This is a genomic window from Corynebacterium sp. UMB2355A, from assembly GCF_033877495.1.
Lineage (GTDB): Bacteria > Actinomycetota > Actinomycetes > Mycobacteriales > Mycobacteriaceae > Corynebacterium > Corynebacterium pseudogenitalium.
This window is the reverse complement of record NZ_CP138855.1, coordinates 1,036,867-1,150,488: the sequence shown is the minus strand read 5'-3', so window position 1 is coordinate 1,150,488 and position 113,622 is coordinate 1,036,867. Positions and strand designations below refer to the sequence as shown.

Below are 113,622 nucleotides of genomic sequence, written 5' to 3'. Positions count from 1 at the left end.
GCGCGGTTGGAGGCGCCGGTCTGCAGGGCGCGCAGGATTTCGATTTCGCGGGCGCTTAGGGCTTCGTCGGGGCGCATGAGGCGCTCGGCGAGGACCCCGGCGACTTCTTGGGAGAGGACGCGTTTGCGCTGGGAGGCGGCGATGATGGCGTCGTGGAGTTCGTCCTCGGGGGCGTCTTTGAGGAGGTAGCCGAGCGCGCCGGCCTCGACGGCGGCGACGACGTCTGCTTCGGTGTCGTAGGTGGTCAGGATGAGCACGGGTGGGCCGCCTGTTTCTCCGAGGCGCCGGGTGACTTCGATGCCGTCCACGTTCGGCATCTGGATGTCGGTGACCACAACGTCGACGTTGTCGGGCATCCGCTCGATGGCGCGCCCGTCCGCGCCCTCGCCAACAACGGTGATGTCGCCGAAGGAGTCGAGTACTGCGCGGAGGCCGGCGCGGACGACGGGGTGGTCGTCGAGAAGCATGACGTTGATCTCACTCATGGGTGTCCTTTCCCAGGGGGATGCTTGCTGCTAGTACGTTACCTTCGACGCTGAGGGTGCCGCCGACTTCCGCGACGCGCGCCCGCAGCCCGCGCAGGCCGTAGCCTTCGGGCCCGGTGATGCCGCGGCCGTTGTCGAAGACGTCGACGGTGGCGACGTCCCCAAGCTGTTCCACCGTGACCACGGCGCGGGTGGCGCCGGCGTGCCGCACGATGTTGGAGAGCCCCTCGCGCACGACTCGCTCGATGACGCCGGCGGCGGGCTCGGGCACGTCCTCGACGTTGAGGTCCACCGTGAGCCGTTGCCCGAGTGCTTGTTGACGCCCCTCCGCTCCCCGCGCGAGCTCCTCCAGCCTGCGTGGCAGGGGTTCGGCGGGCCCGGCGTTGACGGCGACGAAGCGGCGTGCTTCGGCGAGGTTGTCGGAGGCGGTGGCGCGGATGGTGTCCAGGATCTGTTTCGCGCCGGGCTCGGTGATTTGTTTGTCCAGCGTGCGGCCGAGCAGCACGATGGAGCTGAGGCCTTGCGCGATGGTGTCGTGGACTTCGCGGGAAAGGCGGGCGCGTTCCTCGAGGACGCCGGAGGCGTGTTCGGCGGCGGCGAGCTCCATGTGGGTGGCCTGGAGTTCGTAGGCGAGGTGTTTGTAGTGGTCGGCTTCGGCGCGGAGTGCCCGGTAGGAGTGGTAGATCAGTAGCGCCAGCACGGTGCCCAGCAGCGGACCGACCACTCCGCCGATTCCCGCGCCCGGCGCTGTGACCGACAGCGTGAATGCCAGCAGCAGCGCCGCCACCGCGATACCGGACCAGGTGGGCAGCACCACGGAGACCAGGATGACCAGCGGGAACTCCAGCCAGACGAACTCCGCGGCGTGCAGCGCCATAACCACCCACAGCGCGAGGACGGCGGCGAGCCAGGTGTACATAGCAGCGCGGGGGAAGCGCTTGCCTTCGTTGTAGGCCACGGTCCCGGCCAGGTAGAGCAACGCGAAGGGGACCGCCATGCAGATGGCCAGCGGGTTCCACCCGCTGGAGACAACGCCGACGAGCAGCAGCACGGCAACGAGTACGTGCAGGCTGACGCGCAGGAAGGTGAGGATCCGGTTGGTGGTGTTCACGCAGATCACCTTAGACGCTGCACCCGACATGCGATTGAGAGCGCATCAACCGGACGGTTGATTCGAGGTTCAACCCCGCTCCCGATGTGGATTATGCCTGCTCACACGCACAATGTGGGCATGTTCGTCGGATTGAGAGAAATTGTGAAAGCCAAGGGGCGGTTCGGCCTCATTGTCGGCACGGTTGGCCTGATCACGTTGCTCGTGGTGATGCTGACCGGGTTGACCAACGGGTTGGGCAAGCAGAACACGGAGGCCCTGGAGGCACTGGATGCAAAGTCGGTCGTCTTCCAGGACATGGATGAGCCTTCCTATATGACGTCGCGCGTGACGGCGGAGGAGGGCACGGTCCCGCTGGGCACCGGCCAAACCTTGCTGCTGCGCGAGAACGGCAAGGAGGAGTCCATCTCCATCCTGGGTCTGCCGAAGGGCACGGAGCTGCCCGGCGGCGAGGTGCTCGGCGACGGCGCGGTCGCGTCGCGTTCGCTGAACGTCGCTCCTGGCGACGAGCTCTCCGTCGGCGGCACCCCGATCACCGTCGACGCCGTCACGGATGACCTGTACTTCTCCCACACCGCGGTCCTGTGGGTGAACACGGAGGACTGGAAGGCCGCCATGCACACCGATGCGGACGGCACGGTGCTGCTCGCTAGCGATGACCGAGGCATGAGCATGAAGGACTCCTTCAACGGCCTGGCCGCGTACAAGTCGGAGCAGGCGTCCTTCAACATGATCCTGGGCTTCCTGTACGCCATCGCGGCGCTGGTCATCGTGGCCTTCTTGACGGTGTGGACCATGCAGCGCACCCGTGACCTGGCCATTTTGAAGGCGATTGGGGCGTCGAATAGCTACTTGCGCAAGGATGCGCTGGGTCAGGCGGCGGTGCTGCTGGGCATCGGCGCGGCGGTTGGTGCCCTGATTGCGCTGGGCATTGGGCTGGCGGCGTCGAAGGTGGCGCCGTTCTCGCTGACGGTGCTCACGGTCGCGGGGCCGCCGCTGGCGATTTGGGCGATTGGGATGGTAGGCGCGTTCATCGCGACGCGCCAAATTACAAAAGTTGAGCCGCAGCTCGCACTGGGAGGTATTGCGTAAATGTTGCACATGGAACACGTCACCGTCACGTACCAAGACGGCGAGGACACACTCACGGCGCTGGATAACATCAGTTTCGACGCCAACCCTGGCCACCTCACCTTCATCATCGGCGAGTCCGGCTCCGGCAAGTCCACGCTGCTTTCCGCAGCGGCCGGGCTACTGAAGCCCGACAGTGGCACCATTCTTGTCGACGCCACCCCGGTCTCCGACGAAGTCCGCCTGCAGAAGATCGGAATGATTTTCCAGCAGGCCAACCTGATCGGGGCGCTGAACGTCCGGGATCAGCTGCTGGTCACCGACCATATTCGTGGTGTGAAGCCCCGCGTGGACCGCGCGAACGAGCTGCTCGCGGAAGTCGGCCTCGACGGGCTTGGGGACCGCAGCATGCAGCAGCTCTCCGGCGGGCAGCGCCAGCGCGTCGGCATCGCCCGCGCGCTGATGGGGGAGCCGAAGCTGATCCTGGCGGACGAGCCGACCGCGGCGCTCGACTCCGAGCGCTCCCACGAGATCGTGGCGCTGCTGCGCACCCTGGTGGAGGAGCACAATATTGCCTGTGGGTTCGTCACCCACAACGCCAGCCTGATTTCCGACAGTGACGAGGTTGTCCGCGTCCGCGACGGCCACGTGTCGCGGGAACGCGCGCTAGCGTAGCTTCGGGCGCGACCCAAGCGCCAAGGTGATGAACGCGCAGGCCGCCAGTCCGGCCGTCATGCACAGCGTGCCGGGCAGGAAGCCGGCGTCCACCACCGCGGCGCCGAGCGCGGATCCGGCCGCGATCCCGACCTGGTAGGTCACCACGTAGATGGAGCTTGCCAGGTCTTCGTTGCGTTTTCCGGCGTGCAGGAAGATGGTGGTTGCCGACGGCGGCAGCGCCCCGTTCGCCAGCCCGAACACGATGATCATCGCGATGATGAGCAGCACCGATTTCGTCTCCAGCGCGAGCAGCCCCAGTGCTGCCGACCCCACCAACAGCATGGCGACGAACCCGTTGACCCGGATCATGCGCCGGTCCACCGTGTTGCCCGCCGTCAACACGCCAATCACCCCGCAGATGCCGAAGAGCGACAGCCCGAACGGGACCAGCTTCGGCCCGGCTGTCGTCGTCATGAGCAGCGCCAGGTAGGTAAAGGTGGTGAACACGGCGGTGACGTTGAACGTCAGGAAGAGGACCAGCGACGGGATCGCCGACTTTGTCCGCTTCGCACCCGCTGCCGACTCCGGGTGCTTCGCCGGCATCGAGGGTAGCGACGCCACCAACGCCACCACCGAGAAAATCACCGCGACACCCAGCACCCAGGTGGCGCCGCGCCACCCGATCCACCCGCCGAGCATGGTGGTCAACGGCGTACCGATCACCGCCGACATCGTCGACCCGAACGACACCGTCGCCACCGCCTTGCCCGTCATCCCCTGCGGCGCCAGCCGTGCCGCCATCGGGTTGATCAGCGACCAGAACAGCCCGTGCGTAAACGCCGCGGTCACGCGGGCAGCGACGAGCACCGCGTAACTGTTCGCGATGCCCTGCAGGATCACGCCCCCGGCGAGGAAGCCGAGCGTGGCCAGGAAGACGGGCCTGCGGTCCCAGTTGCGCGTGAAGTGCATCAGCGGGATGGTCACTACGGCGACCAGGCCGGCGTACACGCTCATGAGGAGGCCGATCTGGCCTTCCGTCACCCCGAGGTCCTGCGCCATGGGCCGAATCAGGCCGACCGCGAACATCTCGTAGGTGACGTAGACGAACGCCGCGAAGCTCATCGCGGACAACGGCAGCATAGGAAGCGACGACTGTTTACTCACACGTGACAACCTACACCGGGCGTGTTAGGCGAACGCCCCCAGGTTGAGAGCCTGCATGATTACGGTGCCTCCCGCCAGCACCGCGCCCAGCACTCCGAGCACGATCCCGGCGATCGCGAGCGGGGTGAGCTCCTTCTCTTCCTCGGTCTCGGGCGGGGTCGTGGTTGTGGGCGCGGGCGTGGTTGTGGTTGGGGCTGGCTTCGTTGTGGCCGTTGCGGTCGGCTCGGGTGCTTGGGTGGTTGGCGTGGCCGGTGTCGTGGGCGTGGGCTTTGGTGCCGTGCTGGTAGTCAGCGTCGGGATCGGCGGCACCACCGTATTCACCGCGTTCGGCGGGATTGGGAGCGCCAGGGTGGCGTCGCCGCCGGCGGCACAGAGCTGCTCAGCCCGCTCCCGAAGGCTGACGTATTCCTTGACGCGCCGCAGGTTGGTGTAGAAGAACGTGTAGGCGTACTGCTGCGCCCAGGCGGTGGCGGCGGCGTCGCTGAGCCCAGGGAAGCGGGTTTGGAGCTCGCGCGCGATGTCTGGGGTTTCAGTGGCTTGGGTGACCGGCCGGAACAGGGCGCGTTGCCCTGGCCCGAGCACCTGGTATTGCCCCATCAGTTCGTAGTAGTGGTAGGTCAGCACGTCATCCGCCGACGCCTGCGGTGTGGTGCGCTGCGGACTGTACTTGAAGAGGTACCACTCGGCGACACTCGCGGGCAGCCCCGCCTCAGTGAAGGCCTCAACCGCGTACGTGTGCTGCAGCGAGTCGGGCCGCGCGAAGTTGCTGGGTGCGAGGAACTCTCGCCCTTCCTCTTCCCTAATCCGCTTATAGACGTCCTCTTCGACCTTCCCCAGCTCCGGAAACGCTTGCCGGAATGTTTGATAGTCCAGCGCGTACTCTTTTTCGGGCGCGGAGAAGTGGAGGCGCGCTGCGTTCATGAGGCGGGCGTATTCGGCGGGGGAGAGGTAGAACGCGCAGAGTTTCGTTGCGGGATCTTGGGGGCCGATGACGGCGGCGTCCGCAACTGGAGATAGCAAACTGGCGCTGAGCCCGAGGGCTACAACGCCAGTGAAAAATCTCCGAGACTCCATGGAGATGAGATTACAGCATCTTGGCTGCCGTCAGGCCGAGGACCGCCAGGATTGCAATCACGATGGTGCCAACAATGCCACCGATAAGGGCAGCCGAGTTATCGCTCGTATCGACTGTCTTCGAAGGCTCCTGGGTGACGGTGGTCTTCCCGTTAAATGGGTTGACCTGAACGTCAACGGAAACCGTGGTGGTCGGAGAGGAAGGCGTGGTGGTTGGCTGCTCCTTGCTGCGCTCAGTGCCCTCAGCACCCTGCGAGACTGCGTCCGGGTTGGAGTGCTGCGTTGGGAAGAGCACGATGCCGGACTTGCCGTCGCGGCAGTTGTCCTTCGACTGGTTCAGCGCTGCTTCGACCTCCGCCATGGTGCGGGTCTCTGCGACGCCTTCCTGGTTCTCGAACTGGTCAACCCAAGCAGCTGCCTGTTCGTCGGTGAGGCCCTTGAACTGGTCCTTCTTCTCCTGGATCAGGGCGTCGCGGTCACCGATGGTCGGGAAGACTGGTTCCGGTGCGCGGAACGACTGCTTCGAGGCTGGGATCTCGCCGTTCTCGAAGTACTTGTCGTACTCCAGGATCTCTGGGAGGCGACCCGGGTTCTCGAAGCCTGCCACGACTGCGTCGCTCCACTTGTGGGTGACGTAGTCGAGTGCGACAGACTCTGGCAGTTCCGAGTCCTCAGCGACCTGCTTAGCGAGCTCAGCGAGCTTCGGGCGAGGATCTGGCTGGAACTGCTGCTGGTACGCAAAGTCCGACTTCAGATCGTTGTACAGCTTCTCGCCGTGCACCTTGGCTGCTGGGAAAGCCTGCTCGAATGCGAGCTTCCACGCCTTGTCGACGTCGAAGCTTGCTGCCTTGCCCTTCGACTGCTCATAAAGCTTTGTCTCTTCGGCGTTAAGGCGGATGGAGCATACGCCGGAGACATTCTCGCCAACGGTGGCACCTTCAGCGGAAGGGGCGACCATGGCGCACGCGCCGAGCGAGAGCGCGATTGCGATTGCTTGGAGTCTCCGATTGTTGAACATATTTCTGAGTGTAGCCGAGGGAGCTGCGGAAACGTATTCGTTCGTTGACGCGTGTTTCTGTATTTATCCAGGAAAAACCGTAAATAAACCTTAATATTCACATACTCGCAGGTCCATGACATGTGTTTGCGGGATTGTTCAACATCTACATTTAAGGAAGCCACAAACCAAACAAAGGGACCATACCCCACCTAACCCTTTCTGGGGGTGTACGGGGTGAAAATGCAGTTCATCGGCCCTAAATTACACCGCTGTAATTTAGGGGCCTTACACTGCTTTTGCTAAAAACGTGCGCACCACGCCGTAGCGCTACGCACATTGGATGCAATTTCGCTAGCAGAAGTCTGTGCGTGGCCGTACGGTGTCCGGGAAGCGAGCCACGCAGCCACCGCGTGTACCTGAACCGACTGGGCCAAAAGTAGGACGTCGTCTATCCCGTCGCGCGCCACACGAGCCCCAATAATCCCGGCAAGCACATCGCCGGAGCCGGGTGTGGCGGCCCAGGAGGAGCCGGCGTCGATAAGGATGGATTCCTGACCGTCTGAAACGACAGTGGCGCGCCCTTTGCGGACCACAGTGCAACCAAGTTGGCGGGCGCAGTCGGCAGTCTCCCCGACGTGATCTTTGATCATACCTATATACAGGCGTGAAAATTCACCGTCGTGCGGGGTCACCACAACCCGCGCCAACTTACGCGGCGCGCGGGCCACAAGGGTGAGCGCATCCGCGTCGAGCACCACCGGCACACCCTGCCGCAACACCCAATCGACGGCAGTATCCGCCTCCTCGCCGAGTCCAATTCCGGGACCGCACACCCACGCCTGCACCTGACCGGCTTGCTCCAACTCGCGGGTTGCCACGACCTCCGGCCGCGCCCGCACCACTTCGAGCGCCTGCGCGCCCGCGAAACGCACCATCGCCGGCGTCGCCGTCACCGCGCCAGCTGTGCACAGCAGCGCCGCGCCGGGATACGTACCGCTGCCAGCGTGGATGCCCACCACACCGCCTGTGTATTTGTCGTCATCGGCGCCGGGCTCCTTGACGTCCACCGGCACTGGGCCCATCGGCCTGATGTCCTCGAGGTCCAGGCCCGTGTTGGGCACCGCGCGGTACGTCCGCACGTGGCTCTCCGGCAGTGGTAGCCCAATGTCCGCGCACAGCACGTTCCCGCAGCGCGTCGAGAGGGCGTGCGCGTAGCGCCACCCGCCGAACGTCACCGTCACGTCGGCCTGCAGCGCGTTGCGGCCGGCCTCGCCGGTGTCGGCATCCACGCCGCTCGGCACGTCCACCGCGAGCACCTGGTTCGCGTCGATGTCGGCGACAGCGTCGGGCAGGTCGCCGGCACCGCCGAGGCCGAAGAGGCCGTCGATAAGGAGGTCGCACGCCCCAGGCTTCTCGACGACCCCACCTCCGGCCCCCACAAACGCATCTAACGCCCGCTGCTGCGCCCGGCCCAGTGGCAGCCAAGCCTCGACGTGCCAGCCCTCCCTGACGAGCTCCGCCCCCGCGTACAGCGCATCCCCGCCGTTGCCGCCCGGGCCCACCAGCAGCAACACCCGCTCCCGCGGCCCCGACATCTCACGCGCCACCCGCGCCACAGCGTGCGCGGCGCGCTGCATCAACGCGTCAGGAGACGCCTCAGCGGCAAGGAGGGGAGCTTCCGCGGCCCGAATCTCCGCGGCGGAATACGCAAACGGTGCAGCAAACATTCCGCCATTCTACGCGCTATTCCGCCTGGCAGGAGGGGCACCAGAACAAATTGCGGCCCTCGTACTTGCGCACCTCGATCGGCGTGCCGCACACAAAGCAGGGCTCGCCGGCGCGGCGGTACACGTAGACCTCACCGCCGTGGTCGTCCTTCCGGGGTGGTCTGTCCATCGCCTCGGGGCTGTGCTCGGGGCGCACAGTATCTATCCGGCCGTGCTCCACCCCATACTCCATCAGCTCGCGCACGTCCTGCCATAGACGCAGGAACTCCCCATGGTCCAACGCCCGGCCCGGCACAAACGGCGAAATACCCAGGCGAAACAGCGGCTCCGCACGGTATATATTGCCCACGCCAGCGAAGTACTGCTGGTCCATCATCAACGACCCAATCGTGCGTCTCGACGCCCGCACCCTCTCCCACAGCGCCTCCGGATCCGCGTCCGGGTCGAGGGGGTCCTCGCCGCTGCGGTCCAGGATCGCCTGCTCCTCCGGCGGGGAGACGTAGCGGCAGTACTGCGGGCCGCGCAGGTTTGCCGCCACCTCCTCGTTGGCCAGGCGCAGCCGGATCTGCCCCCACACGTCCTCGGCGGGCTCGAATCGGAAGGAACCAATCAGGCCCAGGTGCACGTGCACCGTCGCCGTGGAGAACTCCAGGAACAGGTGCTTGCCCACCGCGCGGGCCTCCGTCAGGGTGGCGCCGGCGAGCGGGGAGACGTCGAAACGCCCTTGCGGGGAGGAAATCTCGATGGGCTGCCCCGCAAACGTGTCGTTCAAGTGGCGGGCGAGGCGGTGGATGACGTGGCCTTCGGGCATTAGACTCTGCTACTCCTTATATCTCACCGACCAAGGTACAGCGCGCACCCGCTTCCGCTCCGGTCGACCTCTTAGCGTCGACCAACGCAGGTCACGGCAATTTGGGGCTTTTCGACGCCAAAAACCTGATTCCGCGCTGACCAGGGTTGGTCGACCGTAAGAGGTCGACGGGAACCAACCCGCCCCAACGTGCACAAATAGAGATGCGCGCGCTGGCCCGGTATACTTCAGGTTCCATGCCATATAGCGTTGGATTTGATCGGGATAAGTACATTGCGATGCAGTCGGAGCACATTTCGGCCCGACGAAAAGCAATTGGGGGAAAGCTCTACCTAGAGATGGGTGGCAAGCTCTTCGACGACAATCATGCCTCCCGCGTTCTGCCGGGGTTTACGCCGGATAACAAGATTGCGATGTTGGACCGCATCAAGGATGAGGTCGAGATCGTGATCGCGTTTAATGCGGGTGACGTGGTGCGCCAGAAGATGCGGGCGGACCTCGGGATTTCCTACGAGGAGGACGTGCTGCGCCTCGTGGACGTGTTCCGGGAGCGAGGGTTCCTCGTCGAGAATGTGGTGGTGACCCAGCTGGAGGGTGAGAACCCGCTGGTGGAGGCGTTCATTGAGAGGCTGCAGCGTCTGGGCCTGACAGTGTCGCGCCACTACATGATCGCCGGGTACCCGCACGATACGCAGCGCATCGTGTCCGAGGAGGGCTTCGGCCGCAACGAGTACGTGGAGACGTCCCGCGACCTGATCGTGATGACGGCACCGGGCCCGGGCTCCGGCAAGCTGGCCACGTGCCTGAGCCAGATCTACCACGAGCACCGTCGCGGTATTAACGCTGGCTACGCCAAGTTTGAGACGTTCCCCATCTGGAACTTGCCGCTGTCGCACCCGGTGAACCTCGCGTACGAGGCCGCGACGGCCGACCTTGATGACGTCAACGTGATCGACCAGTACCACCTGGACGCCTACGGGGAGACCGTCACCAGCTACAACCGTGATATTGAAGTGTTCCCGCTGCTCAAGGCGCTGCTGCGCGAGGTGACGGGGGAGGAGCCGTACCAGTCACCGACGGACATGGGCGTGAACATGGCCGGCTACTGCATCAGTGATGACGCCGCCTGCCGCCACGCCGCGAAGCAGGAGATCGTGCGCCGCTACTACAAGACGCTCGTGGACGAGCGCCGCGATGATACCGACCACACCGTCTCCGACCGGATCCTCAACGTCATGCGGAAGGCGGAGGTGACCCCACAGGACCGCGTGGTGGTCGCCCCGGCCCTGGAGGTCGCACAGGCCACCGGCTCGCCGGGCGCTGCGCTGGAGCTGCCGGACGGCACCATCGTGACCGGCAAGACGACGGACCTGCTGGGGCCATCGGCGGCGGTGCTGCTCAATGCGCTGAAGGTGCTCGCGGGCATCGACGATTCTGTCCACCTCCTGTCGCCGGATTCCATCGAGCCGATCCAGACGCTGAAGACGCGCCACCTCGGGTCCGTGAACCCGCGGTTGCATACTGATGAGGTGCTCATTGCGTTGTCGGTGTCGGCGTCGACAAGCAGTGATGCGGCGGCGGCGCTGGAGCAGCTGAAGAACCTGCGTGGCTGCGACGCGCACACCAGCACCATTCTTGGCTCCGTCGACGAGGGCATTTTCCGCAACCTCGGCGTGCTGGTGACTTCCGAGCCGAAGTACTGGAAGAAGGGGCTCTACCACAAGCGCTAAACTCGTGGGCATGACGAGCAAGATCCTCCTGTATTACAAGTTCCAGCCCATCGCGGACCCGGACGCGGTACGCCTCTGGCAGCGCGACCTCTGCGAGGGCCTGGGACTGACCGGCCGCATCCTGATCTCCAAGGACGGTATCAACGGCACCGTCGGTGGCGACATTAAGGCCTGCAAGACCTACGTGAAGAAGACGAAGGAGTATTTCCGGGGCATCGAGTTCAAGTGGTCTGAGGGCGGCGCGGAGGACTTCCCGAAGCTGTCGGTCAAGGCGCGCGATGAGATTGTGGCGTTCGGCGCGCCGGGCGAGCTGAAGGTGGACGAGCATGGCGTCGTCGGGGGCGGCACACACCTGAAGCCGGAGGAGGTCAACGAGCTGGTGGCCAACAACCCGGATGTTGTGTTTTTCGACGGCCGCAACGCCCGCGAGGCTGAGATTGGCAAGTTTAAGAACGCCGTGGTCCCGGACGTGGAAACCACCCACGACTTCATCAAGGAGCTGGAGAGCGGCAAGTACGACTGGATGAAGGACAAACCAGTCATCTCCTACTGCACCGGCGGTATCCGCTGCGAGATCCTGTCCAGCCTGATGAAGAACCGCGGCTTCGAGGAGGTCTACCAGATCGACGGCGGCATCGTCCGCTACGGCGAGAAGTACGGCAACTCGGGCCTGTGGGAGGGCTCGCTGTACGTGTTCGATAAGCGGATGCACACCGAGTTCGGCCCGGAGAATGACCCGGACTATGTGCAGCTGGGCCACTGCGTGCACTGCGGGGCGCCGTCGAACATGTTCTATAACTGCGCGAACGAGCCGGAGTGCCGCCACCAGTACTTAAGCTGCGAGGCCTGCCGGGAGGAGAACCCGTACTGCGCTGATTGCGCTAGTGCGTCGCATCAAGCGCCAGCATCCCAATCGTGACCGTCAGCCACCACATGGTGAACGGCACGATGGGCAGCCAGAACACGCCCATCCAGGGGATCCAGCGCTCGTAGCGGTTGAGCTTGCGCACCATCAGCACCGCGCAGGTGAGCAGGCCCGCCACCGGCGGAATCGAGGTGACGACGGCCCACCAGGTCCGCCACGACTCGGTGCACAGCCACGTCGCGTCCCCGGCCTCACACAGGGGGCCGCCCTGCACGCGGGCGACGGCGGCGAGTGCCCACGCGAACAGCAGCGTGCCAAGCACCGTCACCACCGCAAGCGTGATCGCCTGCTTCGTCGACGCCTTGTTGCGCCGCGCGACCTCCAGCGGGTCCGGCTCTAGGGCAAGCTCGTCGAAGCTGGCAGGCTCCGGCCGGACGCGGGAGAAGCGGTCCGCGCCGGAATGCAGATCGTTTTCGGGGTGGTCAAATACGTCAGCCATGGTTAGTGCTTCCCTCGTGGGTACACGATGACGGGCACGGGGGCGAAGCGGATGAACTCGCCCTCGCGGGTGCCAACGAACACGCGCTTGAGCGGGCCCGAGGACTTCGAGCCCAGGCACAAGATGTCGCCCTTCTTCCACTTCACCGAGTCGATGGCCTTCTTCCAACCCTTGCCGGTGGCGACGAAGTTGGAGACGTCGAGACGTTCGGTGTGCTCCGGCCCGAGGTGTTCCGCGACAGCAAACGCCGAGTCGCGTGCGCGGTCCAACAGGCCGAGCGCGGCCTCGTTCCACTCCATCTGGTCTTCCTGATCGTCGAAACCGCCGCCCTCGCTGGGGGAAAACGCGATGATGCGCAGCGGGACGTCGAGAAGGCAGGCGAGCGTGGTGGCGTACGCCAGGCCGGAGAAGCTCGGCTGCACCGCGCCAGAGTCGATGAGCGAGTAGGTGACGCGGGTGATGCCCTTCTTCGAAAGCTGCACGCCCTTCGGCGCCAGGCCCAGCGGAAGCGGGGAGGAGTGCATCATCTCGTCCGCGTCGGAGGTCGGCCGGAAGCGGCCTTTCGATGTCTTCGACTTCGAGCCGAGCAGCAAAATATCAGCCTCGAAACCGTCCGCCATCTCGAACAGGCACTCCGCGAGGCTGCCGCGCTCCAGCACCTGCGCCACCGGGTCCGCCCACTGCGAACGCGGCAACTCGTGCTTCAGCGCCTTCGTGGCCTTCTCGCTGATGGTGTCTCGCTGCTTCTGCAGCCACTTGTCGTACTTCTTCGACGACAGCGACTTCGTCCACGAACCCGACACCGACGCCGCAACCCGCACCGTCACGGGCAGGCTCCGCCCCAGCCAGGCGGCGAACTCGATCGCCTCCGAGTTGGAAGCATCCCAACCAACGAGCACTCGAAGTGGGCGCTCAGACTCAAAGGACTGGGCTAGTTCAGAAGAGAAAGATCGTGGCGCCATACCGACCTAGTGTATTAGCTTTCCGGGTTCGCGTAGACGTCTGCCAGGGTATTAATTGCCTCGGTGGCGGCGTCGAGCTGCTGCAGCGAGGCGTCATCAAGCGTGGCGAGCATATCCGCGAGGTACTGCGTGCGCTCCTTGCCCACTCGCCTCAGCTCGCGTTTGCCCTGGTCAGTTAGGTCGACGAGCACGCCGCGCCTGTCCTCCGCGGAGCGCGTGCGGTGCACTAGGCCGCGCTTCTCCAGCTGGTTGATGGTGTTCGAGGCCGTCGGCATTCGCACGCCCTCTGACGTGGCGATATGGCTGATCCGGCTTGGCCCTTCCACCTCGAGGCGACGCAAGATCGAAAGCTGGGGGCCGGTGAGGTCGGAGCGTTCCGTATTTCGGAAATACGCGACATACAAACTCGTCATCGCCGGGCGAATACGCTGTGCCAACTCCAACGGGTCAGGACGATCAGCCATAAGGACCTGCCTTGTACAAAAGAGACGAACAAAACGTGCAACGCATCATTCTATACATAGGCGAAGGAAACTATGTTGTTGCGCTAGTATGGCGGCGATGTTCACCTACCAGCACGAAGTTTCGCACGAATGGCAACGCCGGGCGGCCCTTCGCGCCTATCACGCCGGGCACATTCCCAAAGAAGAGCTTTGCGACGCCGACTTCCTCCTCCGCGCAGCCGCAGAACATCACGGAGAGGCGTCGAAAAGAAACTGCCCAATTTGCGGCCGTGACATGCGAGAAGTGCGCTGGGTGTACAGCGAAAAGCTTGGACGTCGCACCGGCACCGCACGCAGCGAGGCCGAGATTGACACCCTCGTTGGTGAGGTCGGCCCCATCACCGTGCACAAGGTGGAAGTGTGCCCCCACTGCCACTGGAACCACTTGTTGCAAGAATGGACCGCCACTCCAGTGCGGTAAAAACGCCCGGTACGGGTAGTGTGTGCTGTAGCAATTCTGTAGGTGATCGTACAGGGACAATGTGTGACTAACGTAGACGAGAAAACCAAGACCCCATCCAAGTCCCGGTCGCGGACGGGCCAATGGGTCCTAGCCATGCTCCTGCTCGTGGTGTTGCTGGCCAGCATCCCAGCTGTGTGGTTTATCTGGAACTACCAGCGGGCGAACATCCCGGAGCCGCATGAGATCGAAACGGCGCAGATCTCAAACCTCTACTTTAACGACGGCAAAACCGACCTGGCTCGCATCGTGCCGCCGGAGGGCAACCGCGTTCAGATCCCGCTGGAGCAGGTGCCAGTTGACGTGCAAAACGCCGTCCTCGCTGCCGAGGACCGCGACTTCTGGGACAACTCCGGCTTCTCCTTCACCGGCTTCGGTCGCGCCGTGATCGGCCAGATTACCGGCAACGCATCAGCCGGTGGTGGCTCCACGATTACGCAGCAGTACGTGAAGAACGCCCTGGTCGGCAATGAGCACTCCTATGAGCGCAAGGCCAAAGAGCTCGTCTACTCCATCAAGATGACCCACTCTTGGACCAAGGAAGAAATCCTCAACGCCTACCTCAACACCGTCTACTTCGGGCGCAACGCATACGGCATCGAAGCTGCCGCGCACGCATTCTTCGACAAGCCGGCCAGCGAGCTGACGCTGGAGGAGGGCGGCGTGCTTGCGTCCTCCATCCAGCTGCCGAGCCAGCTTGACCCGTGGACCAACCCGGACGGTGCGAAGGCCCGCTGGAACTACGTGATGGATGGGCTCGTTGAGACGAACAAGCTCGACCCTGCGAAGCGCGCCGGGCTGCAGTACCCGGAGACCCGCGATCCGTCGACCTACTCCGCCTACACCGAGGCCAGCGGCCCGAACGGCCTGATTAAGAACCAGGTGATGACGGAGCTGGCCACCATCGGCATCTCCGAGTCGGACCTTACCAACCGTGGTTTGAAGATCACCACCACGATTGACCCGAACTCGCAGGCAGAGGTCGAGCGGATTTCCCGCGAGCAGCTTTCGCTCCTGCAGGACGACGCCCGCACCGGCGTCGTGGCCATCGACCCGAAGACGGGCGCAGTACGCGCCTACTACGGTGGCGACGACCCCTCCGGCTGGGACTACGCCAACGCAGGTCTGCAGACCGGTTCCACCTTCAAGATCTTCGCGCTGGCCGCGGCCTTGCAGCAGGGCATCCCGCTCAACGCGATGTACTCGGCCACCCCGGTGACGCTGCCAGGCGGCCACGTAGTGACCAACTGGGACGGCGGCGGCTCCGGCATGCTCTCCATGCTCGACGCCACCCGCACCTCCTCGAACACCGCGTTCATGCGCATCCAGGATGACCTGGACAACACCACGCAGGACACCGCGGACATGGCGCACGCCCTCGGCGTGGCCCGCTCCATCCCGGGCATCCCGGTCACGCTGCGTGAAAACGGTGGCCAGCCCTACGAGGGCATCGTGCTGGGCCAGTATCAGTCCCGTGTACTCGACATGGCCACCGCCGTCTCCACGCTGACGAACCGCGGCCTGGCGCACCCGACGCACTTCGTGCAGCGCGTCACCGACGCCTACGGCGAGGTCCTCTACGAGTTCGACCCGGGCTACACGGAACGCCGTGTTTCCCAGCAAGTCGCCGACAACGTGATTAAGGCGATGCAGTCCGTCGTCCCGTACTCCAACGCCGTGTTGGCCGGCGGCCGTCCGTCGGCCGCGAAGACCGGTACTGCCCAGCTGGGCAACACCGGCCTGAACAAGGACGCGTGGACCGTCGGCTCGACGCCGCAGCTTGCGGTGGCCGTGTGGGTCGGTACCGCCGACAACACCTCCGCGATCTTCAATTCCTACGGCGGCAACATGTTCGGCGCCGACACCCCAGGCCGGATCTGGAAGAACGTGCTGGACTCCCTCCTGCAGGGCCAGGACTTCGAGTACTTCCCTGAAGCTGCACCTGTGTACTGGGGTGTGAACCCGTACTCGGGCGGCGTGAACCTGGGCGGCTACTACGGTGGCTTCTCCGGTAATTCGACCACGGGTGCTCCGGCGGATGCGGCGTCGCCAAGCGCCGACGCCAACGCGCCGACGGGCGAGGCCGGGCCTGGGCAGCCGGCGGCACCAGCCCCCGCACCGGCTCCGGCTCCGGCGCCAGCACCGGCGCCCGCGCCGCGGCCGGACCCGGTACAGGACGCAATCGACCAGGTTATAAACGATATCTTGGATAACGGAGCAACGATGACAGCAACCACGTGGCCTGACCCGAAGGATCGCGTCCAGCCAGCCCTCACCGAACCCGCCGCCCGCGGTTGGGTTGAGTTCCTCGGCGGACCTATGGGGCGCTTTGCCCAAATTGGACGCTCTAAGTTCTGGACGCCGCTGCGCACCATTTTCGCGCTCGCCTACGTCTTCATCGGCCTCGGCGCGCTCTCAAAGTCAAACTGCGCGATGGGCAAGCTTGACGACGCCGGCGTGATGCAGGTCAACTGGGACGGCAACCGCCAGTACACCTCCTTTTGCTATAACGACATCCTGCCGCTGTACGGCGGCCGCGGCCTGGACCAGCCGGGCTTCGTCTACGACTTCTCCTGGGTTGAGGGCGACCTGACTCGCTACATGGAGTACCCGGTGCTCGCCGGCCTGTTCCAGCAGTTCTGCGCGTTCATCTCCCGCAACACCTACTTCGCAGTCTCGCGCATCCTGCCGGAGTCCGGTTGGTACTTCTACGTAACAGTGCTCATCCTGGCCGCCATTTGGGTGGTTACAGCGCGCATGGTGGCGGAGCTTGCCGGCAACCGAATCTGGGACACGCTGCTCGTTGTCGGTTCCCCGTTGCTGATCATGCACCTGTTTACCAACTGGGACATCCCCTCAATCTTTTTCGTGGTGGCGGCGATGCTCGCCGTGCGGAATAAGAAGTACTGGCTGGCAGGCGTGCTGATTGGCGCCGGTACCGCGTTCAAGCTGTGGCCGCTGTTTATCCTCGGCGCATACCTGGTGTTGGCCATCCGGAAGCGGAATTTCGTGCCCTTCTTCAAGATGGTTGCCACCACGGCGCTGACCTGGGCTGCGGTGAACCTACCGGTGTACCTGCACAACCCGGAGGCATGGAATGAGTTCAACCGCTTGAACACTGACCGCGGCTGGGAGTGGACCACCATCTACGCAGTGATCAACCGCGTCTTCGGCTGGAGCGGGTTTGATAGTGGTGAAGGCGCCCCCGTCATCCTGAACACGGTTACGCTGGTGCTCTTCCTTGCGGGCTGCGCAGCCGTCCTCGTGCTTGGCCTGAAGGCGCCGCGCACGCCGCGCGTCGCCGAGCTGTTCGTGCTCATCGTCGGGTTCTTCCTCCTCTTCAACAAGGTGTGGAGCCCCCAGTACTCCATCTGGTTCATCGTTCCCGCTGTCCTGGCGCTGCCGTACTGGCGCCTCCTGCTTTCCTGGATGACGGTCGACATGATGGTGTGGCCAGTGCTGATGTGGCACATGATGGGCGAGGACCAAAAGGGTGCTCCTGGCGCGCTGCTGGACACCGTCATCATCTCCCGCGACGCACTCATCATCGCCATCATGGTGCTGGTTATCCAGCAGATGTTCGGCAAACGCGAGGACAAAGTTGCTGCCGCGCACAACGGCCACGACCCGCTTCTGACTACCCCTGAAGATTGGAAGGAGCCAGCATGGGATCCGCAACCGTTACCGGAATCGCCTCAATCGCAGTCGGATTCGGTTTCATCGCCGCAGCGTTCGTAGCGACGAACCGTCAAGAAATCCCTCGCGCCGTCGGCTACGGTCTTGCCGCTTTTGTCTTCATTACCGTCATTCCGGTGATCCTCGCGGTCTTCGTAGCCGTGCCCAATCCGCAGTAGGGCGGAGGGGGCGTCGAGAAGTATTTTGCCCAGCGTAACGGGTGGGGTACGCTGGTGGGGTTGCTTGACGCAACGACCCTCCTGCCACCGCACAATGCGGCGGCCGAAAACATTCAAATCTAGACCATAGGAGGTGATGAGGTCCGTGCGTCACTACGAAGTAATGATCATCCTCGATCCACAGCAGGATGAACGCACCGTTGCCCCGTCCCTGGACAAGTTCCTCGAGATCGTCCGTAAGGAAAACGGCAAGGTAGAAAACGTTGATGTGTGGGGCAAGCAGCGTCTTGCGTACCCAATCAACAAGAAGGAAGAGGGCATCTACGCTGTCATCAATCTTGAATGCGCAGCAGATACCGTCCAAGAGCTCGATCGTGTGCTGAGCCTGAGCGAATCAGTGCTGCGCACCAAGGTTCTGCGAACCGACAAGTAAAGAACGGCTTTCGGAACCACGGAAACGAAGGAGTCAAAACAATGGCACAAGGCGATACACCGATCACCGTCGTCGGCAACCTGGTTGCGGACCCGGAACTGCGGTTTATTCCAAGTGGTGCAGCGGTAGCGAACTTCCGCATCGCTTCCACGCCACGCCAGTTCAACCGCGACACGAATCAGTGGGAAGACGGCGAGGCCCTGTTTTTGACCTGTAACTGCTGGCGTCAGATGGCGGAGAACGTCGCGGAGTCCCTCACCAAGGGCATGCGCGTTATCGTCAACGGTCGCCTGAAGCAGCGCTCCTACCAGACCCGCGAGGGCGAGAACCGCACCGTGTTTGAGGTCGAAGTTGATGAGGTAGGCCCGTCCCTGAAGTATGCCACCGCGAACGTGCAGCGCACGCCACGCGAAGGCAACTCGGGCTACGGTCGCCCACAGCAGCAACAGCAACAGCAGCAGCCTCAGAACATGGGTGGGTTTGGTCAGGCACCGCAGCAGCCTGCACAGCAACAGCAGCAGGCACAGCAGTCGCAGCCGCAAAACGATCCGTGGAATTCGGCTCCACCTGCCGGTGGATTCGGCGGGATGGACGACGAGCCCCCGTTCTAAGCATTTCCCACACATAAGCATTTTCAACTCAAGGAAGGTTAGGATTCATGAAACTGATCCTCACCGCTGCCGTTGATAACCTTGGCGAGGCAGGCGAGATCGTCGAGGTCAAGGGCGGCTATGGCCGTAACTTCCTGCTCCCACGTGGCCTGGCTATCCCAGCCACCCGCGGTGCAGAGAAGCAGATCCGTGATATTCAGCGTGTACAGAAGGAGCGCGAGGTCCGCGACTTGGACCACGCAAAGGAGCTGCGTGATCAGCTCGACCAGCTGACCGGCGTGAAGGTGCCAGTGCGTACCTCCGAGAAGGGCAAGCTGTTCGGCTCCGTCAAGCCTGGCGACATCGCAGCAGCTGTCAAGGCAGCCGGCGGTCCATCCCTGGACAAGCGCCGCATCAATGTACCGAAGGGCCTTGTTACCAAGACCGGTGGATACCAGGTCAAGGTGAACCTCCACGACAGCGTGGAAGGCAAAGTGAACTTCGAGGTCGTTAGCAAATAACGACGATTACCGATAGGTAGTCCAACGACAACAGCTTGAGAACGGGTCCCGCTTGTGAGGAGCGGGGCCCGTTTTCGTTTGCCTGCCTGCGCTTGTGGATAACTCTCCACAGCGAGGCGGTGTGCCCCTCATGTGACGGTGTATTTAGCGCACCGAAGGCGCCTAGTCAAACCGGCTGGTAGCGGGTTATCCACCGGGGGTGCCAATGGGTATCGTCTTGAATAAAAGTGGTGTGACCTGCGAAGAGGTTGCTGTAGGGCGCGCCTTCGATGGCTTTTCCACACACTCTCCACACGTTGTGCACACCCCCTGTGGATAGACCCCAGGCACAATAGAAAACTATTCACAGCCCCTGTGGATAACTCAACTGGCGGTACGTGAATGTCTGGGGTATCCGGTACGCTGTTGTGCAACACGAAAGGGTAAAGGGTACTGCATGGCTGAGAACTCGAGTGCCGCGAGCTTCGACGATTTTGACGACGACTACGTTCCACCACCGGAGCCTCCGGAGTCCTCGGTGCCGCCGGAGCCACGCCAGTGGGACGGCGGGTCGTTGAACTTTAACCGGGGCCGCAAGGACCTGAAGGAGTACCGCCAGCCCCCGCACGACGAGCGCGCGGAGCGTTCCGTGCTTGGCGCCATGCTGCTCAACCAGGACGTCATCACTGACGTTTCGGACGCGTTGCGCCCGGAGGACTTCTACTTCCCAGCGAACCAGCTGGTGTACAAGACCATCACGAACCTGTACTCGCACGGATCCGACATTGACGCGGTGGTCGTCGCAGGCCAGCTGGACCGTAACAACGAGCTTGAGCGTGTCGGCGGCGCTCCTTACTTGCACACGCTCATCTCCGAGGTGCCGACGGCCGCCAACGCCCGCTACTACGCGGAGATCGTCGAGGAGAAGTCGGTCCTCCGCCAGCTGGTCAATGCCGGTACGCACGTTGTGCAGCTCGGCTATGAGGGCGAAGACGGCATGGAGATCGACGCCGTCGTGGACCGCGCTCAGCAGGAGCTCTTCCAGATCTCCCGCAAGAACGCTGGCGAGGACTACAAGGTGCTCGGCGACCTGCTGCAGGACACCGTCGACGAGCTCGCGGCCATCGCGCAGGGCGGTGGCCTGGAGCAGGGCGTGCCCACCGGCTTCATTGACCTGGACAAGCTCACCAACGGTCTGCACGCAGGGCAGATGATCATCATCGCGGCGCGCCCGGGCGTCGGTAAGTCGACGCTGGCGCTCGACTTCATGCGCTCCTGCTCAATCCAGCAGGGCAAGACCTCAGTGATTTTCTCGCTCGAAATGAGCGCGTCCGAAATCATCATGCGCATGCTCTCCGCCGAAACGGAGATCAAGCTGTCCTCGATGCGCTCGGGTCAGATGGGGGAGCAGGACTGGGAGAAGCTCACCCGCCGTCTCGAGGAGATCCAGGACGCCCCACTATTTATCGACGACTCCCCCAACCTCACCATGATGGAGATCCGCTCGAAGGCGCGCCGGTTGAAGCAGCAGCAGGGCCTCGACCTGATCGTGCTGGACTACCTGCAGCTGATGAGCTCCGGTAAGCGAGTGGAGTCGCGCCAGCAGGAGGTCTCCGAGTTCTCCCGTAACCTGAAGCTGTTGGCGAAGGAGCTCGAGGTACCGGTGATCGCGAATCTCGCAGCTCAACCGTGGCCCCGAGGCCCGCACGGACAAGAAGCCGCAGCTCGCCGACCTGCGTGAATCCGGCTCCCTGGAGCAGGACGCCGATATGGTCTTCCTGCTCTACCGCCCGGACTCGCAGGACCGCGACGACGAGCGCGCCGGTGAAGCCGACATCATCGTGGCGAAGCACCGCGGTGGACCAATCGACACGATTCCGGTTGCGCACCAGCTGCACTACTCGCGCTTCGTGAACATGGCGCACGGCTAATCCTGCACCCGTCCGGGGGTGGACAGCCAAGGCTGTCCTTGCTTAGGGTTGGCTCGCCATGCATGACACGCTGCGCGTTTCTGGCTAGCATTGTGGCCTAACACAGTTACGAACGAAGGAAAAGTCACAATGTCTGTCCGAATGATGCACGACGCACCGTCCGCGTGCGCCCACACGGTGGCCCAATTAGAGGAACGTATTACCGTCGCGAAAAACCAGGATTCGACGATGCTGCTGAACCTCCCCCGCAGCATCGACGAGCTGGCCGCCACCTCCCAGCCAAGCGGTGTCCTGCACCGCCTCCGCGGCCTGTTTAGCGCGTAGCGCGGAAGCGGCGCAGCCGCAGCGAGTTCGTCACCACGAACACGGATGAGCAGGCCATCGCTATGCCTGCGAGCAGGGGGTTGAGCAGCCCGATGGCTGCCACGGGGATGAGCACCACGTTGTACGCAAAGGCCCAGAACAGGTTGCCTTTGATGGTGCGCAGCGTCGCGCGCGACAGGCGGATGCCGTCGGCGGCGCTGACCAGCGAGTTATTCATCAGGGTGATGTCGGAGGCCTCGATGGCCACGTCGGTTCCCGCGCCCATCGCCATGCCAAGGTCGGCCTGCGCGAGCGCCGCGGCGTCGTTCACGCCGTCGCCGATCATCGCTACGCGCTTGCCCGCGTCCTGCAGGCTGCGCACCAGCTCGACTTTGTCGGCGGGGAGTACGCCGGCGGTGACGTTGGCGGCGTCGATACCCACTTCCTTCGCCACGGCGAGCGCGGTCGCGCGGTTGTCGCCCGTGAGCAGGTGCGGCTCGAGCCCCAGCTCCTTCAGCTTCTCGACGCCCACCCGGGAGTCTTCCTTCACGGCGTCGCGCACCGCAATAACCCCTTCAAGCGCGCCGTCGACCTCGACAGCGACTACGGTCGCGCCCGTCGCCTCCATGGCGTCGAAGGCACCACGGTACTCGCCCAGGTCACCCGATGGCCTGCCGACTCGGACGTGCTTGCCGTCAACGGTCGCGCTGGCGCCGATGCCGGGCTCGTTCCGGAAGTCGGTGACGGACTCGGTGCGAGCGTCCTGGACGTAAGCGGTGATGGCACGGGCGATCGGGTGCTCCGAGTGCGCCTCCACCGCGGCGGCGAGTGCGAGGGCGTCGCTGCTGCCATTCGCGTCAACCACGGTCATTTCGCCGGTGGTGACGGTCCCGGTCTTGTCCATCACGATGGTGTCCACCTGGCGGGTGGATTCCAGGATCTCCGGGCCGCGGATCAGCAAGCCCAGCTCGGCGCCGCGCCCGGTACCCACCAGGATGGCGGTCGGGGTGGCCAGGCCGAGCGCGCACGGGCACGCGATGATCAGCACCGCCACCGCCGCCGTAAACGCGGCAGCCACGCTGTAGCCCAACAGGAGGTGCACCACCAGGGATACCGCCGAGATAGCGATCACGGTCGGGACGAAGATCTGCGCGATCCTGTCTACCAGCCGCTCTACCGGCGCTTTGCCTGCCTGCGCGTCCTTGACCAGTTGACCCATCTGCGCCAGCGTCGTATCCGCCCCAACGCGGGTCGCCTGCACGAGCAGGCGGCCGTGCGTGTTCAGAGTCGCGCCGGTTACCGCGTCGCCGACCTCGACGTCGACGGGGACAGATTCGCCGGTGAGCATTGAGGCGTCGATCGCCGAGCGTCCCTCGACCACCGTGCCGTCCGTCGCGACCTTCTCGCCTGGGCGCACCACGAACGTGTCGCCGACCTTCACGTCGGCGATCGGCACGCGCGTCTCCACGCCGTCGCGCAGCACCGTCGCGTCCTTCGCCCCCATGTGCAGCAGGTTGCGCAACGCCTCGGAACTACGCCCCTTCGCGCGGTGCTCGAACCAGCGGCCAAGCAGCAAGAACGTGATAACGACGCACACCGTCTCCAGATAGACCTCGTCCATCGCTGCCGCGTTCGGCATCAGGCTCATGTGCATTTTCATGCCCGGCTCGCCCGCGTTGCCGAAGAACAGCGCGTAGATCGACCACCCGTAGGCGGCCGTGGTGCCCATGGAAATCAGGGTGTCCATGGTCATGCTGCCGTGACGCAAGTTCAACAGCGCATTGCGGTGGAACAGCGACCCTGCCGAGAAATACACCAGGGTCGAGGCAGCAAACGCCGCCCACTGCCAGTACGTGAACTGCAACGCCGGAATCATCGACACCAGCATCACCGGCAGTGACACCACCGCGGACCACACGATGGTCCACAAGAGGGTGTCGCGCTCGGGTTCGGAGGGGGCGTCGTCAAGCGGCTCGTCGGCGTCAGTGACCGTGAACGCATCGTAGCCCGCGTTCCGAATCGTTTTGATCAACGCATCAGGGTCCGCGAGCGCCGGATCGTACTCGACGGAGGCGGTCTCCGTCGAAAAGTTCACCGACGCCTCGACCCCCTCCATCTTGTTCAGCTTTCGCTGCACCCGCGACGAGCACGACGTACACGTCATGCCCGAAACGCCGAGTTCTATCTGTGCATTCGACATTAGATCAGCTTGAACCCCGCTTCCTCAACCGCCTTATCGACGTCCTCCCTGCTCACCTCTGCGCCCTCAACCACAACCTTGCCGGTTGTGTGATCAGCGTTCACCGAGGTCACGCCCGGGATTTCCCCGACCTCTTCCTGGATGCTGAGCTCGCAATGCCCGCAGCTCATGCCCTCAACCTGGAATGTTTGCGTTGCCATAATATTTCCTTCCTTCCTGCGGGAATCGCCCCGCACTTGTTAGTGTTGCATTGATAGCTGCCAATCTAACAAAAAACGAAAAGGAGCTACCTAATGGCCACAACCGACCTCACTGAGGAAACATTCCAGGAAACCGTTCTCGGAGAGGGCATTGTCATCGTCGACTGCTGGGCGTCCTGGTGCGGCCCCTGCCGCCAGTTCGCGCCTGTTTACGAAAAGGTCTCCGAGAAGCACCCGGATGTGACCTTCGCGAAGCTCAACACCGAGGAATACCAGCAAGTAGCGGTCGCCCTGGATATCCAGGCAATCCCGACGCTCATGGTGTTCCGCGACGGAATCATGGTCTACCGCGAAGCCGGTGCCCTGCCGGAATCCGCATTCAACGACCTCGTCGAACAGGTCAAAGCACTCGACATGGACGAGGTCCGCCGCCAGGTCGAGGCCCAAAACGCGCAGGAGGGACAGTAATGGCAAACCCATTCGTAAAGGGCTGGAAGTACCTGATGCAGTCCTTCGACACCAAGATCGACGAAAACGCCGACCCGAAGGTGCAAATCCAACAGGCCGTCGCCGCCGCTAAGAAGCAGCACCAGGAAATCACTGAGCACGCAGCCGCCATCATTGGCAACCGCAACCAGCTCAGCATGAAACTGGACCGCCTGCTCAAATCCCAACAGGACCTTGAGGCGAAGACCAAGACCGCCCTCCAGATGAACGACGACGCCGCCGCCGAGGTCATCGCCACCCAGCTGGTGTCCGTCGAGCAGGAACTCGAGCAAACCAAGCAGGCCTACGCTGCCGCCGAGCAAGCCGCACAGGAAGCCCAAGCGAAGCAGAAGGAATCCGAGGCGCGCCTGCAGGAACAGCTCGCCCAGGTCTCCCAGCTGGAATCCCAGCTTGACCAGGCGAAAATGCAAGAGCAGACCACCAAGACCATGGACTCCCTCAACCAGTTCGGCGGCGACGACAACGTCCCGACCCTCGACGGCGTTCGGGACAAGATCGAACGCCGCTACGCCCAGGCGCTCGGCGAGCAGGAGCTGGCTAAGTCCTCCATGACGGACCGGATGACCGAAATCGAGTCGGCCGGCAGCGATGTCGCCGCCAGCGCCCGCCTGGATCAGAATCCGCGCTGAGCTTTCCGGCGGCAAGTCGGCTTCGTCCTCTTCCGAGGCCCCGAAGGAAATCGAGGACAGCAAGGATTAGGAAAACCTCAGCGCCGCAAACTGTAGTAACAGGATTGTAGTATTCCCCGAAAATAAGTTCGAAATGGGGATTACTACAATCCTGTTGCTCACATTTAGAAAAACCGCAGCGCACAACGCAGAAAGAATGCCCCTGCCCGACCTGAATGTGTCGGACAGGGGCCTTGTTGTATCGAAAGTGTGTTAGCTTTCGCGGCGAATGTTGATGAGTACGCCGCGGATGCCGGAGTGGAAGCCGTCGCGAAGGTTGACGCGCTGGGTTTCCGTCAGGGTGTACTCGTGCAGGGTCTCGCAGGCGAACTGGAGCAGCGGCCTATCGATCTCCGGCGGCAGACCGCCACCGGAAAGCATGTGGGCCTTGTCGCGCTGTTCGCTGGATGCGGCGTTCTCGAACCACCAGGCTGCGTACTGTTGTCCCACGTCGTAGGGGGTTTGGAAGCCGGAGGACGTCCAGACTTCTTCCGGAAGCGGCACGTAGCGCGAGCGGAGTTTGCGGCGCGGTGCCATCATCGACGGCTTCGGTGCCGGTTTGGGGGCCGGTACGTCGTCGGTGTCCTCGTCGGAGATGGTTTCCGGCTTCGGGTCCTCGGCAGGTGTTGCAGGCTCTGCCGACTTGACCGGTGCCGGTGGTTCCGTGGGGACCGGGCCAGGCTTTGGGCCGGGCTTCGGCATATCGGCAGGCGATGGGGTCGCCGGGGTCGCTGGGGTAACTGGGGTTTCCGCGGCCGGTGGATCGACCGGCTGGTCCGAAGCGGGCTCCTCAGCAGCAGGCTCCTCCGGCGCAGCGAGTGGGTCGGGTCCCAGGCCGGGTACTTCGGTGGGGCCTTGGTTGTCTTCGACGGGTTCGGCGTCGGCGATCGGGCGTTCCCGGATGCTTGGTGGGAGGGGCCCTTCGAGGACGCGGAGTTGCATGGAGTCTGCGAAGTCTTCGCGTGGGTCGAGGATGGTGGTGGTGTCGCAGGCGTGGCGGAGGGCGGAGGACATCGAGTCCCAGCCGAATCCGTAGAGGTGGACGCGTACGCCGTTGTTGGTGGCTTCTTCGACGCCTGGGATCATGTCGGCGTCGCCGGAGACAAGGACGAAGTCGCTGAACTGGCCACGTGTTGCGTTGATGACCAGGTCGGCGACGAGTCGGGTGTCGACACCTTTTTGGGTGCGCCGCTCACCCCATTCGATGAGTTGCCCCGTGCGGAGTTGGACCCCGTCGCAGGAGCGCAGGGCGCGCTGGTAGCGGTGGGGTCCGGAGTCGGGGATGCCGTCGTACCACATTTGACGGTGGATGGGTTGGTGGAGTTGGTGGCTGATCATGACTCCGAGGTTGGCGACTACCTCGGGTAAGTCGATTTCTAATTGTGCTCGTGCGCCGATTTCCCATGAGTTGTAAAAGCTCGCCAGTAGGTAAGAAGTGTCGACGAACACCAGTGTGCGTTCAAGCATGGCTCCTAAATTCCGATTCTTTATTGTCGTTAAATTCTTTTCATCACAAGGCTACATATGTTTGTGTGCCTACTCATGCTAGTAGTTCAAGAAATTTCGTAGGGGTCCTTGCGAGCCACCTGGCCACGGTTCTATAGTTAGTTAGTGCAGTAACTAACCAACGAGCTCGAAGGGAGAAATGGTGGTTGGGGATTCAGAGCCACTCTTCGTGCAGATCGCGAAGTTGGTGGAGGACCTCATCGTCGACGGGACACTGAAGTCGGGCGAGCGGGCGCCGTCGACAAACGAGCTCGCAGCCTTCCACAACATCAACCCCGCGACAGCACGCAAGGGCCTCGGCTTACTTGTCGACGCCCAGGTCCTCGAGAAGCGCCGCGGCCTCGGGATGTTCGTCACCCCGGACGCGCGCGAACGGATCCTGGAAACCCGCCGGGAAGCGTTCCCGGGTACGTTCGTCGCCCCTCTTATCGACGAAGCCGTCCGCGTCGGCCTGAGCCGCGACGACTTGATCGACCTTGTACATCGAGTAGCAGAAAGTAGAGGAATGTATCAATGAACGCCATGATTATCCGCGCCGATGGGCTAGAGAAGCACTTTGGTAAGAAGCACGTCCTCAACGGGGTGTCCTTCGACCTGCCGTCTGGCGGCATCCACGGGCTGCTGGGGCGAAATGGCGTCGGTAAGTCGACGTTGTTGCAGATCGTCGCGGGCCAACTGAAGTCTTCCGGCGGCGCCGTCGAGGTGTTCGGCCTGGCTCCGTTCGATAATGCTGAGGTGATGGACCGCGTCGCGCTGACCGGCGTCGACGTCACCTACCCGGCGAGTTGGAGCGGCAAGGACATTCTTAAGGGCGCGCAGCTGCGGTACCCGAACTGGGACGATGGGCTCGCGCGCCGCCTCATCGACGACTTCGACCTCGGCGAGGCGCTCGGCGCCGCGTACAACAAGATGTCGCGGGGCCAGCGCGCGATGGTGGGCAACATTATCGGCATCGCGTCCGGCGCCGAGCTCACGCTTCTCGACGAGCCCTACGTCGGCCTCGATGTCCACAACACCAACGTGTTCTATCGCCACCTCCTCGACGTGGCCGAGGACGGACGCACGTTCGTGATGGCCACGCACCATATCGAAGAGGCGTCGAAAATTCTGAGCAGCGCCCTGGTGCTGGGCCGCGACGGCAAGGTCAGCGCGCACGTGACCGCCGATGATGCCGACGCCCACGCCGAGCGCCTCGACCTGAGCAACCCCCTGCGACCTGTCGATTTCGGCGACGTCATCGAGCACCTCCTGGAGGTGAGCTAAATGTAGACCTTTGTCCGCCCCGGCTTCTTCCGCGCCCAAATGTTCGCAGGCTCCAAATGGCGCTTCTGGATGACACTCTTCGGCCTGCTCATGGGCGCAGCGACCATCTTTGCCGACTGGTTGGGCAGCGTCCCGCTGGTCATTACAGCCGCGACATTCTCCTCGCTCCTCCTCTACGCGACCTTCATCCCCGAATCGGACGTTTTTCGCTCCTATGGGATGAACCGCAAGCGCGCCCTCGCGTACAAGCGCCGCGCCGCCCTCGTGGTCTGGGCCGTACTTTGCATCCCGACGCTGATCGTGAGCCCATCGCTGTACGGCCTGCTCGCCATCGCACTGGTCACCGGCTGGCTTGCCCTATACGTAGCTAACGACTCCACCACCGGCGAAGAACTCAACTCTTCCGACAACGGTTCGGCCATCATGGGGCTGCGTCTGGACCAGCCCCTCATCTTCCAACTCTTCTGGAAACAGCCGCTCCTCTTGGCCGTGGCCTTTGGCCTTGGCTCGGTCGCCGTGCAGTTTGCGGTGCGCTCGTTCGCCGACAAAACATGGATACCGTCGTCGCAACCATCCCTGACCTTTTCCTTTTCGGTTGCTTCGCGGCTATCTATTCTTGGGGCACAAGCTCGCCGACGACGGCCCGAGCGTACGGCATTCCCCGTCGCACGTGGGCTCTGCATGAACTGGGTGCAGCGGCGGTGGCCGCGGGGATCTACGTTGCGCTGCGTACCCTTCCTACACTTCTCGACGCCCACACCCTGCCCACCGTGCCCCTCTGGGCAACGTTCATCTTGATCCTCACTGGACTTGCGATCCCGTTGGCCTGGGGACGCAACCAACTGGTGACGTTCATGGCCGTCATGATTCTCTGGCAATTCCTCCGCGATCCCGTGCCCTGGAAAGGAGCGCTCAGTGTGGCCGGATGTGCGTTACTGCTGGCGCTTGTGACGCTCGCCCTGTACGTCAGTGGGCGCGTCAATGGCGCCCAAAAGAACCCTGATATGAAGTTGTAAAAATGTTGTCTGGGCTGGCGATTTGTGTTGTTGTTGGTGTGTGTGTAACTTTATGTGAGTCAGCGAGACCGACAACGCCCCGCCAGACAGGCTCTGAAGAGAGTGGTTTGGTGAGATGGCGGTTAGGAAAACTACCGCTGGCCGACATAATGAAATAGGTTCTGTGATGCGGCGCGTATTTGCGTTGTTGAGAATGTTTTGTTAGTGTCAATCTTCGTCGCTTTGAACGCGCCACTGTGTTTTGTGGTGTGTTTGGGTGTGCGGTTGTTGTTTGAGAACTCGATAGTGTGCCAATGTACTTTTTATTTTTTTGATTGCATTGACTTTTGGTTGCGTGCTGTGTGCCATGTTTTGGTGTGTGCCGGCGGTGATGCTTGAACCTATGATTGGGTGTCACTGGTGTGGTGCAGATGCACGGTCATGTTGACTGTATTGGTTGATGTGGTTGTGACTGGTCCTGTTTTGCCCCGTCGGGTTGGGACTGGTTGTTTGTACTTTACAGTTTTTGTAATTTTAGGATTTTGCCAGACACTGGCGATGACTGTTTTGGTTGTTGTTGGTGGTTGGTTTGTTTTTGGTTAGGTTTTCGGGCTTTTCACGGCCTTGTTTCTTTCTGAAATAGTTTTTGTGGAGAGTTTGATCCTGGCTCAGGATGAACGCTGGCGGCGTGCTTAACACATGCAAGTCGAACGGAAAGGCCAGTGCTTGCACTGGTACTCGAGTGGCGAACGGGTGAGTAACACGTGGGTGATCTGCCCTGTACTTCGGGATAAGCTTGGGAAACTGGGTCTAATACCGGATAGGACAACTTTTTGGATATTGTTGTGGAAAGCTTTTGCGGTATGGGATGAGCTCGCGGCCTATCAGCTTGTTGGTGGGGTAATGGCCTACCAAGGCGTCGACGGGTAGCCGGCCTGAGAGGGTGTACGGCCACATTGGGACTGAGATACGGCCCAGACTCCTACGGGAGGCAGCAGTGGGGAATATTGCACAATGGGCGCAAGCCTGATGCAGCGACGCCGCGTGGGGGATGAAGGCCTTCGGGTTGTAAACTCCTTTCGCTAGGGACGAAGCGCAAGTGACGGTACCTGGAGAAGAAGCACCGGCTAACTACGTGCCAGCAGCCGCGGTAATACGTAGGGTGCGAGCGTTGTCCGGAATTACTGGGCGTAAAGAGCTCGTAGGTGGTTTGTCGCGTCGTTTGTGTAAGTCCACAGCTTAACTGTGGGACTGCAGGCGATACGGGCATAACTTGAGTGCTGTAGGGGAGACTGGAATTCCTGGTGTAGCGGTGAAATGCGCAGATATCAGGAGGAACACCGATGGCGAAGGCAGGTCTCTGGGCAGTAACTGACGCTGAGGAGCGAAAGCATGGGTAGCGAACAGGATTAGATACCCTGGTAGTCCATGCCGTAAACGGTGGGCGCTAGGTGTGAGTCCCTTCCACGGGATTTGTGCCGTAGCTAACGCATTAAGCGCCCCGCCTGGGGAGTACGGCCGCAAGGCTAAAACTCAAAGGAATTGACGGGGGCCCGCACAAGCGGCGGAGCATGTGGATTAATTCGATGCAACGCGAAGAACCTTACCTGGGCTTGACATGTAGCGGATCGCCGCAGAGATGTGGTTTCCCTTGTGGTCGCTATACAGGTGGTGCATGGTTGTCGTCAGCTCGTGTCGTGAGATGTTGGGTTAAGTCCCGCAACGAGCGCAACCCTTGTCTTATGTTGCCAGCACGTAATGGTGGGGACTCATGAGAGACTGCCGGGGTTAACTCGGAGGAAGGTGGGGATGACGTCAAATCATCATGCCCCTTATGTCCAGGGCTTCACACATGCTACAATGGTCGGTACAGCGCGTTTGCTACCTTGTGAGGGGATGCTAATCGCACAAAGCCGGCCTTAGTTCGGATTGGGGTCTGCAACTCGACCCCATGAAGTCGGAGTCGCTAGTAATCGCAGATCAGCAACGCTGCGGTGAATACGTTCCCGGGCCTTGTACACACCGCCCGTCACGTCATGAAAGTTGGTAACACCCGAAGCCAGTGGCCTGTCATGGGAGCTGTCGAAGGTGGGATCGGCGATTGGGACGAAGTCGTAACAAGGTAGCCGTACCGGAAGGTGCGGCTGGATCACCTCCTTTCTAAGGAGTTTTATTTTGTTGGCTCACAGTTGTGGGCTTGTTTGTTGGTTGAGTCACCGTAGGTGTGGCTGCCAATTGTTGTTTCCGGGTGGAGACACACCAGCTACAGACTGTCATGCATTCGTGTGGTGGTTGTGGTTGTGGTGGTGCGTAACTGGTTGTGTAATCAAGAAAAGTAAATGTTGTGTGTGTTGGTGCACTGTTGGGTGTCTGAGGCAGCAGTTGTGTTGTCTTGAATGATTCCGCGTGTTGATCACTGACTGGTTTGGTTGGTGGTTGGTGTGTGGGGTGTGTTGTGTGAGAACTGTATAGTGGACGCGAGCATCTTTATTCTTGTGGAAGAATTTTTTGATTGTAAGTTTGCCTAACAACAAGTGATTGTCATGCTGTTTGTGTGTGGTGGTTGTTTGTTGTTTGTTTGTTGTGTGTTTTTGTTTTGTTACAAGGGCGTACGGTGGATGCCTTGGCATGCTTAGCCGATGAAGGACGTGTGAGGCTGCGTTATGCCTCGGGGAGTTGCCAACAAAGCGTTGATCCGAGGATGTCCGAATGGGGAAACCTGGCACTTGTTATGGAGTGTTACCTGCAGATGAATGTATAGTCTGTGTGGGGGTTACGCGGGGAAGTGAAACATCTCAGTACCCGTAGGAGAAGAAAACAATTGTGATTCTGCTAGTAGTGGCGAGCGAACGTGGATGAGGCTAAACCATGCGTGTGTGATACCTGGCAGGGGTTGCGCGTGTGGTGTTGTGGGCGATGATTGTGGGTATGCTGCCATGTACCCTCATGATGCGGCGTGTTAGCGGAAGTCACCTGGGATGGTGTGCCGGAGAGGGTGAGAGCCCCTGTACGTGAAGGCGTGTCGTGTTGTGGTGATTGTTTGCCCGAGTAGCAGTGGGCTCGTGGAATCTGCTGTGAATCTGCCGGGACCACCCGGTAAGCCTAAATACTAAGTGTGACCGATAGTGGATAAGTACCGTGAGGGAATGGTGAAAAGTACCCCGGGAGGGGAGTGAAAGAGTTCCTGAAACCGTGCGCTTACAATCCGTCAGAGCACCGCGTGTGTGTGATGGCGTGCCTTTTGAAGAATGAGCCTGCGAGTCAGCGGCATGTCGCGAGGTTAACCCGTGTGGGGTAGTCGTAGCGAAAGCGAATCCTAATTGGGTGTTGTAAGTGGCATGTCCTGGACCCGAAGCGGGGTGATCTACCCATGGCCAGTGTGAAGCAGCTGTAAGAGGTTGTGGAGGCGCGAACCCACTTAGGTTGAAAACTGAGGGGATGAGTTGTGGGTAGGGGTGAAAGGCCAATCAAACTCCGTGATAGCTGGTTCTCCCCGAAATGCATTTAGGTGCAGCGTTATAGTAGTTTGCCGGAGGTAGAGCTACTGGTTGGTTGAGCGGGACTATCATCTTAGCAACATCAGCCAAACTCCGAATGCCGGTCAAGTGTTCTATAGCAGTGAGACTGTGGGGGATAAGCTTCATAGTCGAGAGGGAAACAGCCCAGATCGCCGGTTAAGGCCCCTAAGGGTGTACTAAGTGGAAAAGGATGTGGGATTGCGAAGACAGCCAGGAGGTTGGCTTAGAAGCAGCCATCCTTGAAAGAGTGCGTAATAGCTCACTGGTCGAGTGGTTCTGCGCCGACAATGTAGTGGGGCTCAAGTACACCGCCGAAGCCGCGGCATAGTTTTTACTATGGGTAGGGGAGCGTCGTGCATGGGGTGAAGCCATACTGTAAGGGGTGGTGGACTGTGTGCGAGTGAGAATGCAGGCATGAGTAACGAGAGATACGTGAGAATCGTATCCGCTGGATGACTAAGGGTTCCTGGGTCAAGTTCGTCTTCCCAGGGTGAGTCGGGTCCTAAGGCGAGGCCGACAGGCGTAGTCGATGGTCAACGGGTTGATATTCCCGTACCCGTATGCATGCGACAAAGAGTGAAGCGGTGATACTAACCACCCTGAACTGGCAACATGCGCATCCTTTTGGGTGTGTGGTTGTTGGTGATGCGTGGGGCCTGATCCGTGGTAGTTCAGTGATGGGGTGACGCAGTCAGGTAGCCGCGCCAAGTGTTGGATATCTTGGTGTAAGCGTGTGGCACGTCGACTTGTGAAATGCGGTCGATATTTTGTGTGAGGCGTGATGCGTAGCCCAATTGTTGGGTGATGGTGGTGATCCTTTGCTGTCGAGAAAAGCCTCTAGCGATGTGTGTGTATGGCCCGTACCCGAAACCGACACAGGTGGTCAGGTAGAGAATACTAAAGCGGTCGGGTGAACTGTGGTTAAGGAATTCGGCAAATTGCCCCCGTAACTTCGGGAGAAGGGGGGCCCTTGCTGGTTGCATGCCTTTTTCGGTGTGTTGCTGGTGGGGGTCGCAGAGAATAGAGGGGAGCGACTGTTTATCAAAAACACAGGTCCGTGCGAAGACGGTTAAGTTGATGTATACGGACTGACGCCTGCCCGGTGCTGGAAGGTTAAGAGGACCTGTTAGATCCTTGTGGTCGAAGCGGAGAATTTAAGCCCCAGTAAACGGCGGTGGTAACTATAACCATCCTAAGGTAGCGAAATTCCTTGTCGGGTAAGTTCCGACCTGCACGAATGGCGTAACGACTCCCCTGCTGTCTCAACCACAGGCCCGGTGAAATTGCAGTACGAGTAAAGATGCTCGTTTCGCGCGGCAGGACGAAAAGACCCCGGGACCTTCACTATAGCTTGGTATTGGTATTCGGTGCGGTTTGTGTAGGATAGGTGGGAGACTGTGAAGTGGTCACGCTAGTGATTGTGGAGTCGTTGTTGAAATACCACTCTGACCGTAGTGGATGTCTAACCTTGGCCCATGATCTGGGTTGGGGACAGTGCCTGGTGGGTAGTTTAACTGGGGCGGTTGCCTCCCAAAATGTAACGGAGGCGCCCAAAGGTTCCCTCAGCCTGGTTGGCAATCAGGTGGTGAGTGTAAGTGCACAAGGGAGCTTGACTGTGAGACTTACAAGTCGAGCAGGGACGAAAGTCGGGACTAGTGATCCGGCACCTACTTGTGGATGTGGTGTCGCTCAACGGATAAAAGGTACCCCGGGGATAACAGGCTGATCTTCCCCAAGAGTCCATATCGACGGGATGGTTTGGCACCTCGATGTCGGCTCGTCGCATCCTGGGGCTGGAGTAGGTCCCAAGGGTTGGGCTGTTCGCCCATTAAAGCGGCACGCGAGCTGGGTTCAGAACGTCGTGAGACAGTTCGGTCTCTATCCGCCGCGCGCGTTGAAACTTGAAGAAGGCTGTCCCTAGTACGAGAGGACCGGGACGGACGTACCTCTGGTGTGCCAGTTGTTCCGCCAGGAGCAGGGCTGGTTGGCTACGTACGGGAGGGATAACCGCTGAAAGCATCTAAGCGGGAAGCCTGTTTTGAGATGAGGTTTCGTTTGAGGTTCCCTAGAGATGATGGGGTTGATAGGCCGGATCTGGTAGCACTGTGAGGTGTGTAAGGTGACTGGTACTAATTACACCGAGACTAAAACAAAGCACACACATGTTGGTGTTGTTTATGGTCAAATTATTGAGTGTTCTTCCGCGAAGAAGAGTGTTTGCGTCCACTGTGCAGTGTCTGGCATGACATGCCTGTGCTGATTATTTGAATATTGTCGTTGTTATCAACAGTATTGTGTTGGCACGATTTTGGTCGTGTCGGTGGTTGATGGCGGCGGGGAAACGCCCGGTCCCTTTCCGAACCCGGTTAGCTAAGCCCGCCCGCGCTGATGGTACTGCACCTGGGAGGGTGTGGGAGAGTAGGTTACCGCCGGCCTATAACTTCATTTTCTTGTGTGTGGTGAGTGTGTGTTGTTGTGGCACATACTCACCACACTTTTTTGTTTTGGTGGGGGTGTGCACCACGTGCGTGGGGGTGTGGTGTGGCTCGGGTGTGGGGTGTGTGCACCAGATTCCTTTACGTAGGGGGCGTGAGCTGGGGAAACGCCACCGCACAGTCTCGAAGACCCGGAATGTGGTGCACAGCTGCCTCGGCTACCGTTGGAGACACACTATTGGTACTCCGAGAGGGTTTATGGCCAGGGCACCGATGGGTCGGTCGTGAAGTGGACGGCCTTGCTGGAGAGCGGGTCGGTGAAGGCAACGGAAATGCATTCCAACAGCATTGGTTTGGTGAAGTCGTCCTCCCCAAAAGGATGTGGGACGGGGTAGATAGAGTCGCCGATGATGGGCACCCCGGCGTCCAACATCTGGATTCTCAGTTGGTGCGTGCGTCCACTGATCGGTTCGAGGAGATAGCGCCCGAGCGGTCCTTCCACTCCGTAGCGTTCTTGTAGCACTGTTTCCTCTTCTGACGGCAAACGGGACGCGCCAAGGAACAGCGTTTCTGAATTGGGTTCCGCGCCGCGGACAATCTTGGAAGCAACTTCGCCGTGTTCTTTGACGATGTGATGCCGCCAAGGTCCGGCAGGTAGCGAAGGATCATAAGGCGCAACCGCCGAGTACAAGCGTCGTACCTCTCTGCGGGCGAACATGTCTTGGTACGCCCCGCGGACTTCACGGCGCTTCGTCAGCAGCAACAGTCCACTCGTCATGCGGTCGAGGCGATGCGCCGGTGTGAGCTCCTCGTTGCCGGTCTCGCGGCGAAGGCGGACGGTGAGGGTCTCCGTGATGTGGGCGGCGCGTGGCATCGTCGCCAAGAACGGCGGTTTGTTGACGACGAGGACGTTATCGTCTTCGAACACCACGGTGTGAGTAAACGGTACGGGAGTTTCGGGGGCGGGGCGTCGATAAAAGAAGACGTCTGTGCCTGGCTGCAAAATATCGTTGGGGGAGAGCGGGGTGCCGTCGCGCAGGACGACTTCGCCGACGGCGAAGCGCTGGAGGACGGCTGCGGCGTCGTCATCGGGGTGGCGGTGGCGCTGCCCCTTGATGACTTCGGTGAGGAAGTCGCCGGCGGTAATGGGGGCGTCGGGGACGCGGACTCGTGACGCGCCGAGGCCATCGCGCGGAGGCAGTGGCGGGGGCGACTTCCTTCGTTTTCTACTCATATCCTTTGCTAGATTAGTCGCTATGGATATTGGAGCGATGTTGCAACCAGTACTGGCGTTCTTCAATGAAGGTATCGGGAAGGTGATCGCGGACGTGCTGCGAGCACTCTATGAGACGTTCTTCCCTGCGAACTCTGAGGGCGCGAAGCCCGTGGAAATTCCCAAATAAGGGCCACGATATCGATGTGGGTTTTGTCTACAATGGGGGTAGAAACTGCCTACCTTCTTGAGAAAGGGCGAAACACATGTCGAATGAAGAAATGGTCGTCGTAGCTGTGGACGGAAGCCCGGCTTCCCACAACGCGGTCCGCTGGGCGGCGAACACCGCCGCGAAGCGCGGCATCGCGCTGCAGCTGGCTGCAAGCTACACCATGCCGCAGTTCCTGTACGCGGAGGGGATGGTTCCGCCGAAGGAACTGTTCGACGATCTGCAGAAGGAAACCATCCAGAAGGTCGAGGAGGCGCGTGACATCGCGCTTGAGGTCGCCCCAATATCAAGATTGGGCACGCAATCGCGGAGGGATCCCGATTGACATGCTGCTTGAGATGTCGCGTACCGCGACCATGATCGTGATGGGGTCGCGTGGCCTTGGCGGGCTTTCCGGGATGGTCCTCGGCTCTGTGTCTGGTGCGGTTGTCTCCCACGCAAGCTGCCCGGTTGTGGTGGTCCGCGAGGACAACAACGTGACGGAAGAGAATAAGTACGGCCCGGTCGTAGTCGGCGTTGATGGCTCTGAGGTTTCCCGCCACGCAACGGAGGTCGCCTTTGAGGAGGCGCACGCTCGCGGTGCGGAGTTGATTGCGGTGCACACCTGGATCGATACGCAGGTGCAGGGGCCGGGCGCTGGGTTCTCTGTCACGGACGAGCACTGGAAGGCTGTGCAGGAGGAGAAGGACGAGATCCTCAATGGCTACCTGGAGGACTCCGCCGCGAAGTACCCAGATGTGCAGATCCGCAAGGTGATTACGCGTGACCGTCCAGTCCGCGCGCTTACCGAGGCCGCTGAAGGCGCACAGCTCCTGGTCACCGGTTCCCACGGTCGTGGCGGGTTCAAGGGCATGCTGCTCGGCTCGACGTCGCGTGCGCTGCTGCAGTCCGCGCCGTGCCCGATGATGGTTGTTCGTCCGAACGACTAATCTCGCGGAACGCAACCAAGTCCCAGCGGTGCCGTTTCCAGATCGTTACCCGTTGGTGTCCGAATCGTAGTGGCATTATGCCCGAATGGGAGGCACCATGGTCAGTAGACATTAAACGATCGTTATAGAAGGAGACGTGCACATGCTGGGACTTGGCTTTTTCGGCTGGATTATCATTGGCGGACTTGCGGGCTGGATCGCTTCGAAGATTAAGGGCAAGGACGCCGACATGGGCATCGGCCTGAATATTATTGTCGGCATTATTGGTGGTCTGATTGGCGGCTGGTTGCTGGCGAAGTTCGGAGTGGACGTCGACAATGGCGGACTTTGGTTTAGCTTCTTCACCTGCATCCTTGGTGCGGTGATCCTGCTGACCATTGTCAACTTTGTGAAAGGCAAACAACGCCAATAGCCAGTAGCGCGAAAAGCGCGTGATGTATGTACCGGCCGGAGGGACACACCCCCGGCCGGTATTTTTCTTTTCAGAAACTACGGTACGCGGTATGGTGAACGTACTGGTTTGTCTACTAGAGATTTTGGAGGAGCAGTCGCGTGAGCAGCGGTACAACCAGCAAGGCAAAGAGTGCTTCCAGGAGGCGGAATCGTCCCAGCCCCCGGCAGCGGCTGCTGGACGCCGCCACGAAACTCTTCCAAGAAGAAGGCATCCGCGTCATCGGTATTGACCGTATTTTGAGGGAGGCGGACGTCGCGAAGGCGTCGTTGTACTCCCTGCTTGGGTCGAAAGACAACCTGGTCATCGCGTACATTGAGCGGCTGGACGAGGAGTACCGGCAGCGTTGGGCGGAGCGCACCGAGCATGTCTACGACGCGGACGGCAAGGTGCTGGCGTTCTTCGACATGGCGATTGAGGAGGAGCCAGACCGGGAATTCCGTGGCTCGCCGTTCCTGAACGCGGCGAACGAGTATCCGCGCCCGGACACGGAGTCGGAGGAACGCATCGTTGCGGCGTGTAAGAAGCACCGCCAGTGGATGTACGACACGATTACGCACCTGCTCAGCGTGAAGAACGGCTACAACTCGGCCTCGCAGACGAATGAGCTTTTGATCTTCCTCGACGGCGGCCTGGCGGGAGCCCGCTTTGTGCGCGATACCGCGCCGCTGGAAACTGCCCGTACGCTGGCGAAAGCTACGCTTGGGACTCCTCCTGCTGACTATTCGATTTAGCCTCCCGCTGCACTTTCGACCGCTCTTTCTCGATTGCCTTTTTGGCGCGCTTCTCGTCGCGCTTGGCCTCGGCTAGGGCGGATTTTTCTGCGCGGATGTCGCGGCGAACCGCTGGGATGGTCGTCGGTCGCACGAGCGCGCCAGCCTTCTTGCGGCGCCAGGTCCGCTTGCGCTCGCGCTTCTCCCGCTTCTTTTCGACGTACGCTTCGCGCGCCTCGCGTACATGGTTGCGGTGAATCTCTTCGGAGGGGAAACGCTTTACAAGCAACGCCCAGAGCAGAACGGTCTGTGAGGCGGTCCAGAAGTTGTTGACTACCCAGTACAGCAGTAGCGCGATCGGCACGAGGCCGAGCAGTCCCGCCGTGGTCAGGGACAGTGCGATGAAGGGGATCATCCAGTACAGAAACCGGTAGCTGCCGCGGGTGAACGCGTTTTCCCACTCGAGGGTGGTGCGGTTGCGGATCTGGGAGAGCAGCAGGTTGATGCTGGTGAAACAGATGGCGGCGATGAGCATCGGTATGGCCAGGCCGCGAACGGCGTCGACCGTAGTGCCGAGGGAGGCAAACTGCTCTGGTGTCATGGAGACGTAGGCGGGGAGGGGGACGTCGAAAAGCGTGGTGTTGCGGAAGCTTTCGATCTCGTCTGGGGTGAGCAGGCCGATCCGGTGGGCGTCGCCGACGTCGGGGACGGCGAGCCAGTACAGCAGGCGGTACAGGCCGAAGAAAAACGGCAGCTGGATCATGGCGGGAACGCAGCCGGCGAGCGGGTTGTAGCCGTGCTCGCTGCGGAGTTTCTTGATGGCTTCGCGCTCCGCCTCGATGTCCTCGAGTGCGGTGGAGCTGCCGTAGCGGTCCGCGATGGCTTTCATGTGTGGCCGCATCATGTAGCTGGTGCGGCCTACCTTGTACGTCTTCCAGGAAAACGGTGCGATGGCGCCGCGCACTGTGATGACCAGCAGGATGATGGATGCGATCCAGGCGCCAGAGACGGGGGCGCCGAGGACGTCGGCGAGGAGCCAGTGCCAGAACTGCAGCACGGCGGACACGGGATAGACGAGGATTTCCATCATTCGCTAATGTTAGGCCATGGTTTACCAACAACCCAGACGCAAGGTGCGCGCCTCCCAGGTGTTCGGCGAGGTGCTGCTGACCATCGGGGCGTTGTTGTTGCTGTTCGCCTTTTACGAGTCCTATTGGACGAATATCGCTTCCGGCAAGATGCAGAACGAAGCGCAGGACACGTTGTCGGAGCAGTGGAAGAACCCGCGCCAGCTGCGCACGCCACAGCTTGGCGACGCATTCGCGCGCATGTACATCCCTGCGTTCGGGTCGGACTACCAGTTCGCCATCATCGAGGGCACCGACGAGAACGAGTTGTTGGTGGGTCCGGGCCGCTACCCGGACACGCAGATGCCGGGCGAGCCGGGCAACTTCGCGGTGGCGGGGCACCGCGTGGGCAAGGGCGCGCCGTTCAATGACCTTGGGGCGCTGAACAGCTGCGACGCCATCGTGGTGGAGACGCAGGATTCCTGGGTGACGTACCGCGTGCTGCCGATGGGCCTGGATCCGCAGGAACGCCGGGACGTGGCGGCGGGCTGCGTGCCAGCCGAGATCAACGAGCCGATCGCGACGGGCGAGTACCGCAACGTGGTGGGCAGGCACATTACGCTGCCGGGAGACGTGAACGTGATCAACCCGATCCCGGAGCAGCCCTCCATTGAGGTGCGCCCGGACATGCTGGGCATGATCACGCTGACCACGTGCCACCCGCAGTTTTCGAACGCGGAGCGCATGATCATCCACGCCGTGCAGACTGAGGTGCTGGCGAAAACACCGGGCGAGCAAACGCTGCCGCAGGCGATGTCGGAGGTGAGATAGACAATGTATGGAGCACTTTGGCGGATGCTGCCGGGGCCTACGCCGGTGAAGTGGCTGCTCGCGATCGTGATCGCGGTGGCCGTGTTCTTCCTGCTGATGGAAGTGGTGTTTCCGTGGGTGTCGGCGCAGATGCCCTACAACGACGTTGCAGTGTAACGCCCTAGAGCTGCAGGTTCTTGATGGTCTCCTCGGCGACGAGCTGCGCCTTGATGGACTCGTCCTGGTTGGTGAACACGGTCACGGCCGTGTTGCTCTTGGCCACGGAGTAGGCGGCGCCGATCCTGTTGGGTACGGCCCCGCCGCCGTGGCGTCCGCCGTTCCACCCGGCTGGCTGGTTGGCGGGTTCGGTGTAGTCGATGGGTGTTGCCCAGTCGACAACGGCCATGGCGTCCTCGGGGCTGTCCATGTGCCGCACGATGACGGTCAGCTGAGGCTCGGGCGGGTAGGACCAGAACTGGCAGGCTGGGGGGTCGAAGCGGGCGTCGATACCTACGCCGGTGACGCGCTGGCCGTTGGCGTCGGCGACCCAGTCGGTGTCGAGGTATGGGCAGGGCTGCCACGCGTTGCGGTCGGTGGCGGGCAGGGCGTCGAGAGGCAGGGCGGCTTGTTGCTTCTCGACGCCCCCTTCGCCCGCGGGCGCCGGATCCGGGTCGGGGGCGGCGCACCCGGCGAGGACGCCGAATGCCATGACTGCTGCGAGGGTGGGTAGTGTCAAACGCATGGGTTCCAGATTAGCTGTGTTGTCGCCGGGCCCCGGCGAAACCACTGAGGTGCCGGTAAACCGCTCCTTGGATATCGGTATCACGGTGTTGTCGGTGTCGTTAGTGTTGGTGTCGCTGGCGGCGCTGGCGCGGATGTCGCTGGATGAGGCGCTGCTGCACATCACTCTGGTGACGACGTTTTCCTTCCTCCTGTTCTACGGGATGACAGAGATGCACTACTGGGCAACCCCGGGCCGCGTGCTGTGGCTCGTGGGGCTCACCGGCGTGTGGATGCTGGACACGACGATCTCCGTGGTGGCGATGTACTGGGTGTTCACCCTGTTCTTCGTCTACATGCGCGCGTTCAACGACTGGCGAGGTATTGCCGGGGTGGCTGCTGGGCTTGTGATCACGGTGCTGGTACAGCTGCCGGATCATCTCACGCTGGGCAGCGTGTTGGGGCCGGCGCTGTCGGCGGTGGTGGTCCTGGCGATCAACTATGCCTTCACCACGATTACGAAGGTGAGCGACGAGCGCGCCGAGCTCATCAACGAGTTACTGGAGACACGCGAACAGCTAGCAACTACGGAGCGCGCAGCCGGTGTGGCGCAGGAGCGGGAACGGCTCGCGCACGAGATTCACGACACGGTGGCGCAGAACCTGTCCTCGATCCAGATGCTGCTGCACGCCGCGGAGCGCGACCTGTTGGCCACGGACCTTTCGGAGGAAGAGCTGGCGGCGCCGTTGAAGAGGATGGAGACGGCACGTAGGGCGGCGTCGAGAAACTTGGCGGAGACCCGTGCGATTATTGCGGCGCTGACGCCGGCGCCGCTGAGCACGACGTCGCTGGAGGAGGCGCTGCGCCGCATCGCGGCGGACTTCGGTACGACGGGCGACATGGACATCGAGGTGGAGGTCGACGGTGAGCCGCAGCAGCTGCCGATGCGCATCGAGGCCGGCCTGCTGCGTATTACGCAGGGCGCGGTGTCGAACGCGGTGAAGCACTCCGAGGCGAGCCGCATGCGCATCACGCTGACGTTTGGGGATGACGAGGTCCGCCTTGATGCGGTGGACAACGGCAAGGGCTTCGACGTAGCGAGCCAGGCCAAAAAGCCCTCAGGGTTAGGCCATTTGGGTCTCGATGCGATGCGTTCTCGGGCCGAGGAATTGGGCGGTGAGCTGGCAATTGAGTCCCAGCCCGGCGGGCCGACAGCACTTTCTGTGGCGGTACCGAGTAGTATCAAGCAAAAGACTGACCAGGTGGAGAGGAAAACTTCATGATTCGTGTGTTGCTGGCTGATGACCATGAGATCGTCCGGCTGGGGCTTCGGGCCGTGCTCGAGGAGGCCGAAGACATTATGGTCGTCGGCGAAGTTGCCACAGCTGAGGGCGCGATCGCGATGGCGCAGGCCGGTGGCATCGACGTGATTTTGATGGACCTCCGCTTCGGCGCGGGCGTCGAGGGCACCCGCGTGACCACGGGCGCGCAGGCAACGGCGCAGATCATCGCCTCGATGACGAACCCGCCGAAGGTGCTCATGGTGACCAACTACGACACCGACGCCGACATCCTCGGCGCGATCGAGGCCGGAGCCGTCGGCTACCTGCTGAAGGACGCCCCGCCGGAGGAGCTCGTCGCCGCGGTGCGCTCCACCGCGCGTGGCGACGCCACCATGTCCCCGGTGGTGCGCGAGCGCCTCGAGACGCGCGACCGCACTCCGCGCTCCTCGCTCACGCCGCGTGAGCTGGAGGTGCTGCAGTTGGTGGCGGCGGGGTCGTCGAATAGGGAGATTGGCACGGAGCTCATGCTTTCAGAGGCGACCGTGAAGTCCCACCTCGTGCACATTTACGACAAGCTGGGTGTGCGTTCCCGTACTTCCGCCGTGGCGTCGGCGCGCGAGCAGGGCGTGCTCTAGTAGTAGGGGTGGGCTTCGTGGAATGCTTCCACGATGCCAAGGGGGATCTTGCCGCGGTTGGCAATGGGCAGGCCTTCGGTCTGCGCCCAACGGCGGATCTCGGCGGGGTCAAGGGCCCGATCGGTCGCGTCGCACGCCTCCCTGGCTGCTTCGACGTACGGCTTGAGCTGCGCCAGGAAGCGCTCTGCGTTCTCCGGCTTGAGGTCCAGCACGTAATTCTTCCCCTGTAGCCCGAAGCGGATCACGCGAACATCCGCCTCGTGCAGGGGCGTGTGGTCCAGGTCGTCGAAAAACTGGGTGATATTTTGCCGGGCCATGAAGGCTGTCCTTTCTCCGGTACTCCCAAGAGCGATACTTGGGAGTAGTGTTCGCGTTTGGAGGAAGTCTAGCAAATACTTTGGCCGATAATACTAATTAAGTTTCTTCTGCACTTCCGCGGACAGTTTCTGCAGGTCTTCATCAATAGAGTTGTGAGCCAGGCGCTGCTGTACCGGGTTCATGTGCTCGGCGTTTTCCACCGCGGTCTGCAGCTCCGCGAGGCGGACCTTCGCGTCGGTGGCGAAGCCCTTCGGCAGCTCGGCGGTCTTGACCTGGCCCTCGAGGGCGTCGACGCGCGACTTCAGCTGCCCGCCGCTCTCAGAAAAGCGCGAGACTTCCTGGGAGGACAGGCCGACGCTCTGCGCGCGCTGCTGCACCTGCTTTTGCTGGTAGGACGTCCAGCCCTTGTAGAACAGCGGCAACAGCACCGGCAGGAGCAGACGGGTCGCGCCGAGCCACTGCTTGGCTTTCTTCTTCGTAATGCCGGACTCCTCAATGCGCTGCAGATGTGCCTTCGCTAGCCGCTCCTCGTGCTTGCGCTTCTGCTTCAGGCCCTGCTTCTCTGCCTTCAGCAGGCGCTTCTCGGCCTTGTCCAGCAGCTTTGCGGTGCGGAAGTCCTGCTTCGCCTCCTCCTTGGCAAGCTTGCGGGCGTGCGCCTGCGCGGCCTTAATCTCAGCCTTGGCCTTCGTGCGTGCTTTCCGGATGGATTTGAACAGTCCCATGCGAGTTAACTCCTTTACGCTTCAGCGTTCGTTTGGACACCAACCTTACCTGTTTCTCCACTGCGCCTAGTAGAGTATTGCCCATTGTGAGTACGTCGAAGCAGCAGGATGGCACACGCATGCGGCCGTCGGATCTTGTGGGGTGCCGCTTCCGGTTCCGCCGGAGGTGCCAGTTCCCGGACTACCCGTCGCGCGAGGAGGCCGAGGCGCACATGCCGCAGCGCATCGCGGTGCAGGAGGCGGTACTCGCCCAGCTGCCTACCAAGCCAGCGCTTGGCGACGGCCGGCGCCGCCTCTTCACCCGCGCCGACGCCGCGGACGCCACCACCGAGGGCGTCTTCGACTTGATGCGCCGCGGCACCCACCTGATCACGCGGGCGACGCTCCATGGGGACATCGCCGGGGTGGCGGTCGAGGTGGACGTCGACATCCTGGTGCGCACGGCCGACGGGTACGTGCCAGTGATCATCTCGAACCACAGAGTCGCGCGCACGCACCCGACCTCGACGCTGCAGGCCGTGCCGGTTGGGCGCCTCGGGCTGGGGGCACCACTGCGGGTAGCGGGCAAGTACCGCCACCACACCATCGACGGCTACCGGCTAGCCATGGCGCACCTCCTACTCGGGGAGCGTTCCGCGGGCCGCGGCGGCGTCATTGGGCAGGATAGGTCGCTGGCGTACGGAGTGGACGTCGAAAAGTATGTCGCGCCGCTGCTGCTCGCGCTCGCTGAGCCCACGCCCGAGCACCCAACCCGCTACAAACAGTGCGCCACCTGCAGGTTCTGGCCGCTGTGCCTGCCTGAGCTCGAGGCGCGCGACGACATCTCGCTGGTGCTGCCCGGTGGCAAGGGTGACCGCTTCCGCGCCCAGGGCATCACGACGGTCCAACAGCTTATCGACGCCCAGCTCGGCGAACCTTCCCGCATCGCCGAAGCCTGGCGCGCCGGGATACCCCTGCTCAGGAGACCGGGACCGATCGGTATTCGCCGCGCGGACGTCGAGATCGACATCGACATGGAGTCCTACATGGACCAAGGCGCCTACCTGTGGGGCACCTTCGACGGCGAGCGCTACCGGCCGTTCGTGACGTGGGAGGAAGTCGGCGGCGACGCGGAGGAAGCCAACTTCGGTGCGTTCTGGCGCTGGCTCCTCGACCAGCGCGCCCAAGCCCACGCAGATGGCAAAACGTTTGCCGCCTACTGCTACGCCGCCGCCGGCGAAAACCACTGGCTGCGCATGTCCGCGCAGCGCTTCGCCAGCATCGACGCCAAGGAAGTCCAGGAGTTCATCGCCTCCGACGAGTGGGTCGACGTGTTCGCGGCGGTGCGCAAGCACCTCGTCGGTACCGACGGGCTGGGGCTGAAGGTGCTCGGGCCCATCGTCGGCTTCCACTGGGAGGACGACGACATGGACGGCGAAGCCTCCATCGACCGCCGCTTCGCCGCCGTCCGCGGCGACGAGGACGCAAAACAGACCCTACTGCAGTACAACGAAGACGACTGCCGGGCCACCCGTGCCGTCCGCGAATTCCTTGCCGCCGACGCCCCCGGCATCCCTTTGCTCTAGCTTTGGGGTTTAGCGCCTGGTGTTTTAACGCCTGGTGTTGCGGGCCACTGCCGCGGTAATCAGCACCAGCACCACAACGAGGCAGGCCAGCACCATCGTGAACCCGGCCCACGGCAGCAGCTCGTACACCCAGCCCGACGCCGCCCCCACCATCGACGACCCCATGTAGTACCAGAACACGTACATGCTGGACGCCTCCGCCCGGTCACGCTCCGCGATGATGCCCACCCACGCAGAGGCCGTCGAGTGCATCGCGAAGAAGCTCGCCGTAAACACCAGCAGACCGGCCAGCAGCGCCACCAGGTTCGGTATCGCTGCCAGTATCAGGCCCACCACCATGAGCGACGCGCCCCCAATCACCACGTGCCCGCGACCGTACTTGCTCACCAGCGCACCCGCACGCGACGCAGACCACGTCCCCGACAGGTACAGCAAAAACGCCAGCCCCACCAGCGACGGCGGCAGGCCAAAGTAGTCAATCGCGCGGAACCCCAGGTAGTTGTACAGGGAGACGAACACGCCCATCCCGATGAACGCCGTCGCACATAGCGCCAGAATCCGCGGGTTCCTCGCGTGCCGAACCATCGCGCGGAACTCATTACCCGGCCGCAGCTTCGCCTTCGGCGTGAAGTTCCGCTGCGCAGGGAGCAGGATCGCCGTTGCAATCGCCAGTGCAAGTGCCGTCACGCTACTGGCTGCGAGCGCCCACCGCCACGACGTGACCGCCAGCAAACCCGTCGGGATCAACCTACCCGTCAGCCCGCCGATTGTGTTGCCGGCGATGTACAAGCCCATCGCGCCGGGCAGGTCCTTGGCGTCGAGCTCCTCGGAGAGCCAGGTCATCGCAACGGCCGGGGTGCCTGCAATCGCGATGCCTTGCAGGGCTCGCAGTAGCACCAGCTGTTCCATCGACTGCGCCAGCGGCAACAACAGGCCAATGCCCGTTGCCACCAGCGCTGACACGATCAGCACGCGTCCGCGCCCATACTTCTCCGAAAGTATCGACGCCGGCACCACACACAGCGCCAACCCGCCCGTCGCCGCCGACACCGTCAGCGCCGTCGTGGACGGGGAAGCGTCGAACGCCTCCGCCAGGGTGGGGAGCAGGGCCTGGGTGGCGTAGAGGGCGTTAAAGATTCCGAGCCCGGCGAGCAGCATCGCAATCGTTGCGCGACGATACTCCGGGCTCCCTTTCTTCATGCTCCATATCCTGGCACTTTGTGGCGGGGACCTCAAGGAGCGTTCAGGATGCATGCACCACATTCCTGGTTTTGGTGGACGGATTTGTAAAAGCCCATGTCGGTTTGTGTGCGTGGTGGAATGTGGTGCGCAGGTCGTGAGACGGCCACCCGAAAACCGCTCCCGTCGACCTCTTTCGGTCGACCAACCCTGGTCAGCGCAAAATCGACAAAAACGTACCAAAATGACCGAAAACGCCGTGACCTGCATCGGTCGACCGGAGCAGGTCGACCGGAACGCAGAACTGCCGAAACAGGGAACAGGCCCGGTTAACCCCGCTCCCTACCCCCTCTTGCATGGCAGGTTAGCCTACCCTAATATTCCTAGTGGGTCCTGGTTCCTTCAACGGACTCGTCGTGAATACAGATAAAACCCGCCGTGTTTCATACCCCTGTATGAAACACGGCGGGTGGCCATGTAAAGCGCTCCTCGCGAGAGCGCCTTTAATCTAACAGAATTACATGGCGTTGTCTATACCGACTTACTTGGAAGCCGCTGCGAAGCGATCGTTGACGTCGTCCCAGTTGACAACGTTCCACCAAGCCTTGACGTAATCGCCCTTGACGTTCTTGTACTGCAGGTAGAAGGCGTGCTCCCACATGTCGAGCATCAGCAGTGGGGTGAAGTCAACGGAGATGTTGCCCTGCTGGTCGGTGAGCTGCTCGATGATGAGGCGGCCTGCGATGTGGTCGTAACCCAGGACTGCCCAGCCGGAGCCGTGCAGGCTTGTTGCAACACCGGAGAAGTGTGCCTGGAACTTCTCGAAGGAACCGAAGTCGCGGTCAATTGCCTCGGCGATTGCGCCGGTTGGTGCGCCGCCTGCGTTCGGTGCCATGTTCTTCCAGAAGATGGAGTGGTTGGTGTGGCCACCCAGGTTAAATGCCAGGTTCTTGGACAGTGCACGCAGCTTGTCCGGGTTGGCGTCGCCGTTGCGCTCTGCCTCGAGGGCCTCGAGTGCGGCGTTTGCGCCAGCGACGTAGTTCGCGTGGTGCTTGTCGTGGTGCAGCTCCATAATCTCGGCCGAGATATGTGGCTCGAGTGCGTCGTATGCGTATGGGAGCTCTGGAAGTTCGTAAACAGCCATTGTCAGTTCCTTTCGTTTGGGGTTGGTGACGTGCCCCATAATAGACAAGAATCACATTCCCGCAATGGCGTACGCTGATTTTTATGGGTTTCTTGTTTGCACCGACGCCGAAGCTGGTTCCTGAAGATCGCACGTTGCCTGGCCGTGATGAGCCGGTGTTGGCGCATCCGCGTCCGCATGCTGTGTTGGGGACGCCGATTACTGGTCCGTGGCGCGAGGGCCAGCGCCGCTTGCTGGTGGGTATTGGGTGTTTTTGGGGTGCTGAGAAGATGTTTTGGCAGATGGAGGGGGTGGAGTCGACGTCGGTTGGGTATGGCGGGGGCGTGACGCCGAACCCGACGTATCGGGAGGTGTGCAGTGGGCAGACGAACCACGTTGAGCTGGTGGAGGTGGTCTACGACCCGGAGCGCGTCTCGTTGAAGGAGTTGGTGCGTGCGGCGCTTGAGGCGCACGACCCGACGCAGGGTTTCCGTCAGGGCAATGATGTGGGGACGCAGTACCGCTCGGCGTTCTTCACCGACACGGAGCACGAGGCGCAGGACATCAAAGGGTGGGTTGCGCACTACGGTGAGCAGCTTGTCGACGCCGGCTTTGCCCCAATTACGACTGAGGTGGGGTGGGGCGTCGATTATTACTTGGCGGAGGATGAGCACCAGCAGTATCTGCACAAGGTGCCGAACGGGTACTGCCCGCACCACTCGACCGGCGTGGAGTGTGGAATCTAATGTTGCCGAAGATTGTGGCGCATCGTGGATTCTCGGCGATGTACCCGGAGTCGACGCACCTGGCGTTCGAGGCGGGCCTGAAGCTGCCGATTCACGGCGTGGAGTGCGATGTGCGGCTGACGCGCGACGGGCGGCTGGTGGTGTTCCATGACGGCCTGGTGGACCGCACGACGGACGGGATGGGGCGCGTGTCCACGATGGACTTCTGCGACCTGCGCGAGCTGAACTGCGGCACGAAGGAGTGCCCGCAGCAGGTGATGCTGCTCGAAGAGCTGCTCGAGCTGCTGCAGGACTACCCGGACAAGCACCTCTATATTGAGACGAAGCACCCGACGCGCTACGGCCCCGAGGTGGACGAGGCGACATTTCGGGCGCTGGCGTACGCGGGCATGCTGGATTCGGAGCAGGTCACAATCATTTCCTTCTCGCATAAGGCGGTGCGGTATTTCACGCGGATGGCGCCGGACCTGCTCACGTATTACCTGTTCCGGCTGCGTGAAGCGAAGTGGAACCCGAAGTCCGTGATGCTTTCGAGCCCGTACGGGATTGGGCCGGGGTTGGCGCATGTGCAGCGGCGCCCGGAGCTGATCGGCAAGTATGGATGCCCGACGTACGTGTGGACGGTCAACGACCCGAAGGATATGCGGTGGTGTGCCGAACACGGCATCGATGCGATCGCGACCGACCACCCACAGTTGGCGCTGCAGACGTACGCAGGGCTGCTGTAGCGCCTGTACGATGTGTGTCTATGGCTAAAAAGAACCGTAGAAAGCAAGAGAATCTCCCAGAGGGAATGAGCCGCCGCCAGGCGAAACTCGCTGCCCGCGCCGCTGAGCGCGAGGCGCTGCAGAAGGACCCGCGCCCGTACGAGGGCCTGGCCGCTGAGGCCGAATTGGTGGCGCTGCAGGAGTTCGTGCCGTCCGCAACCGCGCAGGTGACCGTGAAGGACACCCCGGTGCAGCTGGTGACGGTGCTGCCAGGCGCCGTCGCGGCGATGGTGCGCGAGGGCGGCGAGCGCCTGGTCGCGCTGCAGGTTGCTGCGCACTCCCAGAACCCGGGCCGCGACCTCGCGTACGCCCTGAACTGGGTGCTGAGTGCCAAGGAGGGCGAGCAGCTCCAGTCCACCGCGGCCGACGGCCAGCAGCCGACCCTGAAGGACATCTTCCCGGTTGACGCCGCCTTGGACGTCACCTCCTACGACGACTTCTCCTGGTGGTTCCCGGAGGATGCCCAGGTTCCGCCGCAATCCAGCAGGCGATGGCGGCCGCGAACGACGCCGTCATCCCGTCCGTCGAGGTCAAGTCGGACGCGCCGGGCGCCGTGTGGTGGGTCAACCCAGGCGGCGGCAAGGCCCACATCCGCTGGGTGCGCACCGAGGATAACGAGAGCCAGATGCTCTCGGCGCTGGCGCGCATCGCGGCGCGCGGTGAGCTCAACCTGGGTGAAGGCACGAAGTTCGCTGGCGCGTTCCGCACCCATGGTGTTGTGGTCCCGGTGTGGGACCTGGACCCGGCGGTGGAGCCTGCGTCCTACGCGGATGCGTTGGTGGCGCTGAACAAGGCCATCGAGGCCGAGTACGCGAACGAGGCCCAGCTCAGCGCCGACGAGCGCAAGCAGCTGGACAACATCAAGTCCCGCCAGGTCACCATCTAAACAGAGGGCGACCGGGCTACACGGGGGCTATTCGGGGGCCTACCTGAGTGACGAGAAGAGCTGCTCGGCAGCGACCTCGTCCCACAGGATCACGTTGCCGACGTCCGCGTCCATAAACCCGCCCACCGGGATGGTTTCCGTGTTCAGACCCATGCTGAACGCCAGCCCGATGCGGGCCAGGTTCCATACGTGGTCCTTGCTGCCCACGGTGAACATGGCCGGGGCGGTCCACAGCAGTGGCAGCGCCCGGAAGGGGTTGAGCAGCACGCCGGGAGAGAGGATGCGGCTGGTCAGGGCGCCGAGGAACTCGCGCTGGCGCCCGACGCGGTCCAGGTCGCCCTGGGCGGTGGCGCGGGTGCGCACGTACCCAAGGCCGGTCGCGCCGTCCATCGTTTGGCAGCCGGGCTCGACGAACAGGTTGGCCAGCGGGTCCTGGATGGGCTCCGCCACGCAGATTTCTACGCCGCCGACGGCGTCGACGATGTTTGCCAACCCACCCATGCCGATTTCCGCGTAGCGGTCCACCCGCAGGCCGGATGCCTGCTCAACGGTCTGGATGAGCAGCTGCGGGCCGCCGTAGGCGAACGCCGCGTTGATCTTTTCCTGCCCGTAGCCGGGCACGGCCACATAGGAGTCGCGCGGGATGGACACCAGCGTCGCCTTCCCGAACAGCGGCAGGTGCAGCAGCATGATCGTGTCGGTGCGGGTGGTGCCCAGGTCGCCGCCGGTGCCGAGGCGCGCCGCGTCCTCCTCGCTCAGGCCCGTGCGCGAGTCGGACCCGACGAGCAGCCAGTTCGTGCCCGAGGTGTTCGCGATGCGCTCGGCGGGCAGGGCGTCGACGCGGGAGAGTCGGGCGTCGACAAGGAAGGTGAGGGCGAGCAGCACCACGAGGAGGGCGGCGAGCAGACGGCCGCAGCCACCTTTTCGACGCCCCCTCCGCCGCTGCGTGCGCTGCCGTGGGGGTCGCTGTGGCCGCTGCGTGACCTGCATCGGGACGTGCTCGCGCTCCGGGCGCTGCTGCGGCGGCCTGTGCTGCGCTGGACGTTGCTGCGCCGGGTACTGGCGCGGCCGGTATTCGCGCGGTTCGTAGTCGCGCGGGTTGTACTGTCGTGTTTCCTGCGGCTCGCGCCGCTCCGGCCGGATGGCTGGCCGTTCCTGCCAGGCAGGGGGCCGTTGCTGCTCCCGCTGCGGGCGACGCTTCCGGATGGGGCGTCCGTAGCGGTCCACGAGCGGTTGGCCGTCCCTGCCAAGCACGAAGTCCTCGAGGTTATCCCGGGGATCGTTGGAATGCGGCGTACTCATGGCAACAGTGTAGACGGCAGGAGTGGGTAGGCGAGAAAAGCGACGGCGTCGATAAGGAAGTGTGCGAGGATGAGTGGCCAGACTTTGCCGGTGCGGTGGTAGTAGTAGGCGAAGACGGCGCCCATCGCGAGGTTGCCGAAGCCCGCGGAAACCCCCTGGTAGAGGTGGTAGGAGCCGCGCAGGATCGCGGAGGCGGCGATCGTGGCGGGTACCGACCAGCGCATCTGCCGCAGCCGGGTGCAGAGGTACATCACCACCACGACTTCTTCGGCGAACCCGTTGGCGAACGCCCACAAGAGGGAAGTGGGGATCTGGACAGCCTCGGTGGTGGGGATGACTACCTTGGACCAGCCGAAGCGCACCGCCCCGATGTAGAGCGCCAGCCCCGGGATGCCGATAAGTGCCGCGAACCCGGCGCCGCGCAGCCAGTCGCGCCACTTCGGCGCAACCCACGCGGTGCCCAGCAGGTACCACGCCAGGCCACCCCACCCGATAAGCGAAAGGGCTGAGACCGCCTGGAGCGCCACGTCGAGCCAGCCGATGGAGCTCGCCTGGGAGTAGAGCGTCGTCGATTGCTCGTTGAGGGGCGCCTGCAACAGCGAGTCGACTAGACGCAGCGCGGCGCGCAGCCCGCTGGCGCCGAAGGTGACGGCCAGCACAAGGAGGACTTCGACGCGGTACCGAGTGTGCATGCAGGCTACAGTAGCCCCATGACAACGATTGCGTACCTCGGCCCGGCGGGAACGTTCACGGAGCAGGCCGTCTGGAACTTTGACCTGCCCGACCCGCAGCTTGTGCCTGTGGATTCCCCGGCGGAGGCGCTCAACGAGGTGCGCGCCGGGCGCGCGGACTACGCGGTGGTTGCGGTGGAGAACTCGGTTGACGGCGCGGTCACCGCGACGACGGACGCACTGACCGAGGCGCCCGGGGTGCAGATTTACGGTGAGACCGAGCTGGAGATCGCCTTCGCAATCATGACGCGCCCCGGTGCTTCACTTGTCGACGCCACCCGCTTCGCCACCCACCCCGTGGCCTACCAGCAGGTAAAGCGTTGGATGGCCGAGCACGCCCCGAATGTGACCTTCCACCCGGCGACATCGAACGGCGCCGCGGCGCAGCTCGTCGCTGAGGGGGAGGCGGACGTGGCCGCGGCCCCGGAGCGCGCGGCGGAGCTGCTCGGGCTCGAGGTGCACGCGCGCGGCGTGGCCGACTTGTCCACGGCGCGGACGCGCTTTGTGCTGGTTGGTCCGTCCGGGAAACCAACGCCGCGTACAGGCAACGATAGGACGTCGATCGTGTTCCAGACCCCGAACGAGCCTGGCACCCTGGTGGCGGCGCTGCAGGAGTTCGCGTTCCGCGGCGTGCACCTTTCCCGTATTGAGTCACGCCCAACACGCAAGGAGCCGAACACGTACTCCTTCCACGTGGACATCGTGGGGCATATCGACGACACCGCCGTGGCGGAGGCGCTGCGGGCTGTGTACCTGCGGTCCTCGCAGATTACGTATCTGGGGTCGTGGCCGTGCGCGCAGCAGGCCACGTGGCCCAGCGGCAACCCGCGCCTGGCGGAGGCCCAGGCATGGGTGGACGGGCTGCGCTAAGCAGGGATAGCTTCGGCTAACCCCAGCCGAGTTCGTGCAGCTCGTGCTCCTCGAGCCCGAAGTAGTGGCCGACCTCGTGGAGGACGGTCACCTTTACTTCGTGGCGCAGTTCTTCTTCGTCGCTGCACATCGCCTCGAGTGCGTCCTTGTACACGAATACCGCGTCCGGCAGGAACCCGCTGTGGTTTGAGTGCTGCTCAGTAAGGGGGATGCCCTCAAACAGTCCGAGTAGCATGGGTTCGTCCGGGTTGAAGTCGCGGGCCAGCACCACCATGTTCGTCATGTGGCGGGCGAACTCCTCGGGGATGGTGTCCAGGGCGTCGTTGATCATCTCCTCGAAGGCGTCCTGGCTGACCGGCTCCATCATGGTCGGGGCTGCTCCTCCCGAAGCGGGCGGCGCTCGGGACGCTCCGGTGGCGGGTTGCCGTCGATCTTGAGCACTTCGCGCCCGGCGGTCGCGGACCCGGTCAGGGTAGCGAACTGCCCCTCCGGATTCGAAAAGACCAGCGCGCAGTTCACGCTGTGCGAGCCACCCTCCCATGCGGACGGCTTCTGCGTGGTCCAGAACGGCTGCAGCGCGATCTGGTAGAGGTTTTCCTCCGCGCCCATGTACTTCTGGGCGGCGTCGGTGCATACGTCGCGAAGGTGGTTGTCCTGCTCCTCGATGCTCGGGGTGTGGTCGGGGAAAACCGGTGCGAGGTCCACCGTGCTGGTGATCTCCATCTGGTGTGGCTCGTTGCAATCCACGCTGCTCAGGCTGGAGGTGCCGTCGATGGCTACGCACTCCCCGGGATTAAAGGTGCGCGCCTGGTCCTGCTCGGACACGCGGCCCGTGGTCAGGATTGGGGTGCCGTCGCGGTCGGTTTCCTGCAGGCCGCACAGCATGGTGCGGTCACCCTCTTCCCACGCGGCCGCGGGTGGCAGGATCGGCGCGATGGAGTAGCGCCCGTTCGGGTCGAAGGCGCCGTTGAGGTAGCGCAGGGTTGCGCCTCCGCACAGCTCCTCGCGCAGCTGTGCCTGGCGGGTCTGGTTCGGCATCGGTGCAGACGGCCCGAACTCGGAGGTGGGGTAGGTTGCCAGGTCTTCGCGCGCCGAGACCTCGAAGCGGTGCTCGAGTGCGCAGTCGGTTTGCTCGAAGGCGGTGATGTGGCCTTCGGCGTCGGCTTCCCACGTCAGGCAGGCGCCTTGGTCCGCCGTGGTGAACGGCGCTGGCTTGTTTTTGCTGTGTCGTTTCGGAGTGGACGTCGATACCTGAGCCTCATCTTGAGGCGCGGGCGACGCGTTGTAGGTGTAGGAGCCGAAGCCGACCGCACCCGCGAGCAGCGCGACGAGAAAGCCGCGCAGCGCTGTTGTCCTGCTAGCCATGTGCATTTCCTATCCCTCGAGGTTGCGCAGTACCTGTGTGCAGACTATAACGATCCGTCCGGTACACACTGGCACAGTATTCCACACGTGTGCCATGGCTTTGCGCATAGCGCACGATTCGCAGCAGCGCGCGGTTCGCCGGCACCTCGAGTAACGGGGCGACGGTCGCGCCGGCATTCACGGCGGTCACGGTCTGCTCAGCTTTGGTGATGCCGAGGTTGTAACGCTTATCGAGTACCTCGTACACCGACGCCTGCAGGTCGTGTTCCAGCAGGTCGGGGACCAGCTCGCCGTTGTACCAGCCGTCGTCGACGGCGTAGGGTTGGGCGTCGCCAAGCCGGAGGCGACGCAGGTGGATGTGCTCTGTGTGTGGCGGGGTGCCGAAGTACTCAGCGACTTCTTGAGGCGCTGGCGCGCGCTCCGCCAACAAGATGCTTGACGACGCCACCACGCCTTGCGCCTGCATCTCCTCGGAGAAACTGGCCAGCTGCAGCTTGCTCACCAGTGGGCTCGGCGCCACGAACGTGCCTTTGCCCCGGACCCGGCGGAGCTTGCCCTGGGCGACGAGGTCCCCGATCGCGCGTCGCACCGTGATCCGGGAGACCCGGTAGGTCTCCTCGAGGGCGCGTTCGCCGGGCAGCGGGTCGCCGGGGGAGAGCTGATTGCGGCAGTACTCTTCGAGGATGATGCGTAGCTGCGCGTGTTTCGGGAGGGGGCCTTCCTGGATTTCGGTGGGGGGCTGCTCGGGCGTGGACATACCCCCACCATAGCGCACTGGTTATTACCAGAGTGGGGCGGCGGTGCAGGTGGCGTATCGAGGGGCGGAACCGGGTAGAGTTGTGGGCGTGATTGATCTGAAATTTCTGCGCGAGAATGCAAACGACGTCCGAGAGTCCCAAACCGCCCGTGGCGAGGATCCCTCCCTCGTCGATCAGCTGCTAGCCGCCGACGAGCAGCGCCGCGAGGCTATCCAGGCAGCAGATGAGCTGCGTGCGGAACAGAAAGCCTTCGGCAAGAAGATCGGCCAGGCTTCCCCGGAGGAGCGCCCGGCGCTGCTCGAGGGCTCGAACGAACTCAAGGCTAAGGTGAAGGCCGCCGAGGCCAAGCAGGCTGAGGCAGAGCAGGCCGTGCAGGACTTGCAGTACAAGATCCCGAACCCGATCCAGGGCGCACCGGCTGGCGGCGAGGAGGACTTCGTGGTCCTCGAGCACGTCGGCGAGGTCCCGACCTTCGACTTTGAGGTGAAGGACCACCTCGAGCTGGGTGAGAACCTCGGGATTATTGACATGAAGCGTGGCACCAAGGTTGGCGGTGCGCGCTTCTACTACCTGGTCGGCGACGGCGCCTGGATGCAGCTGGGTATGATGATGCTCGCCGCGCAGAAAGCCCGCGAGGCCGGCTTCAAGGTCATGATCCCGCCTGTCCTGGTCCGCCCGGACGTCATGCAGGGTACTGGTTTCCTTGACGAGCATGACGAGGAGATCTACTACCTCGAGCGCGACGACCTTTACCTGGTTGGCACCTCTGAGGTGGCGCTGGCCGGCTACCACACCGACGAAATTATTGACCTCTCGGACGGCCCGCTGCTCTATGCCGGCTGGTCCAGCTGCTTCCGCCGCGAGGCCGGCTCCTACGGTAAGGACACCCGCGGTATCCTGCGCGTCCACCAGTTCGACAAGCTGGAGATGTTCGCGTACTGCAAGCCTGAGGACGCCGAGGCGATGCACCAGAAGCTGCTCGGACTCGAGCGCGAGATGCTCGCCGCAGTCGAGGTGCCGTACCGCATTATCGACGTCGCCGCTGGTGACCTCGGCTCGTCCGCGGCACGCAAGTTTGACACCGAGGCGTGGGTGCCGTCGCAAGATACGTACCGTGAGCTGACCTCGACGTCGAACTGCACCACGTTCCAGGCGCGCCGCCTGTCCATCCGCTACCGCGACGAGAACGGCAAGACCCAGACCGCCGCCACCTTGAACGGCACGCTCGCGACGACGCGCTGGCTCGTCGCAATCCTCGAGAACAATCAGCAGGCCGACGGCTCGGTCAAGGTGCCTGAGGCGCTGCGCCCGTGGGTTGGGAAGGACGTACTGGTTCCCTAATGCGCACGATTGATGGACTGTTTGAAGTAGCAGACGGCTATACCGCCCCGCGGCCGCACAGCGGTGATATGCAGAACCGCTTCTACCAGCGGATTGTGCGCGCGGCAAAGCGCTACTTCCGGTTCGCCGGGACGAAGGCGACGGTCCACGGCCTCGAGCACGTCCCGCTGGATGGCGGGGCGATGCTGGCGATCAACCACACCGGCTACCTCGACTTCATGCTGGCAGGCATTGGCCCGTACCTGCGCGGGGAGCGCCTGGTGCGGTTCATGGCGAAGAAAGAAGTCTTCGGCATTCCGGTGCTGCGGTGGCTGCTGCGCAACATGGGGCACGTCCCCGTGGACCGCTCGGCGGGCGCCGGGGCTATCGACGCCGCCGTTGCCGCCCTACGCGAAGGGGCGATCGTCGGCATCTTCCCAGAGGGCACGATTTCGCGCTCCTTCGAGATTGCGGACTTTAAGACGGGCGCCGTGCGCATCGCTCGCCAGGCCGGAGTGCCGCTCGTGCCCTGCGTGATCTGGGGCTCCCAGCGCTTGTGGACCAAAGACCAGCCGAAACGGCTCGGACGCTCGGGCATTCCGGTCATCATCCGCTACGGGGAACCCGTTGCTGTCGACGGCACCGTTGAAGAAGCCACGGGTAGGCTCAAGGCAGCGATGGAAGCCATGCTGGAGACCACCCGCGCCGAATACGAAACGCGCTTCGGACCCTTCGAGCCCGGCGAGCCATGGATGCCGGCCTCGCTCGGAGGGAGCGCACCGACTCTTGAAGAAGCAGCCGAAATTCGCCGAAAAGAACGCGAGGCAAAGAAAGGGAAATAACATGAACGCCCCCAGCCTGATCATCAGTGACATCGATGGCACATTCCTCAACTCCTACGGACGGGTGACCCCGCGCCTGTTGGAGGTCGTCGCGCGGGCTGTGCGCGGCGGAACCAAATTCGGGTTGGCCACCGGGCGCCCCCACCGCTGGCTGCTGCCGGTGCTCGAGCAGCTGCCGTTCGAGCCGGTCTGTGTGGCCGCCAACGGCGCCGTCATCTACGACCCAGAACACGACGAAGTGGTGAAATCCTTCGCGCTGTCCCCGGAGAGCATGGAAGAGACCGTGGAGGTCGTCGAGAAGGTAATGGGGGAGGCCGGGGTGACCGTCGGCTACGGGGTGGAGCGACTGAGCCAGAGCGCGCTCGACCCGGAGGAAGAGTGCTTCCTGATTACACCGGAGTACAACCCAGACGCCTGGGACGCACGCTTCGGCGTCGTCCACGTCGAGGAGCTGCTGGCAGAACCTGCGGCGAAGCTGCTCGTGCGCTGCCCGGGCCTGATGGCGGCAGAGATGTTCGACATGATCGCCCCCGAGATCGACCAGGACATAGCGCACGTGACCTACTCGATGGAGGAGGGGCTGCTCGAGTTCTCGCGCCCCGGCGTGACCAAGGCGGCAGGTGTTTCCTACCTGGCGGCCCAGTACGGGATCGACCCGTCCCAGGTGGTGGCGTTCGGCGACATGCAAAACGATGTTGAGATGCTGGCGTGGGCAGGCATGGGCGTTGCCATGGGCAACGCGACGGACGCGGTGAAGGACGCCGCTGATATTGTGACCGCATCAAATGATGAAGACGGCGTTGCACAAGTATTGGAGCACTGGTTTTAACTCATGACGTTGCTGGCGGCTATTGATCAAGGCACAACATCAACCCGGTTCGTAGTCGCCACTACGGGCGGCAAGGTGATCGCGCAGGCGCAGTTCGAGCACCGGCAGATTCTGCCGCGCGAAGGCTGGGTCGAGCACGACCCACTCGAGATCTGGCGCAACACGCGACGCGCCATGAGCGACGCCGTGGCCAGCGCAATATCGACGAAGCCGCCATCGCCACTTTGGGCCTGACCAACCAGCGTGAAACCGCCGTCATCTGGGAGCGCGCAACCGGTAAACCCATCTACAACGCCATCGTGTGGCAGGACACCCGCACCTCCTACGACGGCGACGCCACCGAGTTCCAGGCCACCACCGGGCTGCTGCGCAACTCGTACCCGGCCGGGCCGAAGTGGGCCTGGATCCTCGACCACGTCGACGGCGCCCGCGAGCGCGCTGCCCGTGGCGAGCTGCTCGCCGGCACCATGGATACCTGGCTGATCTGGAACCTCACCGGCGGCCAGCGCGACCCTGACAACGCACTGCACGTCACCGACGTCACGAACGCCAGCCGCACCCTCCTGATGGACCTGGAAACCCTCCAGTGGGACCCCGACCTGTGCGAAGCCATCGGCGTGCCGCCCGAAATCCTGCCGGAGATCCGCCCGTCCGTCGGCGACTTCGGCCAGGTCCGCAACCGGGGTCCGCTGGCCAACGTGCCCATTTGCGGCGTGCTCGGCGACCAGCAGTCGGCGCTCTTCGGCCAAGGCGGCCTCGAAGAGGGTGCTGCGAAGATGACCTACGGCACCGGCCTGTTCATGCTGCTCAACACCGGCACCACGCCCACCTTCAGCGAGACCGGAATGCTCAGCACCGTTGCCTACCAGCGCGCCGGGCAGCCTGCCGTCTACGCCCTGGAGGGCTCCGTCGCGGTGGGCGGATCGCTCATCCAGTGGCTTCGCGACCAGCTCGGGATCCTGCGCACCGCCGCCGAATCCAAGAAACTCGCCAGCGAGGTCCCGGACAGCGGCGGCGTCGTCATCGTGCCTGCGTTCTCCGGGCTGTTCGCGCCGCGCTGGCGCCCGGACGCCCGCGGCGTCATCACCGGTCTGACCCGCTTCGTGGACCGCCGCCACATCGCGCGCGCCGCCCTCGAAGCAACATGCCTACAGACCCGCGAGGTCGTCGAAGCGATGGGCGTCGAACTGCGCGAGCTGCGCGTCGACGGCGGCATGACCTCCAACGACCTGCTCATGCAGATGCAGGCCGACATCCTGGGCACCCGCGTCGTGCGCCCCGGCAACATCGAAACCACGGTCATGGGGGCGGCGTCGGCAGCGGGGATGGGCGCCGGGCTTCTCGACGCCCCACTCTCCCTCGGCACGCCCACAACCTGGGAAGATACGGCAAACGCGGCGACTCGCGAAGTGCTTGTCGCCGCGTGGGAAGATGCGGTACGCCGTTCCTATAACCTTGCCTAGCCGCTAGCTGTTGCTAGTGCACGCCAATGTTGATGGTGTTGGTGTGCTGGTTGTATGTGATGTCGCCGCCTTGGAAGTCGACGCGGAAGAGGCCGTCGCCAATCGGGTGCTCGGAGTTGACCGGCAGGCCGAGCGGGCCGGCGTCGAGACCTTGCTGCAGCCAGGCGTTCGCGATCTTCGTGAACATCGTGAACGCTTCGCCCTTCGCGTTGCGCACGGCGATGCCGTTCTGGAAGAAGCCGAAGTCGTTGCCGCCCACGCCGCCGACGCCACCGATGACGGCGCCGAGCGTCGGCTCGAACTGCTTCCACACCGCAGCCAGGTCGTTCTGGCCAGCGAACTTCAGCATCGGCTCGATGTACGGGGCGATTTGCTGCAGCGTCAGCCCCGGAGCGATCTCCACACCTGCGAGGTTCTGGATGCCTCCCGGCAGCAGGTCGTTCGCCTTCGCGTACAGGAAGATCAGGCCAGCCAAGGTGCCAACGGCCGCTGCGATCGCCACCGCGTCACCCGAGGCAATACCTGACAGGGAAATGTTGTCGGAGGAGCCCGAGTTGGTCACCTGGGTCGTGGTGCCGTCAGGGTTCGTGACGGTGTCCGATTCCTTCTTACCGGAGCCCAGTGCGTCGAGCAGGTCGCCGACCGTGGTGTCGGTGACCGGTCCCGTGTAGTCGCCAGGAGGGGTGAACTCGGAAGAGTTCTTCAGCGCGCGGTACTTCGTGTTCGCGATGGTGCGCACCGTGCCCATCTGGTTGTACAGGTTCTGGCCTGGGCACTCGTTGTAGTGGAAGTCCCGGTGCGCGTTGATGTTCGGGAACATCCCGCCCTGGCCGGCGCGGTACTTGCTGCCCTTGAAATCGAAGTCAGCGTAGTGGTAGCTCGAACCCATCGGGTCGAACCCGGAGACAGCAGCCTTCCAGCCGATGATGTCGCCCAGCGCCTGCAGCGACGCACGCGTCGGCACCGCGGTCTGGTAGTTGCCCAGCACGGACACGCCCCAGGTGTTCTGGTTGAAGCCACCCACGTGCGCGCCCTGGACCGCGCGGTCGAGTCCGCCGTACCGGCCCTCGTAGATGTTGCCGTACTTATCGACCATGGCGTTGTAGCCCACATCGCCCCAGCCCAGGGTGTAGGTGTGGTAGTTCCAGATGCCGCGGACGATGCCCGGCGCCTGCGCCTCGGTGTAGTTGTTGGAACCAGCGGTATGGTGGACCGTCGCGGCCGTGACCGGCGCGGTGTACGTCGGGTTGCTGTTCTTGCCCGCACCCCACTGCGCGCGGGTGATGACCTTCGGCATCCCGTAGGTGTAGGAGTCGACGACTGGCTTGATGGTGCCGTTGGTGGTGCCGGTGCCGCCGTCGATAAAGACGGCCTGGATGTCGGTGGCCGCATTCGGTGCGGTCGAGCCCTTGCGGCCGTTCTCCAGGAGGTCAACGTTGCCCGTGGAGACCTGAACACGCTTCGTCGGCTCCACGAAGATCGGCTCGGTGCCAAACGTGTCGGTGCCGGGTGCTGCATCGAGCGGATCCATCTCGAACCACTCCGTCCAGCTGCCGTCGGCACGCTGGGCACGCACGTAGGCGACGATGTCGCGGTCGCCCTTCCACGTCAGGCCAAACAGCGTGAACTCGCGGTCGCGGGTGAACTCCTTGACCACACGACGCTCCTCGGTCTCCTCACCCTGGGTGCGCACCGCTGCGTCATCCACGGTGATATTTGCACCCTTGGCGAAGGACTCGCTGGCGTTATAGACGTCCATCTGCGCCGGTGCCGCCGACTGGACCTGGACAATGTGGTTGCCGCCGAACGCTCCGGCGACAACGAGGGCCACGGACATCACCGCAGCCATCAGAGGGCGCATCCTGGAGGATTGCCCATTCAGGCGCTTCCGCTGTTGCACGTTTTAACTCCTGTGGCTATAGGGATAAAGGTTACTCCAGTGAAGTGTAGTGCAAGTTAAAGTCTCAAGTGATTCTTGAGGCTTGGCGTGTCGTGCGGAGGGGCGTCGAAAAGAAGTGTGACAAAATGGCCGTATGACTTACGACCTCATTGTTGTTGGATCCGGATTTTTCGGCCTCACCGTGGCAGAGCAGGCCGCCAGCGAGCTAGGCAAGCGGGTGCTCGTGGTGGAGAAGCGCAACCACATCGGCGGCAACGCCTACTCCGAAAAGGAGCCGGAAACCGGCATTGAGGTGCACAAGTACGGTGCGCACCTGTTCCACACCTCCAACGAGCGCGTGTGGGAGTACGTCAACCGCTTCACCTCCTTTACCGACTACCAGCACCGCGTCTTCGCGATGCACGACGGCACCGCCTACCAGTTCCCGATGGGCTTGGGCCTGATCAACCAGTTCTTCGGCAAGTACTACTCGCCGGACGAGGCCCGCAAGCTGATCGAAGAACAGCGCGAAGGCCGCGACCCCGCTGACGCCACCAACCTGGAAGAGCGCGGCATCGCGCTGATCGGCAAGCCGCTGTACGAGGCATTCGTGAAGCACTACACCGCCAAGCAGTGGCAAACCGACCCCACCGAACTGCCGCCGGAAATCATCTCCCGCCTGCCAGTTCGCTACACCTTCAATAACCGCTACTTCAACGACAAGTACGAAGGCTTGCCCGTCGACGGCTACGCCGCCTGGCTCGAGAACATGGCCGACCACGAACTTATCGACGTCCGCCTCGATACCGACTGGTTCGACATCCGCGACGAGTACACCGGGATTCCAGTGGTCTACACCGGGCCACTCGACCGCTACTTCGACTACGCCGAAGGCCACCTCGGCTGGCGCACCCTCGACTTCGAACAGGAAGTACTGGACACCGGCGACTTCCAGGGCACCTCGGTGATGAACTACAACGACGCCGACGTCCCCTACACCCGCATCCACGAGTTCCGCCACTTCCATCCAGAGCGCACCGAGTACCCAACGGACAAGACGGTGATCGTGAAGGAGTACTCCCGCTTCGCCACCGACGACGACGAGGTGTACTACCCAATCAACACCCCTGAAGACCGCGCCAAGCTGCTGAAATACCGCGAACTCGCCGCCGAGGAATCCCGCAAGAACGGCGTCCTGTTCGGCGGCCGCCTGGGCACCTACCAGTACCTGGACATGCACATGGCCATCGGCGCTGCCCTGTCCCTGTTCGACAACCACCTGCGCCCCCACTTCGAGGACGGCGAGCCGCTGGACCAGAAGCGCGGGCACTAGGGGTTCGCTTGGGGTTTCGGCGGGGTCTTGAGGGGTGAGTGCCAAAGGACGCACCCGTTTATATCTAGAACATTTCTTACCTGCTAGTTTGAATGTCTAGGGTAATTCGGGTTGTGTCTATTGGCACTCTTTCTCTTGTACGCGCACCAAATTCCCGCGTCGACTTCGCGCGACCTGGGGAAACGTCTCGGCGCCCAACCGAAATTCGGGGATTTGGTGCGCGCAGCTCTTGGCCCTACGCTACGGCTTCTTCCTATCGGTGATGCGTACCAGGCAGCCAGCGGCTGCGCCCACCAGCGCGGCCCACAGAATATTCGACACAGGTCCTGCCACGATCAGTGCGATGCATGCCAGCGTCGCCGTTGCCATCAAATTCAACCAAGTGATTCTTGCCGAAGGCATCGCGGCGCTGGGCTCTGCGTCTCAAGTGCGTCGCCTCCGCTCGGCGAACTCATCGAGCAAATCCAACACGTCGGGGGCTCGCCAGGCGCGGGTGCGCTTGTCCAGCTGTGCTCCGGTAACGATGCCGGCCTGCGCGAGTGCTTCGAGCGCATTTCCTGCTGAGGTCTGCGTCGCTCCTAATTCCTCTACCACAATCCGCGTGGTGATTACCGGCCGCTGCAACAACAACGGGAGCACTCTCCATACAAGGGCATCGGAGCGTGCCGTCAACTGTTGTTTCCACTCATCCAGCAGCGTATTCAGTTCATCTGCGATCCACGTGCCGTACTCGACGGCTTCGAGCGCACTTGCTGCGAAAAGGTTGACGATCTGGTCGGCGTCACCTTGCCGGTATGCGTCCAGCGCAGCAAAGTAGTCATCAATATGGGACAGCAAACCTGCAGAGATTGGCACCGACCCATTGACACTGATGCCGTGGGTTTTCAGCAACACATGAACGAGGGCTCTCCCTGTCCTCCCGTTTCCGTCCGCGAAGGGATGGATGGTTTCCAATTGAGCGTGTGCGATCGCGGCCTGCGCTAACGCTGGGATGTCGCGGCGCGACATGAACCTCTCCAGATCCGCCAACAGCTCCGGTATATGATCGTGGTGCGGCGGAACGAACAATGCACCGCCCGGGTGGTGGTTGTCCGGTCCACCGATCCACACCGGCTGCTCGCGCAGTCGACCTGCGATCCTCGGTGCAGCGTCCTGCAGAAGCACACTGCGCATCGCCAACAACGTTTCAGTTGTTGCTGTATCAACTGCAATCACCCGTTGCATCTGTCGAACATTCGCCACGATCAGCTTTGCATTGGCCGACCCCGAACCAGAAAGTTCCGCTTCAAATATCTTGCGAGACGAGGAGGTAAGTTGTTCAATTCTACTCGATGCGACGGCTTCACCGCGCAGCAAAAGTGGGATAAAAGGAATGAGGTCTGTGGCGTGTGTGGCGTCGAAACGCGTCACCGCGATGGTTGCTCGATCCGCGGCTGCAAGCGTTTCAGGGCGTAGCTGCAATTCCTCGTTAGCGATGCGCGGGACTATGGCGCTCTCGTATTTTCGCGGCGTACGTAGCTGCGCCCGACGCGATATATTCTCGGTTGCAGCCTGCCACGGCAAAGTCTCATAAGTCACACTCGGCCACACCATACGTCATAAGTTAGCATGCAAAGTTGTGATGTCGTACCCAACCTATAAACTTAGACATCTATCCTTTGCTATTTGAGGCAACATCAAAGGATAGGTGGAAAGCGCACCTGCTCCCAATGATTGCCTCACCATCTGTACCGAATGGGTGAACAATTGCCAGCCTGGGCATGATGGCAGTGTCTAGAGCATCTGTCAGGGCGAAGTGGCATGGGCGCTCGGTTGAGGGCTTTGTGCTGTCGGTGGGGATGGACCTCCAAAATGACGAGTGAAACCATCTCAAAGTGCCGAACGTGCTGGTAGAAGACTATGAGCGGGTAGTGCTATCGATCTGATCGGTGCAGATCCGCCGGAAGGCATAAGCCACGCTTACACGTTTTTCCTCAGCAGCTGCGCGGGGATTCGCTGCGCGATGCTTGCTTCAGCAGATGTTCGCGGGTGCCTGCGCGGATAATCTCGAGAATGCAAGCAACCTTGACGGCAAGCTGCACCTCGTGGAGCATGTATGCCTCGAATGGGAGTACGGAATAAAACATTTGCGCAGCTTGAATAATGACCACAGCGCCAACCAGGTACTTCCAATTCATCTCATAAAACGCGAGCGTGGCCAGGGTACAGACGGTGCCTACCAAGATTGCCTCCGGGGACGGCCACGCATGGGCAGTGAGTAGCCGCCCCGCAGTAAGAATGAGAAAAGCGGCCGTGATCGCGCCGGGCATCGATAGCCTGCTCGTGTCTTGACGAAGTACTAACACGGGATTGGCCTGCTCTATGTGGGAAATGATGAGGACGTAGATTCCTGCGAGCAGTAACCCTGCCGGAAGCGGAATCCAAACGTGTATAAACGATTCTGGGCTGGGGGCCAGGACCATGGGCACAATGATTGCGATGAGACCTAGCAGGCCGGCTGCGCTGGAGATAACAGCAAACTTCCGAGGTAGCGGCCGCAAGAGCAGTGCCACTATTCCAAACACCAACGCGGAAAATGGCCCGAAGGTGCTGATGATGCTTCCTATCAGTGATTCAGGCTCCGATGCTGTATCCGGAACTTCGAGGAAGTAGTCGAGAAAGATAGCTAGTAACGGAAGGAAATGAAACATATCAGCGCTCCGCGTACTTGTCTTTCATGGGATGGAAACACATAGCGGCACGGAACCGCTAAGAGATATGCCATAAATGTACAGGAGGGCGGTCTTGTGCGTGCAGGATGTTGGAATGGGCTGGCTGGGATGAGGCGCGCGGTACCTGGCACGCCACCTCGTCTCTTGGCTGGTCAGCTTGCAGGTTGCTCAGTTTCCGGCGGCTCAGGGTTATCGTCGAGCGGATACAACAACCACTGGAGGATATAGGTGGCAATGGCGGGCAAGCTAAATAGTTGCGCTACTGCATACCACCAACGGATTGTGTCAGGGCTGCGACCGTAGCGTTCTGCGAGCCCCGCACAGACTCCTGCAATGACGCGTCCGCGTGATGTCCTGTAGTAAGGCCTGCGCATGGTATCCCCTCAGACGAAGTGGCGGGTTGAAATTACTGCGTCAGAGTTTAACGGATGATTGCCGGCGCGACTATGGATAACGAGCGCGTCCACCTCTGGTGACAGGGAGTCTCTGGGCCGCTTGCGTCGGACAAGCACCAAACCGGTTCCGATCAGTGCGTCCTACCCATCGCTAAAGAGAATGTATCCGCCTTTTACTTCGCCGGGTCAACGAACGTCGATACGAGGTAGCGGTTGATGATGCCCCTGCTGTCACCTGCTTTGAAGGTGGCTAGCCGACTCCAGCTACGCGGGCGCTAGGGGACTGCGCGCTTCACACTTTCTATAGGTTAGGCAAGCCTATATAATTTACGGGGTGAGTTTTAGGTCTTTTCTTGCAACCGTCGTCCGGAGTGAACGTATTGCGCCGAGTTTCCAGCGGGTGACGTTCACCGGGATCGACGCCATGGGGCCCGCCGTTCCGATCAGAGATTTGCGTATCAAGCTGCTGATCCCGCCTGCCAGCGGTATGTTCGAGCTTCCCGAAGAGGGGTGGTGGGACACATGGCGTGCGATGCCGGAGCACACGCGCGGACACCTGCGTACCTATTCCATTCGGGAGTTCCGGCGAAGTGCTGACAGCCCTGACGAAGTGGATGTGGATTTTGTTTTGCACAGCGATAGTCCCGGTCCCGCCTCGGCGTGGGCACAAGACGCACACCCTGGACAGCAGCTGCTGATTATTGGACCAACCCGCGACGATGATTCCGGTGTTGGTATTGAATTTAACCCCGGATCTGCTGGGATTGCCCGTCTTTACGGCGATGAAACCGCGTTGCCTGCAATGGCTCGTATCCTGGAGGATTGGCCCGAGGGGCTCGCTGGTTCGGTTGATATCGAGGTGCCCGCTGGCAATCACCTGCCCATCGACTCCCCTTCACAGGTTGATGTCCGGTGGCATTTTCGTGCAGAGGGGGACTTCGACTATGGAGGCTTGCTTCTTGCGCAGCTGAAACAGGAAGTTGGATCCCGTTGTGCCTCCGCTTCGTTGGAAAATGGAGAACCTGGTCTTGTGGATGAAGCCCAGCTCGATGAAGTCTGGGAGACACCCACGTATTCCAGCAGTGGAGAATTGATAGGTCCCACGTCGGATACTGCAGGGCACACCTATTACTGGATCGCAGGGAAGAACACGGCTGTGACGGCGATGCGGCGGCTCCTGGTGAAAGAGGCGGGTGTGCCTCGCCACCACGTGTCGTTTATGGGGTATTGGCGATAACGGGGTTACAAAGTGGATAAACGTGTAGGGCTTGTCGCTTTCCTTGCGGCTTCCACCGTGTGCGCGGCATTAGTGTCTCTTCTGTTCGGGGCGCGTGAAATGGGTTTCGGGGCAACGTTGGGCGCGGTTCGCGACGGAATTGTGTTGGCATTCTCGGGAGGAGCCGAAAGGCTTGAGGCCTCCAGCGACGAGGCGAAGATCATTGCACAGCTTCGGGTTCCGCGCACCCTGCTCGGCCTGTTGGTGGGGGCAGCCTTGGGCACAGCGGGGGCATTGCTGCAGGGACACACCCGAAACCCGCTCGCAGACACAAACTTGCTGGGTGTAGGCCCTGGTGCGGCGCTTGCGGTGGCTGCAGCCATTTCCTTTCATGGCTCAATGACGGTGTTGGGCACTGTTGGGGTGGGATTCCTCGGCGCAATACTTGCGGTGGCGCTCGTGTTCACACTCAGTATGAGGAGCCTGGGATCGAGCCCGATCATGGTTGTGCTCGGTGGTTCTGCGCTGGGCGCGGTTTGTAGTGCGCTCACCAGCGGCATCGTGCTGACGAATACACAAAGCCTCAACGAGATGCGGTTTTGGACGGCGGGCGCTATCGCTGGGCGTGACATGCAGGTGGTCGCGGTGCTTGCCCCGGTGATTCTCCTCGGACTAGTGGGGGCCTTCGCCATGGCAAACAGGGTGAACCTCCTGAACTTGGGAGACGATGTGGCAAGCGCACTTGGCGTGAGCGTCCCCCTCTCGCGGGCCGTGGGCATCGTCCTGGTTGCATTGCTCACGGGTGCCGCGGTGGCTGGGGCGGGCCCAATCGGGTTCGTCGGTCTGGTTGTTCCACACCTTGTGCGCGCCTTCACGGGGCCCGATTACCGCTGGGTACTACCGTGTTCCGCGTTGGCTGGGGCCACGTTGCTTTTGCTTGCCGACGTTATCGGCCGCGTCATCGCCAGGCCCGGCGAATTGCAGGTGGGCATCACGCTCGCCTTCGTTGGTGCCCCATTTGCCCTGTACCTCTTGCGCAAAGGGGCGAAGCTGTGATGCGGGTTTTCGTGACGAATGGTGTCCTTGCGGTGTTGGCTCTCGCCGCGGCCCTTGGCGGCGTTATAGTCGGGGACTTCGGGCTTACGGTGCGGGATGTCGCTTCTGCGCTCATGGGCCAATCCACAGAATTGGCTCGTACGGTGATTGTTCAGTGGCGTCTGCCGCGGGTGGTAACTGCTTTGGGAGTAGGAGCTGCGCTTGGTTTTGCGGGGGCGATCTTCCAGACCATCACGAGGAATCCATTGGCGAGCCCAGACATCTTGGGCGTCACTTCGGGTGCCTCCGCTTTCGCATTGACTGCGTTACTTGCTGGTGGAAGCTCCGGAATGCTGCTGCATCTTCTGGGGGTCCCGCTCAGTGCGTTCCTCGGTGGATTAGCAGTGTCTGCGGCAATCTGGTGGCTGAGCCGTGGCGCGGGTCTCGGGTCTTTCCAGCTTGTCTTCGCCGGGATCATTATCAATGCACTGGCGATGGCATATACCTCGTTCCTGCTCGTTCGCGCCGACTATCGTGACGTGGGCAAGGCGCAGGCGTGGGTGACCGGCTCGGTGGGTTCTGCTAGCTGGCGCGATGCACTCGCCGTACTTATTGCGCTGGCAGTCGTCGTTCCGTTCTTGCGGTGGGCAGCCTTCAATCTGCAGGCGCTCTCGCTCGGGGAGGATACGGCTGCTGGCCTCGGGGTGGAGCCCCGGCATATGCAACTCATCCTCATGCTCATGGCTGTAGTGCTGGCATCGGTGGCCGTCGCGGCGTCTGGTCCGATAGCTTTTGTGGCGTTTGTTGCGCCACAGATTGGACGCAAGATCACACAAGCAGCAACGCCACCTTTAGGAACAGCGATGCTCGCTGGCGCGGCGATTGTGTCTGGCGCAGACTTAGCAGTGCGCACCCTGGTGCCGGGGAACTTGCCGGTGGGCATAGCTACAACTGCGATTGGTGGCGCAGCACTGCTCTACACACTGCTACGCGCAACACGAAAGGTGTCCGTATGATGCTTCAGGTTCGAAATCTCAAGGTGAGTTATGGGGCTTCCGTCATCGTTGACGGCATTGATCTCGACGTGCCCCAAGGCGGTGTCACCACAATCATCGGCCCCAACGGTTGCGGCAAGTCAACGCTGTTGCGAGCTACAGCAGGGCTTATTGCGCGCGATGGCGGCACGGTAATGCTGAACGGCGTAGACACGTCGAAAATGAAGCGCCGAGAGATTGCGCGTCAGCTAGCAGTATTGCCACAGACGCCTGTCGCCCCCGAGGGACTGACGGTTCGTGACTTGGTCAGCCGCGGACGCCACCCGCATCAGTCTTGGCTACGACAGGCTTCTGCTGAGGATGCGCGTGCGGTTGATGCGGTGATGGAACTGACCAATATTGCAGAGTTTGCAGATCGTCCACTCGAACGGCTTTCTGGCGGACAGCGCCAGCGTGCCTGGATCGCGATGGTCTTGGCGCAGGACACTCCGCTCGTGTTTTTGGACGAGCCGACGACATACCTCGACCTGTCTCACTCCGTCGAGGTCTTGTCGCTCGTACGTCGACTCGCTGATCAAGAGGGGCGAACCGTGCTCATGGTGTTGCATGATTTGAACCTCGCAGCACGCTACTCGGATCAACTTATCGTGATGCAGCGTGGCGAGGTTCGTGCGGTCGGTGCGCCTGCCGAGGTGGTCACGGAGACTTTGCTGAACAGCGTTTTTGATCTGCCTGCTGTCGTGGCAACCGACCCGGTAAATGGGGGCCCACTGGTTGTCCCCCGGTAAGCACCACTTCTAGAGCGACTTTTTGATTTGCTCGATTGCGTACGGGATGGTGAGGGGGTTCGGCATGCTCATTGCATTGGCGGTATCGGTGTCTAGCCAGTAGACCCCGCCACGCTTGTTGACATCAAGGTCCATGAAATTCTCGTCGTTCTTCAGCGCATCGATTGCGCCGTAGTAGTCCAGCACGAAGAGGTAGTCCACGTCGTTGAAGTCGACGTAGTTTTCAGGCGACCAGTCGAGGAAGAAGCTGGAGCCATCGCCGTTGAACTTCTCTGGGATCTTGAAACCAAGCTTTTCAATGAAGGAGCCGCGGCCGTCGCCCGAGGTGTATACGCCAAACTTTCCGTCGTAAGGCATGCCGATTACCGCTGTTTTGCCTTGCAACTCAGGGTGAGCTTCGCGGAAATCTTGGAAAGCCTGCTCGGAATCGGCGATGAGTTTTTCGCCTTCGGCTTCCTTATTCAACGCCTTGGAGATTTCCTTAATCTGCTCATCCCACGGCACTTGCCAATCTTCGTATGCATCCGAGTGGAAGGTAGTTGGCGCAATTTGCTCGAGCAGCGCCTTCTTGTCAGCTTCGAGACCACTGTTCACCGCAATGATCTTTGTCGGGTTGAGCGAGGCAACTCTTTCGGCAGTGTCGGTGCTGAACTCGGTGGTCGTATCCCGGATCGGGTTTGGGTCGACTGTGAGTTTGTCCTTGGCCCATGGTCCAAGTCCGGAAGGGTCTCCCGAACCTTCCTGTTGCCAGGTGGCGTAACCGACCGGTTGTTCACCGAGCGCAAGGACCGTATCGACGTCGCCGAGACCCATTGTCACAATGCGCTCCTCTGACCCGTTGGCATTGGAGGTTTCGGGAGCGGTTGTCGAATCGCTTGATCCGGTGGAGCAGCTGGCAAGCATGAGCGCCGCAGTGAACGTGGCTGCGATCCCCTTCAGGGCGCGAGGGGTAAAGAGTGTCAAGGTTGCACCTTTCGTAGGTGGTTAAAGAATTTCGCGTTAGGTCTCCCTGACCTAACGTGACCACTCTAAGGTATGCCTTGCCTAATGGGCAATCCTTGTCTAGGCGCTCGGGACCGGGTCGACGAACGTCGATACGAGGTAGCGGTTGATGTCGGAGCGGTTGATGATGCCCACGACGGTGTCGTCATCCGCCACAACCAGCGCCTTCTTTAGGTGTTTATCGGCGAGGACGGAGGAGATGTGCCCGAGGTCGTTGTTGACGTTGACCGTGATGACGGACTTGGTCGCGATGGAGACGATTGGCCGGTCGAGGACTACGGCGACGTCGGTACCGAACTCCGTCGAGTCGTTGTGCGCGAGCAGCGCATACGGTGTGGTGAGCGCCGGGACGGAGTCGCCGATGACGTCGAGCACGTCGCCGTCGGAGACGAAGCCCGTGGTGGGCGTCATGACGGCCGCGCCCAGCATGTATGCCGTGGCGAGCCACTGGACAGTCGAGACGCCAATGTTGAAGTCGGCCATGATGTTGGTGAAGCCGACGTTGAGGAACGTTTCATTAAACGTAGCGATAAACGCAGCAAGCGCCGCCGCAAACATAATGGACAGCGGCCGATTTTCTGCAGCCTGAGCTGCCGAGGATGGAGACGTAGCCATGAAGCCTCTCTCAGTCGAGCGGATAGGAATGGCTTCGGTGGCGTTAGCGGATTTACGCGCGGCTATCCCGGCAGCGGGACCGCACAACGTGTCTCGTATTCCAGGCCAGGGGCAAGGCTGTAGCAGATTTTCGGTTTTGGTAGGAGTGGATTTCAAAGTGGCGAGTAAAACCATTCCAAACTGCCGAGTAAAAGTATTTCAAAATGACGAGTGAAACCATTTCAAAGTGCGGAATAGGCAGTTCATGGCTATGATTTATCCTCATGGTGGATTCGTATATTGCCCGCATTGCGGACGCTCAATTAGAGGCAGCGCTTCAGCGGCAAGGTGGGGTGCTCATCCAGGGGCCAAAAGGCTGCGGGAAAACAGAGACGGCAAGCCGACAAGCGGGAAGCATTTTGAATGTTGAAACCGATCCCAGCGTCCCACTGGCGATGGCTACCGATCCGCGATGGCTGCTCGATGGGGAGGCACCTCGCCTTGTCGACGAGTGGCAACTGCATCCTCGCCTGTGGGATTTTGCACGACACGAAATTGATCGGCGCAAAGCGAAAGGGCAGTTCATTTTCACAGGCTCGACAGCGCCTGGGGTGAACGCGACTCGCCACTCCGGGGCAGGTAGATTTGCGCGATTGACGATGTCGACCATGACGCTATTTGAATCCGGCGAATCGGATGGCTCGGTATCTTTGCGGGATGTCGTTGCTGGTAAGTCTCCTGCTTTTGCAACTCCGCCACTCGCATTTGCGGATTTAGCGAATCGGATGTGTCGTGGTGGCCTGCCCTACAACGTGGATCTTTCTTTGGAAGATGCCATTCAAAACGTCCGCGACTGCATGCAAACAGTTGCGGGCGTAGACATTCACACGGTTGGGGACGTGACTCGCGACTCGGAACGGGTTCGTAGAGTTTTGCGCTCTATTGCAAGTGCCGTCGCGACAGAGCTTGACCTACAGACGATTGCAACCGACGCCGAAGTGAGTCGCGATACAGCGCGTGACTACCTTGACGCACTTTCTCAGATTTTCGTCTCCGTGGATCAGCCAGCCTGGTCGACTCACCTGAGGTCAAAAGCAACGTTGCGAAAGTCTCCCAAGCGTCACCTCACCGATCCTTCGTTCGCCATGGCTGTGCTTGAGCGAGGCCCACATCACCTGATGCAGGATCCCCGCTATTTTGGGCAACTGTTTGAGTCACTCGTTGTGCATGAACTACGCGCGTTGACTGGCAAGACGGTGTACCACGCAAGGCTGAATACAAAGCTCGAAGTGGATGCTGTAGTCAGCTTTGACGATGTTGATCTACTCGTCGAAGTGAAGCTTGGCTATACGCCAGAGATTCTTGACCACGCCGCAGATACGCTTAAACGGTTTGCGGATCAGCTTGAACAGGAAACAGTTTTGCTCATCGTGACCTCAGGGGGTCCGGTCCACAGGCGTGCGGACGGTGTGATTGTTGCGCCGATTGGGGCGTTGGGTCCGTAGCGGAGGGATTGACGTGCTGTTCGCGTATGGCGGCCACTGAAAAAGTTCCCAAGTCCGGGAACGATTTTGGATTTCTGGTGCGGCGACCTGGGGAAACGCAGCGAAATCTAGGCTGATGGGAGGGATCGTTCCCCGAATTGCGGATGAACTGGGAACTTTTTCAAAAGGATAGGAGGGAAACCTCTGTACCATGTGCGCATGGAACCTCGAAGCATTCTCCGGACATACGCGACGGCGATGGTTGTGTGCCTCGCGCTGGCGATCGGTACGCAGATCCTGCTCGGTAGCTCCGTGGAATTCATGACTATGACCATGGTGTGCGGCATCGTGGAGGCATCGACGGCGCTGCTTGCGCTGGGCGGCGCGGTCTGGTTCACGCAAGCTGCGTGGGGGCGCGGCTACAGAAGGGCAGTTGTGACGGCGTGGGTAGCCGCGGTGTGCCTGGTGGTCGGGTGGGGGTCGATGGCGGTGGCGCGGTGGGAAGAGTATCGGGCGGAGATGTCCCTGCCGATCATCAACCTCTTTATGCTCCTCATTCCCATCGGCCTGGTGGTGTTGCTGAGCGCGGTCCAGCTGGTGCGGAGGCGCTAGCGCTGCGCACCTTTAATAAGGAACACCACTCCCACGATCGCGCTGGCGGCCGCGATGATAGCGCCTGTCGAGCCTGAGATGAACATGACAGCAAACGCTGAGAGCAAAATTCCTGCCCCGCCAATCAAGAAATCCATAGGTTGCAAGGCTAGTGCATGTCAGTAGACTTCGGTGACCTTGGAGGGGTCGCCGAGGCGCTCGCCGGCGAGTACGAGGCCGAGGAAGCAGAGTGGTACGACGTAGCCGAGCACGATCCAGAAGGTGTGCAGCCGCGGGCCGCATGCGCGGGCGATGCCGACGCCCACCAGGGTGCCCACGGTGTTCATGAGGAGGTCGTCGATATCTGAATAGCCGAGCGAGAAGATGTATTGTCCCGTTTCGACGGCCAGGCTCAGCCCGAACCCGAACAGCACGGCCCAGCGGGCGTCGCGGAAGGCAACGTATGCGAGCACGCCGATGGGGATGAAGAAGGCGATGTTGCCGCCGTAGCCGAAGAGGGGCGCGAACCAGGATTGGGCGTCGTGAAGCTCGGCGAGGGGCTGTAGCGAGAGTCCGCGGCGGCGTTGGTTGGCTGGATCCCAGAGGTAGCCGATGCGGAAGAACGCTTTACACATTGTTAACGCAATGACGACGCAGCAGTAGGCGGCGAGGGCTCCGAGAGCTTTGCGGTTCATGGTTGCAACCTAGCACAGTTTCACACCAGTCACAGGGGTAACAGTGGGGGCGTCGAAAAGTCACCCTGAACTGCCCAAACATAAAAGCGAGATAGTGGGTGGAAATAAATGCTTGACTTTCACCCACTAATTCTTTAAAGTAAACAGCAAGTTAACAAACGGGCAACAAAGTAAATGAAAACCGAAGGGAGAGTGTCATGAAGTTCCTCAAATACTTGCTCACGTACGATACGCGCACGATCCTTGAGGCGATCGACCGCGCATCGAACTAACAACTAACACAGAGCGAACGCGAACTGGCGGGCACCGACGAGGGGGTTGGTGCCCGCCAGATTTTTCATGTGCACCCACATATGAGAGCGCCGAACATGCACCGGCGCCCGCGAACGCACTACGCTTAGGGCGAAACTCTAACTAGGCACCGAAAGTGAGACCTGTGGAAACCACGACTGCAGTAGAAGTCCTTCAGCGAGTGCTGATGCCGAAGAAGGGCGAACCGCACGACGTCCGCATGCTGTACCTCATCGAGGCAGAGCAGAACAAGCAGCGCTTGACGTGGGCGGACCGGACGAGCGTATCCATCCCCGCCGGGGAGGAAGTTTCCTTCGAGACATACTTCAACGCGTTCCCGGCATCCTATTGGCGGCGCTGGTCGCAGCTGGAAAACGTTGTGCTGGCGATGGAGGTTGAGGGGCAGGCGACTGTCTCCATTTACCGCTCGAAGCACGACGGTAAGCGCATCGCTGTGCAAAACGCTGAGGCCAGCGACGGCGTGCTGGAGGTAGTGCTGCCGCTGCGCAACTTCGAGGACGGCGGCTGGCTGTGGTTCGACGTCACGGCGGAAACGGACACGACGATCCGCAACGCGGGTTGGTTCTCCGACAAGGAGCCGGAAGCACAGACGATGCCGGACGGCAGCAAAACCGGCCCGGAGCCGAAGCAGGTCGCGGTGGGCATCCCGACGTTCAATAGGCCTCGCGACGCCGTCAACGCCCTGCACGCGCTGGCAGAGGACCCGTTCGTGCTCGAATCCATCTCCGATGTGCTGATGCCCGACCAGGGCGACCAGCACCCGTCGGACCTGCCGGACTTCAAGGAAGCGGAGAAGAACCTGCAGGGTAAGCTGCAGATCTTCCGCCAGGGCAACCTGGGCGGCTCGGGCGGCTACGGCCGCATCATGTACGAGGCGCTGCGCACCACGGACGCCCCATACATCCTCTACATGGACGACGACATCGCGATCGAGCCGGATTCGATCCTGCGCGCGGTGCAGGCCGCCCGCTACGCGAAGGCCCCGATCCTGGTCGGCGGCCAGATGCTGAACCTGCAGGACCGGTTGCAGCTGCGGACGACGGGAGAGGCCGTCGATAAGGATGTGTTCATGTTCCGCGCCGCGGAGCACGCGGTGTACGACCACGACTTTGCCAAGTACCCGCTGGGCTACCTCGGCACTGAGGAAGAAGAGCTGGACCCTCGCAAGACGACGTCGCGTGCCCTGCACCGCCGCGTCGATGTGGACTACAACGGCTGGTGGATGAACCTCTTCCCACGCGTCGTCGCGGAGAAGCTCGGCCTTCCGATGCCACTGTTCATCAAGTGGGACGACAACGAGTACGCCCTGCGCGCCAAGCAAGCCGGCTTCCCGACGGTCACCTGGCCGGGCGTCGCCATCTGGCACATGGCCTGGGCCGATAAGGACGACGCCATCGACTGGCAGGCCTACTTCCACATGCGTAACCGCCTCATCGTCGCCTCCCTGTACGGCCCGGATTCCCCGGACGCGATGCTGAAGAACATGCTGAAGTCCACCTACAAGCACATCATGTGTATGGAATACTCCACCATGGCCATCCAGCTGGAAGCCATGAAGGACTTCCTCGCCGGCCCGGACCAGCTCTTCGACATCCTTGAGACCTCACTGCCGCGCATCCAGAAGATCCGCGCCAACTACGACGACGCCAAGGTCGTCTCCTCCGCAACGGAGCTGCCAGCGCCGACGGGCGCGCCGGGCGTACCCACCAAGAACATCGGCGGGCGCCTGGCCAAGCTGAAGAAGATCCCGTGGGCGGTCAAGGCGCTGCGCCACCAGTTCACCCAGGAGAACCAGGAGCACTGGGAGGCGCCGCAGCTGAACCTCACCGCGGAGGAGGCCCGCTGGTTCACGCTGGCCCGCCTCGACTCGGCGACGGTGGCCACGGCAGGTGGCACGGGTGTGGCGTTCCGCAAGCGCAACAAGGCGCTTGCGGACGACCTGCTGCGCGAAACCAAGGCGCTACAGGAAGAAATCAAGGAGCGCTGGCAGGAGCTACGCCAGCAGTACGAAGCCGCGAAACCGGCGCTGACCAGCGCTGAGAACTGGGGGAAGGTGTTCGATGAGCAAGCGTGAGGCTGATATCCTCGTCGCGATCCAGAACGCGGCGTACACCCCGGCAGCCGTCAAGGCGGCCAGGGGCCTGAGCCACTTCGGCGAGCACGACCTTGGCTGGTTGGCCGTCGCGGGGCTCGGGGCGGGCGTCGATAAGAAGAGGCGCTCGAAGTGGCTGGCGCTGGGCGTGGGCACTTTCGTGGCGCACGCGGCGAGCGTCGTCATCAAGCGGATTGTGCGGCGCCCAAGGCCGCACGACCCCCGCGTGAACATTGGCGTGGCCACCCCCTCCAAGCTCTCGTTCCCGAGCTCGCATGCGACGAACACGGGCGCGGCCGCGGTGCACCTGATGGACATCACGGGCAAGAAGTGGCCGCTGCTGCTCGTGCCCGTGATGATGTTCTCCCGCAACCTCCTTGGCGTCCACTACCCGACGGATACTATTGTCGGTGCTTTGCTCGGCGCCGGGTGCGCCAAAGCGACGATCAAGGTGGAAAGGCAGCTGAAGTGAGCAACACGCAACCGCACGAACCCTTTTTGAAGCCGGAGCCCCACACCGAGGGCGTGGACTACCAGCAGGTACGCGTCCCGCCGAAGAACCTTCCCGACGCCATGGTGAAGGGCCTTCGCCCGAAGCAGTGGGTGAAGAACGTCCTGGTGCTGGCGGCTCCGCTGGCCGCCGGGACGGAGGCCTGGACGTCCCGCACCGCGCTGGACGTGCTGTTGGCGTTCGTGGTGTTCTGCTTCGGCGCCTCCTCGATCTACCTGGTCAACGATGCCCGCGACGTGGACAGTGACCGCGAGCACCCGACGAAGCGCTTCCGCCCGATCGCCTCGGGCATGCTGCCGATCAACCTGGCCTACGCGATGGCGGTGGTGCTCATCGTCGCAGCGCTTGGCCTCTCTTTCTTAGCGACGGACGGCTTCGCCCTCGCCCTCGTGATTGGCATCTATATTGCGCTGCAGCTCGGCTACTGCTTCGGCTGGAAGCACATCCCGGTCATTGATATCGCGCTGGTGTCCTCCGGGTTCATGCTGCGCACCATGGCCGGTGGCGTGGCGGCGAACATTGACCTGTCGCAGTGGTTCCTGCTGGTCGCGGCGTTCGGCTCGCTGTTCATGGCGTCGGGCAAGCGCTACGCGGAGCTGCTGCTGGCGCAGGAGACTGGCGCGAAGATCCGCAAGGCCCTGGAGGGCTACACGGCCACCTACCTGCGCTTCGTGTGGACCCTGTCCGCGACCGCCGTCGTGATGAGCTACGCCCTGTGGGGCTTCCAGCTCTCCAACTCGGTCGAGGGCGCGGCCGCGGTCTGGTACCAGATTTCGATGGTGCCGTTTGTGATCGCGATCCTGCGCTACGCCGCGAAGGTTGACGGTGGTCACGGCGGCGCGCCTGACGAGATTGCCCTGGAAGACCGCGTGCTGCAGATGCTGGCCGCGGCCTGGATCCTGTGCATTGTGCTGGCAGTTTACGTGGTGCCAGCGCTGGCTTAGTAACATTGGCGCAATGAAGATCAACGCCCGGGTGACGCTGCTGCTGTCGTGCGCCATTGCGGGCGTGTTCGCATTTTGGGGTGGGTGGACCAGGCGCTGGATGTCTGACGACGGCCTCATCGTCCTGCGCACCGTGCGCAACCTGCTGGCCGGCAATGGCCCAGTCTTCAATGCCGGTGAGCGCGTGGAGGCGAACACCTCCACGCTGTGGCAGTACTTGATCACCGCGTTCGCGATGGTCAGCGACGCCCGCCTGGAAACCATCGCGATGTGGCTCGCGCTGCTGTGCACGGTCGTCGCGGCGGTGCTGGCCACCTACGCTGCGGGCAGGTTCTGGCGCGCCGCGCCGGTGGTGCCGCTGGGCATCCTGGTGTACTTCGCCCTGCCGCCCGCGCGCGACTTCGCCACCTCCGGCCTTGAGTGGGGCCTGTCCCTGCTGTGGCTGGCGGCGTGGTGGGCGCTGCTCGTCCAGTGGGCGGGCGGCACCGCGCGCCGCGCCGCCCCCGTGGTCGGCTACTGGCTGGCCTTCTGGTGCGGACTGTCCTGGCTGGTCCGCCCAGAGCTGGCACTCTACGGCGGGCTGACCGGCCTGGTCCTGCTGGTGTACTCGCCGCGCAAGACGCTCGGCATCCTGGCGGCCGCGCTGCCCGTGCCCGCCGCGTACCAGATCTTCCGCATGGGCTACTACGGCCTGCTCACCCCGCACACCGCAGTGGCCAAGTCCGCCTCCGGCAGCGAGTGGGCCGAAGGCGCAAAGTACGCCTGGGACTTCATCGGGCCCTACGCGCTCTACCTGCCGCTCCTGCTGGTCATCGCGGTACTCCTTATTTCTTTACGACGCTTCCTCGTCACCGGACGTCGCGCCGCCATCGTGGCGCTCGTCGTGGGGTGCGCGCTGATCCACATCCTGTACGTGCTGCGCGTCGGCGGCGACTTCATGCACGGGCGCATGTGGCTGCTGCCGCTGTTCGCGCTGCTGCTGCCGGTGATGGCCGCCCCGCTGACGCGCCTCAACGTGGTGGTTGCGCTGGTGTTGGTGGTGTGGGCGTCGATAATTGTGGTGCGTGCCCACCCGCTCGACGATGATATTCACGAACGATCAGCCAAAGAATTGGGCATCGTCGATGAGCGCGAATTCTGGACCATGGCCGTCAACCGCGACCCGCAGCACCCGCCGCGCTACGCCGAAGACTTCCTGGGCTCGAAGCTCATGACGAACTACGCGGACGTCGTCATTGAGGCACGCGACGCTGGTGCTGCCCAAATCGCACCGGGGCTTATCAGCCGCGACCCGGAGCTCTACTCCTGGTACCCGCGCCCCCGCGTCTCCGACGCCGACAGTGACCTGCAGGCGTACCCGATGTCGCTCTACCTGATCAACCTCGGCATGACCAGCATGAACGCGCCTCTCGACGTCCGGGTCCTCGACACCGTCGGCCTTGCGACGCCGCTCGCGGCCCGTATGCCGCGCGACCCCGAAGGGCGCGTCGGGCACGACAAGCAGCTTGCCGCCGAATGGCAAGTTGCGGACACGGCCGTCGACCTCTCAAAGGTTCCCGAGTGGATCGACCAGGAGGAAGCGCGCCAAGCCCGCGCCGCACTCCGTAGCCCCGAAATAGCCGAGCTGCTCGCCACGTCCCGCGAGCCAATGAGCCGCGAACGCTTCTGGAAGAACATCAAATACTCGCTGGGTAACGGCCGAACCCTCCAGCTTTCCGACGACCCCTCCACCTACCTCAGCTACCTCACAGACGACGAACAGGCACGGCTCAGCAAAGGCGAGGATTTGGGTATCCATAGCGGTACCCGTGTAGTTTGGTAGCAAACTGCTGAGAAAGGGAAACGCTGTATGAAGAACCGCCACGGACTCATGGGCCTAGTGGTAGCGCTCCTGACCGCGCTGTCGATGATCGTCGCCGCCCCCCAAGCACAAGCCGCTAACCGTGACTGGCTGCGCCCCGACTCCACCGGCACCTGCGAATGGGACCGCGTCGGCTACTGGGTACAACGCTGCACCGTCTGGTCGCCAGCAATGGGCCGCCACATCACCGTCCAGATCCAGCCCGCTCAGCGCGGCGGCAACGCCGGCCTCTACATGCTCGACGGCCTCCGCGCCACCGAACGCACCAACGCCTGGGTCCAAGACGTCAACGCAGCACGCACCTTCGTCAACCACAACATCACCCTCGTGATGCCGGTCGGCGGCCAGTCTTCCTTCTACACCGACTGGAACGCGCCAGCCACCTACAACTTCAACAGCCCCGTCACCTACAAGTGGGACACCTTCCTGTCCAAGGAGCTGCCCGCATACCTGCAGCGCCACTTCGGCGTATCCCCGACGAACAACTCCATCCTCGGCCTGTCCATGGGTGGCACCGCCGCGATCAACCTCGCCGCGCTGCACCCGCAGCAGTTCCGCCAGGTGCTGTCCTACTCGGGCTACCTCACCACCACCATCCCCGGCGCCCAAACCGCGCTGCGCCTCGCACTTCTCGACGGCGGCCTCTACAACCTCAACGCCATGTGGGGCTCCATCTTTGATCCCCGCCGCTACGAGAACGACCCATTCCTGAACATGGGTAACCTGCGGGGCCGCGACGTCTACGTCTCCGCCGGAAGCGGCACTCCATCCGCACGCGACGACCGCTACCTGCCACAGCACAAGGCCGCCGGCATCGCGCTGGAGATGGTCGCGAACTTCACCACACGCCTGTGGAGCGCCAAGGCCACGGCCACCGGCGTCAAGCACACCGCCGTGTTCACACCTGTTGGCCTGCACAACTGGGAGCAGTTCGGCCAGCAGCTCGAGTACACGAAGCCTCGCATCCTCAACGTGATGAACGCCTGGTAGTTTTTGGCTCTTGCCCCCGTCAGCCTCGCCTGGCGGGGTTCTTTTTGTCTGTGCTGAGGGCGCGAGTGCCACAGGACGCAATTCGCAAACTGGTACTTTTCGTATTTGCAGGTCAAAAAAGGGCTAGTCGAAAACGATTGCGTCTTTTGGCACCGATATCCACCCACAAACAAATATCTTGGTGGCGCAACGGCGTGTCTGGTGGCTAAACTCTCAAGGCATACTTAACCTTTAGAGTGATTTGTTAGCGCCGTCGCTGGTTGATTCCGGGGGAGGGGAACCCTCGGAGTTGGCTGTAGAGCACGCGGCGCTGGTTGTGCACACCCAAAAAATGGCAAAAGCCCAGAAGAAGAGTTGAGGCAGGAAATTCATGCGTGAGACCCGTTCCCCTATGAATCGGATGAAGAAGGCTGCGATTGTTGCGGCGGCGGTGCCGATGGTGGCGTCGTTAGTTCCGGTGTTGTCAACGTCGGCTGCGGCGCAGTCGTCGTTGCCGCTGTCGAGTAACCGTGGTGGGCTGTCGGATAATATTCGGCCGTCGGACCCGCCGAAGCGGACGCCGATTGAGGTTGATAAGAACCCGCAGATCCCGGGCCTGCCTGAAGGTGTGAGCGTGGACCGCATTGAGTGGTTGACGAACCGCCGCGTGGCTGTGTTTATTCGTTCGGCGGCGATGCCGGAGCAGCTGATGCAGGTGCAGATCCTGCTGGCGCGTGACTGGCACTCGAATCCGCAGGCGAAGTTCCCTGAGGTGTGGGCGCTGGATGGTCTGCGTGCTCGTGATGATGAGAATGGCTGGACCATCGAGACGAATATTGAGCAGTTCTACGCTGACAAGAACGTGAACGTGATCCTGCCGGTTGGTGGTGAGTCTTCGTTCTATTCGGATTGGCAGCGCCCGAACAACGGGAAGAATTACAAGTGGGAGACCTTCTTGACGAAGGAGCTCGTCCCGGTGCTCAATAACGAGTTCCGCTCGAATGATAGCCGTGCCGTGGTGGGTATCTCGATGGGTGGTACTGCCGCGATTAACCTGGCGGAGCGTAACCCGCACCTGTTCAAGTTCGTGGGTTCCTTCTCTGGTTACTTGGACACCACAACCACGGGTATGCCGACGGCGATTAAGGCCGCGCAGATGGATGCGGGCGGCTACGACTCGGAGGCGATGTGGGGCCCGGCTGGGTCGCAGGACTGGATTGACCACGACCCGAAGCTTGGCATTGAGGCGTTGAAGGACATGACGGTGTACGTGTCCTCGGGCTCGGGCCGCGATGACTTTGGTAACCCGGAGTCGGTGGCGAAGGGCGCTGCGAACCCGGCTGGTGTCGGGCTTGAGGTGATTTCTCGCTTGTCGACGCAGACCTTCGTCGATTACGCGTCGCGGACGCCGGTGAAGCCGGTTGTGAAGTTCCGTCCGTCGGGCGTGCACTCGTGGGAGTACTGGCAGTTTGAGATGACGCAGGCCTGGCCGTACATCGCGAATGCGTTGGCGTTGGCGGAGGCTGACCGCGGTTCGGACTGTAGCCCGGTGGGCGCGATTGCTGAGGCGACGAAGTCTGGTGTGATCGGTAGCTGCGTGAATAACGAGTACGACGTCGCTGACGGCAAGGGCAAGGCCGAGGACTTCCGTGGTGGTACCGCGTTCTGGTCCCCGAAGACGGGTGCGTACCCGCTGTTCGGCGCGATCCTGGCGAAGTACAGCGGCCTGGGTGGCGCGTCGAGCTGGCTCGGCTTCCCGACCACCGGTGAGACCAAGACGCCAGACGGCGTTGGCCGCTTCGTGCACTTCGAGAACGGTTCGATTTACTGGACGCCGCAGACTGGCGCCTACGCTATCCCTGGCGACATGTTCAAGGCCTGGGGCGAGAACGGCTACGAGACGGGCGACCTGAAGTACCCGGTTGCTGAGGCGAACCAGGTGGGCAAGGGCTACGTGCAGAAGTTCCAGGGCGGGTTCCTGACCCGCAACCCGGATAAGAGCCACAACATTGTCCACGGCGCGATCGCCGAGAAGTACGGCGAGCTGGGCACGGCGACGAGCGCGCTGGGCTACCCGAAGAGCAACGAGATCGCGATCCGCGGAGGGTTCTTCCAGCAGTTCGAGAAGGGCAACATCTACTGGTCGCCAGAGACCGGCGCACACGTGGTGCTCTATGGCGACATCTTCGAGGAGTGGGGCAAGCGCGGCTACGAGCAGGGCGCGATGGGCTGGCCGACCTCGGACATGCGCGAAATCCCTGCCGGTGGACTGGTGATTGACTTCCAGCACGGAACGCTGGAGCAGGTCAACGGCGTGGTCCGCGAGCGGAAGTAAGGAGCGGCGATGAAGCGACTGCTGACGAGCGCAAGCCTGTGCCTCGCGTTGGGCTTGGCGGCCTGCGGTGGCACGACGGTGGAGAGCGATGACGTGACGGCGACGCAGGCCCCGCCGACGGCAACGTCGTCGGCGTCTGGCACTTCGAAGGCGACGCCGTCGGAGGGAGCGAAGCCGGCGTCGAAAAACCAGGGCCCGGCGGATCAACCGGCGCGCGAGGTGACCTCGATTCCGGAGCAGGCGCCGACGTTTAGCCCGAAGGAGCAGGCGTTCCTTGACCAGCTGCAGCAAAGCGGTGTGAACGTGAAGGGCGTCGAGGATCAGTTGACGGCGACGGGCGCGACGGTGTGCAATGGTGACTCCGTGACGCGCGATGCGGTTGCGGGGCAGTTGGTTGAGCAGCGCCGCACCGATTTGGATGCGAATGCCGTGGCGGCGCTGATTGGTGAAACCGCGCAGTCCAAGCTGTGCAAGTAAGGAAGTAGTATGCGCAGAGCAGGCGTTGTAGCTGCAGTTATTGTGGTGCTCGCGGCGATTGGGCTCGGGGTATTCCAGTGGCTCAAGAACCAGGATGGGCCGAGTGTCGTTGAGCCGGGTGAGCCGGGCACCTCGACGGAGGCGCGTCAGGAGCCGGATTGGTGCCCGGCGGTGGAGTTTGTTTCGATTCCGGGCACGTGGGAATCGTCAATTGACGACGACCCCTTCGCCCCGCAGGCGAACCCGAACAGCTTCATGCTGTCGATTACGAAGCCGCTGCAGGAGCGCTACCCGATTGACCAGGTGCGCGTGTTCACAGTGCCGTATACGGCGCAGTTCCGGAACATTCAGACGCCGCAGGGCCGCAACGAGATGAGCTACGACGAGTCTCGCGCTGAGGGTACGGCGCGTGCGAACGGCGAGATCGCGTTTGTGGCGGAGCAGTGCTCGAAGACGAAGTTCATTGTGGCTGGTTTCTCCCAGGGCGCGGTGATTGCGGGCGATATTACGAGCCAGATTGGCGCGGGTACGCACGCGTTGCCGCCGGAGCGCCTGCTGGGCTCGTTGATGATTGCGGACGGGCGTCGTGAGAACGGCGTCGGCGTGAACCCTGGTGTTGAACTGCGTGGTGTTGGCGCTGAGATTGCGCTGCGCCCACTGCAGATGGTTGTGAGCGCGGCGACGCCAGGCGCAACGATGACTGGTGCGCGGCAGGGTGGCTTCGGCCAGGTGGCTGACCGCGCGTATGAGATTTGTGCGCCGAATGATTCCATCTGTGACGCGCCGCAGGATATCGGAAATGCGGTGGACCGCGCGAGTGCGTTGTTGCTGGCCAACGGCAATCACGCGATGTATGCCTCGAACCCGGATGTGATTCCGGGTACCACTACGCCGCAATGGGCTGTAGATTGGTCGATGTCCGTAATTGATTCTTTCTAGAAACTAACTAATTCTAGGACCTGACTACAAGGAGTGTCCATGGATCTCCAAGTACTGATTCAGCGGTTTATTGACGAAACCGGCCAGATCAAACTCCCGCCGAACTTCACCATCCCGGCCCTGACCAAGATGCTCTACGGGGCAGCCGCACAGGCCGGTGCGACAGGCACCGTCAACATCCGCTCGTGGGACTACTCCGCAGACCCGGACGGGGCGCTGCGCACGTTCACGCGCGCGGAAGTAAACACACGGATCAAGTCGGTGGCGGCGCGCCTGCAGCAGATCGGAAAGCCGGGGGACCGCGTGGCCATCCTGGCGGGCAACTGCCCCGAGTACATTTTCGGATTCATGGGTGCCATGTACGCCGGCCAATCCCGGTGCCGCTCTACGACCCGACCGAGCCAGGCCACGAAGGTCACCTGCGCGCGGTCCTCGCCGACGCCGAGGCCAACGTGGTGCTCACCAACAAGCAGGGCGCGCCAGCAGTGCGCACCTTCTTCGCGGAGCTGCCGGGCAGGGAGCGCCCGCGCATCATCGCGGTCGACGCGCTGCCGGACACGCTCGCTGCCAGCTGGGTGGCCGGACAGGTGGAGGGGGACGTCGATACGTCGGACCATGTGTCCTTCCTGCAGTACACCTCCGGCTCCACCCGCAACCCGGCCGGCGTGATGCTTACCAACGAGTCCATCGTGTCTAACGTCATCCAGATCTATACGGCGGCGAAGCTGCAGCAGCCGATGCGCGTGCCGTGCTGGCTGCCATTGCACCACGATATGGGCATCATCATCTCGATGATGCTGATCATCCTTGGCAGCGAGTTCGAGCTATTCACCCCGCGTGACTTCATCCAGCAGCCGATGCGCTGGGTGGAACGCCTCGGTCGCTGCGAGAGCGACCCGGAGGACATCCACGTCTTCACCGCGGCGCCCAACTTCGCGCTCGAGCTGTGCGCTCGTGCCGTCGGGCACGCGCCGCAGGACCTGGACCTGTCCGTCCTCGACGCCCTCGTCATCGGTTCTGAGCCGGTGACGAAGCCGAGCGTCGACAGCTTCATTGCGGCCTACGAGGGCTTCAACCTGGACCGCAAAGCGATGCGCCCCTCCTACGGGCTCGCGGAGGCGACCCTGCTCGTTTCCACCCCGCAGACCCCGGACCGCCCCAAGTTCGTCACCCTCGACCGCGACAAGCTCACCGAGGGGCTTGCGGTAGAGACAGATGGCGGCGTTGTGATGGCCTCGAACGGCCAGCCGGTGTCCTGGATGCACTTCGCCGTTGTCGACCCGCAGACCCACGACGAGGTCGCGCCTGGCACCATCGGCGAGCTGTGGGCACACGGCCCGAACATCGCCCTCGGCTACCAGGACCGCGAGCGCGACACCGCCGACACCTTCGGCAACACCATCGGCGCCACCCGCCAGGAAGGCCTGCCGAAGGACGGCTGGCTGGCAACAGGGGACCTCGGCACGCTTCTCGACGGCCACCTCTACATCACCGGCCGCGTCAAGGACCTCATCGTCGTCGCAGGACGTAACCACTACCCGCAGGACATCGAGGCCACCGTCATGGAGGCCAGCGAACATGTGCGCAAGGATTCGGTGGCGGCGTTTGCGGTGCCGGGGGAGGACGTCGAAAAGCTGGTGCTGCTGGTAGAGCGCGCGGACACCGCCACCCCGGACGGCGACGCCGACGCCATCGCCGCGATCCGCTCCGCCGTGACCGCGAAGCACGGCCTGGCGCCGACGGACATCCGTTTCTACGCGCCGGGCGAGATCGCGCGTTCCTCCTCGGGCAAGATTGCGCGCCAGGTCAACGCGAAGAAGTACCAAGGCTGATAACGAAAAGAAAGGCATGACCGATAGGGTTAGGTGCTATGAGTGAGAATGCATTGATCCAGTGGCTGCAACAGTGGGTTGCGGAGACGACCGGTGTGGAAAGCGTTGACGCGACCACCCCGTTTGAGTCCTACGGGCTCTCGTCCCGCGACGCAGTGGTTCTCTCCGGGGAACTGGAGAAGCTACTGGGCCGACGCATTGACCCCACCGTGGCCTACCAGTACCCGACGATCGCTGCCTTGGCCCACGCGCTGACCGCTGACGCCCCGGCGGCGTCGAACGTCGTCGCCACCGGCCGCGACGTGGAGGCGAAGGGTCACGACATCGCCATCGTCGGCACGGCCGGGCGGTTCCCGGGCGCGAATAACGTGGACGAGTACTGGGAGCTGCTCGCCGCAGGCGAGGTCACGACCGGCCCGCTGCCGGAGGGCCGCTGGTCCGAGTACAACTCGGATCCGTTCCTGCGCACCAAGATGCGCGAGGAAGCCACCGACGGCGGCTATCTTGACGACATTGCCTCTTTCGACAACGAGTTCTTTGGCCTGTCCCCGCTGGAGGCGAAGAATATCGATCCGCAGCAGCGCATCATGCTGGAGGTCGCCTGGGAGGCGCTTGAGGACGCCCACATCCCCGCCGACTCGCTACGTGGGCAGCGCGTGGGCGTGTTCGTCGGTTCCTCGAATAACGACTACGGCATGCTCATGGGCGCTGACCCGGCGCAGGCGCACCCGTACGCGCTGACCGGCGCGTCGAGCGCGGTGATCCCGAACCGGATCTCCTACGCCTTCGATTTCCGTGGCCCGTCCATGAACGTGGACACGGCCTGCTCTTCCTCGCTGGTGTCGGTGCACCACGCGGTGCGCGCCCTTCGCGAGGGCGAAGCCGACGTCGCCCTCGCTGGCGGCGTGAACATCCTGGCCAACCCGTTTGCTTCCTTGATGTTCTCGGAGCTGGGCGTGATTTCGCCCTCCGGGAAGATCCACGCATTCTCTGATGACGCGGACGGCATCGTCCGCTCGGAAGCGGCCGGGTTCATCGTGCTCAAGCGTGTGGAGGACGCCATCGCCGACGGCGACGACATCCTCGCCGTGATCAAGGGCAGCGCCACCAACTCGGACGGCCACTCCAACGGCCTGACCGCGCCAAACCCGGAGGCCCAGGTAGACGTGTTGCAGCAGGCGTACGCCGACGCGGGCGTGGACCCGCGCACCGTCGACCTCGTGGAGGCCCACGGCACCGGCACCATCCTCGGCGACCCGATCGAGGCCACCGCGCTGGGCCAAGTCTGCGGCACCGGCCGCGAGGCTGGCCAGCCGCTGCTGCTTGGGTCCGCGAAGTCGAATATTGGCCACTCGGAGTCCGCCGCGGGCGTGGCGGCACTCATCAAGGTTGTCCAGGCCCTGCAGCACGACACGATCCCGGCCATGGCGAACTTCGCCGGCCCGAACCGCTACGTCGACTTCGACGCCAACAATCTTGAGGTCGTCGAGGACCCGCGCGAGTGGCCGCAGTACTCCGGCCAGCGCGTGGCGGGTGTCTCCGGCTTCGGCTTCGGCGGCACGAACGCGCACGTCGTGGTCAAGGAGTTCGACCCGGCCGACTACGAGGCAGCACCGCAGCGCCCCGAGGCGCTCACCGGCGTATCGACGGCCACCCTGCCCGTCAGCGGCCTTCTGACCTCGCGGCGCAAGTCCGCAGCAGCCGAGCTTGCCGACGCGCTGGAGGGACGCCCTGACGCAGACCTCATTCCCATTGCGCGTTCGTTGGCGCTGCGTAACCACGGCCGTTCCGCCGCGGTAGTCACTGCCGCCACGACCGAGGAGGCAGTAAAGAGGCTGCGCCAGGTCGCCGAGGGCAAGGTCGGCCCCGGTATCGCCGTGGCGGATTCGCCGAACGCGCTCGGCCCGGTGTTTGTGTACTCCGGCTTCGGCTCCCAGCACCGCAAGATGGCGAAGCAGCTCATGGCATCTTCGCCGCTGTTTGCGCAGCGGATGCGTGAGCTGGACTCCATCGTCCAGTTCGAGGCCGGCTGGTCCATCATCGAAATCATCGAGGACGACGGGCTGACCTACGACACCGAGACCGGCCAGGTCGCGGTGACCGCCTACCAGATCGCGCTGACCGACATGCTCGACGCCGCCGGTATCCGACCGGCAGCCGTGATGGGCATGTCCATGGGCGAGATCGCTGCGGGTTACGCCTCCGGCGGCATCAGCGCGAAGGACGCGATGGTGATCGCGTGCCACCGCGCTCGCCTGATGGGCGAGGGCGAAGCGCTCACGGCCGACACGGACGCCGAGGGCGCCATGGCCGTCGTCGAATTGAGTGCCGATCAATTGGAGGGTACGGGCGTCGAAGCAGCCGTGTTCGCGGGTCCGGGCATGCTCACCGTGGGTGGCCCCGTTGGTGCGGTGAAGGGGCTCGTCGAGAAGCTGGAAGGCGAAGGCAAGTTCGCACGACTGATGCGCGTGCGCGGCGCCGGGCACACGAGTGCGCTCGACCCGATCCTGGGCGATTTGGCCGCACAGATCGCCGGCATTGAGGCCCACCCACTGCGGATCCCGCTGCTGAGCAGCGTCGACGAGCGCGTGGTGTACCAGCCGGGCCAGGTCGTGCACACCGACGAATACTTCCTGCGCATGACGCGCCAGCCGGTCTACATCCAGCAGGCCACCGAGACCGCGTTTGCCGAGGGCTACACTACGCTCGTGGAGGTCGCGCCGAACCCGGTGGCGATCATGGGGCTGATGAACACCGCGTTCGCTTCGGGGAAGCCGGATGCGCAGCTGCTGTTCACGTGCAAGCGCAAGGTTGACGAGGTGGAGTCCATCCTGGACCTCGCCGCGAAGCTCTACGTCACAGGGACCGCCGTCGACTTCACTGCGTTCTACGGCCGCGGCCCGCGTATCGACGCCCCACTGACCCAGTTCAAACGCTCCGAGTTCTGGACCGACGCGCGCCCCGCCTCCGCGCACACCTCGCTGCTCGGCGCGAAGGTGCGGCTGCCGGAGGGCCAGGTCGCGTACTCGACGGCCGCGGACACGCTGTTTAGCCCACACCAAATTATCGACGCCGTCGCCGCCGAAGTCCTCCCCGGCTCCCGGGTGGTGGCCTACGAGGACCACGACGTACTTCCTGCCGAAGGCGACGTAACCACCATCGCGGCGACCTCGCTCGGCGGGGTGAGCGTGAAGGTGTTCCACGAGGACACCCTGCTGGCGGAGGGCTTCGCTACCGCGCTCGACCTCGGCGGCGCTGTTGAGGAGGACTCAACGGCTGCTGCTCCTGCCGCAGTGGCTGAGGCTACTGGTGACGCCGCGCCTGTCGTGGACGAGCTCGAGGACGTCGACGCCATCCGTTGGGATCCGAACTCCGGCGAGTCCGTCGCCCAGCGCCTGCGCTCCATCGTGTCCGAGTCCATGGGCTACGACGCCGAGGACCTCCCCGACGAGCTACCGCTCATCGACCTCGGCCTGGACTCCCTGATGGGCATGCGCATCAAGAACCGCGTAGAAAACGACTTCCAGATCCCGCCGTTGCCGGTCCAAACGCTTCGCGATGCTTCCGTCGCCGACGTCATCCGCATCGTCGAGGACGCCGTCGCCGGGGTACAGTCCGAGGCCGCTGAGCCTGCTTCTGAGCGAGTCGATGATGCTGATGAGTCCGCCGAGCCCGCCGAGAAGTCGGAGGGTGCCCAGGGCGTCGGCGTCGCACCACGCGATGCCTCGGAGCGCATGGTCTTCGGCGCGTGGGCCAAGTTCACCGGCACCGCAGCCGCAGGCGTGACCTCCGAACTGCCAGCCATCGACGACGCGCAGGCCGAGAACATCGCCAATCACCTCAGCGAGCGCTCCGGCATCACCGTGACCGCCGAGCAAGTCAAGGACGCCGAAACGCTCGAGCCGCTCGCCGACATCGTGCGCGAGGGCCTCGAGACCGAGGTCGAGGGCAACATCCGCGTGCTGCAGCAACCAGAGCACACCACCAAGCCGCCCGTGTTCGTGTTCCACCCGGCCGGTGGGTCCAGTGCGGTGTACCAGCCGTTAGCTCGTCGACTAGAAGATGACGTCGCGGTGTACGGCGTCGAGCGACTCGAGGGCACCCTCGAAGAGCGTGCCGCGGCCTACGTTGAAGACATCAACCGCATCGCCCCCGAGGGCAAGGTCGTGCTCGCTGGCTGGTCCTTCGGCGGCGCACTGGCCTACGAGGTGGCGCACCAGCTGGGCAACGACCGCATCGCGTTCATCGCGCTGCTGGACACCACCCAGCCGTCCGAGCCTGCCCCCGACACCCCGGAGGAGACCAAGGCGCGCTGGGAGCGCTACGCCAAGTTTGCCAAGGACACCTACGGGCTGGATTTCCCGGTGCCCTTCGACCTGCTGGAGACAGCAGGGGAGGACGCGGTGCTCAACATGCTGGCGGAATTCCTCGCCACCACCGATGCATCCGAGCACGGGCTCGCCGCCGGTGTGCTGGAACACCAGCGCGCGTCCTTCGTCGATAATCAGATCCTCAACCGCCTCGACTTCGCCCGCTGGGCAGACGTGCAGGTGCCGGTGCTGCTGTTCCGCGCCGAGCGCATGCACGACGGCGCGATCACCCTCGAGCCGGCCTACGCCCACATTGACGAGGACGGCGGCTGGGGCGCTATCGTGAAGGATTTGACGATCGTCCACCTGCCGGGCGACCATTTGGCAGTAGTTGACGAGCCCGCGATTGGCATCGTGGGCAAGCACATGAACGAATGGATTGATAATGGCAACTAGCGCAGAAAAGCTCGCTGACCTGCGTGCACGTCTAGAAAAAGCGCAGGACCCCGGTTCTGAGCGCTCGCGGAAGCGCCGCGACGACGCCGGGAACACCACCCCGCGCCAGCGCATCGCCGCGCTTCTCGACGAAGGCTCCTTCGTTGAGATCGGCGCCCTGGCCCGCACACCCGGCGACGAGAAAGCCGTCTACTCCGACGGTGTCGTCACCGGCTACGGGCGTGTTGACGGCCGCCCCGTCGCCGTCTACGCCCACGACAAAACCGTCTATGGCGGCTCCGTCGGCGTCACCTTCGGCCGCAAGGTCGTCGAGGTCATGGAGTTCGCCATCAAGATCGGCTGCCCCGTCATCGGCATCCAGGACTCCGGTGGCGCCCGCATCCAAGACGCGGTGACGTCCCTGGCCATGTACTCCGAGATCGCCCGCCGCCAGCTCCCGCTATCCGGCCGCAGCCCGCAGATCTCCATCATGCTGGGCAAGTCCGCCGGCGGTGCCGTCTACGCGCCCGTGACCACCGACTTCGTCGTCGCCGTCGACGGCCAGTCCGAAATGTACGTCACCGGCCCCAACGTCATCCGCGAAGTCACCGGCGAAGACATCACCTCCGCCGAACTCGGTGGCGCCCGCGTGCAGGAGCAGTCCGGCAATATCCAGGCCGTCGTCGGCTCCGAGGAAGAAGCCTTCGACTACGTCCGCGACCTCCTCGCCCACCTGCCGACGTCCACCTTCGACCCAGCCCCCGTCGAATGGGCCCCCGAGGACGACGACCTCGACGACTCCGCCCTCGACACCTTCATGCCCGACGACACCAACGCCGGCTACGACATGATGGACCTCCTCGTGCAGCTCGGCGACGACGAGGACCTCGTCGAAATCCAAGCCGGCTACGCCGAAACCTCATTTGCGCCTTCGGGCGCATCGACGGCCGCACCGTCGGATTTGTCGCCAACAACCCCATGTACCAGGCCGGGTGCATCGACGCCGACGCCGCCGACAAAGGCGCGCGCTTCATCCGCACCTGCGACGCCTACAACATCCCCCTCGTCTTCGTCGTGGACACGCCCGGCTACCTGCCCGGCGTCGACCAGGAGCGCGAGGGCCTCATCCACCGCGGCGCCAAGCTAGCGTTCGCCGTCGTGGAGGCCACCGTGCCGAAGGTCACCCTCATCGTCCGCAAGGCGTACGGCGGCGCCTACGCCGTCATGGGTTCCAAGAACCTCACCGGCGACATCAACCTCGCCTGGCCGACCGCGCAAATCGCCGTCATGGGCTCCTCTGCTGCCGTGGTGATGATCCAGGGCAAGCAGCTCGCCGCCATCGAGGATCCCGTCCAGCGTGAGGCGATGAAGAAGATGTTCATGGACTTCTACGACGAAACCATGACCTCCCCATACGTCGCCGCCGAGCGCGGGTTCATCGACTCAATGATCGAGCCGTCCCAAACCCGCATCTCGTTACGACGCGCCCTTCGACAACTTGCCACCAAACAAGAGCAAGACCTGCCGAAGAAGCACACCATCAGCCCGCTCTAACACTCAAAGGAGAAGAATTTCATGCTTTCCTCTGCACTCGACATCGCCGGTGACATCATCAACCACCTCGTGTGGATGGTCTACGCCCTCCAAGGCGGCGACTTCCTGGCCAACATGGGTTGGCTGTCGAGCTAACGCCGCTTCAGGATCAGTTTCGCTGCCCCGCGCCACCCCAGCATGAGCAGCGCCGACATGCTGCTCGCCACGATGACGAACGAGTAGTGCGGCAGCTTGTGGCGGTAGAAGCCCCAAATGATCAGGCCCACCACGATCGTGATGAGCCAAATCAGCCACCCCTTGTCCTTGCGGGTGGCCAGCCACGCCAACCCCAGCCCGACCGCGAACGGTAGGAAGGTTTCCAGCCAGCCGAAGAAGTTCAGCGGCATCTCTTCGGTCTGGTGCGCGATGCGCGCGAGCAGCGCGAACGCGGCGATGGCAACGTAGTCAGCAGCAATTGCATACGGTTTTTTGATCATGCCAGACAGTCTAACCCGGCGCCTGGTTGCGCTGGTAGGTCGCTGGTCGGTGCCGCAAAACCCGCTTAGCGAATTTGTGAACAAATTTGCGTTTTCAACCTGCCATCCCCGGTAAATCCGCAAAGTGTAGCAATAGGATTGTAGTAATCCTCCCGATCTCCACGGCCTGCTGGTGATGGGGGATCATCATCTGGACAAACACGATGTCCGTGTCGTCGTGATCGGCGGAGATCTCCCGGTCCGCCTCAGTCGTCGCCGTGGTGGTGGCTGAGGTGGAGGCATCGGTGTTGCCTGACTCGGTGGCCTCACCGCAGGCGGCTAGCGCCAGGGTGGAGGCCACGGCGAGAGCGGAAAGAACAGGGGTGCCCCTCATGGTGGGGTCTTTCAGGGCCATATGGGGGCAGTGGAGAGAAGTGGTGGATCAGTGGACGGCGGTGGATGCCGGAGTAGGCGTGGTGTGTTCCTTCTTCGACTCGGTCGGAGCCAGGTGAGCCGGTTCCAGATCAATACGGCGCAACAGCTGAGCGTTCAGGGCCACCACGATAGTCGAGGCAGACATCAAGATCGCGCCCACGGCCGGGGACAGCACGAACCCGATCGGGGCGAGCACTCCGGCGGCCAGCGGCACGGCGAGGATGTTGTAGCCAGAGGCCCAGATCAGGTTCTGGATCATCTTGCGGTAGCTGGCCTGGGACAGCTCAATCATCGACAGCACTGCCCGCGGGTCGTCACTGGCTAGGACCACCCCGGCAGATTCCATGGCCACATCCGTGCCGGCACCGATGGCGATACCGACGTCTGCGCGAGTCAGAGCGGGGGCGTCATTGACACCGTCACCGACCATGGCCACGCTCAAACCCCGGTCCTGCAGCTGCGTGACCTTGGTGTCTTTGTCCTGGGGCAGGACCTCGGCGAAGACCTCATCAATGCCTAAGTCCTGACCGACCGCGTAGGCCACTTGCTGGGCGTCGCCGGTGATCATCGCGACCTTCACCCCGCGGTCCTGCAGGGCTTTCACGGCGGCGCGGGATTCAGGGCGGATCTTGTCCTCGACGGCCACCGCACCGATGATCTGACCGTCGCGGACAATATGGAGCACACCAGCCCCACGCTCGGTCCAGGCGCTGGTAGTGTCGGTGAGCTCGGCCGGGGTGGTGAGGTTGAACTCGCGCAGCATGTTCGGCCCGCCCACGAGGATCTCAGCGCCATCGACAGTGGCCCGGACCCCTCGGCCGGAGGCGGCGCTGAAACCAGTTGCCCGGATTTGCCGACGGGAGGCCTCGGGATGGGCGGCCGCGGCCTCCACGATGGCGCGGGCCACGGGGTGCTCGCTGTCGGCCTCCGCGGCGGCGGCCAGGGCCAGCAGCTCGCCCTCGGTGACGCCGACAGCTGCCGCGACACTGGTGACCGCGTGCGCACCCTCGGTCAGGGTGCCGGTTTTGTCGAAGAGCACCACGTCGATGGTGCGCATCCGCTCGAGCGCCATCCGGTCCTTGATGAGCACCCCGGATTTCGCGGCCCGCTCGCTGGAGATCGCAATGACCAGCGGAATCGCCAGGCCCAAGGCGTGCGGGCAGGCGATGACCAGCACCGTGACCGTGCGCACCACAGCATCGTCCGGGCTGCCGATGATGGTCCACACCACCGCGGTGATCAGAGCGGAGATCAGCGCGAACCAGAACAACAACGCCGCCGCCCGATCCGCCAGGGCCTGGGCCCGAGAGGAGGACTCCTGGGCGTCGGCAACCATGCGCTGGATCCCGGCCAGGGCGGTGTCCCCGCCGGTAGCCTCCACCCGGATGCGGACGGTGTTGTCGGTGGCCACGGTACCGGCGACCACCTTGTCACCGGTGCCGCGGAAGACGGGACGGGATTCGCCGGTGATCATCGCCTCATCGAATTCGGCGGCTCCGTCGATGATGGTTCCGTCGGCCGGCACCCGGGCACCGGCCCTCACCAGCACGACGTCGTCGACGACTAGCTCGGAGATGGCCACGGTGTGGGTGGTCCCGTTGATGACTTTCTCGGCCTCATCCGGTAGCAGGGCAGCCAGCGCGTCAAGCGCGGAGGACGCTGCCCCGAGAGCGCGCATCTCCAGCCAGTGGCCCAGCAGCATGATGGTCACCAGCAGGGCCAGCTCCCACCAGAAGTCCAGGTCAAAACCACCCAGCCCCAGAGTGGTGACCCAGGAGGCGACAAACGCCACGGTGATGGCCATGGCGATCAGGAGCATCATCCCGGGTTGGCGGGATTTCAGTTCTTTCCATCCGCCCTTAAGGAAAGGCGTTCCGCCGTAGACGAAGATGATCGTGCCCAGCACCGGGGGATCCAGGTGGATCCGGGGAATGCCGGGAGGTGGTAGCCGAGGAGGTGGGCGACCATGGGGCTGAAAATAACGACGGGAATGGACAGAATCAACGACCACCAGAAGCGGTCCCGAAACATTGCGGTGCTGTGTCCGACGTGTTGGCCGTGACCATGAACGTGGTGGTCTTCGTCGTCCAGGGCGGAGTGCGGGTGATCGTGGGGCATCTCCTGGCCGTGGGTGTCGGCATCTGCGTGGTGTTTGTGGCTGGCATGATCCGGGTGGTGGGTGTGGTCTGTTTCCGGAGCGGGGTGATCACCGGAATGGTTGGGAGTGCTCATGACGTTCCTTTCGCTCAACCCGGTCGGGGTCGAGATGATGAGTAAAACTGATCAGGATAAGACGGCGTAGCCGGCCTCCTCGATGGCCCGGCGAACCATCTCCGGAGGTGCGACACCGGTGACCGTGACGGTGGAAACACCACCAGCATCGAGATCGACCTGGACGTCGTCGACCTGGGGGAGGGCCTGAAGGGCCTGGGTCACGCTTTTCGCGCAGTGTCCGCAGGTCAGACCGGTGACCTGGTAGCTAGAGGAGGACCCTCCTGCTGACGAGTCGCTGGCGGCAGGGATGGAGGCAGTGTCGGCACGTGAGGCAGGTCCGCAACAGCTGCAGCCGTGGGAGGCCATCGGCAAGAGGCGGGGTGGGGAGGTGATCATGGGAAAGCTCCTTCTGGTCGGTGGGATTCGGCGATGCTATCTGGGGTATATCTTCAAGGGGTGGAGGGCACTGCCCTCACGCGGGGCAGGGTGTGGTCACCGAGCAGCCTCCTCACTGTCGGGAGGGGACAGCGGGAGGCGGAGGGTAAACACCGCTCCGCGACCAGGTCCGGGGGAGGTGGCGGTGAGAGTGCCGCCGTGGGCCTCAATCAATGCCTTGGAGATGGTCAGACCGATACCGGACCCGCCGTTGTCCCGGCTGCGAGCGGCATCTCCCCGGTAGAAGCGTTCGAAGATGTGTCCGAGCTGGCTAGGTGGGATGCCCTCGCCGTCATCGGCGACGTGGATGAGCGCGGTGGACGCCCCCTGGCGCTGAACGCTGATCCGGACCTGCCCGCCGGCCGGGGTGTGCCGTAGCGCGTTGGACAGGAGATTGCTCATCACCTGGCCGAAGCGTTGCCGGTCCACGAGCACCCGGGCGGCGTCCGTAATGGTCTCGACCTGTAAATCGACGCCTTTGCCAGCATAAGCTTCCCCCGCGGCAGCAGCCGCGGTATGGAGCAGATCCCCGAGCTCTTCCTCCGCCAGGTCCAAATCGATCCGGTGTTCCTGGGCCCGGGAGACATCGTCAATGTCTTCCATCAACCGGGTCAGGCGGGTGAGTTGGTCAGCCATGATCGTGTGGTTGGCATTATCCCAGTCCACGACCCCGTCCTGGAGACCATCGAGGTAGACCGTGAGCACCGATAAGGGGGTGCCCATTTCGTGGGCCAGATCAGAGAGCATCTGGCGGCGGACCTGTTCGGTGTGTTCCAGCCGGTCGGCCATGGTGTTGAAGGCATGCGCCAGGGTGGCGACCTCGGGGCCTGCTTCTCCGGCGGGCACGCGGGTACGGGAGTTACCGGCCGCCAGGCTGGTAGCGGCGCGGGTGAGATCCTGCAGGGGGGTGCGCAGACGACGCGATAACCACAGGCTGGCCAGTAGGGCGCTGATCAAGGCAGTGGGCAGGGCGACGGCCAGGGTGATCAGGTTGGCGTCCCGGTAGGCCTGCTCGGCATGGAACAGCTCCAGCGAGGGGTCCTCCCGGCCGGCCATCAACATATGATCATGGAACAGGGGCGGGCCCACCGTCGTGGCCACGGCCGCGGCCACCAGCAGGCTAATCACCACGACCAACACCTGGGCGGCCAGGAAGCGGAAGGTCAGGCCGGGTCCGTGATTCATGGCTGCCCCATCCGGTAGCCCACGCCACGCACGGTGTCGATAAACCCCCGGCCTCGGGTGTCGGTGCCGAGCTTGCGACGCAAGTTGCCGATGTGGACATCGACGATGCGTTCATCACCGACCCAGGTGGTGTCCCAGACCTCGGTGACCAGGTCGTGGCGGGTCAGCGCCTGGCCGGGGCGCAGGGCCAGGGCAACCAGCAGCTCGAACTCCGTGCGGGTGAGCTCCACGGTCGTCTCCCCCACCCGCACCTGATGGGCGACGGGGTCAAGGATGAGGTCACCAACGATCAAGGGGGTGGTCACCTGCGGTGGGGTGGTGCTGGTGCGCGGGCGGCGCAGCACCGCATGCACTCGGGTCACCAGTTCCCGGATGCTAAAAGGTTTGGTGATGTAGTCATCCGCCCCCAGTGTCAAACCGCTGATCTTGTCGTCCTCGCTGCCACGCGCGGTGAGCATGAGGATGTAGCAGTCCGAGAAGGTGCGGATCCGTCGGCATACCTCCAGGCCGTCGAGTTCGGGCAGCCCCAGATCCAGCACCACAACATCTGGGGAAAAGCGACGGGCCTCGTCCACGGCCTGGGTGCCGGTGTGCGCCTGGTGGGTATCGAAGCCTGCCCGGATGAGGTAGGAGGCCACCATCTGAGCCAGGGGTTGTTCATCATCGACGACCAGCACCCGCCCCGGGGGCGTGGTGGTGGTCGGTGTGTGGTCAGCCATAGATCCCAGTATCGCGCCAGCCAGGGGGGAATACCACCTTCACTCAGTGCCCAGCGGGGAATCTTCATCAAATCTTCAAACATCACCCTTCAATCGCCGTCACCCCTGTGCCCCCACCCCGGCAGGCGGCATCGCCTCCCCTGGTCGGTTCAGCAGGCGTCACCAGGGATTTCACTGCCCGCACCGCATACCCGGGGCGGGTAGAAGGACATCGCCCACGGCTGTGGGGTGGTGTCCCGGTGGTGACCCAGCCCACTGAATTCACCCCCTTTTCGCTCTGTTATAAGGCTGTGAGCAGGGTTTTTGATTTCTACTCCGTCAGGCACCCGTGCAAGATAGCGGTATGACACCGACCTTGAGGCGGTGTCTTCTCACAGTGTTACCACGATCCAAGGAGATTGACGTGAAACGAGCAGCGATCGCAGCCGCCGCCCTTGCCCTCGCCCTCACGGGGTGTTCGACCGCCGACCCGGAACCCACGGCCGACGGGACGGTGTCCCAAGATACATTCCTGACTACCCATGGCCTGGCTGACATGGACGCGGTGGAGATCATTGATCACCTCGACCGGCAGAAGGTCACTGAGCGCCCCACGGATCTGATCGCCTCAGTGCGTCCCGATGAACTGCTGCTCTCGAGCGGTGACCAGGAAGTCGTGGTCGATCTTCCCGACAATCAGACGTATGTCTCGATCGCACCCTATGTCAACTCCACCCACGACTGCTTCTACCACAGCCTCACGACCTGCGTGGGGGAACTCAGCAATGAGGATATCCAGGTCAAGATCACCGATGAGGCGACCGGTGAGGTGCTGGTGGACGAGGAGACAACCACCTTCGACAACGGGTTTATTGGCTTCTGGCTTCCCGATGATGTCACCGGCCTGATTGAGGTCAGCTACCAGGGGCGTACCGGTACCACGGAGTTTTCCACCACCGACGACGGTGCCACCTGTGTTACAGACCTGCGCCTGACGTAATGGCTCAGCAGGGTCCTCACCTGCACCTGTCTCTCCGTGTCACTGAATTCTTACACCAGGAAGGTTAAATCATGACGAACGCGTTTTCCCGACAACAGTTTCTGCTCGGCGGGCTCGTCCTCGCCGGCACCGGGGCCGTGGCCGCCTGCACCAGCGACCCTGGACCCGCTGCCTCGGCACCAGGTTCCTCCCTTCGCCCCACTCCCACTGCGTTCGGTGAGCCGACGGTGCGGCGGACACTGACCGCCCGGCCCCTCTCCCTGGATATCGGCGGCATCGAAGCCAAGACGTGGGGATACGTCTCTGACACCGGGGATGCGGCCATTGAGGCCACCGCCGGCGACGTCCTCCAGGTCGAATATCACCAATGAATTGCCTGAGAGCACCTCCATCCACTGGCATGGCATCGCACTCCACAACGCAGCCGACGGTGTGCCCGGCATGACCCAGGACCCCATTGAACCTGGCGAGTCTTTCTCCTATGTTTTTGAAGTCCCCCACGGTGGCACCTACTTCTACCATTCCCACACCGGCCTGCAGCTTGATCGCGGCCTCCACGCCCCACTGATCATCCGTGACCCGCAAGACGCTGAGGACCAGGACGTCGAGTGGACCATCGTGCTCGACGACTGGGTCGATGGTATTCAGGGCACTCCCGACGATGAGCTCGATAAGCTCACCGGAATGGGTTCGGGCGACCATAACGGGAGGATGGGAATGGGAGGTCACAGCCACATGATGCACGGCACCCCGGACCGGGTTCTGGGCGGGGATGCCGGCGATGTGATGTATCCGCACTACCTCATCAACGGACGTATCCCCCGCGCTCACCGAACCTTTGAGGCTCGCCCGGGCGATAAGGCCCGCCTGCGGTTTATCAACTCCGGCGGTGACACCATCTTCAAGGTGGCCCTCGGTGGTCACCGCATGACCGTCACTCACACCGACGGCTTCCCTGTCCAGCCCAGGGAGACCGAATCGATCTACCTGTCGATGGGCGAGCGTGTCGACGTCGAGGTCATCCTCGGCGACGGCGTCTTCCCGCTCACGGCTTTGGCGGTGGGAAAGGACGACCGCGCCTTCGCCGTCATCCGCACCGCTGGCGGCCAGGCCCCCCACCCCGATGTCGACTTCCCCGAGTTGTCTTCCACCGGACTGCTTCTGTCCTCCCTGAAGCCTGCAGACCGTGCACTCCTGCCCGAGAGCACACCAGACCGAGAAGTTGGCATCGACCTGGGCGGGCAGATGATGCCCTATGAATGGAGCATTCTCACCGACGGCCAATCCTCCTCCGCGACCGTGCAGGCGGGCCAGCGCCTGCGCATGGTCATGCGCAACAGGACCATGATGCCCCATCCCATGCACATCCACGGCCACACGTGGGCGCTGCCCGGCAGCGACGGGCTACGCAAGGACACCGTCCTTCTCCGCCACGGTGAAACCATGGTCGCCGACCTGATCGCTGACAACCCCGGTGAGTGGGCATTTCACTGCCATAACGCCTATCACATGGAAACCGGGATGTTCAGCTCGCTTCGCTACGAGTAACGCCCACAGCAGGGTTGAGTGCCGAGGTAGGCAGAGTCGCTGCAGACCACCCACCGGGCAGCACGATGATCTTCCTCGGTGTTTCGGCATCCTGGCTGCGGCAGCTGCCGGTCTGATCTCGTTCGCCTCCCCGTGCGTCGTACCCCTGGTACCCGGGTATATGTCGTATCTGGCCAGTGTGGTCGGCGGGGAGGCCGACTACGACGCTGAGGGGGCACGGTGGTCACCATATGCCAGTGGGCGGTAGCGGGTGCGGCCGGGTTGTTCATTCTCGGCTTCACCATAGTCTTTGTGCTGGCCACTTCAGTACGACTACCGTCATCGCTGTGTCCTTCCTACCCGGTGTTGCACCGAGTGACCTGGGGAGTTCACGAGTTCAACGGAAGAAGTTCCCGAGCCCGGGAATCATTTTGCGTTAGGGGCCGGTTCCGGTCGACCAGCATTTGTGTTTTCCCAGGTCGCGACGCATGTCTACGAAAAAAGTTCCGCGACCAACGGCGAGCCGGGGAACTTTTTCGGTGTAAGCGGGGCGACCGGGCCAGACCGGGACAGACCAGGCCAGGCCAGGGCCGACCTCACGCCTTGCCCAGCATGTAGCCGCGCCCGGCGTACTCCGCCGTGTGCACGACCCAGCCGATGGCGGTGATGAGGGCGAAGGAGATGAGTCGGTAGAGGACGGTGACGGCGGTGGCGTCGACAAGGGTGAGGCCGACGGTGACCAGGGACCCGGCGAGGATGGCCTCCACGGTGCCCACGCCGCCGGGGGTGACTTGGGCGGCGCCGGCGAGTTTGGTCATGATGAACGCGAGGGTGATGCCCATGGCGGAGGTTTGGTTGAGGCCGGGGTCGAAACCTGGTGCGGTGCCCAGGACGGACCAGGCGCAGAAGTAGAGCACGGCCAGGTCGAGGACCTGGTTGAGCAGGGAGAACGCGGCGGCGGCGGTGAAGCGGCGGCGCGACATTTGGATGGCGGCGACTTGGTCCACAACACCGCTGGCTTTGGTGGCGACGCGGGCGGGCAGGAAGCGCAACCAGCGCTTCAGTACGGTCGGGTTGCGGGTGGCCCAGTAGAGGCCGCCGACGACGGCCGCGGTCCCCGCGAGCGATCCGGCCAGGGCCCACACAGACAGTTTCGCGCCCATGAAGACGACGGCGCTGATGCCGATGAGCGCCATCCACACAGTTGACAACGCCCCGGAGACCACGAAGAACCAGGCACACAGGCCGGTGGAGGCGCCCCAGGACTGGTGGACGCGGAAGGTCAGCCACGCGGAGAGTGCTGGGCCGCCGGGGACGGTGGTGGACCAGGCGTTAGAGGCGAGCGTGATGTTGATGCAATTACGTAGGTCGGCGATGCGCCCCTCGATGTTCAGGAGCACGAGCATCACGGCGGCCATGGCGGCGATGGCGCCAAAGGCGGTGGCGACGGCCCCGATCAGCGGCAGCGGGTGGACGCGGCGTAGCGTGGTCCAGGCTTCGCCGAGGAAGGGGAGGCGGTCGCGAAACAGCACCAGGCCGACAATCAGGATGACGACGGGTGCTGTCCAGCGCAGCCACTTAGCGTTCAAGTTCACGCTTCTTGAGCTGCTCGAGCGCCCGGCGGGCCTCGAGTTCCTGCATGAGTTCCGTGAAGGGGACAAGTTCGGAGTCCTCGTTGACGGTCCTGCCTGCGCGGGCGGGGGAGGGGTCGAGGGCGATCGCTTCGTCGACGGGGGTGTGGGTGGGGTCGGAGGGGGCGTCGACAAGCGGGACGGAGCTGGAGCCTTCGCCGAGGCTGCGGTAGGCGCGTTTGACCCAGCGTGGTGCCCACCAGTTGTCCTCGCGCAGGAGGTGCATGACGGACGGCACGATGAGTAGGCGGATGATGGTGGCGTCGAGGGCCAGGGAGACGATCATGCCGAAGGCGATGTACTTCATCATGACGATGTCGCTCATGGCGAAGGCGGCGGCGACCACGATCATGATGGCGGCGGCCGCGGTGATGATGCCGCCGGTGTGCGCGGTGCCGTATTTGATGGACTGGTCGGTGGTGGCGCGGTTGTGGCGGGCCTCGACCATGCGGGAGACGAGGAAGACTTCGTAGTCGGTGGATAGGCCGTAGAGGATCGCGATGATGAGGACCAGCACCGGGCTCATCAGTGGGCCTGGGGTGAAGTTGAGCAGGTCGGAGCCGACGCCGTCAACGAAGACGAGGGTGAGGAACCCGAGGGTGGCGCCGATGCCGAGCACGTTCATGATGACGGCCTTCGCGGGCAGGATCAGGGAGCCGAACAGTAATGCCATCAGCAGGAACGTGGCCAGCACCATGTAGAGCGCCATCCAGGGCAGCCGCTCCAGGAGGGCTTCGATGGATTCGACTTCCATGGCCGGGGTGCCCGCGATGTAGACGCCGACGCCTTCTGGCGCCTCGATGGCGCGCAGCTGGTCCACGACTGCTTGGCCGCCGTTGCGGTCCGCCAGCGGCGCGGAGAGCACCGTGGTGCCGTCCTTCGTCGCCTGGGACGGGGAGAGCGGCTTGGCTAGGCCGGTGACTTCACGGGACTGCAGGACCACGTCCACGAGCTGCTCGTTGGTGGCGTTGGTGACCACGAGCTTGATTGGGTCGGTGCGGAACGCGGGGAACTCCTCGTTGAAGGCGTCCTGCGCCTGCCGCGTTTCCTGGTTGGGTGGCAGGTAGCTTTCGTTGATGCCGCCGAAAGTGATGCCGACCATCGGCACGGTGAGCAGCAGCAGCGCCCCGGTCGCGCCGACGACGACTTTCTTCGAGTTGCGCATCGCCCACGCCGGCAGCCGGTACCACACGGTGTCTTCTATTCGACGCCCCTTCCGCGACGTGCGCCGCACCGACCACTTATCGATGTTCGCCCCCAGCATGCCGAACAGCGCCGGCAACATGGTCACGGAGATGACCGCGGCGAGCATCACGGCGCTAATGGCGCCGTAGGCCACGGATTTGAGGAAGGCCTGCGGGAACATGAGCAGGCCGGAGAGCGCCACCCCGACCATCAGTGCGGAGAAGAACACGGTCTTGCCGGCGGTGGTTGTGGTGGCGGCGACGGCCTCTTCGGTGCTCACGCCGCGGTCGAGTTCTTCGCGGAAGCGGGAGACCATGAACAGGCCGTAGTCGATGGCCAGGCCAAGGCCGAGCAGCGTGATGATGGACTGGGAGAAGATGTTGACCTGCTGGAACTGCGCCAGGATGGACAGCAGTGACAGGGAGCCGATGATGGACAGGATGCCCACGATCAGCGGCATTGCCGCGGCGACCACGCCACCGAAGACGAACAGCAAGATGATGGCCACGAACACCAGGCCGACTTTCTCGGCGCGGGCGATGTCGTTGGCCATGCCGGTGTCCAGCGCGTCCGCGACGGCAGTGGCGCCGGCGATCTGCACGGTGGCGTCCCCGGGCAGCGTGATGTCGTTGAGCGCCGGTTGGATGGTGCGGAAGTCTTTCAGCGTCTGTTCGCCGTCGCCGGCCAGGCCGATCGCGGCGAAGGCGGCGGTGCCGTCCTCAGTGATCTGCTGCTGGTTCGGCGCGGAGAAATAGCTGGTGATGTGGTCGATCTGGTCCGGGAACTGGGTTTTTAAGGCCTCGATTTGTCGGTTGGCCTCGTTGAATACGGCGGGGTCGGCCACGCCTTGTGGGGCGCGGACAAGCAGGATGACATCACCGGCGTTGTCGCGGCCGAAGGTGTCGTTCTCGATGGTGGCAGCCGTGGTGGAGTCCGCGCGGGGGTCCTCCCAGCCTTCCTGCGAGAGGCGTTCTCCCAGCTTGGAGCCGAAGAGCACCTGCAGCACCACGATCACCGCGATGACCACGATTGGCAGCACCTTGCGCTGCCGGTACGCGAAATGTCCCCACCTGTAAAACACGGCCAGCTCCTACTTTTCCTTGGTGTTGTGCAGCAACGAGGTCAGTGGGCGGAATGGCTGCAGCCATGCGCCACCGTCCGGCAGGGATTCCAGGTTGATGCGCGGCAGCGGCTCCAGGAATACGTTCGGGATGTCCTCGAGGTCCACGAAGCGCAGCAGTGGGGAGTCGACGGCCCACGCGGCGTGCTCGTGGAACCCGATGACGGTCACGGGCAGGCCGTCTTCCGCGAGCTGCTCGAGCGGCTCCTGGAAGTTCTGGCCGTCGGCAGACGCGACAACGACGCCGCGCAGCACGCCCTCGTCGAGGCGGCGGCGGATGTGGGTGAGCATGTCCTGATCGACGTCCGAATCCTCAGCAGTCTTCGGCTTTGCGAAGACCGCGAAACCCACGTTGCGCAGCGCGTCCACCCACGGGCGGACCGATTCTGCGTTGTGGGCGGCGACGTTGGTAAACACGGTGGCTTCCGGCTCGATGGTGGAGCCGGTCTCCTGCGAGGCCTTCGCCGCGAGCCCGATCAGCCAGTGGCCGAGGGCGTCGAAACGCGGCCGCTGCGACCCGGAGGGCCGCCCGCCGAGGATCGCGCCGAGCCCCATGTCAAGGTTCGGCGCGTCCCAGACGAGCAGGTAGGTTTCTGGGCCGGGTTCGGCCCCTGGCGTGTAGGGGTGCGTCTTGTCCTGCAGGTCCTGCATGGTTTACTTCTTCTCCCAGAGGTATTCGCGGATCGTGTGGTCTTTTTCCAACCCTTTCCCCTCGAATTTAGTGATGACCTGTCGGTCTGTCAGCAACGGCGCCTCTGGCCACGGCCAACCCTTGTATTCCAGCATGGGTTCCACGTTGACGAGTTCGTCGATCCACTCGGCGTAGTCGGCGTGGTCGGTGGCCACGTGCAGCACGCCGCCTTTCTTCAGGCGCGTCGCGATCAGGTTCAGCGTGCCCGACTGAATAATGCGGCGCTTGTGGTGGCGGGCCTTTGGCCACGGGTCCGGGAAGAAGATGCGCACGCCGTCGAGGCTTTCCTCGCCGAACATGCGGGCCAGCACCTCGACGCCGTCGCCGCGCACCATGCGGATGTTATCGATCTCGCCGCGCACCACGGAGCCGAGCAGCTTCGCCAGGCCAGGCTTGTACAGCTCGACGGCAATCACGTTGGTGTCCGCCTCCAGGGGCGCCATCGCCGCGGTGGAAGTGCCGGTGCCTGAGCCAATTTCGAGGATCGTCGGGTGGCCAGTGCGACCGAACCACTCGTCGACATCGATGGGGGTGTCGCTGAGCATCTGCCCCAGGCGCGGCCAGTGCTCATCGAAGAGCGCCTCTTGGTTGTCCGTCAGCGTGCCACGACGGAACGTCACCGAGCCGAGCCGCGGGTAGTCCAGGCCGGTATCAAATTCAGTTTGTGGGGGCCGCCCGTGGGGCAGTTCGCCCATGCCAGGGCGTGAATTCTCAGACATGTTCATCGTGTTCATTGTCCACACGGTGGATTGAAATGCAATTCCCCCATTTGCCCCCAAAATAGGGTGAATGTGGGTCCGGTCACGTTTGTTTTCGGGTTTGCGCATTCGTGGAATGTTGTTTTCGCTGCGTACGGCCTATATTTATTGACGCCCCACCGTTCGGGCACACCCCTTTTCGGGGCACATTTACATGCTCACTCTTGGTCACATCTATGAAGTATGTCACTGGTTATGACCGGGGTGGGCGTCGAAAAGCTGGAGACGGACCAGCGTAACCGCGATTTCGATAGGCTTAGGACCTAGAGGTTTGTCTATTTTGACCAGGAGAGATTATGACCACTGCCGTGAAGCGCATCGAAGGCAACGTACCAACCGACAATGAGCAGCTCATTGCTTGGATCAACGACGCTGTCGACCTCTTTGACCCGGACAAGGTGGTTTTCGCGGACGGATCCCAGGAAGAGTGGGACCGCCTCGCAGCCGAGCTGGTGGAGAAGGGCACGCTGATCAAGCTCAACGAAGAGAAGCGCCCGAACTCCTTCCTTGCACGTTCGAACCCTTCCGACGTCGCACGTGTTGAGTCTCGCACCTTCATCGCCACTGAAGACGAAGACGGCGCAGGCCCAACCAACAACTGGCGCAACCCAGCCGAGCTCAAGGCTGAGATGCGCGAGCACTTCAGCGGCTCCATGAAGGGTCGCACCATGTACGTCGTGCCGTTCTGCATGGGCCCAATCAGCGACCCAGACCCGAAGCTGGGCGTCCAGCTCACCGACTCCGCATACGTGGTCATGTCCATGCGCGTCATGACCCGTATGGGCCAGGAGGCACTGGACAAGATTGAGGGCGACAAGTTCGTGCCGTGCCTCCACTCCGTCGGCGCGCCGCTCGAGCCAGGCCAGGAAGACGTCGCGTGGCCGTGCAACGAGACGAAGTACATCTCCCAGTTCCCAGAGACCAAGGAAATCTGGTCCTACGGCTCCGGCTACGGCGGCAACGCAATCCTGGCGAAGAAGTGCTTCGCCCTGCGTATCGCCTCCGTCATGGCGAAGGAAGAAGGCTGGATGGCTGAGCACATGCTCATCCTGAAGCTCACCTCCCCAGAGGGCAAGGTGTACCACATCACCGGCGCATTCCCGTCCGCATGTGGCAAGACCAACCTGGCAATGCTCACCCCGTCGCTCGAGGGCTGGACCTCCGAGGTTGTCGGCGACGACATCGCCTGGATGCACCTGCGTGAGGACGGCCTCTACGCCGTCAACCCAGAAAACGGCTTCTTCGGCGTTGCACCTGGCACGAACTACAAGTCCAACCCGATCGCCATGAAGACCATGGAGCCGGGCAACACCCTGTTCACCAACGTCGGCCTCACCGACGACGGCGACGTCTGGTGGGAAGGCATGGACGGTGACGCCCCGGCACACCTCGTGGACTGGCACGGCAACGACTGGACCCCGGAGTCGGGCGAGAAGGCCGCCCACCCGAACTCCCGCTACTGCACCCCGATCGCGCAGTGCCCAACCGCAGCACCGGAGTACGACGACTGGAAGGGCGTCAAGGTCGACGCCATCCTCTTCGGCGGACGCCGCCCAGACACCGTGCCACTGGTCACCCAGGCGCACGACTGGGAGCACGGCACCATGATCGGCGCGATGCTCTCCTCCGGCCAGACCGCAGCCTCCGCAGAGGCGAAGGTCGGCTCCCTGCGCCACGACCCGATGGCCATGCTGCCGTTCATCGGCTACAACGTCGGTGACTACTTCCAGCACTGGATCGACATGGGCCGCGAAGGCGGCGACCGCATGCCGGCGATCTTCCTGGTGAACTGGTTCCGCCGCGGCGAGGACGGCCGCTACCTGTGGCCAGGCTTCGGCGAGAACTCCCGCGTATTGAAGTGGATCGTGGACCGCATCGAAGGCCGCGTCGGCGCAGACGAGACCGTGGTCGGCTACACCGCCCGCGCGGAAGACCTGGACCTGGAGGGCCTCGACGAGCCAATCGAGGACGTCAAGGAAGCCCTCTACCCAGATCCGAAGCTGTGGGAGGGCGACGTCGCAGATGCCCGCGAGTACTTCGCTGGACTCGGCGACCGCGTTCCGAAGGAAATCTTCGAGCAGCTGGACAAGCTCGAGGAGCGCGTCAACGCCGCGAAGTAAATCGCACTAAGCCTCTAAGGTAAAAGGCCCGCCGTGTGGCGGGCCTTTGCTTATGTGAACTTAGCGAACAGTAATTTTGACGACCTGTGGTTTATCAAAGTCGCTGACCGTCGCGTGGCCCTCCAGATCCACTCGACCGGACGACAGCGCCGCGACACTCGGGCAGGACGCGTTGATGCGTTCTTCCCCCGGCTCGAGCTTCCAGTAGTAGACGGAGTTCTTGTCGGTGTAGTGCACCTTTTCCTGACGCAGGCCACCGAGTGAGCATACGCCCGCTGACTTGCCATCTTCGGTGACTACCTGGATGACTGACTGCTCGCCACGAGGCTGCACGACGGGCGCTTTCGAGTTGGTTTCGCCCATCACGACGGCCACCACGATGGAGACCACCGCCAACACGGCTGCGAAAATGGACGGGGCTTGGAATTGGATGGGGAGTTTCATGGTTACGTATCCTACCCCCGCAGCACGACCACCAGGTTGGAAACCGCAAACTCGCGAAGCAGGGGCACCCGCGTGAGCCACCAGGCCCAGCGTGGGTGGTAGCGCGGGAACGCAGCGAGGAGCCTGCCGGTCGACTCCGCCCACGCCACACCCTCCTTCGCTGAGACCGCGAAGAGGGACTCGCCCCACTTGTTCTTCGGCTCGTGCCCGTGAGCGGCCACGTAGCGCGAACGGGCGAACTCGCCACCCACGTAGTGCTGCCACAGACCGGTCTCGTGCCCGCCGAAAGGGCCCAGCCACACCGTATAACTCAGCACCGCCAGGCCGCCGGGCTTGACCACCCGCAACATCTCCTCAGCCATCGTCTGCCAATCCGGGATGTGCTCGGCAACGTTGGAGGAGTACACCACGTCGAAGGAGTCCGTGGCGAAGGGGAGCGCGGTGCCGTCGCCACGAACGGAGCCGTAGCCGGAAATACCGGCGGCGGACAGCTCCGAGACGCTTGGCTCCACGCCCACATAGAACGTGTCCGCGAAGGCCTCGGCGAAATAGCCCGGCCCACCGCCCACGTCTAACACCGACTTGCCCCGCAGGGGGGATGCGGTGAGGTCGGAGGAGAGGGCGTCGAGAAGCTGGTAGGTGTCGCGGGCCAACCCCTCGTAGAAAATGCGGGGCCGGAACTGCTCATAGCGAAACGAGCGCAACAAGCGCAACGAACGTGCCAAGGTGGCCAGGTGGCGGGTACGGTACATGACAATGAAGATACTGCTGATGTGTTGGCGCGACTCTACCCACCCACAAGGTGGCGGCTCCGAGGCGTACCTGGAACGCGTCGGCGAAGCACTCGCGGCCGCCGGCCACCAGGTGATCTACCGTACCGCGAAACACACCGACGCCCCGCGCATTACCCGTCGAAACGGCATCCGCTTCGAGCGCGCCGGCGGCAAATACAGCGTCTACTTGCTCGCGCCGTTCGCCGCGTGGCGGCACCGGCCCGACGTCATCGTGGACACCCAAAACGGCATCCCCTTCTTCGCACGCCTCTACTCGCGGGCCACGACCGTGCTGCTCACCCACCACTGCCACAAGGAACAGTGGCCGGTGGCTGGGCCGATCATCGGGCGGTTCGGGTGGTGGCTGGAATCCAAGGTGGCGCCGCGGGTGTATCGCTGGGCGCCGTATGTGACGGTCTCGCAGGCCTCGAAACGCGACCTGGAGGCGCTCGGGGTGGACCCGGCGGCGATCCGCATCATCGAAAACGGAGTGGACCCAGTGCCCGCCGAACTGCCCACCCTCGCCGACGACGGCCGCACCCACGTGGTCACCCTCTCCCGGCTCGTGCCACACAAGCAGATTGAGCACGCCATCGACGCCGTCGCTGCCCTCGACAACGTGGTGCTCGACGTGATCGGCTCCGGCTGGTGGGAAGACCAACTCCGCGACTACGCCGGCGACCTTGCAGGCGAGCGCGTCATCTTCCACGGCCACGTCGCCGACGACCACAAACACGCCCTGCTCGCTCGCGCGCAACTCCACCTCATGCCCAGCGCCAAAGAAGGCTGGGGCATCGCCGTCATCGAAGCCGCCCAACACGCCGTCCCCACCATCGGCTACGCGGGGGCAGGCGGCCTCGCCGACTCAGTACAGCACGGGGAAACCGGCATGCTCGTGGAAACGCAGGCCGAGTTCGTCGCCGAAGTCGCCCACCTTCTTGACGACGCCCCCCTCCGCCACACCCTCGGCACCCAGGCGCAACAGCGCGCCGGGACCTACTCGTGGGCGGAAACTGGGCGCAAGTTCACCCAGTTCATTGACTCTCTTTAGAGCAGCTCCGTCGACCAGTTCAACTGCTGAATCTTCGTATCCAGCTCCCGGTACTCCTTCGCCGCCTTATCCGCCATCGCGTGCAACTGCCCCACATCCACCGTGGACACATACCGCACCTCGGAGGCCGAATACCGATCCGCGCGTGCCGACGCTGCATCAGCCACCGCGCTATAAAACCTCCGAGCGCGCAAAAACGCATCCCGACGCGCAATCGCATCCGTCAACGTCGCGTCCCCCTCAAACGGCGTCGACGCATTCGTGTGGTTAATCCGGCGCACCAGCGTCTCAATGCTCTGCAGCACCGACGCCGACTCCTTCAACAACACCTCCGAATCCTCCACCGGGGTATCCCCCTCCTGGATCCGCGCATTCCGCGTCAAACGACGCTCCAACTCATTCAGCCGATCCTGTGCCTGCGCCCGCTTCGCCAGCGCCTCTGCCAACAACATCGCATCCTCCTTCAAAAAATAGGCGGCCACCCCCAGCACCGTGGTAGTTCCCAATTCTCATGTGCACTGTACCCGTGTACCTTGTGCAGGCTTAGGGATCAATCACGGGGACCCGGAAAGCCACCGGGTTACAGGTTTGGGTGGTTTCCAATTGCGCCCGAGGAAACCGGTCGGGCTGGTGCTCGCTGAGTGGCCTGCGCACCACGATAGCAGGTTGGGGGCGTTGGGGTTGGTACCGGTTTCGGGTCTGGTTTTGTTCTGGTTTCGTTCCGGTCGAGGTGTTCAAGGAGTGTGACGCTGGTCGCCCAAAATCGGTCGGGCCAGGTGAAAATGCGCGACCTGCAAGGGGATAGTGTCGGGCCAAAGGGGCCTATTGCGATTCCAGACGAAAATATCCGGCGCGTCGGCCAGGTATGTGTTGAGGCGGCTCGGGTGGAGATCCATCGGGTTTGAGTCTGGCGTCTCGTAGTGGAATAAGCGCGGGGTGACCTTTTGCTTTGAAAAGCTCACGATGACGCAGAAGACATGAGCTTGGTCACTTGCTTCGTTCGCCCAACGGAAGGTGTCGTGCGCGAAGTCAATGTGGAAGCCCAATTGGGTGATTGGGTACCAAATGTTTGCTACCTGTTCGCCTTGGACAACCGAGTTGGTCGATACGAATGCCGTGCGTACGGTGTGGTCGCCCATGTACTCTGCGGCCTTGATGAACCAACCCGCTACGTAGTCGATGTTGCCGACATTCTTCGTTCCCTTTGGAAAGACTGAAGTGCCCCAGGTTTTGTTCCGTCTGAGCAGATGGGAAAATCTGGGGCACTTCAATTGACTTCCTTCACCCCGTTCACTAGGTGTGAGGAAGTTGAAGGTTGGTGACCGAAGCAATCTTAGATCGCCGAAATTCGGCCTGCGCGATAGCTCGGTAGAAATTATCATTATTAGCACCGCTGCCAATATCTACGGAGGATCTGGAGCACCACATCGTGAAAGAAAAGCTCACAACAGCCCTAGAACCAATCGTCGGTACGTCCTACTCACTGATGATCGCAGACGTTATTGCTTGGCTGGCCCTATAAAACCATGGACAATATCGAGCATCGCATTTCCCAATTAGAACTTAACCAAGGACGGATCGCAATCCTACTCAGCTCAGCCCCCGAAGAGCATAAAGCGTGGGATAAAGCGTGCCTATGCCATGACCTCACCTTCGAACAAGAATACAGGACTCGACAAGAGATCCTAGATTTCCTCAACTCAGAAGCGACTGATAGTAACGAACTACTATCAAAAGTAAGCCACATCGTAGGACATCCCGCAGTAGCTCGCGACCTCGTAAGCGCATTTAAACAACGTGGCACGGCAGCTCAACGATGGAAAGAAATAGACTCGGAAAACCTACTCTGACCATTCAGCTCACTGACTGAATGTTTCACAGAAAGAGCATCAAGTGTTGAACTAGTACTCAACGTTTGATGCTTTTGTCTTTCTGTTTTCCCATATGAGGGCGCTCCACTGGTGAGTGCATTGCTGGAGGGCCTGAAGCGTGGTATTACGAACCTGATCAGCCCTTCTATTTGGCAGATTCAACAGCAGAATCATGTATTAGGATGGAGATTTCCATTTTGCAGGGTGGAAAGTACGGAATCCGCTTTTACCCTAGCCATTGGCTTCAACAAGATGGTGGTGAAGTGCCCCGGTTTTTGTTCCTAGGCATGTGCCTTGTTTTCCATTATCCCGTGGTCCTGGGAACTTTCTTTGTGGTCAGTCGTCGCGAACTGGGGAAACACTACGTCGGTCGACCGGAGCAGCTGCAAAACGCAAAATGGTTCCCGAGCTTGGAAACTATTTCAGCGGGCTCGAGCGAGCAAACGAAGTGGCCTGGGAAAGGCGTCCGGAGGGCCGCCGAGGCCCCCGAAAACGCGAAAAAGTTCCCGGACGCAGGACGCGGGAACTTTATCGCGGATAGGGGGAAGGGGATGGGGTAGGACAGAGCGCGTTGAGTATCAGCGAGCCGGAGTTTAGGCGGCCGCGAGGAGGCTGTCTGTGCGCAGGCGGTTGAGCATCTCGGCTTCGACGAGGACGGGGATGAAGTCTTCGACGGTTGCGGTGCTGCAGTGCTCGGCGAGGACGGTGTCGAAAGTGTTGTTGATTTCGGCTTCGCTGAATTGTGGGGTCCAGGTCTCGAGGAGGTCGTGGCGGATGTTGCGAAGTACGCGCTTCTGGATGGTGTTGAACTGAATCTGCATGGTTACGCTCCTTGTTAAACTCTTGTTTACCTGGAGTTCACTTTAACCTACGCGCAAGAAT

At 62.8% G+C, this 113,622-nt stretch carries 99 protein-coding genes, 3 rRNA genes and 9 pseudogenes (1 of these 111 only partly in view); 62 read left to right on the top strand and 49 right to left on the bottom strand.

The features are described 5' to 3' along the window. Nucleotides 1-485, bottom strand: the 5' portion of a protein-coding gene (locus R0V12_RS05410; RefSeq protein WP_320072985.1) for a response regulator transcription factor. The gene continues 127 nt to the left of window position 1, outside the view; 485 of the gene's 612 nt are visible here — the first part of the coding sequence; it begins with the start codon at nt 483-485; the stop codon falls past the left edge of the window. Beyond that, complete coding sequence (locus tag R0V12_RS05405; protein WP_320072984.1) at nt 478-1,596, bottom strand: sensor histidine kinase; 1,119 nt, start codon at nt 1,594-1,596, stop codon at nt 478-480. The genes R0V12_RS05410 and R0V12_RS05405 overlap by 8 nt, the downstream gene beginning before the upstream one ends. Nucleotides 1,597-1,689: 93 nt before the next feature. On the opposite strand from R0V12_RS05405, the gene R0V12_RS05400 reads away from it, so the two are divergent. Both R0V12_RS05400 and R0V12_RS05395 read left to right on the top strand, forming a co-directional pair. Further along, nucleotides 1,690-2,688, top strand: a complete 999-nt coding sequence (locus tag R0V12_RS05400) for an ABC transporter permease (protein WP_320072983.1) — start codon at nt 1,690-1,692, stop codon at nt 2,686-2,688. Further along, complete coding sequence (locus tag R0V12_RS05395; RefSeq protein ID WP_070975362.1) at nt 2,689-3,342, top strand: ABC transporter ATP-binding protein; 654 nt, start codon at nt 2,689-2,691, stop codon at nt 3,340-3,342. Here the strand turns inward: R0V12_RS05395 and R0V12_RS05390 are convergent. From R0V12_RS05390 to R0V12_RS05370, 5 genes are all read right to left on the bottom strand, one after another. After that, nucleotides 3,334-4,446, bottom strand: coding sequence for an MFS transporter (locus tag R0V12_RS05390; RefSeq protein WP_320073012.1), 1,113 nt, complete (start codon nt 4,444-4,446; stop codon nt 3,334-3,336). The two genes, R0V12_RS05395 and R0V12_RS05390, sit on opposite strands and share 9 nt — an antisense overlap. A gap of 66 nt (nt 4,447-4,512) precedes the next feature. Further along, nucleotides 4,513-5,562, bottom strand: a complete 1,050-nt coding sequence (locus tag R0V12_RS05385; protein WP_284805500.1) for a hypothetical protein — start codon at nt 5,560-5,562, stop codon at nt 4,513-4,515. 10 nt (nt 5,563-5,572) lie between these two features. After that, on the bottom strand, nt 5,573-6,580 hold the full coding sequence (locus R0V12_RS05380) for a hypothetical protein (protein WP_320072982.1): 1,008 nt from the start codon (nt 6,578-6,580) through the stop codon (nt 5,573-5,575). Between the two features lie 281 nt (nt 6,581-6,861). After that, complete coding sequence (locus tag R0V12_RS05375; RefSeq protein WP_284805498.1) at nt 6,862-8,289, bottom strand: bifunctional ADP-dependent NAD(P)H-hydrate dehydratase/NAD(P)H-hydrate epimerase; 1,428 nt, start codon at nt 8,287-8,289, stop codon at nt 6,862-6,864. Between the two features lie 16 nt (nt 8,290-8,305). Then, on the bottom strand, nt 8,306-9,100 hold the full coding sequence (locus R0V12_RS05370) for an Fpg/Nei family DNA glycosylase (protein WP_256001178.1): 795 nt from the start codon (nt 9,098-9,100) through the stop codon (nt 8,306-8,308). Nucleotides 9,101-9,336: 236 nt separating this feature from the next. Here R0V12_RS05370 and R0V12_RS05365 point away from each other — a divergent pair, with 236 nt between their 5' ends. Continuing rightward, a complete protein-coding gene (locus tag R0V12_RS05365) occupies nt 9,337-10,830 on the top strand; it encodes a DUF1846 domain-containing protein (protein WP_252931369.1) in 1,494 nt (497 codons plus the stop codon). 10 nt (nt 10,831-10,840) lie between these two features. Beyond that, nucleotides 10,841-11,749 (top strand): oxygen-dependent tRNA uridine(34) hydroxylase TrhO, encoded by a 909-nt coding sequence (trhO, locus tag R0V12_RS05360; RefSeq protein ID WP_070975355.1) that lies wholly within the window; start codon nt 10,841-10,843, stop codon nt 11,747-11,749. Here trhO and R0V12_RS05355 read toward each other — a convergent pair. The 3 genes from R0V12_RS05355 to R0V12_RS05345 are packed head-to-tail and all read right to left on the bottom strand — an operon-like array spanning nt 11,712 to nt 13,620. Beyond that, nucleotides 11,712-12,194, bottom strand: coding sequence for a hypothetical protein (locus tag R0V12_RS05355; RefSeq protein ID WP_070478589.1), 483 nt, complete (start codon nt 12,192-12,194; stop codon nt 11,712-11,714). The two genes, trhO and R0V12_RS05355, sit on opposite strands and share 38 nt — an antisense overlap. Nucleotides 12,195-12,196: 2 nt before the next feature. Further along, nucleotides 12,197-13,156 carry a universal stress protein gene (locus tag R0V12_RS05350; RefSeq protein ID WP_070478591.1) on the bottom strand — a complete coding sequence of 320 codons (960 nt, stop codon included), beginning with the start codon at nt 13,154-13,156 and terminating at the stop codon, nt 12,197-12,199. Between the two features lie 14 nt (nt 13,157-13,170). Then, a complete protein-coding gene (locus R0V12_RS05345; RefSeq protein WP_070361721.1) occupies nt 13,171-13,620 on the bottom strand; it encodes a MarR family winged helix-turn-helix transcriptional regulator in 450 nt (149 codons plus the stop codon). A 97-nt stretch (nt 13,621-13,717) separates the two neighbouring features. On the opposite strand from R0V12_RS05345, the gene R0V12_RS05340 reads away from it, so the two are divergent. From R0V12_RS05340 to R0V12_RS05305, 8 genes and pseudogenes are all read left to right on the top strand, one after another. After that, nucleotides 13,718-14,080, top strand: a complete 363-nt coding sequence (locus R0V12_RS05340; protein ID WP_070478730.1) for a DUF5318 family protein — start codon at nt 13,718-13,720, stop codon at nt 14,078-14,080. A gap of 63 nt (nt 14,081-14,143) precedes the next feature. Continuing rightward, nucleotides 14,144-17,857 carry a transglycosylase domain-containing protein gene (locus tag R0V12_RS05335; RefSeq protein ID WP_320072981.1) on the top strand — a complete coding sequence of 1,238 codons (3,714 nt, stop codon included), beginning with the start codon at nt 14,144-14,146 and terminating at the stop codon, nt 17,855-17,857. After that, nucleotides 17,785-17,973, top strand: coding sequence for a hypothetical protein (locus R0V12_RS05330; RefSeq protein WP_071573826.1), 189 nt, complete (start codon nt 17,785-17,787; stop codon nt 17,971-17,973). The genes R0V12_RS05335 and R0V12_RS05330 overlap by 73 nt, the downstream gene beginning before the upstream one ends. 136 nt (nt 17,974-18,109) lie before the next feature. Continuing rightward, on the top strand, nt 18,110-18,406 hold the full coding sequence (gene rpsF / locus R0V12_RS05325) for a 30S ribosomal protein S6 (RefSeq protein ID WP_070361725.1): 297 nt from the start codon (nt 18,110-18,112) through the stop codon (nt 18,404-18,406). A 41-nt stretch (nt 18,407-18,447) separates the two neighbouring features. After that, nucleotides 18,448-19,017 carry a single-stranded DNA-binding protein gene (locus R0V12_RS05320; RefSeq protein WP_070361726.1) on the top strand — a complete coding sequence of 190 codons (570 nt, stop codon included), beginning with the start codon at nt 18,448-18,450 and terminating at the stop codon, nt 19,015-19,017. Nucleotides 19,018-19,064: 47 nt separating this feature from the next. Then, a complete protein-coding gene (gene rplI / locus R0V12_RS05315; RefSeq protein ID WP_070361727.1) occupies nt 19,065-19,517 on the top strand; it encodes a 50S ribosomal protein L9 in 453 nt (150 codons plus the stop codon). 436 nt (nt 19,518-19,953) lie between these two features. Continuing rightward, nucleotides 19,954-21,427, top strand: a pseudogene (gene dnaB, locus R0V12_RS05310) (replicative DNA helicase). Between the two features lie 129 nt (nt 21,428-21,556). Beyond that, nucleotides 21,557-21,751: a hypothetical protein gene (locus R0V12_RS05305; protein ID WP_070361729.1), complete on the top strand. Its 195-nt coding sequence runs from the start codon at nt 21,557-21,559 to the stop codon at nt 21,749-21,751. Here R0V12_RS05305 and R0V12_RS05300 read toward each other — a convergent pair. Both R0V12_RS05300 and R0V12_RS05295 read right to left on the bottom strand, forming a co-directional pair. Further along, nucleotides 21,741-23,930 (bottom strand): heavy metal translocating P-type ATPase, encoded by a 2,190-nt coding sequence (locus R0V12_RS05300; protein ID WP_320072980.1) that lies wholly within the window; start codon nt 23,928-23,930, stop codon nt 21,741-21,743. The genes R0V12_RS05305 and R0V12_RS05300 overlap by 11 nt on opposite strands. Then, a complete protein-coding gene (locus R0V12_RS05295; RefSeq protein ID WP_284805494.1) occupies nt 23,930-24,130 on the bottom strand; it encodes a heavy-metal-associated domain-containing protein in 201 nt (66 codons plus the stop codon). Before R0V12_RS05295 ends, R0V12_RS05300 begins: the two co-directional genes overlap by 1 nt. A gap of 93 nt (nt 24,131-24,223) precedes the next feature. Between R0V12_RS05295 and trxA the strand changes: the two genes are divergently transcribed. Further along, nucleotides 24,224-24,598: a thioredoxin gene (trxA, locus tag R0V12_RS05290; RefSeq protein WP_070975350.1), complete on the top strand. Its 375-nt coding sequence runs from the start codon at nt 24,224-24,226 to the stop codon at nt 24,596-24,598. After that, nucleotides 24,598-25,336 (top strand): annotated as a pseudogene (locus tag R0V12_RS05285) (PspA/IM30 family protein). Before trxA ends, R0V12_RS05285 begins: the two are co-directional and overlap by 1 nt. A gap of 182 nt (nt 25,337-25,518) precedes the next feature. Here the strand turns inward: R0V12_RS05285 and R0V12_RS05280 are convergent. Beyond that, nucleotides 25,519-26,772, bottom strand: a complete 1,254-nt coding sequence (locus R0V12_RS05280) for an NYN domain-containing protein (protein ID WP_284805492.1) — start codon at nt 26,770-26,772, stop codon at nt 25,519-25,521. 178 nt (nt 26,773-26,950) lie between these two features. Between R0V12_RS05280 and R0V12_RS05275 the strand changes: the two genes are divergently transcribed. The 7 genes from R0V12_RS05275 to rrf all read left to right on the top strand — a co-directional run bounded on the left by R0V12_RS05275 (nt 26,951) and on the right by rrf (nt 35,022). Continuing rightward, nucleotides 26,951-27,328, top strand: coding sequence for a GntR family transcriptional regulator (locus R0V12_RS05275; RefSeq protein ID WP_070361735.1), 378 nt, complete (start codon nt 26,951-26,953; stop codon nt 27,326-27,328). Continuing rightward, a complete protein-coding gene (locus R0V12_RS05270; RefSeq protein ID WP_320072979.1) occupies nt 27,325-28,074 on the top strand; it encodes an ABC transporter ATP-binding protein in 750 nt (249 codons plus the stop codon). The genes R0V12_RS05275 and R0V12_RS05270 overlap by 4 nt, the downstream gene beginning before the upstream one ends. A gap of 69 nt (nt 28,075-28,143) precedes the next feature. After that, the gene (locus R0V12_RS05265; protein ID WP_320072978.1) at nt 28,144-28,872 is read left to right on the top strand and encodes a hypothetical protein; all 729 of its coding nucleotides are present in this window, start codon (nt 28,144-28,146) and stop codon (nt 28,870-28,872) included. Beyond that, nucleotides 28,845-29,090 (top strand): hypothetical protein, encoded by a 246-nt coding sequence (locus R0V12_RS05260; protein ID WP_320072977.1) that lies wholly within the window; start codon nt 28,845-28,847, stop codon nt 29,088-29,090. Before R0V12_RS05265 ends, R0V12_RS05260 begins: the two co-directional genes overlap by 28 nt. 624 nt (nt 29,091-29,714) lie before the next feature. Further along, nucleotides 29,715-31,229: ribosomal RNA gene (locus tag R0V12_RS05255) — 16S ribosomal RNA — on the top strand. Nucleotides 31,230-31,660: 431 nt separating this feature from the next. Beyond that, a 23S ribosomal RNA gene (locus R0V12_RS05250) occupies nt 31,661-34,742 on the top strand. 161 nt (nt 34,743-34,903) lie between these two features. Continuing rightward, nucleotides 34,904-35,022 (top strand): 5S ribosomal RNA (gene rrf, locus R0V12_RS05245). Together the 16S, 23S and 5S rRNA genes form the textbook arrangement of a ribosomal RNA operon. Before the next feature lie 256 nt (nt 35,023-35,278). Here the strand turns inward: rrf and R0V12_RS05240 are convergent. Continuing rightward, nucleotides 35,279-36,256, bottom strand: coding sequence for a pseudouridine synthase (locus R0V12_RS05240; RefSeq protein ID WP_070975663.1), 978 nt, complete (start codon nt 36,254-36,256; stop codon nt 35,279-35,281). Between the two features lie 22 nt (nt 36,257-36,278). Here R0V12_RS05240 and R0V12_RS05235 point away from each other — a divergent pair, with 22 nt between their 5' ends. The 5 genes from R0V12_RS05235 (at nt 36,279) to R0V12_RS05220 (ending at nt 38,578) form a co-directional block, all read left to right on the top strand. Continuing rightward, nucleotides 36,279-36,425, top strand: a complete 147-nt coding sequence (locus R0V12_RS05235; RefSeq protein ID WP_176754811.1) for a hypothetical protein — start codon at nt 36,279-36,281, stop codon at nt 36,423-36,425. A gap of 76 nt (nt 36,426-36,501) precedes the next feature. Continuing rightward, nucleotides 36,502-36,789: a universal stress protein gene (locus tag R0V12_RS11515; RefSeq protein ID WP_413774866.1), complete on the top strand. Its 288-nt coding sequence runs from the start codon at nt 36,502-36,504 to the stop codon at nt 36,787-36,789. Nucleotide 36,790: 1 nt separating this feature from the next. Beyond that, nucleotides 36,791-37,393 (top strand): universal stress protein, encoded by a 603-nt coding sequence (locus R0V12_RS05230; protein ID WP_413774865.1) that lies wholly within the window; start codon nt 36,791-36,793, stop codon nt 37,391-37,393. Between the two features lie 142 nt (nt 37,394-37,535). After that, nucleotides 37,536-37,805, top strand: coding sequence for a GlsB/YeaQ/YmgE family stress response membrane protein (locus tag R0V12_RS05225; RefSeq protein ID WP_070361740.1), 270 nt, complete (start codon nt 37,536-37,538; stop codon nt 37,803-37,805). 140 nt (nt 37,806-37,945) lie between these two features. Then, the gene (locus R0V12_RS05220) at nt 37,946-38,578 is read left to right on the top strand and encodes a TetR/AcrR family transcriptional regulator (RefSeq protein ID WP_070975662.1); all 633 of its coding nucleotides are present in this window, start codon (nt 37,946-37,948) and stop codon (nt 38,576-38,578) included. Here the strand turns inward: R0V12_RS05220 and yidC are convergent. Continuing rightward, nucleotides 38,541-39,647, bottom strand: a complete 1,107-nt coding sequence (gene yidC / locus R0V12_RS05215) for a membrane protein insertase YidC (protein ID WP_070975661.1) — start codon at nt 39,645-39,647, stop codon at nt 38,541-38,543. The two genes, R0V12_RS05220 and yidC, sit on opposite strands and share 38 nt — an antisense overlap. Nucleotides 39,648-39,663: 16 nt before the next feature. On the opposite strand from yidC, the gene R0V12_RS05210 reads away from it, so the two are divergent. Both R0V12_RS05210 and R0V12_RS05205 read left to right on the top strand, forming a co-directional pair. Next, nucleotides 39,664-40,455, top strand: a complete 792-nt coding sequence (locus tag R0V12_RS05210) for a class E sortase (protein WP_070975660.1) — start codon at nt 39,664-39,666, stop codon at nt 40,453-40,455. Nucleotides 40,456-40,458: 3 nt separating this feature from the next. Then, nucleotides 40,459-40,611: a hypothetical protein gene (locus tag R0V12_RS05205; protein ID WP_168156155.1), complete on the top strand. Its 153-nt coding sequence runs from the start codon at nt 40,459-40,461 to the stop codon at nt 40,609-40,611. A 4-nt stretch (nt 40,612-40,615) separates the two neighbouring features. Here R0V12_RS05205 and R0V12_RS05200 read toward each other — a convergent pair whose 3' ends face one another. Beyond that, entirely contained in the window at nt 40,616-41,176 is a 561-nt protein-coding gene (locus R0V12_RS05200; protein ID WP_083329434.1) for a DUF2020 domain-containing protein, read from the bottom strand. Here R0V12_RS05200 and R0V12_RS05195 point away from each other — a divergent pair. Next, entirely contained in the window at nt 41,175-42,437 is a 1,263-nt protein-coding gene (locus R0V12_RS05195) for a sensor histidine kinase (RefSeq protein WP_070975659.1), read from the top strand. The two genes, R0V12_RS05200 and R0V12_RS05195, sit on opposite strands and share 2 nt — an antisense overlap. Continuing rightward, entirely contained in the window at nt 42,434-43,072 is a 639-nt protein-coding gene (locus R0V12_RS05190) for a LuxR C-terminal-related transcriptional regulator (protein WP_070361745.1), read from the top strand. Before R0V12_RS05195 ends, R0V12_RS05190 begins: the two co-directional genes overlap by 4 nt. On the opposite strand, the gene R0V12_RS05185 is transcribed toward R0V12_RS05190, so the two are convergent. Continuing rightward, nucleotides 43,069-43,389, bottom strand: coding sequence for a histone-like nucleoid-structuring protein Lsr2 (locus R0V12_RS05185; protein WP_070361746.1), 321 nt, complete (start codon nt 43,387-43,389; stop codon nt 43,069-43,071). The genes R0V12_RS05190 and R0V12_RS05185 overlap by 4 nt on opposite strands. 93 nt (nt 43,390-43,482) lie before the next feature. After that, on the bottom strand, nt 43,483-44,112 hold the full coding sequence (locus R0V12_RS05180) for a DUF6474 family protein (RefSeq protein ID WP_070975658.1): 630 nt from the start codon (nt 44,110-44,112) through the stop codon (nt 43,483-43,485). Between the two features lie 86 nt (nt 44,113-44,198). Between R0V12_RS05180 and R0V12_RS05175 the strand changes: the two genes are divergently transcribed. After that, nucleotides 44,199-45,677, top strand: coding sequence for a TM0106 family RecB-like putative nuclease (locus tag R0V12_RS05175; RefSeq protein WP_255366127.1), 1,479 nt, complete (start codon nt 44,199-44,201; stop codon nt 45,675-45,677). 24 nt (nt 45,678-45,701) lie between these two features. On the opposite strand, the gene R0V12_RS05170 is transcribed toward R0V12_RS05175, so the two are convergent. Next, on the bottom strand, nt 45,702-46,877 hold the full coding sequence (locus tag R0V12_RS05170) for an MFS transporter (RefSeq protein WP_070975656.1): 1,176 nt from the start codon (nt 46,875-46,877) through the stop codon (nt 45,702-45,704). Nucleotides 46,878-47,397: 520 nt separating this feature from the next. Then, nucleotides 47,398-48,000 (bottom strand): superoxide dismutase, encoded by a 603-nt coding sequence (locus R0V12_RS05165; protein ID WP_070975655.1) that lies wholly within the window; start codon nt 47,998-48,000, stop codon nt 47,398-47,400. Between the two features lie 83 nt (nt 48,001-48,083). Between R0V12_RS05165 and msrA the strand changes: the two genes are divergently transcribed. From msrA to R0V12_RS05150, 3 genes and pseudogenes are all read left to right on the top strand, one after another. Then, complete coding sequence (msrA, locus tag R0V12_RS05160; protein WP_070975654.1) at nt 48,084-48,725, top strand: peptide-methionine (S)-S-oxide reductase MsrA; 642 nt, start codon at nt 48,084-48,086, stop codon at nt 48,723-48,725. Continuing rightward, the gene (locus R0V12_RS05155; protein WP_070479694.1) at nt 48,725-49,453 is read left to right on the top strand and encodes a glycerophosphodiester phosphodiesterase family protein; all 729 of its coding nucleotides are present in this window, start codon (nt 48,725-48,727) and stop codon (nt 49,451-49,453) included. The genes msrA and R0V12_RS05155 overlap by 1 nt, the downstream gene beginning before the upstream one ends. A 20-nt stretch (nt 49,454-49,473) precedes the next feature. Further along, nucleotides 49,474-50,378 (top strand): annotated as a pseudogene (locus tag R0V12_RS05150) (DUF5926 family protein). 39 nt (nt 50,379-50,417) lie between these two features. On the opposite strand, the gene R0V12_RS05145 reads toward R0V12_RS05150, so the two are convergent. Beyond that, entirely contained in the window at nt 50,418-51,680 is a 1,263-nt protein-coding gene (locus tag R0V12_RS05145) for an LCP family glycopolymer transferase (RefSeq protein WP_070361753.1), read from the bottom strand. Beyond that, nucleotides 51,677-52,372 (bottom strand): CPBP family intramembrane glutamic endopeptidase, encoded by a 696-nt coding sequence (locus R0V12_RS05140; protein WP_070361754.1) that lies wholly within the window; start codon nt 52,370-52,372, stop codon nt 51,677-51,679. Before R0V12_RS05140 ends, R0V12_RS05145 begins: the two co-directional genes overlap by 4 nt. Nucleotides 52,373-52,390: 18 nt before the next feature. Between R0V12_RS05140 and pheA the strand changes: the two genes are divergently transcribed. Beyond that, nucleotides 52,391-53,281: a prephenate dehydratase gene (pheA, locus tag R0V12_RS05135; protein WP_288858021.1), complete on the top strand. Its 891-nt coding sequence runs from the start codon at nt 52,391-52,393 to the stop codon at nt 53,279-53,281. A 16-nt stretch (nt 53,282-53,297) separates the two neighbouring features. Here pheA and R0V12_RS05130 read toward each other — a convergent pair whose 3' ends face one another. From R0V12_RS05130 to R0V12_RS05120, 3 genes are read right to left on the bottom strand one after another with little or no spacing between them, the layout of a single operon-like run. Beyond that, a complete protein-coding gene (locus R0V12_RS05130; protein ID WP_070363411.1) occupies nt 53,298-53,645 on the bottom strand; it encodes a metallopeptidase family protein in 348 nt (115 codons plus the stop codon). Further along, nucleotides 53,645-54,652, bottom strand: a complete 1,008-nt coding sequence (locus R0V12_RS05125) for a septum formation family protein (protein WP_070975652.1) — start codon at nt 54,650-54,652, stop codon at nt 53,645-53,647. Before R0V12_RS05125 ends, R0V12_RS05130 begins: the two co-directional genes overlap by 1 nt. Then, nucleotides 54,639-55,403: a GntR family transcriptional regulator gene (locus tag R0V12_RS05120; protein ID WP_320072976.1), complete on the bottom strand. Its 765-nt coding sequence runs from the start codon at nt 55,401-55,403 to the stop codon at nt 54,639-54,641. The genes R0V12_RS05125 and R0V12_RS05120 overlap by 14 nt, the downstream gene beginning before the upstream one ends. An 88-nt stretch (nt 55,404-55,491) precedes the next feature. On the opposite strand from R0V12_RS05120, the gene serS reads away from it, so the two are divergent. The 4 genes and pseudogenes from serS to glpK all read left to right on the top strand — a co-directional run bounded on the left by serS (nt 55,492) and on the right by glpK (nt 59,858). Next, the gene (serS, locus tag R0V12_RS05115) at nt 55,492-56,745 is read left to right on the top strand and encodes a serine--tRNA ligase (RefSeq protein WP_284805349.1); all 1,254 of its coding nucleotides are present in this window, start codon (nt 55,492-55,494) and stop codon (nt 56,743-56,745) included. Beyond that, nucleotides 56,745-57,566: a lysophospholipid acyltransferase family protein gene (locus R0V12_RS05110; RefSeq protein WP_070361758.1), complete on the top strand. Its 822-nt coding sequence runs from the start codon at nt 56,745-56,747 to the stop codon at nt 57,564-57,566. The genes serS and R0V12_RS05110 overlap by 1 nt, the downstream gene beginning before the upstream one ends. Nucleotide 57,567: 1 nt before the next feature. Next, a complete protein-coding gene (locus R0V12_RS05105) occupies nt 57,568-58,395 on the top strand; it encodes an HAD family hydrolase (RefSeq protein WP_320072975.1) in 828 nt (275 codons plus the stop codon). Nucleotides 58,396-58,398: 3 nt separating this feature from the next. Further along, nucleotides 58,399-59,858: pseudogene (gene glpK / locus R0V12_RS05100) on the top strand (glycerol kinase GlpK). Nucleotides 59,859-59,871: 13 nt separating this feature from the next. Here glpK and R0V12_RS05095 read toward each other — a convergent pair. Further along, nucleotides 59,872-61,758 carry an N-acetylmuramoyl-L-alanine amidase gene (locus tag R0V12_RS05095; protein ID WP_320072974.1) on the bottom strand — a complete coding sequence of 629 codons (1,887 nt, stop codon included), beginning with the start codon at nt 61,756-61,758 and terminating at the stop codon, nt 59,872-59,874. 133 nt (nt 61,759-61,891) lie between these two features. On the opposite strand from R0V12_RS05095, the gene glf reads away from it, so the two are divergent. Continuing rightward, a complete protein-coding gene (gene glf / locus R0V12_RS05090) occupies nt 61,892-63,070 on the top strand; it encodes a UDP-galactopyranose mutase (protein ID WP_320072973.1) in 1,179 nt (392 codons plus the stop codon). A 240-nt stretch (nt 63,071-63,310) separates the two neighbouring features. Here glf and R0V12_RS05085 read toward each other — a convergent pair whose 3' ends face one another. The 4 genes from R0V12_RS05085 to R0V12_RS05070 all read right to left on the bottom strand — a co-directional run bounded on the left by R0V12_RS05085 (nt 63,311) and on the right by R0V12_RS05070 (nt 66,155). Beyond that, a complete protein-coding gene (locus R0V12_RS05085) occupies nt 63,311-63,448 on the bottom strand; it encodes a hypothetical protein (protein WP_288791801.1) in 138 nt (45 codons plus the stop codon). Nucleotides 63,449-63,493: 45 nt separating this feature from the next. Continuing rightward, nucleotides 63,494-64,648 (bottom strand): Fic family protein, encoded by a 1,155-nt coding sequence (locus R0V12_RS05080; RefSeq protein ID WP_320072972.1) that lies wholly within the window; start codon nt 64,646-64,648, stop codon nt 63,494-63,496. 395 nt (nt 64,649-65,043) lie between these two features. After that, nucleotides 65,044-65,760, bottom strand: coding sequence for a hypothetical protein (locus tag R0V12_RS05075; protein ID WP_320072971.1), 717 nt, complete (start codon nt 65,758-65,760; stop codon nt 65,044-65,046). A gap of 173 nt (nt 65,761-65,933) precedes the next feature. Beyond that, entirely contained in the window at nt 65,934-66,155 is a 222-nt protein-coding gene (locus R0V12_RS05070) for a PspC domain-containing protein (RefSeq protein WP_083329431.1), read from the bottom strand. A 355-nt stretch (nt 66,156-66,510) separates the two neighbouring features. Between R0V12_RS05070 and R0V12_RS05065 the strand changes: the two genes are divergently transcribed. The 4 genes from R0V12_RS05065 (at nt 66,511) to R0V12_RS05050 (ending at nt 70,210) form a co-directional block, all read left to right on the top strand. Then, entirely contained in the window at nt 66,511-67,413 is a 903-nt protein-coding gene (locus R0V12_RS05065) for a siderophore-interacting protein (protein WP_320072970.1), read from the top strand. A gap of 99 nt (nt 67,414-67,512) precedes the next feature. Further along, nucleotides 67,513-68,448, top strand: coding sequence for a FecCD family ABC transporter permease (locus R0V12_RS05060; protein WP_083329441.1), 936 nt, complete (start codon nt 67,513-67,515; stop codon nt 68,446-68,448). Further along, nucleotides 68,448-69,443 carry a FecCD family ABC transporter permease gene (locus tag R0V12_RS05055; RefSeq protein WP_320072969.1) on the top strand — a complete coding sequence of 332 codons (996 nt, stop codon included), beginning with the start codon at nt 68,448-68,450 and terminating at the stop codon, nt 69,441-69,443. The genes R0V12_RS05060 and R0V12_RS05055 overlap by 1 nt, the downstream gene beginning before the upstream one ends. After that, entirely contained in the window at nt 69,440-70,210 is a 771-nt protein-coding gene (locus R0V12_RS05050; RefSeq protein WP_070361767.1) for an ABC transporter ATP-binding protein, read from the top strand. Before R0V12_RS05055 ends, R0V12_RS05050 begins: the two co-directional genes overlap by 4 nt. A gap of 9 nt (nt 70,211-70,219) precedes the next feature. On the opposite strand, the gene R0V12_RS05045 is transcribed toward R0V12_RS05050, so the two are convergent. Continuing rightward, nucleotides 70,220-71,173 (bottom strand): iron-siderophore ABC transporter substrate-binding protein, encoded by a 954-nt coding sequence (locus tag R0V12_RS05045; protein WP_246814977.1) that lies wholly within the window; start codon nt 71,171-71,173, stop codon nt 70,220-70,222. A gap of 99 nt (nt 71,174-71,272) precedes the next feature. Beyond that, a complete protein-coding gene (locus tag R0V12_RS05040; protein WP_320072968.1) occupies nt 71,273-71,827 on the bottom strand; it encodes a CBS domain-containing protein in 555 nt (184 codons plus the stop codon). A 263-nt stretch (nt 71,828-72,090) separates the two neighbouring features. On the opposite strand from R0V12_RS05040, the gene R0V12_RS05035 reads away from it, so the two are divergent. After that, nucleotides 72,091-73,311: an ATP-binding protein gene (locus tag R0V12_RS05035; RefSeq protein WP_320072967.1), complete on the top strand. Its 1,221-nt coding sequence runs from the start codon at nt 72,091-72,093 to the stop codon at nt 73,309-73,311. Between the two features lie 198 nt (nt 73,312-73,509). After that, the gene (locus tag R0V12_RS05030; protein ID WP_320072966.1) at nt 73,510-73,902 is read left to right on the top strand and encodes a hypothetical protein; all 393 of its coding nucleotides are present in this window, start codon (nt 73,510-73,512) and stop codon (nt 73,900-73,902) included. Here the strand turns inward: R0V12_RS05030 and R0V12_RS05025 are convergent. Continuing rightward, the gene (locus R0V12_RS05025) at nt 73,899-74,039 is read right to left on the bottom strand and encodes a hypothetical protein (RefSeq protein WP_288791811.1); all 141 of its coding nucleotides are present in this window, start codon (nt 74,037-74,039) and stop codon (nt 73,899-73,901) included. The two genes, R0V12_RS05030 and R0V12_RS05025, sit on opposite strands and share 4 nt — an antisense overlap. 21 nt (nt 74,040-74,060) lie before the next feature. Continuing rightward, the gene (locus tag R0V12_RS05020; RefSeq protein ID WP_320072965.1) at nt 74,061-74,576 is read right to left on the bottom strand and encodes a VanZ family protein; all 516 of its coding nucleotides are present in this window, start codon (nt 74,574-74,576) and stop codon (nt 74,061-74,063) included. A gap of 478 nt (nt 74,577-75,054) precedes the next feature. Between R0V12_RS05020 and R0V12_RS05015 the strand changes: the two genes are divergently transcribed. The 11 genes and pseudogenes from R0V12_RS05015 (at nt 75,055) to R0V12_RS04965 (ending at nt 93,147) form a co-directional block, all read left to right on the top strand. After that, nucleotides 75,055-76,962, top strand: a complete 1,908-nt coding sequence (locus tag R0V12_RS05015; protein WP_413774872.1) for a glycosyltransferase — start codon at nt 75,055-75,057, stop codon at nt 76,960-76,962. After that, the gene (locus R0V12_RS05010; RefSeq protein WP_070479664.1) at nt 76,949-77,452 is read left to right on the top strand and encodes a phosphatase PAP2 family protein; all 504 of its coding nucleotides are present in this window, start codon (nt 76,949-76,951) and stop codon (nt 77,450-77,452) included. Before R0V12_RS05015 ends, R0V12_RS05010 begins: the two co-directional genes overlap by 14 nt. Next, nucleotides 77,449-78,435 carry a decaprenyl-phosphate phosphoribosyltransferase gene (locus R0V12_RS05005; protein WP_070361773.1) on the top strand — a complete coding sequence of 329 codons (987 nt, stop codon included), beginning with the start codon at nt 77,449-77,451 and terminating at the stop codon, nt 78,433-78,435. The genes R0V12_RS05010 and R0V12_RS05005 overlap by 4 nt, the downstream gene beginning before the upstream one ends. Nucleotides 78,436-78,448: 13 nt before the next feature. Further along, nucleotides 78,449-80,257, top strand: a complete 1,809-nt coding sequence (locus R0V12_RS05000) for an arabinofuranosyltransferase AftB family protein (protein ID WP_320072963.1) — start codon at nt 78,449-78,451, stop codon at nt 80,255-80,257. Between the two features lie 27 nt (nt 80,258-80,284). Beyond that, complete coding sequence (locus R0V12_RS04995; protein ID WP_070361775.1) at nt 80,285-81,286, top strand: alpha/beta hydrolase; 1,002 nt, start codon at nt 80,285-80,287, stop codon at nt 81,284-81,286. A gap of 370 nt (nt 81,287-81,656) precedes the next feature. Further along, a complete protein-coding gene (locus R0V12_RS04990) occupies nt 81,657-83,600 on the top strand; it encodes an alpha/beta hydrolase-fold protein (RefSeq protein ID WP_070361776.1) in 1,944 nt (647 codons plus the stop codon). A 9-nt stretch (nt 83,601-83,609) separates the two neighbouring features. Then, complete coding sequence (locus tag R0V12_RS04985) at nt 83,610-84,077, top strand: DUF732 domain-containing protein (protein ID WP_320072962.1); 468 nt, start codon at nt 83,610-83,612, stop codon at nt 84,075-84,077. A gap of 9 nt (nt 84,078-84,086) precedes the next feature. Next, entirely contained in the window at nt 84,087-85,016 is a 930-nt protein-coding gene (locus R0V12_RS04980; protein WP_320072961.1) for a cutinase family protein, read from the top strand. Nucleotides 85,017-85,055: 39 nt separating this feature from the next. Then, nucleotides 85,056-86,848, top strand: a pseudogene (locus R0V12_RS04975) (FadD32-like long-chain-fatty-acid--AMP ligase). A 38-nt stretch (nt 86,849-86,886) separates the two neighbouring features. After that, on the top strand, nt 86,887-91,614 hold the full coding sequence (locus R0V12_RS04970) for an alpha/beta fold hydrolase (protein ID WP_320072960.1): 4,728 nt from the start codon (nt 86,887-86,889) through the stop codon (nt 91,612-91,614). Next, nucleotides 91,604-93,147, top strand: a pseudogene (locus R0V12_RS04965) (acyl-CoA carboxylase subunit beta). Before R0V12_RS04970 ends, R0V12_RS04965 begins: the two are co-directional and overlap by 11 nt. Nucleotides 93,148-93,278: 131 nt before the next feature. On the opposite strand, the gene R0V12_RS04960 reads toward R0V12_RS04965, so the two are convergent. The 6 genes and pseudogenes from R0V12_RS04960 to R0V12_RS04935 all read right to left on the bottom strand — a co-directional run bounded on the left by R0V12_RS04960 (nt 93,279) and on the right by R0V12_RS04935 (nt 98,590). Continuing rightward, the gene (locus R0V12_RS04960; protein WP_070975634.1) at nt 93,279-93,623 is read right to left on the bottom strand and encodes a DUF3054 domain-containing protein; all 345 of its coding nucleotides are present in this window, start codon (nt 93,621-93,623) and stop codon (nt 93,279-93,281) included. A gap of 94 nt (nt 93,624-93,717) precedes the next feature. Then, nucleotides 93,718-94,017 (bottom strand): DUF305 domain-containing protein, encoded by a 300-nt coding sequence (locus R0V12_RS04955; protein WP_320072959.1) that lies wholly within the window; start codon nt 94,015-94,017, stop codon nt 93,718-93,720. Nucleotides 94,018-94,044: 27 nt separating this feature from the next. Continuing rightward, nucleotides 94,045-96,269 (bottom strand): annotated as a pseudogene (locus tag R0V12_RS04950) (copper-translocating P-type ATPase). Nucleotides 96,270-96,320: 51 nt separating this feature from the next. After that, complete coding sequence (locus tag R0V12_RS04945; protein WP_071573008.1) at nt 96,321-96,647, bottom strand: heavy-metal-associated domain-containing protein; 327 nt, start codon at nt 96,645-96,647, stop codon at nt 96,321-96,323. Nucleotides 96,648-96,743: 96 nt separating this feature from the next. Next, a complete protein-coding gene (locus tag R0V12_RS04940) occupies nt 96,744-97,871 on the bottom strand; it encodes a sensor histidine kinase (protein WP_320072958.1) in 1,128 nt (375 codons plus the stop codon). After that, nucleotides 97,868-98,590 carry a response regulator transcription factor gene (locus R0V12_RS04935; protein ID WP_070479640.1) on the bottom strand — a complete coding sequence of 241 codons (723 nt, stop codon included), beginning with the start codon at nt 98,588-98,590 and terminating at the stop codon, nt 97,868-97,870. The genes R0V12_RS04940 and R0V12_RS04935 overlap by 4 nt, the downstream gene beginning before the upstream one ends. 403 nt (nt 98,591-98,993) lie before the next feature. Here R0V12_RS04935 and R0V12_RS04930 point away from each other — a divergent pair, with 403 nt between their 5' ends. The 3 genes and pseudogenes from R0V12_RS04930 to R0V12_RS04920 form a co-directional block, all read left to right on the top strand. Then, on the top strand, nt 98,994-99,569 hold the full coding sequence (locus tag R0V12_RS04930) for a CueP family metal-binding protein (RefSeq protein ID WP_071573011.1): 576 nt from the start codon (nt 98,994-98,996) through the stop codon (nt 99,567-99,569). A gap of 71 nt (nt 99,570-99,640) precedes the next feature. After that, nucleotides 99,641-101,117, top strand: a pseudogene (locus R0V12_RS04925) (multicopper oxidase family protein). 88 nt (nt 101,118-101,205) lie between these two features. After that, nucleotides 101,206-101,420: pseudogene (locus tag R0V12_RS04920) on the top strand (cytochrome c biogenesis protein CcdA); the annotation flags it as partial. A gap of 272 nt (nt 101,421-101,692) precedes the next feature. Here R0V12_RS04920 and R0V12_RS04915 read toward each other — a convergent pair. Genes R0V12_RS04915 through trmB form a run of 4 tightly spaced genes read right to left on the bottom strand, consistent with a single transcriptional unit; the run spans nt 101,693 to nt 106,448 of the window. Continuing rightward, nucleotides 101,693-102,691 carry a lysylphosphatidylglycerol synthase transmembrane domain-containing protein gene (locus tag R0V12_RS04915; RefSeq protein WP_320072957.1) on the bottom strand — a complete coding sequence of 333 codons (999 nt, stop codon included), beginning with the start codon at nt 102,689-102,691 and terminating at the stop codon, nt 101,693-101,695. Continuing rightward, nucleotides 102,675-104,993: an MMPL family transporter gene (locus R0V12_RS04910; RefSeq protein WP_320072956.1), complete on the bottom strand. Its 2,319-nt coding sequence runs from the start codon at nt 104,991-104,993 to the stop codon at nt 102,675-102,677. The genes R0V12_RS04915 and R0V12_RS04910 overlap by 17 nt, the downstream gene beginning before the upstream one ends. A 9-nt stretch (nt 104,994-105,002) precedes the next feature. After that, nucleotides 105,003-105,683, bottom strand: coding sequence for an NYN domain-containing protein (locus tag R0V12_RS04905; protein ID WP_256021346.1), 681 nt, complete (start codon nt 105,681-105,683; stop codon nt 105,003-105,005). A 3-nt stretch (nt 105,684-105,686) separates the two neighbouring features. Next, the gene (trmB, locus tag R0V12_RS04900) at nt 105,687-106,448 is read right to left on the bottom strand and encodes a tRNA (guanosine(46)-N7)-methyltransferase TrmB (protein ID WP_070975629.1); all 762 of its coding nucleotides are present in this window, start codon (nt 106,446-106,448) and stop codon (nt 105,687-105,689) included. A gap of 329 nt (nt 106,449-106,777) precedes the next feature. Between trmB and R0V12_RS04895 the strand changes: the two genes are divergently transcribed. Further along, the gene (locus R0V12_RS04895; protein ID WP_320072955.1) at nt 106,778-108,601 is read left to right on the top strand and encodes a phosphoenolpyruvate carboxykinase (GTP); all 1,824 of its coding nucleotides are present in this window, start codon (nt 106,778-106,780) and stop codon (nt 108,599-108,601) included. A 60-nt stretch (nt 108,602-108,661) separates the two neighbouring features. Here R0V12_RS04895 and R0V12_RS04890 read toward each other — a convergent pair whose 3' ends face one another. After that, nucleotides 108,662-109,045, bottom strand: a complete 384-nt coding sequence (locus R0V12_RS04890; RefSeq protein WP_320072954.1) for a hypothetical protein — start codon at nt 109,043-109,045, stop codon at nt 108,662-108,664. An 11-nt stretch (nt 109,046-109,056) separates the two neighbouring features. Beyond that, entirely contained in the window at nt 109,057-109,797 is a 741-nt protein-coding gene (locus R0V12_RS04885; protein WP_070479626.1) for a class I SAM-dependent methyltransferase, read from the bottom strand. 4 nt (nt 109,798-109,801) lie between these two features. Here R0V12_RS04885 and R0V12_RS04880 point away from each other — a divergent pair, with 4 nt between their 5' ends. Beyond that, nucleotides 109,802-110,869: a glycosyltransferase family 4 protein gene (locus R0V12_RS04880; RefSeq protein ID WP_311475546.1), complete on the top strand. Its 1,068-nt coding sequence runs from the start codon at nt 109,802-109,804 to the stop codon at nt 110,867-110,869. Here the strand turns inward: R0V12_RS04880 and R0V12_RS04875 are convergent. The 3 genes from R0V12_RS04875 to R0V12_RS04865 all read right to left on the bottom strand — a co-directional run bounded on the left by R0V12_RS04875 (nt 110,866) and on the right by R0V12_RS04865 (nt 113,561). Continuing rightward, nucleotides 110,866-111,321 (bottom strand): DIP1984 family protein, encoded by a 456-nt coding sequence (locus R0V12_RS04875; RefSeq protein WP_288792428.1) that lies wholly within the window; start codon nt 111,319-111,321, stop codon nt 110,866-110,868. The genes R0V12_RS04880 and R0V12_RS04875 overlap by 4 nt on opposite strands. 282 nt (nt 111,322-111,603) lie before the next feature. Continuing rightward, a complete protein-coding gene (locus tag R0V12_RS04870) occupies nt 111,604-112,140 on the bottom strand; it encodes a DNA methyltransferase (RefSeq protein ID WP_070975622.1) in 537 nt (178 codons plus the stop codon). A 1,193-nt stretch (nt 112,141-113,333) separates the two neighbouring features. Then, nucleotides 113,334-113,561 carry a three-helix bundle dimerization domain-containing protein gene (locus R0V12_RS04865; protein WP_070975621.1) on the bottom strand — a complete coding sequence of 76 codons (228 nt, stop codon included), beginning with the start codon at nt 113,559-113,561 and terminating at the stop codon, nt 113,334-113,336. Nucleotides 113,562-113,622: the final 61 nt, after the last annotated feature.

Coding starts and splice junctions, on each gene's coding strand:
- R0V12_RS04990 (WP_070361776.1), top strand. CDS start 81,657: ATGCGTGAGACCCGTTCCCCTATGAATCGGATGAAGAAGGCTGCGATT.
- R0V12_RS05370 (WP_256001178.1), bottom strand. CDS start 9,100: ATGCCCGAAGGCCACGTCATCCACCGCCTCGCCCGCCACTTGAACGAC.
- R0V12_RS04880 (WP_311475546.1), top strand. CDS start 109,802: ATGAAGATACTGCTGATGTGTTGGCGCGACTCTACCCACCCACAAGGT.
- R0V12_RS05365 (WP_252931369.1), top strand. CDS start 9,337: ATGCCATATAGCGTTGGATTTGATCGGGATAAGTACATTGCGATGCAG.
- R0V12_RS05075 (WP_320072971.1), bottom strand. CDS start 65,760: ATGTTTCATTTCCTTCCGTTACTAGCTATCTTTCTCGACTACTTCCTC.
- R0V12_RS05300 (WP_320072980.1), bottom strand. CDS start 23,930: ATGTCGAATGCACAGATAGAACTCGGCGTTTCGGGCATGACGTGTACG.
- R0V12_RS05375 (WP_284805498.1), bottom strand. CDS start 8,289: ATGTTTGCTGCACCGTTTGCGTATTCCGCCGCGGAGATTCGGGCCGCG.
- R0V12_RS05195 (WP_070975659.1), top strand. CDS start 41,175: ATGGGTTCCAGATTAGCTGTGTTGTCGCCGGGCCCCGGCGAAACCACT.
- R0V12_RS05020 (WP_320072965.1), bottom strand. CDS start 74,576: ATGAACCGCAAAGCTCTCGGAGCCCTCGCCGCCTACTGCTGCGTCGTC.
- R0V12_RS04865 (WP_070975621.1), bottom strand. CDS start 113,561: ATGCAGATTCAGTTCAACACCATCCAGAAGCGCGTACTTCGCAACATC.
- R0V12_RS05275 (WP_070361735.1), top strand. CDS start 26,951: ATGGTGGTTGGGGATTCAGAGCCACTCTTCGTGCAGATCGCGAAGTTG.
- R0V12_RS05235 (WP_176754811.1), top strand. CDS start 36,279: ATGGATATTGGAGCGATGTTGCAACCAGTACTGGCGTTCTTCAATGAA.
- R0V12_RS04890 (WP_320072954.1), bottom strand. CDS start 109,045: ATGAAACTCCCCATCCAATTCCAAGCCCCGTCCATTTTCGCAGCCGTG.
- R0V12_RS05210 (WP_070975660.1), top strand. CDS start 39,664: ATGGTTTACCAACAACCCAGACGCAAGGTGCGCGCCTCCCAGGTGTTC.
- R0V12_RS05155 (WP_070479694.1), top strand. CDS start 48,725: ATGTTGCCGAAGATTGTGGCGCATCGTGGATTCTCGGCGATGTACCCG.
- R0V12_RS05400 (WP_320072983.1), top strand. CDS start 1,690: ATGCCTGCTCACACGCACAATGTGGGCATGTTCGTCGGATTGAGAGAA.
- R0V12_RS05035 (WP_320072967.1), top strand. CDS start 72,091: ATGGTGGATTCGTATATTGCCCGCATTGCGGACGCTCAATTAGAGGCA.
- R0V12_RS05140 (WP_070361754.1), bottom strand. CDS start 52,372: ATGCACACTCGGTACCGCGTCGAAGTCCTCCTTGTGCTGGCCGTCACC.
- R0V12_RS05200 (WP_083329434.1), bottom strand. CDS start 41,176: ATGCGTTTGACACTACCCACCCTCGCAGCAGTCATGGCATTCGGCGTC.
- R0V12_RS05280 (WP_284805492.1), bottom strand. CDS start 26,772: ATGCTTGAACGCACACTGGTGTTCGTCGACACTTCTTACCTACTGGCG.
- R0V12_RS04895 (WP_320072955.1), top strand. CDS start 106,778: ATGACCACTGCCGTGAAGCGCATCGAAGGCAACGTACCAACCGACAAT.
- R0V12_RS04980 (WP_320072961.1), top strand. CDS start 84,087: ATGCGCAGAGCAGGCGTTGTAGCTGCAGTTATTGTGGTGCTCGCGGCG.
- R0V12_RS05040 (WP_320072968.1), bottom strand. CDS start 71,827: ATGGCTACGTCTCCATCCTCGGCAGCTCAGGCTGCAGAAAATCGGCCG.
- R0V12_RS05070 (WP_083329431.1), bottom strand. CDS start 66,155: ATGCGCAGGCCTTACTACAGGACATCACGCGGACGCGTCATTGCAGGA.
- pheA (WP_288858021.1), top strand. CDS start 52,391: ATGACAACGATTGCGTACCTCGGCCCGGCGGGAACGTTCACGGAGCAG.
- R0V12_RS05230 (WP_413774865.1), top strand. CDS start 36,791: ATGCTGCTTGAGATGTCGCGTACCGCGACCATGATCGTGATGGGGTCG.
- R0V12_RS05265 (WP_320072978.1), top strand. CDS start 28,144: ATGACACTCTTCGGCCTGCTCATGGGCGCAGCGACCATCTTTGCCGAC.
- R0V12_RS05130 (WP_070363411.1), bottom strand. CDS start 53,645: ATGGAGCCGGTCAGCCAGGACGCCTTCGAGGAGATGATCAACGACGCC.
- R0V12_RS04955 (WP_320072959.1), bottom strand. CDS start 94,017: ATGGCCCTGAAAGACCCCACCATGAGGGGCACCCCTGTTCTTTCCGCT.
- R0V12_RS05125 (WP_070975652.1), bottom strand. CDS start 54,652: ATGCACATGGCTAGCAGGACAACAGCGCTGCGCGGCTTTCTCGTCGCG.
- R0V12_RS05355 (WP_070478589.1), bottom strand. CDS start 12,194: ATGGCTGACGTATTTGACCACCCCGAAAACGATCTGCATTCCGGCGCG.
- R0V12_RS04960 (WP_070975634.1), bottom strand. CDS start 93,623: ATGATCAAAAAACCGTATGCAATTGCTGCTGACTACGTTGCCATCGCC.
- trhO (WP_070975355.1), top strand. CDS start 10,841: ATGACGAGCAAGATCCTCCTGTATTACAAGTTCCAGCCCATCGCGGAC.
- R0V12_RS04970 (WP_320072960.1), top strand. CDS start 86,887: ATGAGTGAGAATGCATTGATCCAGTGGCTGCAACAGTGGGTTGCGGAG.
- R0V12_RS05000 (WP_320072963.1), top strand. CDS start 78,449: ATGAAGATCAACGCCCGGGTGACGCTGCTGCTGTCGTGCGCCATTGCG.
- R0V12_RS04995 (WP_070361775.1), top strand. CDS start 80,285: ATGAAGAACCGCCACGGACTCATGGGCCTAGTGGTAGCGCTCCTGACC.
- R0V12_RS04905 (WP_256021346.1), bottom strand. CDS start 105,683: ATGCAGGACCTGCAGGACAAGACGCACCCCTACACGCCAGGGGCCGAA.
- R0V12_RS05225 (WP_070361740.1), top strand. CDS start 37,536: ATGCTGGGACTTGGCTTTTTCGGCTGGATTATCATTGGCGGACTTGCG.
- R0V12_RS05025 (WP_288791811.1), bottom strand. CDS start 74,039: ATGGATTTCTTGATTGGCGGGGCAGGAATTTTGCTCTCAGCGTTTGCT.
- R0V12_RS04945 (WP_071573008.1), bottom strand. CDS start 96,647: ATGATCACCTCCCCACCCCGCCTCTTGCCGATGGCCTCCCACGGCTGC.
- R0V12_RS05170 (WP_070975656.1), bottom strand. CDS start 46,877: ATGAAGAAAGGGAGCCCGGAGTATCGTCGCGCAACGATTGCGATGCTG.
- msrA (WP_070975654.1), top strand. CDS start 48,084: ATGGGTTTCTTGTTTGCACCGACGCCGAAGCTGGTTCCTGAAGATCGC.
- R0V12_RS04985 (WP_320072962.1), top strand. CDS start 83,610: ATGAAGCGACTGCTGACGAGCGCAAGCCTGTGCCTCGCGTTGGGCTTG.
- R0V12_RS05120 (WP_320072976.1), bottom strand. CDS start 55,403: ATGTCCACGCCCGAGCAGCCCCCCACCGAAATCCAGGAAGGCCCCCTC.
- glf (WP_320072973.1), top strand. CDS start 61,892: ATGACTTACGACCTCATTGTTGTTGGATCCGGATTTTTCGGCCTCACC.
- R0V12_RS05320 (WP_070361726.1), top strand. CDS start 18,448: ATGGCACAAGGCGATACACCGATCACCGTCGTCGGCAACCTGGTTGCG.
- R0V12_RS05185 (WP_070361746.1), bottom strand. CDS start 43,389: ATGGCCCGGCAAAATATCACCCAGTTTTTCGACGACCTGGACCACACG.
- R0V12_RS05330 (WP_071573826.1), top strand. CDS start 17,785: ATGGGATCCGCAACCGTTACCGGAATCGCCTCAATCGCAGTCGGATTC.
- R0V12_RS04935 (WP_070479640.1), bottom strand. CDS start 98,590: ATGGCTGACCACACACCGACCACCACCACGCCCCCGGGGCGGGTGCTG.
- R0V12_RS05345 (WP_070361721.1), bottom strand. CDS start 13,620: ATGGCTGATCGTCCTGACCCGTTGGAGTTGGCACAGCGTATTCGCCCG.
- R0V12_RS05030 (WP_320072966.1), top strand. CDS start 73,510: ATGGAACCTCGAAGCATTCTCCGGACATACGCGACGGCGATGGTTGTG.
- R0V12_RS05340 (WP_070478730.1), top strand. CDS start 13,718: ATGTTCACCTACCAGCACGAAGTTTCGCACGAATGGCAACGCCGGGCG.
- R0V12_RS05395 (WP_070975362.1), top strand. CDS start 2,689: ATGTTGCACATGGAACACGTCACCGTCACGTACCAAGACGGCGAGGAC.
- yidC (WP_070975661.1), bottom strand. CDS start 39,647: ATGATGGAAATCCTCGTCTATCCCGTGTCCGCCGTGCTGCAGTTCTGG.
- trxA (WP_070975350.1), top strand. CDS start 24,224: ATGGCCACAACCGACCTCACTGAGGAAACATTCCAGGAAACCGTTCTC.
- R0V12_RS04885 (WP_070479626.1), bottom strand. CDS start 109,797: ATGTACCGTACCCGCCACCTGGCCACCTTGGCACGTTCGTTGCGCTTG.
- R0V12_RS05390 (WP_320073012.1), bottom strand. CDS start 4,446: ATGAGCTTCGCGGCGTTCGTCTACGTCACCTACGAGATGTTCGCGGTC.
- R0V12_RS05165 (WP_070975655.1), bottom strand. CDS start 48,000: ATGGCTGTTTACGAACTTCCAGAGCTCCCATACGCATACGACGCACTC.
- R0V12_RS05380 (WP_320072982.1), bottom strand. CDS start 6,580: ATGTTCAACAATCGGAGACTCCAAGCAATCGCAATCGCGCTCTCGCTC.
- R0V12_RS05055 (WP_320072969.1), top strand. CDS start 68,448: ATGCGGGTTTTCGTGACGAATGGTGTCCTTGCGGTGTTGGCTCTCGCC.
- R0V12_RS05295 (WP_284805494.1), bottom strand. CDS start 24,130: ATGGCAACGCAAACATTCCAGGTTGAGGGCATGAGCTGCGGGCATTGC.
- R0V12_RS05385 (WP_284805500.1), bottom strand. CDS start 5,562: ATGGAGTCTCGGAGATTTTTCACTGGCGTTGTAGCCCTCGGGCTCAGC.
- R0V12_RS05050 (WP_070361767.1), top strand. CDS start 69,440: ATGATGCTTCAGGTTCGAAATCTCAAGGTGAGTTATGGGGCTTCCGTC.
- R0V12_RS04875 (WP_288792428.1), bottom strand. CDS start 111,321: ATGTTGTTGGCAGAGGCGCTGGCGAAGCGGGCGCAGGCACAGGATCGG.
- R0V12_RS05060 (WP_083329441.1), top strand. CDS start 67,513: ATGGGTTTCGGGGCAACGTTGGGCGCGGTTCGCGACGGAATTGTGTTG.
- R0V12_RS04940 (WP_320072958.1), bottom strand. CDS start 97,871: ATGAATCACGGACCCGGCCTGACCTTCCGCTTCCTGGCCGCCCAGGTG.
- rpsF (WP_070361725.1), top strand. CDS start 18,110: ATGAGGTCCGTGCGTCACTACGAAGTAATGATCATCCTCGATCCACAG.
- R0V12_RS05190 (WP_070361745.1), top strand. CDS start 42,434: ATGATTCGTGTGTTGCTGGCTGATGACCATGAGATCGTCCGGCTGGGG.
- trmB (WP_070975629.1), bottom strand. CDS start 106,448: ATGAACATGTCTGAGAATTCACGCCCTGGCATGGGCGAACTGCCCCAC.
- R0V12_RS11515 (WP_413774866.1), top strand. CDS start 36,502: ATGTCGAATGAAGAAATGGTCGTCGTAGCTGTGGACGGAAGCCCGGCT.
- R0V12_RS05305 (WP_070361729.1), top strand. CDS start 21,557: ATGTCTGTCCGAATGATGCACGACGCACCGTCCGCGTGCGCCCACACG.
- R0V12_RS05270 (WP_320072979.1), top strand. CDS start 27,325: ATGAACGCCATGATTATCCGCGCCGATGGGCTAGAGAAGCACTTTGGT.
- R0V12_RS05350 (WP_070478591.1), bottom strand. CDS start 13,156: ATGGCGCCACGATCTTTCTCTTCTGAACTAGCCCAGTCCTTTGAGTCT.
- R0V12_RS05015 (WP_413774872.1), top strand. CDS start 75,055: ATGCCGAAGAAGGGCGAACCGCACGACGTCCGCATGCTGTACCTCATC.
- R0V12_RS05180 (WP_070975658.1), bottom strand. CDS start 44,112: ATGGGACTGTTCAAATCCATCCGGAAAGCACGCACGAAGGCCAAGGCT.
- rplI (WP_070361727.1), top strand. CDS start 19,065: ATGAAACTGATCCTCACCGCTGCCGTTGATAACCTTGGCGAGGCAGGC.
- R0V12_RS05240 (WP_070975663.1), bottom strand. CDS start 36,256: ATGAGTAGAAAACGAAGGAAGTCGCCCCCGCCACTGCCTCCGCGCGAT.
- R0V12_RS05110 (WP_070361758.1), top strand. CDS start 56,745: ATGCGCACGATTGATGGACTGTTTGAAGTAGCAGACGGCTATACCGCC.
- R0V12_RS05010 (WP_070479664.1), top strand. CDS start 76,949: ATGAGCAAGCGTGAGGCTGATATCCTCGTCGCGATCCAGAACGCGGCG.
- R0V12_RS05105 (WP_320072975.1), top strand. CDS start 57,568: ATGAACGCCCCCAGCCTGATCATCAGTGACATCGATGGCACATTCCTC.
- R0V12_RS05205 (WP_168156155.1), top strand. CDS start 40,459: ATGTATGGAGCACTTTGGCGGATGCTGCCGGGGCCTACGCCGGTGAAG.
- R0V12_RS05145 (WP_070361753.1), bottom strand. CDS start 51,680: ATGAGTACGCCGCATTCCAACGATCCCCGGGATAACCTCGAGGACTTC.